This is a genomic window from Micromonospora radicis, assembly GCF_003583405.1.
Taxonomy (GTDB): domain Bacteria; phylum Actinomycetota; class Actinomycetes; order Mycobacteriales; family Micromonosporaceae; genus Micromonospora; species Micromonospora radicis.
Genome location: NZ_QXEC01000008.1, coordinates 54,430 through 168,150, shown reverse-complemented (window position 1 = coordinate 168,150; position 113,721 = coordinate 54,430). Strand labels below are relative to the sequence as shown.

The 113,721-nt window shown below is 72.1% G+C and carries 102 protein-coding genes, 4 tRNA genes, 2 pseudogenes and 1 riboswitch (1 of these 109 only partly in view); of the genes and pseudogenes, 59 read left to right on the top strand and 49 right to left on the bottom strand.

The window, feature by feature from the left end; all coding sequences use genetic code 11:
- The first annotated feature begins 182 nt into the window (after positions 1–182).
- The 3 genes from D2L64_RS11140 to D2L64_RS11130 all read left to right on the top strand — a co-directional run bounded on the left by D2L64_RS11140 (position 183) and on the right by D2L64_RS11130 (position 5,042).
- Positions 183–2,405, top strand: a complete 2,223-nt coding sequence (locus D2L64_RS11140) for a (Fe-S)-binding protein (RefSeq protein WP_119575087.1) — start codon at positions 183–185, stop codon at positions 2,403–2,405.
- 253 nt (positions 2,406–2,658) lie between these two features.
- On the top strand, positions 2,659–3,672 hold the full coding sequence (locus D2L64_RS11135; RefSeq protein WP_119575085.1) for a C40 family peptidase: 1,014 nt from the start codon (positions 2,659–2,661) through the stop codon (positions 3,670–3,672).
- 183 nt (positions 3,673–3,855) lie between these two features.
- Positions 3,856–3,989, top strand: a riboswitch (cyclic di-AMP (ydaO/yuaA leader).
- Positions 3,990–4,040: 51 nt separating this feature from the next.
- Positions 4,041–5,042: a C40 family peptidase gene (locus D2L64_RS11130; protein ID WP_233558907.1), complete on the top strand. Its 1,002-nt coding sequence runs from the start codon at positions 4,041–4,043 to the stop codon at positions 5,040–5,042.
- A 15-nt stretch (positions 5,043–5,057) separates the two neighbouring features.
- Here D2L64_RS11130 and dcd read toward each other — a convergent pair whose 3' ends face one another.
- Positions 5,058–5,636, bottom strand: coding sequence for a dCTP deaminase (gene dcd / locus D2L64_RS11125; protein WP_119575179.1), 579 nt, complete (start codon positions 5,634–5,636; stop codon positions 5,058–5,060).
- Positions 5,637–5,711: 75 nt separating this feature from the next.
- On the opposite strand from dcd, the gene D2L64_RS11120 reads away from it, so the two are divergent.
- Complete coding sequence (locus D2L64_RS11120; protein WP_119575081.1) at positions 5,712–6,248, top strand: pyridoxamine 5'-phosphate oxidase family protein; 537 nt, start codon at positions 5,712–5,714, stop codon at positions 6,246–6,248.
- Between the two features lie 119 nt (positions 6,249–6,367).
- Here D2L64_RS11120 and D2L64_RS11115 read toward each other — a convergent pair whose 3' ends face one another.
- Positions 6,368–7,375 carry a zinc metalloprotease gene (locus D2L64_RS11115; protein ID WP_119575079.1) on the bottom strand — a complete coding sequence of 336 codons (1,008 nt, stop codon included), beginning with the start codon at positions 7,373–7,375 and terminating at the stop codon, positions 6,368–6,370.
- Positions 7,376–7,576: 201 nt separating this feature from the next.
- Here D2L64_RS11115 and D2L64_RS11110 point away from each other — a divergent pair.
- Positions 7,577–7,650: transfer RNA gene (locus D2L64_RS11110), tRNA-Gly, on the top strand.
- Between the two features lie 157 nt (positions 7,651–7,807).
- Here D2L64_RS11110 and D2L64_RS11105 read toward each other — a convergent pair.
- Complete coding sequence (locus D2L64_RS11105) at positions 7,808–8,329, bottom strand: DinB family protein (RefSeq protein ID WP_119575077.1); 522 nt, start codon at positions 8,327–8,329, stop codon at positions 7,808–7,810.
- 348 nt (positions 8,330–8,677) lie between these two features.
- On the opposite strand from D2L64_RS11105, the gene D2L64_RS11100 reads away from it, so the two are divergent.
- Complete coding sequence (locus D2L64_RS11100) at positions 8,678–9,556, top strand: LLM class flavin-dependent oxidoreductase (RefSeq protein WP_119575075.1); 879 nt, start codon at positions 8,678–8,680, stop codon at positions 9,554–9,556.
- A gap of 21 nt (positions 9,557–9,577) precedes the next feature.
- On the opposite strand, the gene D2L64_RS11095 is transcribed toward D2L64_RS11100, so the two are convergent.
- Positions 9,578–10,009, bottom strand: coding sequence for an ASCH domain-containing protein (locus D2L64_RS11095; RefSeq protein WP_119575073.1), 432 nt, complete (start codon positions 10,007–10,009; stop codon positions 9,578–9,580).
- 105 nt (positions 10,010–10,114) lie between these two features.
- Between D2L64_RS11095 and D2L64_RS11090 the strand changes: the two genes are divergently transcribed.
- Positions 10,115–10,630: an alpha/beta fold hydrolase gene (locus D2L64_RS11090; protein ID WP_119575177.1), complete on the top strand. Its 516-nt coding sequence runs from the start codon at positions 10,115–10,117 to the stop codon at positions 10,628–10,630.
- A gap of 219 nt (positions 10,631–10,849) precedes the next feature.
- Here the strand turns inward: D2L64_RS11090 and D2L64_RS11085 are convergent, their stop codons facing one another.
- Positions 10,850–11,401, bottom strand: a complete 552-nt coding sequence (locus tag D2L64_RS11085; protein ID WP_119575071.1) for a phosphoribosyltransferase — start codon at positions 11,399–11,401, stop codon at positions 10,850–10,852.
- A gap of 241 nt (positions 11,402–11,642) precedes the next feature.
- Between D2L64_RS11085 and D2L64_RS11080 the strand changes: the two genes are divergently transcribed.
- The 4 genes from D2L64_RS11080 to D2L64_RS11065 all read left to right on the top strand — a co-directional run bounded on the left by D2L64_RS11080 (position 11,643) and on the right by D2L64_RS11065 (position 16,102).
- Positions 11,643–12,284 carry a septal ring lytic transglycosylase RlpA family protein gene (locus D2L64_RS11080; RefSeq protein WP_119575069.1) on the top strand — a complete coding sequence of 214 codons (642 nt, stop codon included), beginning with the start codon at positions 11,643–11,645 and terminating at the stop codon, positions 12,282–12,284.
- Between the two features lie 100 nt (positions 12,285–12,384).
- A complete protein-coding gene (locus D2L64_RS11075) occupies positions 12,385–13,512 on the top strand; it encodes a PP2C family protein-serine/threonine phosphatase (protein WP_119575067.1) in 1,128 nt (375 codons plus the stop codon).
- A gap of 138 nt (positions 13,513–13,650) precedes the next feature.
- A complete protein-coding gene (locus D2L64_RS11070) occupies positions 13,651–15,507 on the top strand; it encodes an acyl-CoA dehydrogenase (protein WP_119575065.1) in 1,857 nt (618 codons plus the stop codon).
- A gap of 325 nt (positions 15,508–15,832) precedes the next feature.
- Complete coding sequence (locus tag D2L64_RS11065) at positions 15,833–16,102, top strand: DUF6458 family protein (RefSeq protein WP_013730795.1); 270 nt, start codon at positions 15,833–15,835, stop codon at positions 16,100–16,102.
- Between the two features lie 72 nt (positions 16,103–16,174).
- Here the strand turns inward: D2L64_RS11065 and D2L64_RS11060 are convergent, their stop codons facing one another.
- Positions 16,175–16,732 carry a SixA phosphatase family protein gene (locus D2L64_RS11060; RefSeq protein WP_119575063.1) on the bottom strand — a complete coding sequence of 186 codons (558 nt, stop codon included), beginning with the start codon at positions 16,730–16,732 and terminating at the stop codon, positions 16,175–16,177.
- 117 nt (positions 16,733–16,849) lie between these two features.
- Between D2L64_RS11060 and D2L64_RS11055 the strand changes: the two genes are divergently transcribed.
- Positions 16,850–17,134 carry a DUF6458 family protein gene (locus D2L64_RS11055; RefSeq protein ID WP_119575061.1) on the top strand — a complete coding sequence of 95 codons (285 nt, stop codon included), beginning with the start codon at positions 16,850–16,852 and terminating at the stop codon, positions 17,132–17,134.
- Between the two features lie 54 nt (positions 17,135–17,188).
- On the opposite strand, the gene trhA is transcribed toward D2L64_RS11055, so the two are convergent.
- Complete coding sequence (trhA, locus tag D2L64_RS11050; protein ID WP_119575059.1) at positions 17,189–17,866, bottom strand: PAQR family membrane homeostasis protein TrhA; 678 nt, start codon at positions 17,864–17,866, stop codon at positions 17,189–17,191.
- 106 nt (positions 17,867–17,972) lie between these two features.
- Here trhA and D2L64_RS11045 point away from each other — a divergent pair, with 106 nt between their 5' ends.
- The 3 genes from D2L64_RS11045 to D2L64_RS11035 are packed head-to-tail and all read left to right on the top strand — an operon-like array spanning position 17,973 to position 20,234.
- On the top strand, positions 17,973–18,626 hold the full coding sequence (locus D2L64_RS11045) for a 5-oxoprolinase subunit B family protein (protein WP_119575057.1): 654 nt from the start codon (positions 17,973–17,975) through the stop codon (positions 18,624–18,626).
- Positions 18,623–19,501, top strand: coding sequence for a 5-oxoprolinase subunit C family protein (locus tag D2L64_RS11040; protein WP_119575055.1), 879 nt, complete (start codon positions 18,623–18,625; stop codon positions 19,499–19,501). The genes D2L64_RS11045 and D2L64_RS11040 overlap by 4 nt, the downstream gene beginning before the upstream one ends.
- Positions 19,485–20,234 (top strand): LamB/YcsF family protein, encoded by a 750-nt coding sequence (locus D2L64_RS11035; protein ID WP_119575053.1) that lies wholly within the window; start codon positions 19,485–19,487, stop codon positions 20,232–20,234. Before D2L64_RS11040 ends, D2L64_RS11035 begins: the two co-directional genes overlap by 17 nt.
- 55 nt (positions 20,235–20,289) lie before the next feature.
- Here D2L64_RS11035 and D2L64_RS11030 read toward each other — a convergent pair whose 3' ends face one another.
- From D2L64_RS11030 to D2L64_RS11005, 7 genes are all read right to left on the bottom strand, one after another.
- Entirely contained in the window at positions 20,290–22,125 is a 1,836-nt protein-coding gene (locus tag D2L64_RS11030) for an NHL domain-containing thioredoxin family protein (RefSeq protein WP_119575051.1), read from the bottom strand.
- Positions 22,126–22,278: 153 nt separating this feature from the next.
- Positions 22,279–24,927 (bottom strand): LppU/SCO3897 family protein, encoded by a 2,649-nt coding sequence (locus D2L64_RS11025; protein WP_119575049.1) that lies wholly within the window; start codon positions 24,925–24,927, stop codon positions 22,279–22,281.
- A gap of 343 nt (positions 24,928–25,270) precedes the next feature.
- Positions 25,271–25,408: a hypothetical protein gene (locus tag D2L64_RS27545; RefSeq protein ID WP_199714502.1), complete on the bottom strand. Its 138-nt coding sequence runs from the start codon at positions 25,406–25,408 to the stop codon at positions 25,271–25,273.
- 215 nt (positions 25,409–25,623) lie between these two features.
- Complete coding sequence (locus D2L64_RS11020; RefSeq protein WP_119575047.1) at positions 25,624–27,099, bottom strand: dihydrolipoamide acetyltransferase family protein; 1,476 nt, start codon at positions 27,097–27,099, stop codon at positions 25,624–25,626.
- A gap of 5 nt (positions 27,100–27,104) precedes the next feature.
- A complete protein-coding gene (locus D2L64_RS11015) occupies positions 27,105–28,094 on the bottom strand; it encodes an alpha-ketoacid dehydrogenase subunit beta (protein ID WP_119575045.1) in 990 nt (329 codons plus the stop codon).
- Complete coding sequence (gene pdhA / locus D2L64_RS11010) at positions 28,094–29,269, bottom strand: pyruvate dehydrogenase (acetyl-transferring) E1 component subunit alpha (RefSeq protein WP_119575043.1); 1,176 nt, start codon at positions 29,267–29,269, stop codon at positions 28,094–28,096. Before pdhA ends, D2L64_RS11015 begins: the two co-directional genes overlap by 1 nt.
- A 642-nt stretch (positions 29,270–29,911) precedes the next feature.
- Positions 29,912–30,565: a hypothetical protein gene (locus D2L64_RS11005; protein ID WP_119575041.1), complete on the bottom strand. Its 654-nt coding sequence runs from the start codon at positions 30,563–30,565 to the stop codon at positions 29,912–29,914.
- Between the two features lie 86 nt (positions 30,566–30,651).
- Here D2L64_RS11005 and D2L64_RS11000 point away from each other — a divergent pair, with 86 nt between their 5' ends.
- Positions 30,652–31,278, top strand: coding sequence for a phosphatase PAP2 family protein (locus D2L64_RS11000; RefSeq protein WP_119575039.1), 627 nt, complete (start codon positions 30,652–30,654; stop codon positions 31,276–31,278).
- Positions 31,279–31,321: 43 nt separating this feature from the next.
- Here the strand turns inward: D2L64_RS11000 and D2L64_RS10995 are convergent, their stop codons facing one another.
- The 3 genes from D2L64_RS10995 to D2L64_RS10985 all read right to left on the bottom strand — a co-directional run bounded on the left by D2L64_RS10995 (position 31,322) and on the right by D2L64_RS10985 (position 36,159).
- Positions 31,322–32,545, bottom strand: coding sequence for a hypothetical protein (locus D2L64_RS10995; RefSeq protein WP_119575037.1), 1,224 nt, complete (start codon positions 32,543–32,545; stop codon positions 31,322–31,324).
- Between the two features lie 70 nt (positions 32,546–32,615).
- Positions 32,616–34,283, bottom strand: a complete 1,668-nt coding sequence (locus tag D2L64_RS10990; protein ID WP_119575035.1) for a GTPase — start codon at positions 34,281–34,283, stop codon at positions 32,616–32,618.
- A gap of 34 nt (positions 34,284–34,317) precedes the next feature.
- On the bottom strand, positions 34,318–36,159 hold the full coding sequence (locus D2L64_RS10985) for a GTPase domain-containing protein (protein WP_119575033.1): 1,842 nt from the start codon (positions 36,157–36,159) through the stop codon (positions 34,318–34,320).
- 219 nt (positions 36,160–36,378) lie between these two features.
- Between D2L64_RS10985 and dnaK the strand changes: the two genes are divergently transcribed.
- The 5 genes from dnaK (at position 36,379) to D2L64_RS10960 (ending at position 41,206) form a co-directional block, all read left to right on the top strand.
- Entirely contained in the window at positions 36,379–38,247 is a 1,869-nt protein-coding gene (gene dnaK / locus D2L64_RS10980) for a molecular chaperone DnaK (RefSeq protein WP_119575031.1), read from the top strand.
- 46 nt (positions 38,248–38,293) lie between these two features.
- The gene (gene grpE / locus D2L64_RS10975; RefSeq protein ID WP_119575029.1) at positions 38,294–39,070 is read left to right on the top strand and encodes a nucleotide exchange factor GrpE; all 777 of its coding nucleotides are present in this window, start codon (positions 38,294–38,296) and stop codon (positions 39,068–39,070) included.
- An 85-nt stretch (positions 39,071–39,155) separates the two neighbouring features.
- Positions 39,156–40,340, top strand: a complete 1,185-nt coding sequence (gene dnaJ, locus D2L64_RS10970; RefSeq protein WP_119575027.1) for a molecular chaperone DnaJ — start codon at positions 39,156–39,158, stop codon at positions 40,338–40,340.
- A gap of 28 nt (positions 40,341–40,368) precedes the next feature.
- Positions 40,369–40,806 (top strand): heat shock protein transcriptional repressor HspR, encoded by a 438-nt coding sequence (locus D2L64_RS10965; protein WP_119575025.1) that lies wholly within the window; start codon positions 40,369–40,371, stop codon positions 40,804–40,806.
- A 127-nt stretch (positions 40,807–40,933) separates the two neighbouring features.
- Entirely contained in the window at positions 40,934–41,206 is a 273-nt protein-coding gene (locus D2L64_RS10960; protein WP_119575023.1) for a hypothetical protein, read from the top strand.
- A gap of 76 nt (positions 41,207–41,282) precedes the next feature.
- Here the strand turns inward: D2L64_RS10960 and D2L64_RS10955 are convergent, their stop codons facing one another.
- From D2L64_RS10955 to D2L64_RS10945, 3 genes are all read right to left on the bottom strand, one after another.
- The gene (locus tag D2L64_RS10955) at positions 41,283–41,711 is read right to left on the bottom strand and encodes a hypothetical protein (protein ID WP_119575021.1); all 429 of its coding nucleotides are present in this window, start codon (positions 41,709–41,711) and stop codon (positions 41,283–41,285) included.
- A 172-nt stretch (positions 41,712–41,883) separates the two neighbouring features.
- Positions 41,884–43,095 carry a cation:proton antiporter gene (locus tag D2L64_RS10950; protein WP_119575019.1) on the bottom strand — a complete coding sequence of 404 codons (1,212 nt, stop codon included), beginning with the start codon at positions 43,093–43,095 and terminating at the stop codon, positions 41,884–41,886.
- 6 nt (positions 43,096–43,101) lie between these two features.
- Positions 43,102–43,602, bottom strand: a complete 501-nt coding sequence (locus D2L64_RS10945; RefSeq protein WP_119575017.1) for a cation:proton antiporter regulatory subunit — start codon at positions 43,600–43,602, stop codon at positions 43,102–43,104.
- A 31-nt stretch (positions 43,603–43,633) separates the two neighbouring features.
- Here D2L64_RS10945 and D2L64_RS10940 point away from each other — a divergent pair, with 31 nt between their 5' ends.
- The 9 genes from D2L64_RS10940 to D2L64_RS10900 all read left to right on the top strand — a co-directional run bounded on the left by D2L64_RS10940 (position 43,634) and on the right by D2L64_RS10900 (position 52,449).
- Positions 43,634–44,767, top strand: a complete 1,134-nt coding sequence (locus D2L64_RS10940; protein WP_147376226.1) for a beta propeller repeat protein — start codon at positions 43,634–43,636, stop codon at positions 44,765–44,767.
- A 96-nt stretch (positions 44,768–44,863) separates the two neighbouring features.
- On the top strand, positions 44,864–47,455 hold the full coding sequence (gene clpB / locus D2L64_RS10935; protein WP_119575014.1) for an ATP-dependent chaperone ClpB: 2,592 nt from the start codon (positions 44,864–44,866) through the stop codon (positions 47,453–47,455).
- 128 nt (positions 47,456–47,583) lie between these two features.
- A complete protein-coding gene (locus D2L64_RS10930; protein WP_233558906.1) occupies positions 47,584–47,955 on the top strand; it encodes a hypothetical protein in 372 nt (123 codons plus the stop codon).
- An 80-nt stretch (positions 47,956–48,035) separates the two neighbouring features.
- A complete protein-coding gene (locus D2L64_RS10925; RefSeq protein ID WP_119575012.1) occupies positions 48,036–48,626 on the top strand; it encodes a DUF4178 domain-containing protein in 591 nt (196 codons plus the stop codon).
- Between the two features lie 136 nt (positions 48,627–48,762).
- On the top strand, positions 48,763–49,626 hold the full coding sequence (locus D2L64_RS10920; protein ID WP_233558905.1) for a hypothetical protein: 864 nt from the start codon (positions 48,763–48,765) through the stop codon (positions 49,624–49,626).
- A 134-nt stretch (positions 49,627–49,760) separates the two neighbouring features.
- Positions 49,761–50,486, top strand: coding sequence for a hypothetical protein (locus tag D2L64_RS10915; RefSeq protein WP_119575011.1), 726 nt, complete (start codon positions 49,761–49,763; stop codon positions 50,484–50,486).
- 19 nt (positions 50,487–50,505) lie between these two features.
- Entirely contained in the window at positions 50,506–51,315 is an 810-nt protein-coding gene (locus D2L64_RS10910; RefSeq protein ID WP_119575173.1) for an SDR family NAD(P)-dependent oxidoreductase, read from the top strand.
- Between the two features lie 168 nt (positions 51,316–51,483).
- Entirely contained in the window at positions 51,484–52,014 is a 531-nt protein-coding gene (locus D2L64_RS10905; protein WP_119575009.1) for an orotate phosphoribosyltransferase, read from the top strand.
- 57 nt (positions 52,015–52,071) lie between these two features.
- Positions 52,072–52,449 carry an ArsR/SmtB family transcription factor gene (locus D2L64_RS10900; protein WP_007454255.1) on the top strand — a complete coding sequence of 126 codons (378 nt, stop codon included), beginning with the start codon at positions 52,072–52,074 and terminating at the stop codon, positions 52,447–52,449.
- Between the two features lie 51 nt (positions 52,450–52,500).
- Here the strand turns inward: D2L64_RS10900 and D2L64_RS10895 are convergent, their stop codons facing one another.
- Together D2L64_RS10895 and D2L64_RS10890 are read right to left on the bottom strand one after the other, a co-directional pair.
- Complete coding sequence (locus tag D2L64_RS10895) at positions 52,501–53,436, bottom strand: DUF368 domain-containing protein (RefSeq protein WP_119575007.1); 936 nt, start codon at positions 53,434–53,436, stop codon at positions 52,501–52,503.
- Between the two features lie 156 nt (positions 53,437–53,592).
- A complete protein-coding gene (locus D2L64_RS10890; RefSeq protein ID WP_119575005.1) occupies positions 53,593–53,805 on the bottom strand; it encodes a hypothetical protein in 213 nt (70 codons plus the stop codon).
- 189 nt (positions 53,806–53,994) lie between these two features.
- Here D2L64_RS10890 and D2L64_RS10885 point away from each other — a divergent pair, with 189 nt between their 5' ends.
- Positions 53,995–54,378: a phage holin family protein gene (locus tag D2L64_RS10885; RefSeq protein WP_119575003.1), complete on the top strand. Its 384-nt coding sequence runs from the start codon at positions 53,995–53,997 to the stop codon at positions 54,376–54,378.
- Between the two features lie 219 nt (positions 54,379–54,597).
- Complete coding sequence (fbaA, locus tag D2L64_RS10880) at positions 54,598–55,623, top strand: class II fructose-bisphosphate aldolase (RefSeq protein ID WP_119575001.1); 1,026 nt, start codon at positions 54,598–54,600, stop codon at positions 55,621–55,623.
- Positions 55,624–55,731: 108 nt separating this feature from the next.
- On the opposite strand, the gene D2L64_RS10875 is transcribed toward fbaA, so the two are convergent.
- On the bottom strand, positions 55,732–56,979 hold the full coding sequence (locus D2L64_RS10875) for an LOG family protein (RefSeq protein ID WP_199714501.1): 1,248 nt from the start codon (positions 56,977–56,979) through the stop codon (positions 55,732–55,734).
- A 232-nt stretch (positions 56,980–57,211) separates the two neighbouring features.
- Between D2L64_RS10875 and D2L64_RS10870 the strand changes: the two genes are divergently transcribed.
- Positions 57,212–57,640 (top strand): DUF3151 domain-containing protein, encoded by a 429-nt coding sequence (locus tag D2L64_RS10870; RefSeq protein WP_119574997.1) that lies wholly within the window; start codon positions 57,212–57,214, stop codon positions 57,638–57,640.
- Between the two features lie 76 nt (positions 57,641–57,716).
- On the opposite strand, the gene D2L64_RS10865 is transcribed toward D2L64_RS10870, so the two are convergent.
- Together D2L64_RS10865 and D2L64_RS10860 are read right to left on the bottom strand one after the other, a co-directional pair.
- Positions 57,717–60,065, bottom strand: a complete 2,349-nt coding sequence (locus D2L64_RS10865; protein WP_456080977.1) for a chromosome partitioning protein — start codon at positions 60,063–60,065, stop codon at positions 57,717–57,719.
- Positions 60,066–60,137: 72 nt separating this feature from the next.
- Positions 60,138–61,136, bottom strand: coding sequence for a diacylglycerol kinase family protein (locus D2L64_RS10860; protein ID WP_119574993.1), 999 nt, complete (start codon positions 61,134–61,136; stop codon positions 60,138–60,140).
- A 123-nt stretch (positions 61,137–61,259) separates the two neighbouring features.
- Here D2L64_RS10860 and D2L64_RS10855 point away from each other — a divergent pair, with 123 nt between their 5' ends.
- The 7 genes and pseudogenes from D2L64_RS10855 to D2L64_RS10830 all read left to right on the top strand — a co-directional run bounded on the left by D2L64_RS10855 (position 61,260) and on the right by D2L64_RS10830 (position 73,295).
- Entirely contained in the window at positions 61,260–62,549 is a 1,290-nt protein-coding gene (locus D2L64_RS10855; RefSeq protein WP_119574991.1) for an adenylosuccinate synthase, read from the top strand.
- A 119-nt stretch (positions 62,550–62,668) separates the two neighbouring features.
- Positions 62,669–62,872: pseudogene (locus tag D2L64_RS28380) on the top strand (type IV toxin-antitoxin system AbiEi family antitoxin domain-containing protein); the annotation flags it as partial.
- Positions 62,873–63,079: 207 nt separating this feature from the next.
- On the top strand, positions 63,080–63,664 hold the full coding sequence (locus tag D2L64_RS10850; protein ID WP_233558904.1) for a hypothetical protein: 585 nt from the start codon (positions 63,080–63,082) through the stop codon (positions 63,662–63,664).
- A gap of 86 nt (positions 63,665–63,750) precedes the next feature.
- Positions 63,751–64,998, top strand: coding sequence for a phosphoribosylamine--glycine ligase (gene purD / locus D2L64_RS10845; RefSeq protein ID WP_119574990.1), 1,248 nt, complete (start codon positions 63,751–63,753; stop codon positions 64,996–64,998).
- A gap of 376 nt (positions 64,999–65,374) precedes the next feature.
- Positions 65,375–66,067 (top strand): hypothetical protein, encoded by a 693-nt coding sequence (locus tag D2L64_RS10840; RefSeq protein WP_233558903.1) that lies wholly within the window; start codon positions 65,375–65,377, stop codon positions 66,065–66,067.
- Positions 66,068–66,238: 171 nt separating this feature from the next.
- Entirely contained in the window at positions 66,239–68,260 is a 2,022-nt protein-coding gene (locus D2L64_RS10835) for a flotillin family protein (protein ID WP_119574988.1), read from the top strand.
- Complete coding sequence (locus D2L64_RS10830) at positions 68,253–73,295, top strand: DNA repair ATPase (protein ID WP_233558902.1); 5,043 nt, start codon at positions 68,253–68,255, stop codon at positions 73,293–73,295. The genes D2L64_RS10835 and D2L64_RS10830 overlap by 8 nt, the downstream gene beginning before the upstream one ends.
- Positions 73,296–73,401: 106 nt before the next feature.
- Here D2L64_RS10830 and D2L64_RS10825 read toward each other — a convergent pair whose 3' ends face one another.
- The 3 genes from D2L64_RS10825 to D2L64_RS10815 all read right to left on the bottom strand — a co-directional run bounded on the left by D2L64_RS10825 (position 73,402) and on the right by D2L64_RS10815 (position 76,796).
- On the bottom strand, positions 73,402–74,967 hold the full coding sequence (locus D2L64_RS10825) for an AMP-binding protein (protein WP_119574986.1): 1,566 nt from the start codon (positions 74,965–74,967) through the stop codon (positions 73,402–73,404).
- A gap of 160 nt (positions 74,968–75,127) precedes the next feature.
- Positions 75,128–76,342, bottom strand: coding sequence for an acyl-CoA dehydrogenase family protein (locus tag D2L64_RS10820; protein ID WP_119574984.1), 1,215 nt, complete (start codon positions 76,340–76,342; stop codon positions 75,128–75,130).
- Between the two features lies 1 nt (position 76,343).
- Complete coding sequence (locus tag D2L64_RS10815) at positions 76,344–76,796, bottom strand: SCP2 sterol-binding domain-containing protein (protein ID WP_119574982.1); 453 nt, start codon at positions 76,794–76,796, stop codon at positions 76,344–76,346.
- Positions 76,797–76,862: 66 nt separating this feature from the next.
- Here D2L64_RS10815 and D2L64_RS10810 point away from each other — a divergent pair, with 66 nt between their 5' ends.
- Entirely contained in the window at positions 76,863–77,501 is a 639-nt protein-coding gene (locus tag D2L64_RS10810; RefSeq protein ID WP_199714500.1) for a TetR/AcrR family transcriptional regulator, read from the top strand.
- Between the two features lie 80 nt (positions 77,502–77,581).
- On the opposite strand, the gene D2L64_RS10805 is transcribed toward D2L64_RS10810, so the two are convergent.
- From D2L64_RS10805 to D2L64_RS10775, 7 genes are all read right to left on the bottom strand, one after another.
- Positions 77,582–78,202, bottom strand: a complete 621-nt coding sequence (locus D2L64_RS10805) for a DedA family protein (RefSeq protein ID WP_119574978.1) — start codon at positions 78,200–78,202, stop codon at positions 77,582–77,584.
- Positions 78,203–78,250: 48 nt separating this feature from the next.
- The gene (locus D2L64_RS10800; protein WP_119575165.1) at positions 78,251–79,504 is read right to left on the bottom strand and encodes an adenylosuccinate synthetase; all 1,254 of its coding nucleotides are present in this window, start codon (positions 79,502–79,504) and stop codon (positions 78,251–78,253) included.
- Positions 79,505–79,572: 68 nt separating this feature from the next.
- Positions 79,573–80,532: a hypothetical protein gene (locus tag D2L64_RS10795; RefSeq protein ID WP_119574976.1), complete on the bottom strand. Its 960-nt coding sequence runs from the start codon at positions 80,530–80,532 to the stop codon at positions 79,573–79,575.
- Between the two features lie 10 nt (positions 80,533–80,542).
- Positions 80,543–81,517 (bottom strand): serine/threonine protein kinase, encoded by a 975-nt coding sequence (locus D2L64_RS10790; RefSeq protein ID WP_119574974.1) that lies wholly within the window; start codon positions 81,515–81,517, stop codon positions 80,543–80,545.
- Positions 81,514–82,266 (bottom strand): NUDIX hydrolase, encoded by a 753-nt coding sequence (locus D2L64_RS10785; RefSeq protein ID WP_119574972.1) that lies wholly within the window; start codon positions 82,264–82,266, stop codon positions 81,514–81,516. Before D2L64_RS10785 ends, D2L64_RS10790 begins: the two co-directional genes overlap by 4 nt.
- 86 nt (positions 82,267–82,352) lie before the next feature.
- The gene (locus D2L64_RS10780) at positions 82,353–83,480 is read right to left on the bottom strand and encodes a MaoC/PaaZ C-terminal domain-containing protein (RefSeq protein WP_233558901.1); all 1,128 of its coding nucleotides are present in this window, start codon (positions 83,478–83,480) and stop codon (positions 82,353–82,355) included.
- Entirely contained in the window at positions 83,480–84,853 is a 1,374-nt protein-coding gene (locus D2L64_RS10775) for a 3-oxoacyl-ACP reductase (RefSeq protein WP_119574970.1), read from the bottom strand. Before D2L64_RS10775 ends, D2L64_RS10780 begins: the two co-directional genes overlap by 1 nt.
- Positions 84,854–84,908: 55 nt before the next feature.
- Here D2L64_RS10775 and D2L64_RS10770 point away from each other — a divergent pair, with 55 nt between their 5' ends.
- From D2L64_RS10770 to purB, 3 genes are all read left to right on the top strand, one after another.
- The gene (locus D2L64_RS10770) at positions 84,909–86,201 is read left to right on the top strand and encodes an acetyl-CoA C-acetyltransferase (RefSeq protein WP_119574968.1); all 1,293 of its coding nucleotides are present in this window, start codon (positions 84,909–84,911) and stop codon (positions 86,199–86,201) included.
- A gap of 144 nt (positions 86,202–86,345) precedes the next feature.
- Positions 86,346–86,978 (top strand): hypothetical protein, encoded by a 633-nt coding sequence (locus D2L64_RS10765; protein WP_147376225.1) that lies wholly within the window; start codon positions 86,346–86,348, stop codon positions 86,976–86,978.
- 68 nt (positions 86,979–87,046) lie between these two features.
- A complete protein-coding gene (gene purB, locus D2L64_RS10760; protein WP_119574964.1) occupies positions 87,047–88,471 on the top strand; it encodes an adenylosuccinate lyase in 1,425 nt (474 codons plus the stop codon).
- A gap of 216 nt (positions 88,472–88,687) precedes the next feature.
- On the opposite strand, the pseudogene D2L64_RS10755 reads toward purB, so the two are convergent.
- Together D2L64_RS10755 and D2L64_RS10750 are read right to left on the bottom strand one after the other, a co-directional pair.
- Positions 88,688–89,252 (bottom strand): annotated as a pseudogene (locus tag D2L64_RS10755) (YbjQ family protein).
- A gap of 23 nt (positions 89,253–89,275) precedes the next feature.
- Positions 89,276–89,956 (bottom strand): S1 family peptidase, encoded by a 681-nt coding sequence (locus D2L64_RS10750; RefSeq protein ID WP_119574962.1) that lies wholly within the window; start codon positions 89,954–89,956, stop codon positions 89,276–89,278.
- Positions 89,957–90,362: 406 nt separating this feature from the next.
- Here D2L64_RS10750 and purS point away from each other — a divergent pair, with 406 nt between their 5' ends.
- The 4 genes from purS to D2L64_RS10730 all read left to right on the top strand — a co-directional run bounded on the left by purS (position 90,363) and on the right by D2L64_RS10730 (position 94,893).
- On the top strand, positions 90,363–90,626 hold the full coding sequence (purS, locus tag D2L64_RS10745; RefSeq protein WP_119574960.1) for a phosphoribosylformylglycinamidine synthase subunit PurS: 264 nt from the start codon (positions 90,363–90,365) through the stop codon (positions 90,624–90,626).
- Positions 90,623–91,306 (top strand): phosphoribosylformylglycinamidine synthase subunit PurQ, encoded by a 684-nt coding sequence (gene purQ / locus D2L64_RS10740; RefSeq protein WP_119574958.1) that lies wholly within the window; start codon positions 90,623–90,625, stop codon positions 91,304–91,306. The genes purS and purQ overlap by 4 nt, the downstream gene beginning before the upstream one ends.
- Before the next feature lie 67 nt (positions 91,307–91,373).
- Positions 91,374–94,133 (top strand): phosphoribosylformylglycinamidine synthase subunit PurL, encoded by a 2,760-nt coding sequence (purL, locus tag D2L64_RS10735; RefSeq protein ID WP_233558900.1) that lies wholly within the window; start codon positions 91,374–91,376, stop codon positions 94,131–94,133.
- A gap of 4 nt (positions 94,134–94,137) precedes the next feature.
- Positions 94,138–94,893 carry a 2-phosphosulfolactate phosphatase gene (locus D2L64_RS10730; RefSeq protein WP_119574956.1) on the top strand — a complete coding sequence of 252 codons (756 nt, stop codon included), beginning with the start codon at positions 94,138–94,140 and terminating at the stop codon, positions 94,891–94,893.
- A 103-nt stretch (positions 94,894–94,996) separates the two neighbouring features.
- On the opposite strand, the gene D2L64_RS10725 is transcribed toward D2L64_RS10730, so the two are convergent.
- Entirely contained in the window at positions 94,997–97,195 is a 2,199-nt protein-coding gene (locus D2L64_RS10725; RefSeq protein WP_456080976.1) for a carboxypeptidase regulatory-like domain-containing protein, read from the bottom strand.
- A 177-nt stretch (positions 97,196–97,372) separates the two neighbouring features.
- On the opposite strand from D2L64_RS10725, the gene D2L64_RS10720 reads away from it, so the two are divergent.
- From D2L64_RS10720 to amcA, 5 genes are all read left to right on the top strand, one after another.
- The gene (locus D2L64_RS10720) at positions 97,373–97,756 is read left to right on the top strand and encodes a sterol carrier family protein (RefSeq protein ID WP_407663083.1); all 384 of its coding nucleotides are present in this window, start codon (positions 97,373–97,375) and stop codon (positions 97,754–97,756) included.
- A 161-nt stretch (positions 97,757–97,917) separates the two neighbouring features.
- Positions 97,918–99,480 carry an amidophosphoribosyltransferase gene (gene purF, locus D2L64_RS10715; RefSeq protein ID WP_119574949.1) on the top strand — a complete coding sequence of 521 codons (1,563 nt, stop codon included), beginning with the start codon at positions 97,918–97,920 and terminating at the stop codon, positions 99,478–99,480.
- 64 nt (positions 99,481–99,544) lie between these two features.
- Positions 99,545–100,699 (top strand): phosphoribosylformylglycinamidine cyclo-ligase, encoded by a 1,155-nt coding sequence (purM, locus tag D2L64_RS10710; RefSeq protein WP_119574947.1) that lies wholly within the window; start codon positions 99,545–99,547, stop codon positions 100,697–100,699.
- A 172-nt stretch (positions 100,700–100,871) separates the two neighbouring features.
- A complete protein-coding gene (gene amcB / locus D2L64_RS10705; protein WP_325049904.1) occupies positions 100,872–101,975 on the top strand; it encodes a cyclophane-forming radical SAM peptide maturase AmcB in 1,104 nt (367 codons plus the stop codon).
- A complete protein-coding gene (gene amcA, locus D2L64_RS10700) occupies positions 101,944–102,180 on the top strand; it encodes a multiple cyclophane-containing RiPP AmcA (RefSeq protein WP_119574943.1) in 237 nt (78 codons plus the stop codon). The genes amcB and amcA overlap by 32 nt, the downstream gene beginning before the upstream one ends.
- Before the next feature lie 139 nt (positions 102,181–102,319).
- On the opposite strand, the gene D2L64_RS10695 is transcribed toward amcA, so the two are convergent.
- Both D2L64_RS10695 and D2L64_RS10690 read right to left on the bottom strand, forming a co-directional pair.
- Complete coding sequence (locus D2L64_RS10695) at positions 102,320–102,532, bottom strand: DUF3073 domain-containing protein (protein ID WP_119574941.1); 213 nt, start codon at positions 102,530–102,532, stop codon at positions 102,320–102,322.
- Positions 102,533–102,822: 290 nt separating this feature from the next.
- Positions 102,823–103,905: a Glu/Leu/Phe/Val family dehydrogenase gene (locus tag D2L64_RS10690; protein ID WP_119574939.1), complete on the bottom strand. Its 1,083-nt coding sequence runs from the start codon at positions 103,903–103,905 to the stop codon at positions 102,823–102,825.
- A gap of 319 nt (positions 103,906–104,224) precedes the next feature.
- Here D2L64_RS10690 and D2L64_RS10685 point away from each other — a divergent pair, with 319 nt between their 5' ends.
- Positions 104,225–105,064, top strand: coding sequence for a hypothetical protein (locus tag D2L64_RS10685; RefSeq protein ID WP_119574937.1), 840 nt, complete (start codon positions 104,225–104,227; stop codon positions 105,062–105,064).
- Between the two features lie 253 nt (positions 105,065–105,317).
- Positions 105,318–105,527, top strand: coding sequence for a BldC family transcriptional regulator (locus D2L64_RS10680; protein ID WP_007073996.1), 210 nt, complete (start codon positions 105,318–105,320; stop codon positions 105,525–105,527).
- 76 nt (positions 105,528–105,603) lie between these two features.
- Here the strand turns inward: D2L64_RS10680 and D2L64_RS10675 are convergent, their stop codons facing one another.
- The gene (locus D2L64_RS10675) at positions 105,604–105,981 is read right to left on the bottom strand and encodes a PPOX class F420-dependent oxidoreductase (protein ID WP_119574935.1); all 378 of its coding nucleotides are present in this window, start codon (positions 105,979–105,981) and stop codon (positions 105,604–105,606) included.
- A 55-nt stretch (positions 105,982–106,036) separates the two neighbouring features.
- Here D2L64_RS10675 and D2L64_RS10670 point away from each other — a divergent pair, with 55 nt between their 5' ends.
- Positions 106,037–106,816 carry a class I SAM-dependent methyltransferase gene (locus D2L64_RS10670; RefSeq protein WP_119574933.1) on the top strand — a complete coding sequence of 260 codons (780 nt, stop codon included), beginning with the start codon at positions 106,037–106,039 and terminating at the stop codon, positions 106,814–106,816.
- A gap of 66 nt (positions 106,817–106,882) precedes the next feature.
- Here D2L64_RS10670 and D2L64_RS10665 read toward each other — a convergent pair whose 3' ends face one another.
- On the bottom strand, positions 106,883–107,179 hold the full coding sequence (locus D2L64_RS10665) for a hypothetical protein (protein WP_119574931.1): 297 nt from the start codon (positions 107,177–107,179) through the stop codon (positions 106,883–106,885).
- A 193-nt stretch (positions 107,180–107,372) separates the two neighbouring features.
- Between D2L64_RS10665 and D2L64_RS10660 the strand changes: the two genes are divergently transcribed.
- A complete protein-coding gene (locus tag D2L64_RS10660) occupies positions 107,373–108,260 on the top strand; it encodes a 3-hydroxyacyl-CoA dehydrogenase family protein (RefSeq protein ID WP_119574929.1) in 888 nt (295 codons plus the stop codon).
- Complete coding sequence (locus D2L64_RS10655) at positions 108,257–109,003, top strand: enoyl-CoA hydratase/isomerase family protein (RefSeq protein WP_119574927.1); 747 nt, start codon at positions 108,257–108,259, stop codon at positions 109,001–109,003. Before D2L64_RS10660 ends, D2L64_RS10655 begins: the two co-directional genes overlap by 4 nt.
- Positions 109,004–109,116: 113 nt before the next feature.
- Here the strand turns inward: D2L64_RS10655 and D2L64_RS10650 are convergent, their stop codons facing one another.
- Entirely contained in the window at positions 109,117–110,454 is a 1,338-nt protein-coding gene (locus tag D2L64_RS10650) for an ABC transporter substrate-binding protein (protein WP_119574925.1), read from the bottom strand.
- Between the two features lie 154 nt (positions 110,455–110,608).
- On the opposite strand from D2L64_RS10650, the gene D2L64_RS10645 reads away from it, so the two are divergent.
- The gene (locus D2L64_RS10645; RefSeq protein WP_119575159.1) at positions 110,609–110,998 is read left to right on the top strand and encodes a hypothetical protein; all 390 of its coding nucleotides are present in this window, start codon (positions 110,609–110,611) and stop codon (positions 110,996–110,998) included.
- 11 nt (positions 110,999–111,009) lie between these two features.
- Here the strand turns inward: D2L64_RS10645 and D2L64_RS10640 are convergent, their stop codons facing one another.
- From D2L64_RS10640 to D2L64_RS10615, 6 genes are all read right to left on the bottom strand, one after another.
- Positions 111,010–111,522, bottom strand: coding sequence for an SRPBCC family protein (locus tag D2L64_RS10640; RefSeq protein WP_119574923.1), 513 nt, complete (start codon positions 111,520–111,522; stop codon positions 111,010–111,012).
- Positions 111,523–111,709: 187 nt separating this feature from the next.
- Positions 111,710–111,783, bottom strand: a tRNA-Phe gene (locus D2L64_RS10635).
- Positions 111,784–111,888: 105 nt separating this feature from the next.
- A tRNA-Asp gene (locus tag D2L64_RS10630) sits at positions 111,889–111,962 on the bottom strand.
- A gap of 33 nt (positions 111,963–111,995) precedes the next feature.
- Positions 111,996–112,068: transfer RNA gene (locus D2L64_RS10625), tRNA-Glu, on the bottom strand.
- A gap of 197 nt (positions 112,069–112,265) precedes the next feature.
- Positions 112,266–113,048, bottom strand: coding sequence for a polysaccharide deacetylase family protein (locus D2L64_RS10620; RefSeq protein WP_119574921.1), 783 nt, complete (start codon positions 113,046–113,048; stop codon positions 112,266–112,268).
- A 75-nt stretch (positions 113,049–113,123) separates the two neighbouring features.
- On the bottom strand, positions 113,124–113,721 hold the 3' portion of the coding sequence (locus D2L64_RS10615) for a MerR family transcriptional regulator (RefSeq protein WP_119574919.1). 353 nt of this gene lie beyond the right edge of the window; the window shows 598 of its 951 coding nt (coding positions 354–951); its start codon lies beyond the right edge, outside the window; the stop codon is at positions 113,124–113,126.

Genomic DNA, 113,721 nt, shown 5'->3' with positions numbered 1-113,721 from the left:
GCCCGGGTGCGAGAAGACTCACGTTACTGCTGGGTAACCTTGCGCGTAGGCTGCACTGCATGACCGAGTAGAGCTAGGTCATCGACCGGTCCGGTCGAGGTGCGGCGGCAGCGGCGTGACCGATCGCACCCCGACCCGGTCGCCGAGCCGCTCGCCAGGCAGCAGACCGGGAGGCCAACTCGATGGGCAGCGTCCAGATCGTCACCACGATCCTCGCGGCCGCAATCACCGCCGTTGCGGTGTGGCTTGCGGCGCGCGCGGTCATGAAGATGACGGCCGTGATCCGGCTCGGTCAGCCCGATCCGTCCCGGTTCGGCGACCAGGCCGCCCGAACCAAGACCATGCTCGCGGAGACCGCCGGGCACACCCGGATGCTGCGCTGGAGTGTGGTGGGCGCGGCGCACTGGTTCGTGATGGTCGGCTTCCTCGTGCTGTCGCTGCTGGTGCTCGAGGCGTACTTCGAGGTGGTGTCGCCGACCGGCGGGCTGCCGCTGATCGGCGGCTGGACGCTCTACGGGCTGGTCACCGAGTGGATCGGCATCCTCGGCATCGTCGGCATCGTGGTGCTGATCGCGATCCGGCTGGCCAACCGGCCGAACCGGGCCGGTCGCAAGTCACGGTTCACCGGCTCGACCATGTGGCAGGGCTACTTCGTCGAGGCCGTCGTCCTGGCCGTACTGATCATGGGTTTCCTGATCCGCGGCTTCAAGGTGGCCACCGATCACTTCGAGTACCCGGCCTGGGCCACCCCGCTCAGCCACGCGGTCGGCTCGACGCTGCCCGACTGGGCGTCCGGCGTCAGCATCGCCGCCCTCGTCAAGATCGCGATCTCGATGACCTGGCTCATCGTGATCTCGCTGAACGTGACCATGGGCGTCGCCTGGCACCGCTTCCTCGCCTTCCCCAACATCTACTTCAAGCGCAAGCCGGGTGCCGCCGGCTCCGGCCTCGGCCCGCTGCGGCCGATGATGAGCGGCGGCAAGCCGCTCGACTTCGAGGAGGCCGACCCCGAGTCCGACCAGTTCGGGGTGGCCCAGGTCGAGCAGTTCACCTGGAAGGGCCTGCTGGACTTCAGTACCTGCACCGAGTGCGGTCGCTGCCAGTCGCAGTGCCCGGCGTGGAACACCGGCAAGCCGTTGTCGCCGAAGCTGCTGGTGCTCAGCCTGCGTGACCACGCGTACGCCAAGGCGCCCTACCTGCTGGCCGGCGGCGGCAAGGACCTGACCGGCGAGGAGAAGGCCACCGCCGCGCAGCTCGCCCACGTCGACGTACTGGCCCTGGCCGAAGCGGAGAAGCCGCTGATCGGCGACGCCGAGTCCGGCGGCGTGATCGACCCGGACGTGCTCTGGTCCTGCACCACCTGTGGCGCCTGTGTCGAGCAGTGCCCGGTGGACATCGAGCACGTCGACCACATCGTGGACATGCGCCGCTACCAGGTGCTGATCGAGTCGAGCTTCCCGTCCGAGGCCGGCGTGATGCTGCGCAACCTGGAGAACAAGGGCAACCCGTGGGGTGCGCCGCAGAACACCCGGGAGGACTGGACCAAGGGCCTCGACTTCGAGGTGCCCCGGGTCGGTGAGGTCGAGGACTTCGAGTACCTGTTCTGGGTGGGCTGTGCCGGCGCGTTCGAGGACCGGGCCAAGAAGACCACCCGGGCGGTGGCCACCCTGCTGCACGAGGCCGGTGTCTCCTTCGCCATCCTCGGTGAGGGCGAGACCTGCTCCGGCGACCCGGCCCGGCGGATCGGCAACGAGTTCGTCTTCCAGATGCTCGCCCAGCAGAACGTCGAGACCCTGAACGACGCGTTCGAGGGGCGGGAGAAGGCCAACCGGAAGATCGTCGCCACCTGCCCGCACTGCTTCAACACCCTCGGCAACGAGTACGGCCAGCTCGGCGGCGAGTTCGAGGTGGTGCACCACACCCAGTTGCTGGCCCACCTGGTCGCCACCGGCAAGCTCACGCCGGTGCAGCCGGTCGAGGGCGGCGTCACGTACCACGATCCCTGTTACCTGGGCCGGCACAACCGGGTCTTCACCCCGCCGCGTGAGGTGCTCGGCAGCGCCATCGCAGGCGGCGCCGGCCAGGCCGGCTCTGCCGCCGGTCTCGTCGAGATGCCGCGCAACAGCGAGCGTTCCTTCTGCTGCGGCGCCGGTGGCGCCCGGATGTGGATGGAAGAGCGGATCGGCAAGCGGATCAATGTGGACCGGGTCGAGGAGGCCATGTCCACCGGCGCCCGGACCGTCGCCGTCGGCTGCCCGTTCTGCTCGACGATGCTCAACGACGGGGTGAACGGCAAGGACGCCGGCGAACAGGTCGAGGTGGTCGACGTGGCCAGCGTGCTGCTGCGGTCGGTCAAGCCCGAGCAGGCCCGGGGCGCCGAGGAGAGCGAGCCGGTCGCCGGCTGACCCGTACCACGTCACGACCCGCGGACGGCACCGGAGCAGGTGCCGTCCGCGCTCGTTTTTGCATTGGCGGGCGTAACTGTAACGAAAGGGTCGACACCCTTTGTGTGCGTCCCGTCGCGCAGACGTGAATGGGCCGATGGTCGCCTTGATTCCGCACCGCGGCTTCCCTAATGTGGGGCACCGACCGCCGTGGGTCGTCTGTCCCGCCCCCAACCGCCCGCGGGGCGCCCGGTGGTCGGTTGCAAAGGAGTCGGTGCCGGTGGCAACCATGCCCCTCCAACGCCACGTGTCCGGACGTTCCCGCCGTCCGGGTGGCCTGCGCCGGGCTGCCCGCCGTCTGGTCGTTCTGGTGGCTACCGCCACGGTCGGCGCTGGCCTGCTCGTCGCGCCGGCGTACGCCGCGCCCTCGGTGGAAGAGATCGAGCGGCAGATCGACAAGCAGTGGCAGCAGCTCGAACCCACCATCGAGCAGTACAACAAGGTGCGGTCCCAGCTGAAGGTCAACCGGCAGAAGTCGGGTGACCTGCAGAAGAAGATCCAGCCGCTGGCCCTGGAGGCCGAGTTGGCGATGAACCGGGTGGCCGACCTGGCCTCCCGGTACTACGTCAGCGGCCCCTCACAGGAACTCGGCGCGGTGCTGCTGAACGCCAAGCCGGACACGCTGGGCGAGCAGATGGCCTTCCTGGAGCGGCTGGCGGCGTACGAACGCCGGCAGCTCGACGACGTGATGAAGGTCCGCAAGAAGTACGACGACCAGAAGGCCAAGCTCGACGCCCTGATCGCCGACCAGGAGACGAAGGAAAAGCAACTGGCGGCGAAGAAGAAGCAGATCGACGCCGAGATCAAGCGGCTTGAGCGGTCCCTGCCGAAGACCACGGTCAAGACGACCAACTGCCCGACCATCAACGGGGTGGTCAGCGCGGCGGCTCGTACCGCCATTCGGGTGGCCTGCGAGCAGGTCGGCAAGCCGTACGTCTGGGGTGCCACCGGCCCGAACTCGTTCGACTGCTCCGGTCTCACCCAGTACGCGTACAAGGCCGCCGGCATCTACCTGACGCACTTCACCGGTGCGCAGTGGAACGAGGGCAAGGCCATCGCCCGGGCCGACGCCCGCCCCGGCGATCTGGTCTTCTTCCGTAGTGACCTCAGTCACGTCGGGATCTATCTGGGCAACAACACGATGGTGCACTCGGCCCGGGCCGGCGTACCGGTCAACGTCTCGCCGATCACGACGATGCCGGTCGCCGGGTTCCGTCGACCCGGCTGACGGCTGGCTGAGCGCCCGCGCAGGAACGCCACGAAGGCCCCTGGTCAAGCGACCGGGGGCCTTCGCCGTTGTCGGATTTATGCACAGAGCGTGATGGCGTGGATGTGTTGCGTATCGACGTCGGTCGTCCCTACGCTGGGCAATCGTCGGCCGCTGGCAGTTCCGCCCAACAGGGGTGGTGACGGTCCGACACCGCCGAGTCACAGCAGTGAGCCGGGGACCCGGGAACCTGGGGTGAATCCGCGACCATCGCGGTAGGGCGACCCCTTCCCGCCCGAACCCGTCAGCTAACCCGGTAGGCGGTATGGGAAGAAGGAGTACGGAGCCCGGTGGCACACCATGCCCCGCGGCCACCGTCATCGCGGCCGGTGACACCCGGCCCGACGGCGGCTGCGCCGCGATCCCGCTGGTACCGCTGCACCACCGCACTCGCCGCCCTGACCGTGACCGCCGTCATCCTGACCGGCGGCGCGACGGCGGCTCACGCCGACCCGACAGTCGACGAGATCGAGCGCCAGATCGACGCGGACTGGAATCGCCTCGAACCCGTCATCGAACGACACAACGCGACCCGCCAGGACCTGGCCGTGAAGCGGCGGGAGGCCGACGCCCTGGCCGCCCGGATCGCACCGTTGCAACAGCAGGTCGACGCCGCGATGGCCCGGGTCGGTGCGCTGGCCGCGCGGGCGTACAAGGGCGGCAGCGTACGGGCGGTCAACGCCCTGCTGGGCAGCGGGTCGCCCGGCGAGGTGGTCGAGCAGCTCGGCCTGCTCGACCGGTACGCCCACTACCAGCAGCAGGACGTACGGCAGGCCAGCGAGCTGCGCGACGAACTCGTCGCGGCCAGGAACGTGCTGGAACGCACCATCGCCCAGTTGACCCGCACGGAGACCGAGCTGGCGGCGAAGCGACGGCAGATCGACGCCGAGATCGACCGGTTGCAGCGGCTGCGGCTGCGGGCGTACGACAGCGGCGGCGGTGGCCCACTGCGGCCGGCGCCCTGTCCGGCCAGCTACCCGGGTGGGGCAGCCGGCACTGCGGTCAAGTTCGCCTGCGCGCAGATCGGCAAGCCGTACGCGTGGGGTGCCGAGGGGCCGAACGCGTACGACTGCTCCGGCCTGATGCTGGCGGCCTGGGCGCGGGCCGGGGTGCTGCTGCCGCACAACGCCGCGCGGCAGCGTCAGGTCACCGCGTCCGTCAGCCGTGCCGTGCTGCGCCCGGGTGACCTGGTCTTCTACTACCGCGACCTGCACCACGTCGGGATGTACGTGGGCGATGGTTGGGTGGTGCACGCATCCCGCGCGGGGCAGCCGGTCAAGATGAAGCCGCTGGACAGCAGTCCGATCCACAGCTTCGGCCGACCCGGTTGAGCGTCGGGTGGCGGGTCAGCGGGTCGGCCAGGTACGCCAGTTCTGCCAGGCGCGGCTCGGCGTCGGGCCGCGCTGGCCCTGGTAGCGCGAGCCGTAGACGGCCGACCCGTACGGGTGCTCGGCGGGCGAGGAGAGCCGGAAGATGCAGAGCTGACCGATCTTCATGCCGGGCCAGAGGGTGATCGGCAGGTTGGCCACGTTGGACAGCTCCAGCGTGACGTGCCCGGAGAAGCCGGGGTCGATGAAGCCGGCGGTGGAGTGGGTGAGCAGACCGAGCCGGCCCAGGCTGGACTTGCCTTCGAGGCGGCCGGCGAGCTGGTCGCCGAGGGAGATGACCTCCAGTGTGGAGGCGAGTACGAACTCGCCGGGGTGCAGCACGAACGGCTCACCGTCGGGCACCTCCACCGGTGAGGTGAGGTCGTCCTGCCTGGTGGCCGGGTCGATGTGTGTGTAGAGGTGGTTGTTGAACACCCGGAACAGCTTGTCCAGGCGTACGTCGATGCTGGACGGCTGCACCAGCGTGGGGTCGAACGGCTCCAACGCCAGGGTGCCCGCCTTGATCTCGGAGACCAGGTCGCGGTCGGAGAGCAGCATCGCCACACCATACCGATATGGCTGACCTGCGTGTCGGACTACCTGCTTAGAACGTATGTTCGATAGAATGTCGGCATGGCTTCCTGGTCCGAATTCGCCGCTGACGAGCCTCGACTCGCCGACGGGATCCGCCTTCTCATGCAGCAGTACGGCCCGGGCTTCGGCTACCTGGCCACGGTTCGCGCCGACGGTGGGCCCCGGGTGCACCCGGTCTCCCCGGTGATCACCGACGACGGTCTCTTCTGCTTCGTGATCGACTCACCGAAGCGGCGTGACCTGGAGCGCGACGGGCGCTACGCGCTGCACTCCTTCCCGCCGGAGGAGAGCGACGACGAGGCGTACGTCGCGGGCCGGGCCTGGCCGGTCACCGACGACGCCACGGTGGCCCGGTTGGCCCTGGCCGCACGGGCCGCGCCGCTCGCCGACTGGCGGTTGTTCGAGTTCTCGGTCGACGTGGCGATGCTCTCGCGTCGCGGGCACAGCAGCGCCGGTTCGGCCGATCCGGTCGGCGGCCCGGCCGTCCAGGTCTGGCTCGATCCGGTCGGAGCCACCCCGCAGGCGCAGCGTCCGGTCCCGTTGGCGGCGGCCCACTCCGCCCGACGCGCCGCCTGACGTCGTCCGTCACCTGACCCCGGCGCGCGGGTCAGCGTCCGCGCGGCTCCCGGCAGAGATCCTGGTGCGATCGGTCCTCGTCGGAACACGATCGCACCAGGATCTGCAAAGTGGCCCGGCTACGCTCGGTAGGTGTTCCAGGCGTTGATCATCCGGGTCGCCTGGCCCGGGGTGAACTGGTACATGCACGAGTCGTACGAGTAGTCCATGAAGTTGGTGATCGGGTCGAGGCCCGGGCTGGAGCAGGTGTCCCGACCGGTGGGGCAGCCGCTCGCCGGTGACGCCTCCGCCGGGGTGTCCGCGACCTGGTCGCCCTGGCCGGAGCAGCCACCCTGGAAGGTGTGGTACAGGTTCAGCCAGTGCCCGACCTCGTGGGTGCCGGTGTCACCCTGGTTGTAGTTGGTGGCCGTGCCGCCGGGCAGCGACTCGCTCAGCACCACCACGCCGTCCATCACGTTCAGGGTGGTCTGCGGGAACGTCGCCCAGCCGAGCAGGTTGTTGCTCAGCGCACCGAGGTAGATGTTGAGGGTTCCCTTGTTGCCCTGGCGGAGTTGGGTCTTCATCTGCCGTTCGGCGGTGGTGCCCTGCCGGATCGGGTACCACGACGTGTTGGTGACCCGGTTGATGCTCTGCAACTGGAACGCGAACGCGGTGGCCGCCCCGCCCGTCGCCCCGCTGAACGACTGGTTGAGCACGTTGATCTGCGACTGGATCATGGAGTCGGGGATGTTTCCACCGGTCCGCGTGGTGTCGCGCCGGATCACGTGCACCACCACCGGGATGGTGACCGAAGCCGCAGCGGCCTGCACGCCGAGCGTACGCTGCCCGACCCGCTTGGCCCGCTCCTGGAGCAGGTCGGCGAACTCGGACTCCCGCTGGCGCACCTGGGCCATGGTCAGCTCGTTCGGGTCGTGTTCGACGACGACGCCGTCGCCCCGGACCCGGGCCGCGGTGCCGGTCTCGTCCACGCACTCCTCGTCGGCGTGGGCGGCGGCGGCCACGGCGGGGCTGGCGGTCGTGTTGGCGACGGGGAGCAGGCCGACCGTGGTCACGCCGAGGACCACGGCCAGCGATGTCGATGCGATGCCGGCGAGGCGCCGGTTCAGCAGGACGGGACGGAGTCCCATAAGCCCACCCTCTTTCTGTCGACGCGACCGGGGGTTGTGTCGCGTCGTGCCGAAAACGTGGGGCAGACGTTACAACCCATCGACGGATTTGAACATGGGCATATGTTGCGGGAATGAAACTTCCTGCCGGGCCGCTGCCCGCCCCCGGTCCGGGGTGCCTGGGTGCACCGGGCCGGTGACTCAGGTACAGTGATCCCGCTTGCGGGTGTAGTTCAATGGCAGAACATCAGCTTCCCAAGCTGACAGTGCGGGTTCGATTCCCGTCACCCGCTCCAACGTGAAGCCCAGGTCAGGAATCGTCCCGGACCTGGGCTTCGTTCGTTTCCGCCGCTTCGTGGGCCGGCTGCGCCGCTGCCGGCCCGATCACCATCCGGTTCCGTCGGGTCGGTGCGGTCCGCCCCGGTCGGAAAGCAGGCTGGCTCGGAGGCTCGGTCAGAGGGCGCCGGTCGAGCCGTCGGTCAGTTCTCGGAGGATGTCGGCGTGGCCGGCGTGTCGGGCCGTTTCCTCGATCATGTGCACCAGGATCCAGCGCAGCGACACCTCACCGAGCTGCGGTTGCGGCGCTACGTGGTCGAGGTCGAACCGCGCGGCCACCTCTCGGGAGCGGACGCACTGCGCCTCGTAGGCCGCCGCGAGCCCCTCGACGGTCTCCCCGTCGGTCAGGGCGAAGCTGGCCGCCGCGTCCTCCGGCGAGGTGAGGTGGACCTCGCCGGGGCCGGGATCGAGCAGCGCCGGGAACCAGTTCCGCTCTACGAGGGTGAGGTGTTTGATCAGGCCGGCGAGCGTGGTCGCGGACGGCACCAGCCGGTGGGTGGCGTCGGCCTCGGAGAGCCCACGTAGCTTCCGCAGTACCACGGCACGGTGGAAGTCGAGGAAGGATTCGAGCACCGCGCGCTCGTCGCCCGTGCGCGCCAGCACCGGCCCGAGTGTGGGATCGATATGCATCTCCACCATTCTCGGACCCTAGCGTCAGCCCCCGCCGCCCGCTGCCCCACGTCGCCGAAGCCCCGTTGATCATGAGGTTGGCGGCAGTCGGGGAGATCAACATCGCCGCCAACCTCATGATCAACGGGAGCGGAGCGGGGTGGGGTGGGTGGAGCGGGGGTGGTGGGGGTGGGGGGTGGTTAGGGTGCTGGTGTGGGTGCGATCAAGCCTTGGCACTTGTTCCTGCTCAGCCTGTGCTGCCTGCTGCCGATAACGGCGGCGGTGGCGGCTGGCGTCTGGGCGAGCCGACGCAAGCGTGGGCAGGGCTGACTCCGCGCGGCGCCGGTCGGGGCGGATCGGAGCCGTACCCTGGCGGGCATGCGGATTGGCATCGTGATTCTGCCCGATCAGCGCTGGTCGGTGGCCCGGCACCGCTGGCAGCAGGCCGACGAGTGGGGCTTCGACCATGCCTGGACGTACGACCACCTGGGCTGGCGGGATCTGGTGGACGGGCCGTGGTTCGACTCGATGGGTACGTTGACCGCCGCCGCGACGGTCACCTCCCGGATCCGGCTCGGCACGCTGGTGGCGTCCCCGAACTTCCGGCACCCGGCGGCGTTCGCCCGGCAGGTGACCGCGCTCGACGACGTCTCCGACGGGCGGGTGCTGCTCGGGTTGGGGGCGGGCGGCATCGGCTTCGACTCGGCGGTGCTCGGCGGCGAGACGCTGCCGCCGCGGCAGCGGGTGGACCGGTTCGCCGAGTTCACCGAGTTGCTCGACGCGATCCTGCGGGAGGACGGCACCACCTGGCGGGGTGACTGGTTCGCGGCGGTGGGCGCCCGCAACAACCCCGGCTGCGTGCAGCGACCTCGGGTGCCGTTCGTGATGGCCGCCAACGGTCCGCGGTCGATCCGGCTGGCCGCCCGGTTCGGGCAGGGCTGGGTGACCTACGGGGCGGGCGGCGACGATCTGGACGGATGGTGGGCCGGGGTCGCCGAGCTGGCGGAGCGGCTCGACACGACGCTGGCCGCCGAGGGACGCGAGCCGACCGGCCTGGACCGTTACCTCTCGCTGGACGGGGCACCCGTCTTCTCGCTGAGCAGCGCCCAGTTCTTCGCCGACCAGGTCGGTCGGGCCGCCGAGCTGGGCTTCACCGACGTGATCACGCACTGGCCCCGGGAGAGCAGCTGGTACACCGGTGACGAGGCGGTCCTGGCGGACGTCGCCACCCGCCTGCTGCCCGAGCTGCGCGGCTGACCGGAGGGTTGGAGGGTCGCGTCAGGTGCCGAGGTCGCCGGTGGCGACACCGCCGGCACCGGCGGAAACCAGCCGGAAGCGGACGCAGACGACCTCGGTGGTGTCGGTGACCGGAGTGCCGAGCCGGGCCCAGTAGGCGGCGTGGCCGGCGCGCCACTCCTCGATCGAACGCTCGCCCTCGCCCTCCGCACGCGCGAACTCCCAGGGAACTTCGGCAAACCGGGTCACCTGCACACCGGTCACCTCGACGACGCCGACCAGCGCGTCCTGGTCGTCGACGAGGGCCAGCCGCTCGCCGACCTGCTCCAGTTCCTCGCCCTCCGTGGCGTACTCGTCGAGCAGCCCGGCGGTTGCGGTCTTCAGCCCGTTCAGTACCAGGGTGTTGAGGTTCGCGCGCAGCTCGCCGGGGGTGCCGAGGGCAAGGGTGCGCAGTGCGCCGATCCGTGGCCACATCCTGTCGAGGGTACCGGCCGGTCGGCGAGCGCCGGGTGACGCTTCGGTCATGCCGCCACGCCCTCCCCGGGGGTACGGTCGATGCCCGACAAGAAGGAGATGTCCATGGCGGACCGACGTGCGGTGCTCATCCCGGGCCGGGGTTACGACACCCGGTACCCTCTCTTCCTCTACCTGGGTGAGGCGCTGCGCCGGGCCGGCTTCGGGCTGCACGGGATCTCCTGGCAGGTGCCGGAGGACTTCGATGTGGAGACCATCGGCAGGTGGGTCTGCGACCAGGTGGCGCCGACCCTTGCCGAGCGCACCGACCTGCTGGTCGGCAAGTCGCTCGGCACGCTGGCCGCACCGCTGGCGGTCAATCGGGGGCTGCCCGCCGTCTGGCTCACCCCGCTGCTGCACCGAGGCGAGGTGGTCGACGCGCTGCGCCGCGCCACGGCACCGTTCATCCTGGTCGGCGGTACGGCCGACTCGTCCTGGGACGGCGCGACGGCCCGCCGGCTGACCCCGCACGTGCTGGAGATCCCGGGCGCCGACCACGCGTTGATGGTGCCGGGTCCGCTGGCCCGCTCCGCGGAGGCGCTGGGCCGGGTCTGCACGGTGGTGGAGGACTTCGTCCGCTGAACGGCCCGGCCTGAACGGCCCGGCCTGAACGGCCCGGCCTGAACGGCCCGGCCTGAACGGCCCGGCCTGAACGGCCCGGCCTGAACGGCCCGGCCTGAACGGCCCGGCCTGAACGGCCCGGCCTGAACGGCCCGGTCCGGTGGCCGGGCGGACGCCCTGCCGGGCCTGGACGTCGTTGGCCGCGCGGACGATCACGGCCGGCCCGGCCCAGTGGCCCGTTCAGTCCGGCAGGTCGGCATCGGTCAGCAGGCCGTGGACGCGTAACTCGGTGGTGACGGCGGGCGGGCAGGCGGCGACCACGGCTGAGGTGCCCAGCGGCTCGGCACCTCGGGCGGCACAGATCTCGTACACGGCGCGGACCTGGGCGGCGGTGGCGACCCAGTCGTCCACCAGCAGTACCCGGTCGCCCGGGCCGAGGTGCCGGTCCCGGATCGCCAGGTCGACGCTGCGGCCACGGAAGTCGGGTGGGCTCTGCGCCCAGGTCAGCGGTCCGGCCGGTAGTCGACCGTCGCCCGGCTTGTGTGCCGGGACGAATCCCACGCCCAGCGCGGTGGCGGCGAGCGGGCCGAGCAGGAAGCCGGTGACGGCCGGCGCGACGACCACGGTGGGCCGGGCCGACCGGAAGGGCGCGACCAAGGCGGGACCGAGCGCCGCGAGGACCACCGGATCCCGCCACCAGCCGGTCACGTCGCTGACCAGGTGACTCGTCTCCGGTCCGGGATCGACCCAGGCGAACAGTTCGACGAGGCGTCTCCTCAGCGCGGCGGACATGCCTCCATCCTCCGCTGTCCAGGAGCCGGCCGATGGACCGGGCGGCGGACCGGGCGGCGGACCGGGCGGCGGGCCGGGGCGATGGACCGGGCGGCGGGCCGCGCGGACCAGCACGGATCGGATGATCGGCTTCACGTATCACCGCAATTGCGGCCATATCATCATGATCACGTTGACTTCCGAAGTGCTTCTCTCGTTATGGTCCGACCCGATTTGATCCGCAGAGGAAAGGACCGGGCCGGTGACAGGTAGGCACACCCGTACCCGCAGGATCACGTCGCCGGCCGGTATCACGGCCAGCGCCGTGGTGGCCGTCGCTCTCGCCGTCGGGGGTACCGTCGGCGCCGTACGACTGACCGCCGGATCGGAGCCGGTCCGGCCGGCGGCGATCGACCTCTCGCCCACCCTGGACCCGGCCGACCTGGCGAGCGGATCGCCGAGCGTGAGCGCCAGCGCGTCGCCGAGCCCCACCTCGTCGCCGAGCGCGAAGGCGAGCCCGACGCCGAGTCGCACCGCCCAGGCGGCCTCGCGTGGCAAGCCGCGTACGTCCAGCCCCACGCCGACGCCGACGGCGAAGAAGACGACCGCGCGCCCGGTGGTCGACACCGGCTCGTGCGGCGCCTCCTTCTACTGGCAGGGCCAGATGACCGCGAACGGCGAGACGTTCAACCCGGAGGCGATGACGGCCGCCCACAAGACGCTGCCGTTCGACACCAAGGTCCGGGTGACGAATCCGGCCAACGGAAAGTCGATCACCGTCCGGATCAACGACCGGGGGCCGTTCATCGACGGACGTTGCCTGGACCTGTCCCGGGCCGCCTTCGCCGAGATCGCCTCGCTCGACCTCGGTCACATCGAGGTCCGGTACGAGGTGCTCGGCTGAGCCGGTGCGGGCCGGCGATCGGCTTCGCGCCGCGATCCTCGCGGCCAGATCCCGCTCGTACTACGGGCCAGGTTCGTTCTTTCGTTCAGGTCCATCGGGCATGCTGTCGGATGTACGTACGCGACTCCTCCAGCCGGGCCGTAGCCCGCTGAGCCCTGGATCCCGCGCCGGCCTCGGCGCGGCCCTCGTCCTGCTCGGGATCGTCTCGGCGGTGGAGTTGGCGGACGGCCGCGCGGCGAACTATGTCGCCTTGATGGCCGCCGCCCCGTTCCTGGCCGCGGCGTTGGCCTCCTGGCGGGTGGTGCTCGGGGTCGGTGCCGCCGCGTCCCTGCTCGGGGTCGCCTTCGCCCTGGCCGAGCCGATGGTGGCGGTCTCCACCGCGGTCGCCGTGGTCGGCATCGTGCTGGGCACCGGGATCGCGGCGGTGGTGGCCTCGGTACGGGAACGGCAGGCCCAGCAGATCGCCGAGTTGTCCAAGCTCGCGGCGGTGGCCCAGCAGGCGGTGCTGCGCCCGCTCGGCCCCCGGGTCGGTGCCCTGTCGGTGGCCGGGCGGTACATCTCCTCGAAGGCCACCGCCGAGATCGGCGGCGACCTGTACGAGGCGATCGAGACCCCCTACGGCGTACGCATGATCATCGGAGACGTGCGCGGCAAGGGCCTGGAGGCGGTCCGGCTGGCCAGCATCGTGTTGGGCTCGTACCGGCACGTGGCGTACGAACGGGCCGACCTGCGGGCCGTGGTGGCGGACCTGGATCGCGCGGTGGCCCGCAACGTCGGCGACGAGGACTTCGTGACCGCGGCGCTGGTGGAGGAGCGGGGCGGCACGCTCACCATCGTGAACTGCGGCCATCCGGCCCCGCTGCTGCTCCGCGGTGGCGCGGTGATCTCGCTCGAACCGCCGGCTCCGGCGCCCCCGCTGGGGTTCATGCCGGTGGTCCGGACCCGGGTCGAGCGGTTGGAGCCGGGCGACCGGCTGTTGCTCTTCACCGACGGGCTCGGCGAGGCCCGCCGGGACGGCGAGTTCTTCCCCACCGCCGACCGGGCCTGGCGCCTGCTCGGCCACGGTACGGTCGCCGACGGGCTGGCCTCGCTGGAGACCGCCCTGGTCGAGTGGGTGAACGGCCGGCTCGACGACGACATCGCGCTGGTGTTGATGGAGTACACCGGTACGCCGAGCGCCGCGACCGCGGCGGTGCCGAGCTGGGAGGTCGGCGCGACGGAGGGCTGACCGGCCCGCCGGAGCGGCACCCGAACCACAGGTGTGTAATCGCCGTCACTTCGGTCGGCGGCTTGTCGCTGTCTACCCATGAGTAATACAGTCGTGGTTACTGATCGGTAACACCTGTCCGGAAGCGGGGCCAGCGACATGACCCACTACAAGAGCAACCTTCGGGATCTCGAGTTCAACCTGTTCGAGGTCTTCGGAGCGGACCGGGCGTTCGGCCAGGAGCCGTACTCCGAACTCGATGTCGACACCGCGCGGAGCTTCCTCGCCGAGATGGACCGGCTGGCGCGCGAGGACCTGGCCGCCAGCTACACCGACAGCGACCGCAACCCACCGGTCTTCGACCCGGCCACGCACACCGCGCCGCTACCGGAGTCGTTCAAGAAGTCGTACCAGGCGTTCATGGATTCCGAGTTCTGGCGCCTGGACCTTCCCCCGGCGCTGGGCGGCACCAACGCGCCGCGGGCGCTGTGGTGGGCCCTCGCCGAGCTGGTGCTCGGCTCGAACGCCCCGGTCTGGATGTACGCCTCCGGCCCGTCCTTCGCGCACGTGCTGCACGTCGAGGGCACCGAGCGGCAGAAGAAGTGGGCCAATCTGTTCATCGACAGGCAGTGGGGCTCGACCATGGTGCTCACCGAGCCGGACGCCGGTTCGGACGTCGGCGCCGGGCGGGCCCGGGCCATCCCGCAGCCGGACGGCTCGTGGCACATCGAGGGCGTCAAGCGCTTCATCACCTCCGGTGAGCACGACCTGAGCGACAACATCGTCCACTACGTGCTGGCCCGTCCGGTCGGGGTCGAGGGCGTCGGTGGTCCCGGCACCAAGGGGTTGTCGCTCTTCGTGGTCCCGAAGTTCCACTTCGACGAGAACACCGGCGAGTTGGGCGAGCGCAACGGCGTCTACGCCACGAACGTCGAGCACAAGATGGGCCTGAAGGTCTCCAACACCTGCGAGCTGACCTTCGGTGAGCACGGCGTACCGGCCAAGGGCTGGCTGATGGGCGACAAGCACGACGGCATCCGGCAGATGTTCATGATCATCGAGTACGCCCGGATGCTGGTCGGCACCAAGGCCATCGCCACCCTCTCCACCGGCTACCTGAACGCCCTGGAGTACGCCAAGAACCGGGTGCAGGGCGCCGACCTGATCCAGCAGACGGACAAGACCGCGCCCCGGGTCACCATCACCCACCACCCCGACGTGCGTCGCTCGCTGCTGCTGCAGAAGTCGTACGCCGAGGGGCTGCGGGCGCTGGTCTGCTACACCGCCTCCTGGCAGGACAAGGTAGCCATCGCCGAGGCCGCCGGTGACGAGCCGGCCACCAAGCTCGCCAAGCGGGTCAACGACCTGCTGCTGCCGCTGGTCAAGGGGGTCGGTTCGGAGCGGGCGTACGAACTGCTCGGGCACGAGTCGCTGCAGACCTACGGCGGCTCCGGCTTCCTCCAGGACTACCCGCTGGAGCAGTACGTCCGGGACGCGAAGATCGACACGCTGTACGAGGGCACCACGGCGATCCAGAGCCTCGACCTGATCTTCCGGAAAATCGTCCGGGACAACGGCAAGGCGCTGATGGCGGTGGCCGGGGAGATCCAGGAGTTCATCACCAGCGAGGGCGGCAACGGCCAGCTCAAGCAGGAGCGGCAGGCGCTCGGCAAGGCGCTCGCCGAGATCCAGGCCATGCTCGGCGTACTGACCGGCTGGCTGGGTGCGGCGCAGGGCGGCGACACCCGCGCGCTGTACAAGGTGGGGCTGAGCAGCCGGCGCTTCCTGCTGGCGATCGGTGACCTGGTCGTCGGCTGGCTGCTGCAGCGGCAGGCCGAGGTGGCGCTGCGCGCGCTGGCCGGCGAGGTGTCAACGGCGGACCAGGCGTTCTACACCGGCAAGGTGGCCGCCGCCCGGTTCTTCTCCCGCGAGGTGTTGCCGCGCATCGGTGCCGACCGGCGCATCATCGAGGGCGCCGAGCTGGACATCATGGACCTTCCGGAAGACGCCTTCTGACCCGGAGCGCGACCTCGGCGGCCGGCGGGTATCAGCCCGCCGGCCGCTTTCGTCGTCGCCTGGCGGGCCGACGACCCGACGGCGGAGGGATGGGTGGTTTGCCCCGCCCCGCTGGGATTCATTGGTTTCTGCTGCCCTGGGACTCGCCCGGCGGCGAGGATCCGCCCGCCGGGCGGGCACCGTTCGCGCCCGGCGCGGCGCCGTGTCGATCCGGGCCGAGGTGTTCGCCGGGCGGCAGCGCGGGTAACCCGGCGGCGGACGGGGTATCCGTCGCGGGCCAGTCAGAGTACGCCCAGAAGCAACCGCACGGGGGAGTGCCGCGCACATGGGCATTGGTAGTGGGATCTTCCTGATCGCCATCGGTGCGATCCTGACCTTCGCCATCCGGGCCAACGTCTGGTGGGTGGATCTACGCGCGGTCGGCTGGGTCTTCATCCTGGCCGGACTGGGCGTTCTGCTCACCACGCTCTGGTTCTGGCAGGATCGCCGCAAGCGGGCACGGACGTTGATCGTGGAGGAGAACCGGCTGTCTCATCCGACGGCGATGATGCCGCCGCCGCCCGACCCGCCGCCGCCGACCGCGCCGCCGAGCTGAGGCGGCCGACCGCCCGAACCGGGCGAGCCCGACCGGCTGAGCCGGTGTGCCATCGACGGATGGTGCGCCGGCTCAGCCGTCGGGTTCGGGCCGTCCGCGCGCGGTGTGCCGGACGGCGATCGCCGCCGCGTCCCGAGCCAGTTCCGCCCACGGCGACGCGGTGCGGTGCACCACCACGTCACTGGTGCGCAGCCCGTCCGGATCGGCCCGGTACGGATCGAGGAACCCGGACAACAGCGAGATCCCGGGATTGTGGGCGATCAGTAGGACGATGCCGACGTCCGGCTCGACCCGTCGGACCAACGTCAGCAGATCCTCCGGGTGCGCCTCGTACGCGTCCGGCTCGTACCGGACGATCGGCACCGGGCCGGCCGGGCCGCCCTCCGGGGGCGAACCGGTCATGCCCAACTCCACGCCGTGCCAGGTCTGCCGGGTCCGCAGCGCCGCCGAACAGAGCACCACCTCCGGCAGCAGGCCGTGCCGGGCCAGCCAGGCCCCGGCCGCCGCGGCGTCGGCGCGCCCCCGCGCGGACAGCCGGCGTTCGACGTCCGGACCGTCCGCCGTGGGCGGTTCGGCCTTGGCGTGTCGCAGCAGCACGAGCGTCCGTTCCGGCACCGCGGCGTCCCTCATGTCACCAGCTTGCCCGATTGGCGATCTCCGTGCCGGGGTAAGTCCAGGCGTGCCGCAACCTCATCCATGGCCGCGGCGAGGTGGAATGCCAGCTTCGGAAGCCAAGGAGACGAAGAGATGGGCATCGGTGGCAGTATTTTCCTGATCGCGTTGGGCGCGATCTTCGCGTTCGCCGTGGAGGCGGACCTCGGCTGGCTCAACCTGAGCGTCGTCGGCTGGGTGCTGATGCTCGCCGGGGTTGCCGGCCTGCTCGTCACCCTCTACTTCTGGAACTCCCGCCGGCGTACGGTCGTCGCTCCGGTTCGCGCCGAGCGGGTGGTCGCCGACCGTGCCGTGCCGGTCCAGGACGACCGCGTGGTGCAGGAGTACCGCGAGGTGCGCCGGCCCGGTCCGACGGTCTGACCGACGAGCCGGCGCCGGTGGTGGGTGGCACCACCACCGGCGCCGGCTCGCTGCTCAGGCGAACAATGCGAAGTAGATGGCGATGTGGTGGCAGATCGCAGCGACCAGCGTGCAGGCGTGGAAGAACTCGTGGTGCCCGAAGACGGTCGGCCACGGGTTCGGACGGCGCAGCGCGTAGAAGACCGCGCCCACCGTGTAGATGGCGCCACCCACGCTGAGCAGCACGAGTGCGGTGACCCCGCCCTGGTGGAGGATGTCGGGCAGGATCGCCACCGCCACCCAGCCGAGCGCCAGGTAGAGCGGGGCGGAGATCCAGCGTGAGGCGTGCGGCCAGACCAGCTTGAGGGCCACGCCGGCCAGTGCGCCACCCCAGACCACCGTCAGCATGATCACGGCGGCGTGGGTGTCCAGCAGCAGCACACAGAACGGTGTGTACGTGCCGGCGATGAACAGGAAGATCATCGAGTGGTCCATCCGGCGCATGACCTGGAAGCCGCGCGCCGACCACACCCGACGGTGGTAGAGCGCGCTCACGCCGAAGAGGCCGCAGACGGTGAAGCTGTAGACGGCGGTACTGATCAGGGGTGTCCAGCCGGGTCGGGCGGCGGCGATCGAACAGAGCACGATGCCGCAGACCACGGCGACGAAGAACGCGTACGTGTGCAGCCAGCCGCGCATCCGGGGTTTCCCGATGTCGGCAGGCCTGAGCCGGGGCCGTGCTGAGGTGGTCACGCAGATTAGGTTACGGCACCGTAGGTTACCTTCGGGTAGTGCAACTGATCACGCTTCCGGCCGCCGGGACGACGCGGCCGTGGCCCGGGTCCGTCAGGATGGCGGGATGCGGATCAGACCGGCCGGCGCGCACGCCCTGCTCCTCGACTTCACCACGCCACCGGTCGACCCCGGAACCAGCCCCGTGGACCTCGCCGCGCTGGTCGAGGCGTGGCGGGCGGAGCTGTGGCGACGCCGGGAGCACGGCGAGCTGGTCGCCACGGAGATCGTGCCGGCGGCCGCCACCGTGCTGCTGGACGGGGTACCGGACCCGGTGGCCACGGCCGCCCGCGTCGCCGACTGGACGCCAGCCCCACCCGCCGCCACCGCCGACCCCGGTGCCGACCCGGTGGAGGTGCCCGTGACGTACGACGGGGCGGACCTGCCCCGCGTCGCCGAACACTGGCGGACGGACGTACCGGCCGTCGTACGACGCCTGGCCCGCACCGAGTTCCGGGTGGCGTTCTGCGGCTTCGCACCCGGCTTCGGCTACCTGACCGGACTCCCCGCCGAACTGGCGGTGCCCCGACTCACCTCACCGCGCCCCCGGGTGCCGGCCGGCTCGGTGGCCCTGGCCGGCCCGTACGCCGGGATCTACCCGACCGCGTCGCCCGGCGGGTGGCTGCTGGTGGGGCGTACCGAACTGACCCTGTTCGACGTACGCGTCGAGCCACCCGCCCGGCTCACCCCCGGCACCCGGGTCCGGCTGGTGCCGGCGTGACCGAGCGGACCGGCAGCGGGGCCGGTGTCGTCGAGGTGGTCCGGGCCGGGGCGCTGACCACCGTGCAGGATCTGGGCCGGCCGGGTTGGGCGCACCTGGGCGTGACCCGGTCCGGTGCGCTCGACCCGAGTGCCCTGCGGCTGGCCAACCGGCTGGTCGGCAACCCGGAGTCGACGGCCGGGCTGGAGATCACCATGACCGGCTGCCAGCTGCGGCCGACCCGGGCCACCACGGTCGCCCTGGTGGGGGCCGACGTCGACGTACGGGTGGGTGACCGGCCCGGCGACACCGGACGCCCGCTGGCCGTACCCGCCGGCGCCCTGCTGCGGATTGGTCCGGCCCGCGCGGGCCTCCGCTGCTGGCTCGCGGTGGCCGGCGGGATCGCCGTCGACCCGGTGCTGGGCAGCCGGGCCACCGACACCCTGGCCGGGCTGGGACCGGCAGCACTGCGCGACGGCGACCGGCTGCCGCTGGGCGAACCGATCGGACCACCCGCCCCGGTCGACGTCACCGTGCCGGTCCCACACCCGACGGAACTGGACCTCGCGGTCCGGCTCGGCCCCCGACACGACTGGTTCCGCACCGCCGCGCTCGACCTGCTCCTCGGTACGGCGTACACGGTGAGCCCGTTGAGTAACCGGATCGGCGCGCGACTGACCGGCGCGCCGTTGCCCCGTGCGGTGGCCGGGGAACTACCCAGCGAGGGGCTCGTCCTCGGCGCGGTGCAGGTGCCGGCCGACGGCCAACCGCTGATCTTCCTTGCCGACCACCCCACCACCGGCGGATATCCCGTCATCGCCGTGGTGGACGACGTGACCCTGCTCGCCCAGGCCCGCCCAGGCACTACCGTCAGGTTCCATGGACCTCAACGCTGACCTAGGTGAAGGATTCGGAGTCTGGCGACTCGGTGACGACGAGGCGCTGCTGGACCTGGTCACCTCGGCCAACGTCGCCTGCGGCTTCCACGCCGGTGACCCCTCCACGATGCGCCGGATATGCGCCGCCGCAGCCCAGCGGGGGGTGGCCGTCGGCGCCCAGGTGGGCTACCGCGACCTCGCCGGGTTCGGCCGACGACACATCGCGTACGAGTTCGGGGAGCTGCGCGACGACATCCTGTACCAACTCGGCGCGCTCGACGCGTTCTGCCGGCCGTACCGCACCCGGGTCCGCTACCTCAAACCGCACGGCGCGCTCTACCACGCGGCGGCGTGCGAAGAGGTGCAGGCCGCCGCGGTGGTCGCCGCGATCGACGACTACGACCCGGAACTGCCCCTGCTCTGCCCGCCCGGATCGGTGCTGGCCCAGCTCGCCCAGGGCGCCGGGCTGCGGGTGGTGGCCGAGGGTTTCGCCGACCGCAACTACCTGCCCAACGGGCAACTGGTGCCGCGCACCTCGCCCGACGCGCTGGTCACCGACCCGAAGGAGGTGGCCCGCCGGGCGGTCCACATGGCCACCGAGCGGGCGGTGGTCGCCGTCGACGGCACCGTGGTGTCATGCCCCGTCGAGTCCATCTGCCTACACGGCGACAGCCCCGGCGCGGTGGCCGCCGCGGAACTCGTCCGCGCCGCCCTCATCGACGCCGGCACCACGCCGGCCCCGTTCAACTGAGCCGGCCGGGAAGGGGCGCCTGGCATAGGTGCAGTGCCCTTCCCGGCCGCCCGGGTCAACCGGCGTCCAGACCGCGCAGGATCAGCGGGAGGCGGGCGGCGCCGTCCGGGACGACGCGCACCGGCACACCCCAGTCCTGCCGGGTCAGGTGGCAGGCCGCGTGCTCCACGTCGGCGTCGCAGGTGGCCGCCTGGGCGGTCACCTGGAGCACGCCGTCGGACACCGAAGCGTCGATCACCAGACGGCGGGACAGCTCGGTGCCGGTACCCGCCCCCTCGACCAGCAACTCGGGCGGGGACGCGGAGACCACCAGGCGAGTGGACGGCCCGTACGTCTCGTCGAGCTTCTGCCCGGGTGCCGGGGCGAAGACGACATCCAGCGTGACCTCGCCGCCGCTCAGCTCGGTCGGCTTCCGTTCGGTGCGGTGCCGGGGCCCGTCGACGGTGCTCGCCCCGGCGGCCGAGAGGGCACCGGGGGACAGCCGGGTGATCCGGTGCGCCGCCGACTCCACCACCAGCACGTCGCCGTCGGGGGTGAGTACCAGGTCGCTCGGCTCGGCCAGGTCGGTGGCGACCGTGGCGACCTGGTCCGCCGCCGGGTCGTAGCGGCGCACCGCACCGTTGTAGGTGTCCGCCACCAGCACCGACCCGTCGGGCAGCGCGCAGACGCCGAGCGGGTGCTGCAGCAGCGCCTGCGCCGCCGGCCCGTCCACGTGGCCGAAGTCGAACAGGCCCTGACCGACGGCCGTGCCCAGCACACCGTCCTCGACGTACCGGATGGCGCTGGTCTCGCTGTCGGCGACCCAGAGCCGGGCGCCGTCGGCGGAGACGGCCAGCCCGGACGGCTGCGCCAGCCACGCCTCGGCCAGCGGCCCGTCGCGCAGCGCCTCCACCGTGGTGCCGGCGTACATCCCGGCGGTGCGCTTGATCGGGTCGAACCACCACAGCTGGTGGATGCCGGCCATCGCGATCACGACCCTGCCGTCGTACCAGGCGAGATCCCAGGGCGAGGAGAGGTCGACCGAGAGCGCGTCGTGCGCGTGGTCGTCGACGGTGGACCGCCACTGCCGACCGGTGCCGGCCACGGTGACCACCTCACCGGTGGCCAGGACCACGCCGCGCAGCAGGTGGTTGACGGTGTCGGCGACCACCAGGTCGTAGCCGGCGACCTCGGCGACCTGCGTCGGGAGCAGGCACAGTCCCTGCGGCTCGGAGAAGGTCGCGGCGTCGGCCGGACCGTCGGCCCGGCCCCGGCTGCCGGTGCCGATCGTGCCGAGTACGGTCTCCGCGTCGGCGGCCAGCTCGACCACGCGGTGCCGGGCCGAATCCGACACCAGCAGGCGACCGTCGGGTACGACCACCGCCTTGCCGGGGAAGCGCAGGGTGGTCTGCGGCTCGGCCGGCGGTACGTACGGCCCGTCGCCCCGATGCAGGGTGCCCTTGGCCTCGTGGGTGGCGACCAGATCGTCGATCAGTCGGGTCAGCCCCTCGGCGTGCCCCTCGCCGGCCATCGTCGCCACCACGTAGCCCTCCGGGTCGATCACCGCGAGGGTCGGCCAGGCGCGGGCCGCGTACTGCTGCCACATGTCCAGCTCAGGGTCGTCGAGTACGGGATGGTGCACGCCGTACCGCTCGACGGCGGCAGCCAGCGCGTCCGGATCCTTCTCGTGCTCGAACTTCGGCGAGTGCACGCCGATCACCACGAGCACGTCGGCGTACTTCTCCTCGAGTGGACGCAGTTCGTCCAGCACGTGCAGGCAGTTGACACAGCAGAAGGTCCAGAAGTCGGCGACCACGATCTTGCCCCGTAGGTCGGCGAGCTTCAGCTCCCGTCCCCCCGTGTTCAGCCAACCCCGGCCGCGCAGTTCCGGCGCTCGTACCCGTGCACTCATGCCCCCATCGTGCCCTACCGGCCGGCGTCGGCCGTGGTGACCGGACCCTGACCTGGGCCGGGGTGCGCACCCGCTACCGAAAGCGTGATGCCACCCGGACCGTGGGGCGTCCGGATGGCATCACGCTTCGAGAGTGTGCTCGGCGGTCGTGGCTCAGCCGGCGGCTTCCTTGAGGCAGAGCACCGGGTTGGCCACGTTGCCGCGAAGCTCCACGTACGGCAGGGCCGGGTCCGGGCACTTGTCCCGCGATTCGACCTTCGACACCACGGTGAACGCCTCCGGCTCGGCGCACTCGGCCTGGACCGCGGTCTCACCCGAGCGCTTGACGCAGGAACCGACCGCCGGGTCGAAGGCGGCGGCCTCGTCCGAACCACCGACCTTGCCGAGGAGGAGCAGCAGGCCGAGCGGGATGGCCAGGATCAGTACCGCGGCCACCAGCACCGCGGCGAGTACCCGGCCGTTGCGGACCTTCGGCGCAGGTGCGTCCGGTGCCGGCTCGGCGACCGGCTTGAAGGCGTCGAAGCGACCCTGCTCCGGTTCGGCCGTCGAGGGGCCCGGGCTCCACGGCGCACCGGCCTGCGGCGCCGACCCGAAGGCCGAGGTGTGGTCCGGGCCCGAGTCGGGCCGGGCCGGAGCACCGTAGGTGCCGCCGGGCCGGTCGGCCGGGCCGCCGAACGGATCCCGGGACGGCCCGCCGAACGGGTCACCACCGGGACCACCGAACGGGTCACCACCCGGGGCGCCGAACTGGTCACGGCCGCCGGGCGCGGCGCCGAACTGGTCGGCCGGGCGCTCCGGCTCGGCGTGCGGCTTCACGCCGTTGACCGGCCGGTTCGTCGGCGGCGCGTCGGCGAAGGAGGGCAACTGCGGCGGGAAGGCCGCAGGTGCGGCCGGTGCGGCGGGAGCGGCACCGGCGAAGGCGCTCAGCGCGGGTGGTTGCCGGTCCCCGAAGCGAGGGTCGGCGCCCGGGTCGAACGGGGACGCCGGCGGCTGCTCGTCCCGCTCCTGGGCCGGCTCCTCCGGCTCGGGGCGGGTCGGTCGGCCGTAGACACGCGGCTGTGGTGCCGCCGCGCCGGGCGGCCGCGCCCCGTGGTCGGCAGGTGGCGTCACCCGACTCGTCGTCGGCACCGACGCGCTCGCCGAGATGCCGCCGGCCGCCGGGGGGGTGGCCCGACCGGCGGACTCGGGTGAGGTGCGGGGGGCGGGGATGACCGGCTCGGCCGGCGACTCGTCGTGCCGCGACTCGGGCTGACCCCAGCCGCCGCCCGGCTGGTCGGTGCCCGGCTGCGCACCCCGGCCGGACCGGCCCTGGTCGTCCGGGAACGGGCTCGACCCGGCCTGGTCACCCGACCCGGCCTGGTCACCGGAGAACGAGGGCGGGGACGGGTAGTCGGTGGGTGGTGCGGCGGCCAGGCTGGCACCGGGTACCCGCTGCTCCTGGGGCGGCAGCGGCACCATGTTGGCCGGGGAGATCCCGGGTGCCGGCGCGGGCTGGTAGACCACGTCGCGGCCGGCGTCGGGCTCGGCATCTGGGCGGGCCGGCGCGGCCTCGGTCGAGCCGCCGCTGCCCCAGGCCTCGCCGGGCGCCCACGGCTGCATGCCCGGCAGCGCCGAGCGGTCACCGGCGACCCGGGACGGAAGTGGTTCCTGAGCCGGGTTCCAGGACGGCGGTGCCGAGCCGCTCGGGGATTCGGTGGGTGCCCAGGCCGGGCCGGGACGCTCCTGCGCTGGCGGCGACCACTGTGGCCGCTCGTCGGCCTGCGCGCCCGCCTGCCCGTTGCCGGACCAGCCGGTGGGCTCTGCCTGCGCAGCACCGGACCAGCCGGTGGGTTGGGCTTGCGCGTTGCCGGACCAGCCGGTGGGTTCGGCCTGCTGTGGCGTGGCCCAGTCGGGGCCGGTGGACTCGGTCTGCTGTGGCGTGGCCCAGTCGGGCTGCGCCGGTCGGTCGTTGCCGCTCTGCCAGCCCTCGGCCGGCTGGTGCGCGCCGGCCCAACCGGCCGACTCCGGCCCGCGCCGTTGGTTGGTGGCCCAGGCGGGCTGGTCCTGCTGGTCGGCGGGGGGCCAGGCACCGGACCGGGCCGAGTCGTCGGGGGCGGACCGCTGCTGCGGTACGGGGTCGGCCTGCGGCACCTGGGCGGTGGCCCGGGCGGCCGGCTCGGCGCGAACTGCCGGCTGGTCCGGCTGCGCCGCCGCCCAGTCCGGCTTCGGCGGCTCCGGCGTGGCGGCGGCCCAACTGGGTGGCTGCTCGTCGGCGCGCGCCGCCGCGTTCCACTCAGGTTGCTGCGCGCCGGCCCAGCCGCCGGTCTGCGCGGGAGTCGACTGGCCGTTGGCCCAGTCGGCGGGTTGGCCGGGCGAGGTCTGCTGGGGCGTCCACTCTGCGGGCTGCCCGCCGTCCGATGTGGTCGAAGATCCGGCCCAGGCCGGGTTGCTCTGCCCGCCGGCCGCCCAGCCGGGCTGATCCGACGTGGACGGCGCGGGCGAGGACCAGCCCGGGCCGGGTTGGTCACCCTGGGTCGACCAGGACGGCTGACCGGCGGCCTGGTCCCAGCCGCCGGAGTTCGGGGCTTCCGCCTGGCGGGTCGTCTGGGCGCCGCCCCAGGATGCGCCCTGCTGGTTCGCCCAGCCCGGGGTGGACGCGTCGGGTCGCGCGGGGGGTGGTGGCGCCCAGCCCAGATCCGGGGCGGTCGCGCCGTAGCCGTTCTCCGGCTGAGCCGGTCGGTCGCCGTACGGCGCCGGTCCGCCGCCGCCCGGCGGCACCTCGTCCGGCTCCTGGCCGGGGTGGTGCGGGCCCTCGGACGTCATGCGTGCGCCTCCTCCATCACATGTCGGCCGCCGTCGCCGATCGTCTCGGCAGGGCAGCCGGCGGTGCCGGCATGCCGGCCGTGCCGACTCCCCCGCACCGTATCCGGTGGTCACCGGGGCGCTTCCGGGGAGCGTCGATCGTCACTGTCCGTCGCCGGGCGCTGTCGATCCGCATCTATCGCCGCGAACCGCCCGGGCCGTGGGAGGACGACCGTGCCCCACCGTACCGGGCGCTGCGGCGAGGCGGTATCCCGGTGTCAGCGCAGCGGACCCCAAACGCCGACGACCCGCCCGGTATGCCGGGCGGGTCGTCGATCTGGAGGAGGCGAATAACGTCGTGGCGTCAGTGCATGTGACGCTGGGCGATGGCGAGGATCTCGTTGCGCACGGCGGGGGAGCTCGCGGAGCGCAGGGCCCGCTCGATGGCGCGGGCGCGCCGGTTGGCGTCGCGGCGGTTACGGATTCGCTCGATCATGCTCATGGGGGTTCTCCTCCTGGCTATTCGGTTGTCGGCCCGTCGATGCTTCTATTGAACCGTAGAACGCTTCGCGTTGCCACTGATTATTAGGTGAGCTGGACCACCAGCCTAAGAATCTTAGGCTGGCGCTGGCTGGGATGCGACATTCTTGGTCCAACGGCAACGGCCGGTGTGCCGGGCGTAAACCCGGGGCACACCGGCCGTCGCCGTGTCGCGCGTCAGGTCCAGGCGAGCAGTGCCGCCTCCGGATCGGCCAGGAAGTCGCCGATGTCGCGCAGGAACTTCGAGCCCAGCTCACCGTCGATGATCCGGTGGTCGAAGGAGAGCCCGAGCGTGGTGACCAGGCGGGGCTTCACCTTGCCCTTGTGCACCCAGGGCATCTCCCGGACGGCGCCGAAGGCCAGGATCGCCGACTCGCCCGGAGGCAGGATCGGCGTACCGGTGTCGACCCCGAAGACCCCGACGTTGGTGATCGTCAGTGTTCCGCCGGACATGTCGGCCGGTGAGGTCTTCCCGGACTTGGCCATCTGCACCAGCCCGGTCATCGCATCCGCCAGCTCGCGCAGGGTGAGCCGGCCGGCGTCCTTGATGTTCGGCACGATCAGGCCACGTTCGGTGGCCGCCGCGATGCCCAGGTTGACGTACTCCTTGACGACGATCTCGTCGCCGGCCCAGGTCGAGTTGACCATCGGGTGCCGCTTGACCGCCAGCAGCACCGCCTTGGCCACCAGCAGCAGCGGCGAGACCCGTACGTCGCGCCACTCGCGCCGGTCACGCAGCCGGTCCAGCGCCTTCATCGCCCGGGTCACGTCGACGGTCAGGAACTCGGTGACGTGTGGCGCGGTGAACGCCGACCGGGACATGTTCTCGGCGGTGAGCTTGCGTACTCCCTTGACCGGGATGCGCTGCTCGCGGTCGGCACCGAAGCTGGCGGCGGAGGTGCCCGGTGCGGTGACCGTCAGCGGCTCGGCCGCGACCGGTGCCGCCGCCGCTCGCTGCACGTCCTCCCGCGTGATCGAGCCCAGCGGCCCCGACCCGGTAAGTGTGCCCAGGTCGACGCCGAGGTCCTTGGCGAGCTTGCGCACCGGCGGCTTGGCCAGCACCGGGCCGGCGGCCCGACCGTTGCCGTTCACCGTCGGTACCGCGGCGACCACCGCCGGCCCGGCCTGGACCGGCGTCGGTGCCGCCTGGACCGGGGCCGCCGCGGGAGCCACGGTGGCCTGGGCCGGGGCGGCACCCTTGCGGGGGCGGCGCTTCGCGGCGGTGGTACGGGGGCCGTAGCCGACCAGGACCGCGGTACGGCCGCCCGGAGCGGGACCACCGATCAGGCCCGGCTCGACCGCGCCCTCGGCCGGTGCCACCTCGACGGCGGCCAGCGAGGCGGCCGACGGGGTGGGCAGGTCACCGGCGGGCGCGCCGGTGGTCGAGGACTCGATCGGACCGGCGCCGGGGTCGGTGTCGATCGCGATGATCGGCGTACCGACCTCGACCGTGGTGCCCTCGGGGTGGAAGATCGCGTGCACCTGACCGGCCCACTTCGCCGGGATCTCCACCGCCGCCTTGGCGGTCTCCACCTCGACGATCGGCTGGTTCAGCTCGATGGTGTCACCCACCTTGACCAGCCAGGCGAGGATCTCGCCCTCGGTCAGTCCCTCGCCCAGGTCGGGCAGGTTGAACTCCTTGATCCGGGACATGCCGCTCACCAGCCGAAGGAGCGGTCGACGGCGTCGAGCACCCGGTCGAGGTCGGGCAGGTACTCCTCCTCCACCCGGGCGGCCGGGTAGGGGGTGTCGAAACCGGCCACCCGCAGCACCGGCGACTCCAGGGAGTAGAAGCACTCCTCGGTGATCCGGGCCGCGATCTCCGCGCCCAGGCCGACGTTGGACGGTGCCTCGTGCACCACCACCGCGCGGCCGGTGCGCCGCACCGACTCGTACACCACGCCCAGGTCCAGCGGGGAGAGCGTGCGCAGGTCGATGACCTCAAGGTCACGGCCGTCCTCGGCGGCGGCGGTCGCCGCGTCCAGGCAGGTACGGACCATCGGGCCATACGCCAGCAGGGTGACGTCGCGGCCGGGCCGCGCCACCCGGGCGGCGTGCAGCGGGTACGCCTCGGACAGCGGGGCGTCCAGGTCGACCTGCCCCTTCTCCCAGTAGCGCCGCTTCGGCTCCAGGAACACGATCGGGTCGTCCGAGGCGATCGCCTGCTGGATCATCACGTACGCGTCCTGTGGGCTGGCGCAGGAGACGACCTTGAGCCCGGCGGTGTGCGCGAAGTACGCCTCGGGCGACTCCGAGTGGTGCTCCACCGCGCCGATGCCGCCGCCGAACGGGATCCGGATGACCATCGGGATGTTCAGCTTGCCGCGCGAGCGGTAGTGCATCTTCGCCACCTGCGACACGATCTGGTCGTACGCGGGGTAGACGAAACCGTCGAACTGGATCTCGCAGACCGGCCGGTAGCCCCGGATCGCCAGGCCGACCGCGGTGCCGATGATGCCGGACTCGGCGAGCGGGGTGTCGATCACCCGTTGGTCGCCGAAGTCCTTCTGCAGGCCGTCGGTGATCCGGAAGACGCCGCCGAGCTTGCCGACGTCCTCGCCCATGATGACGACCTTCGGGTCGTTCTCCAGCGCCTTGCGCAGGCCGACGTTGAGGGCCTTGCCGAGGGTGAGCGTCTCCGTGGCCATCAGTGCGCACTCCCCTCGAACGACTCCAGGTACCGGCTGAACTGCGCGCGCTGCTCGTCCAGCAGCGGTGACCCGTTGGGGTAGACGTGGTCGAACATGGTGGCCGGCTCCGGGTTGGGCATGGCCAGCACCCGCTCGCGCAGGTCGACCGCCTCCCGGCGGGCCTGCTCGTCGACCTCGGTGAAGAAGTCCGCGGCGGCGATCTGCTCGCGCTCCAGGAACGCCTTCATCCGGGCGATCGGATCCTTGGCCTGCCAGGCCTCGACCTCGCTGGCGATCCGGTAACGGGTCGGGTCGTCGGAGGTGGTGTGCGCCCCCATCCGGTAGGTGTACGCCTCGATCAGGCTCGGGCCCTGCCCGTGCCGGGCGTTGTCCAGCGCGTGCCGGGTCACCGCGTACGTGGCCAGCACGTCGTTGCCGTCTACCCGGATGCCGGGGAAGCCGAAGCCGGCGGCGCGCCGGTAGAGCGGGATGCGGGTCTGCCGCTCCAGCGGCTCGGAGATGGCGTACTGGTTGTTCTGGCAGAAGAACACCAGCGGGGAGTTGAAGACGCCGGCCCAGACGAACGCCTCGTTCACGTCGCCCTGGCTGGTGGCGCCGTCGCCGAAGTAGGCGATCACCGCCTCGCCGTCGTCGGTGCCGGTCTTGCCGTCCATCGCGACGCCCATGGCGTACCCGGTCGCGTGCAGGGTCTGCGCCCCGATGACGATCGTGTACATGTTGAACTTGAACTCGTTCGGGTCCCAGCCGCCCTGGTCGACCCCGCGGAACAGGCCCAGCGGCATGATCGGGTCGATCCCGCGGCAGTAGAGCACGCCGTGTTCGCGGTAGGTGGGGAAGGCCATGTCCTGCGTACGCAGTGCCCGGCCCGAACCGACCTGGGCCGCCTCCTGGCCGAGCAGGCTCGCCCAGATGCCCAGCTCGCCCTGCCGTTGCAGGGCCGTGGCCTCCGCGTCCAGCTTCCGCACCAGCACGAGGTCGCGGTAGAGGCCGCGGTACTCCTCGTCGGTGAAGTCGACGCGGTACTCCGTACCGTCCGGTCCGGTGACGCTCTCGATCCGCTCACCCGTGGGGGTGAGCAGCTGCACCAGCTCCGGGTCGCCGGTCGCGGCCTTCCTGGATCGGGGTGCGGCTCGCCGGCCGCGGGTGCTGGCCCCGGGGTCGCCCTTTGCCATCCGTCTCTCCCTGTCGTGTCTGCGTCGGCACCGGGGGGTCACCCGGCCGCGCGACTCGTACGCCGGCCCCGGCTGGTGCCGGGATCGGTTCCTGGCGACCGCGCCTAGCCCCGGTGGGGGTTGCCGCGCGGCGTTGAGCCGGATTCATGGCCTGGCTGAACCCGGTTCGGGAGCGCCGGCGCCCAGTCGCGCCTACCGCGTGGGTGCGCGGAGGTCGCGGCTGCGCTGCCGCCGTGGCTCCATATTCGCATCACAGGTGAGCCGCCCCACACTCCGCCTGCCCCACATCCCGAGGCCAGCCCGCTTCGTTACCCGAAATGCCGGAGTGTCTGGTCCAGCGACGCGCAACCGATCCGGTGATGGTTCGTCACCATTCGGCCAGATACGCGTGTCGACACGCGGTGTGGGGTTGGCTGACGCAGAGTCACTGACCCAGGCTGTTTCGTGGGCCCCGAGTCAACCCCGGCGGTCCGTCGGGCCTGCCTCCGCGGTCCCGGCCAGGGGCGACCAGGAGGAGTGCGCGGTGTCCGAACCAGGTGAGGGTCCCGGCGGGCCGAGCCTCGGTCGACACCGAGCGCCCGGCGGCTACCGCCGAGTGGTGGGTGCGCACCGGGCCGCCCGTACCGCCGGCCCGGCCCGCGGCTACCTGTTGACCGTGGCGCTGCTCGCCGGCACCGCGTCGATGCCGGTCCTGGCCGCGATCAGCACCGGTTCGGCAACGGTCGGCAGCACCGCTCTGCCCGACGGCCGTACGCCGTTCATCCCGACGCCCTCGGTCGGCCCGGTGGTGATCCCGGCACCACCCACCGCCAGGGTGACGCCCACCTCGACGGCGGTACCGGCGATCACTCCGACGGCGTTGCCCGCCGACCCGGCACCGGACCGACGCGGCCTGCTCCCGGTCGCCACCGCCGATGACCCGGCACCCGGGCGTCGTCCGGCACCTCCACCGGCCGCCGTGGTGCCGCGCCCGTCCGCGTCCACGCCGTCCATGCCGTTCCCGCTGCCCGCGCCGACCCCGCGCCCCACCCTCCTGCCGTCACCCACCCCGACGCCCACCCCCGCGCCGAGCAACCCGCCGCCGTCCGACCCGCCGTCGCCGGGCACACCGACGGCACCGCCCGATCCGAGTGCGTCGACGGAACCGCCGGACGCCACGGATCCGCCGGCCAGCACCGAGCCGAGTGCGTCGGCCGACCCGCCGGCCACCACGGACCCCACCGCGTCAGCCACTGCCACTGCGTCGGCGTCGGCGTCGGCGTCCGTCGAGCCGGGCGCGTCGGTGGAACCGAACACGTCGGCGGAGCCGGCGGTACGGTGACTCGCGGCTGCCGGAGCCTTCCTCAGCGGGGGCGCTGTGACTGATCGGGGGATCGGAGCCGGTGGACGGTGACCTGGCCACCCGCGACGACCCCGCAGTCCGGCCCGGCCCGGGACGACGCCTGGCCCGGATCGTCACCGAACTGACCGCCCCCGCCGTGCTGGTGTCGCTGCTCAGCGTCATGATCGGCTGGCACAGTGCCCGAGGCCGGTACAGCGGTCTCGCGTGGGGTCTGCTCGCCGCCGTCTTCGTCAGCCTCATCCCGTTGGCGTACATCGTCGGCGGCGTACGGCGCGGTCGGCTCACCGATCACCACGTGCGGTTACGCGAACAGCGGCGGATACCGCTGCTGTTCGGGCTCGGCTCGGTCGCCGCCGGGCTGGCCCTGCTCGCGGTGCTCGGTGCCCCCCGACCGGTACTGGCGTTGGTCGCCGCCGGGCTGGTGGGCCTGGTGGTGGCGGTGACGGTCAGCCACTGGTGGAAGATGTCCATCCACTCGGCGGTCGCGGTCGGTGCGTTGGTGGTGCTGGTGGTCACCTTCGGCGGCCACCTGCTGGTCGCCACTCCGCTGCTCGCCCTGGTCGGCTGGGCGCGGGTCCGGCTCGGCGACCACACCCCGATCCAGGTGCTGGCCGGCGGCGCGCTCGGTGGCCTGGTCGCCGCCGTGGTCTTCCCCCTGCTGCGCTGAACCCCCTGACGTCGGCGGACGCTGCCCACCGGTCGGCCGACGGTCAGCCGTCGTCGGCGAGCCGGTGGCGGTTCGCCTCGATCCAGGCGTCGAGGGCGGCCGGATCGTCCGGGTCGACGCCGTCGGCCATCAACTGCGCGACGGCGGCGGTCGCCGGGCTGCGCCGCTCGCCGGTGGCGTACAGCCGGACGAACTCCGGCACCATCTCCTCGATGGCGGTGTCCGTCCCGGCCGCCGCCGCGCTGGGCAGTCCCCGTCGACGCGCCGCGTACCCGGCCCAGGCGCGGAGCACCCGGGGCAGCATCGCCGCGTCGTCCATGTCCAGTACCGCCCGACGGTGCACCCAGTCGAGCAGGAACAACCCGGCCACCGTGGGACTCCAGCGCAGCGGATCGGCGTCCGAGAAGGTCGCCGCGTGGTCGAGCAGCAGACCCAGGCAGAAGTGCAGGGAGGCCAGGTCGGCACTGTCGACGGCGTCCAGCCCGGCCCGCGCCGCCTCCGGGGAGGCCAGGAAGCGCCGGATCTCCGCAACTCGTTCGGGCTGCGGCAGCGGGTCGTCGGCCGGCACCGGCGGTGGCACGGTCGACGCCGGCAGGATCGACAGCCGGGCGCCGACCAACGCCCGGTCCGTGGCCAGCGAGTTCGCCCCGGGCAACTGCCCCAACTGGTCGGTGACCGCCAGGTGCCGGGTCACCTCGGCGCGCATCCGGGTCGGATCCTCCTCCCGGAACCAGGTCAACTCGTCCTCGGCGCACAACTGCCGGACCTGCTCCAGAATCCGGCTCGCCGGTCCGCCGACGAAGACGTCCTTGGTGATGCCGATGTTGTGGTCGACCAGCGCGACCAGCGCGTGCTCCGGCCCGCCGGTGACGTCGTCGTAGGCGAAGGTCGCCAGGTAGGAGGTCTGGTCGCCGTAGACGTCGCCGTACGCCCAGCTGCCGGTGAGGTGCACCCGGCCGAGTTGACCGGACCAGGCCGGTGCGGAGGCACCGGGGCGGACCCGGTCGGCGCCGGCAGCGTCCGGCACCAGGGCGGCGAAGACCGCCCGGACGGTGGTCGCGGCGGCGGCCCGCCGCCGGGTGGTGGCGGCGAGGAAGCCGGTGACGAAGTCGCGTACCGCCGTTTCACGGTCGGTTTCGGCGACCTCGTACACGCTGCCCAGCAGCGCCGCGCCGAGCATCTCCGCGTCGAGGGCCGAGTCGAGTTTGGTCACGTCGCGGGCCGCGTGCAGCACCGCTTCGTACGGGGTCTGTGGCGTGGTGGCCATGACCAGACCCTACGCCGCTCGCCGCCCGGTCACCCGTAGAGCGAACGACCGCCGCGCGGCACGTTCACGTTCAGCGGTGCCGAGCCACCTCGAGAACGGTACGCGCGTCGGCGTGCGCGGCGACCACCGCGCGCACCGGTGCGAGGACGTACTCGTCGCCGACCTGGCTGATCGCGTCGGTGAGCCGGGCCTCGGCCCGGCGTCGGGCCCGCCCGGCAGCCCACCGCGCCACCGGCCGGCTCAGGGCGGCTGTCAGCAGCCCGGCCAGCAGTCCACCGAGCAGCAACAGGGTCGGCACCGGCACCTCGCCGACCATCGGGTGCCGCAGTTCCGGCAGCCCGAGGACTCGTAGCGCGTAGCCGAGGACCAGCCAGCCCAGCCCGGCCAGCGCGGCGAAGGTGACCAGCCACTGCACCCCGCCGACCAGCCGCCACCAGGTGCGGGGCCGGTCCATGCCCAGGTCGGCTCCGGCGATCACGCCGTCGAGCGCGTCCGGGAGGTCGCCGAGACGGGACCGGGCCGCCGCGGTGACCGCGTTCGGCCAGGCGCTGGGCAGTCCGGCCCCGGCCCGCTCGGCCACCGTACGGACCGCGAGCCCCAGCGCGGTGCGGTCGGCGGGGCTGGGCTCGGGCACCGAGGTCGCGGCGACCAGACTCGTCGCCGGGTCACCCGGCGGGCCGCCGAGGTGCAGCCGGCGCAGCGGATCGGGACGCAGTCGTCGCCAGAGCCGGACCAGCGGCCAGCCGGTGGTCGACGCGGCCCGGTGCCGGTACGCCTGCTCGACGGCGGCCACGACCGTCGGCACACCCGCGGCGGCGCCCAGCGCCCGGTCCAGTCCGGCGACCGCCGGATCGCCCGCGGTGAGTGCCGGGCGGGGTGCGCCGACCATCTCGTCCAGCGCGCTGACCACCGCGTCCACGTCGCCGGAGAGCCGCCGCAGGGCGGCCTGCCGCTCGGCCACGGTGCCTTCGAGCGCCTGCCGCAGTTGCTGCGTCCCGGCCGGATCGGCGATGGTGGTGGCGAGCAGGGGCACCCCGGTCAGACCGTCCGTGTCGAGCAGCCGCCGCAGGTCCGCCAGGACCCGGGGCACCTCGGGCGGGGGCAGCCGGTCGACCTGGTTGAGCACGACCATCGTGACGTCCCGGTGCTGGTGGAACTCGCGCAGGTAGCCGGCGTGCACCACCCGGTCGGCGTACTTCTGCGGGTCGACCACCCAGACCACGAGGTCCACCAGGCCGAGCAGCCGGTCCACCTCAAGCCGGTGCGAATGCTGCACCGAGTCGAAGTCCGGCAGGTCGAGCAGGATCAGCCCGTGCATCGTGGACTCGTCGTCGCCGTCCAGTACGCTCTCCCGGACGAACCGGTGGCGGGGCAGCACGCCGAGCCAGTCGAGCAACCGGTTGCCGCCGTCGAGCGGCCCCCACACGCAGGCGTGCGCCACGCCGGTAGTGGGTCGGCGCACCCCGACGGGGGACAGGTTCATCCGGGCCATCGCGTTGAACAGGCTCGACTTGCCGCTGCCGGTGGCGCCGGCGAGGGCCACGACGGTGTGGTCGCGGGACAGCGACAGCCGGGTTCCGGCCCGCTCCACGAGCGTCCGCGCCGGGACCAGGGGGGTGTCCGGTAGGTGGCCGTCGACGATGCCGAGGAACCGCTGGATCGCCTCCAGCCGGGCGGCCAGCTGGTCGGCGTCCACCCGCCCGTCGGCCCGCAGCGCCTCCCGTAGGCGTCCGCCCATTCCGCTCACGGCCGCCCCCGGCTGATCCAGCTGCTCACGCCTGCCGCCCCTCGTCGGCCGCCACCCTGGTTGCCGGAGCCACCTCGGCGAACCTGCTCTGCAACCGGCCCGCCTCGACCTGTTCGGCGGCCCGGCGCAGCGCCACCACGGTCCGCGCCGTCGGCCGCGCCTGCTCGGTGCGGGTGAGGTATCGGGCGGCCTCGTCGTCCAGCAGCGCCCGGACCCGCTCCAGCAGGTCCGCCCGAGCCTTGCCGGCCAGCGTACGCACGGCCTGGTCACCGAAGACCGCCTGGAGTACGGCCTGGCCGGCGACGGTGGTGCCGGCCCCGGTGGCGACCTCCAGGCCGGTCGGGATGAAGGCGGTCGAGGCGAAGACCGCGATCATGACGGCCAGCCCGGTGGCGTTCACCGCGTACGCCGCCGTGCGGGCCACGAAGCGCCGGTCACCGCCTTCGGTGCGGACCAGCTCCAGCACCCCGCGCTGCCAGTCCCGAACCAGTCGCTCGGCGCGTTCGGGCAGTTCGGGGCTGTGCTGGGCGAGGTCCGGTGCGAGCAGTGCGACCCCGGCCGGATGCGCCTTCCAGCCGGTGTACGCGTGCTCGGCCGCCTCGGCCGCCACCCCGCGCAGCAGGGTCACCAACTGGGACTCGATCGCATCGCTGAGTTCGACGGCGGGGGCTGGGCGCCGGCTGAACGCGGCCACGACGCGGTCGCGCAGCCGGCCGACCCGTGCCTCCAGGTTGCGCAGGAACTCGCCGGTGCCGACGAACTCCTGCCAGCGGGCCAGCACCTCGCCACGGAGCAGCCGACCGTCGCGCAGCCCCTGCTCGACGGTCCGGTCGGCGGCCCGGTACGCGGCGCGTACCCGCTCGTCCAGCGCGTCGGCGGCGGCCACCTGCTCCTCGGCGGCTTCGGTCAGGCTCCGTACGGCTGGTTGCAGTGCGGCCAGGGCGCCGCCCAGGGTCTGCCGGACCACTGCCGCGCGGGCCTCCGCGTCGGCGGCGAGCCGGGCGAACCAGTCCGCCAGCGGTGCGGTGACCCGGTCGGGCAGCAGGCCCTGCCCGTCCACCCAGGTCTCCGGCAGGACGAACAGTGGAGCCGCGCCGAGATCCTGCTCGACGAGCATCTCGACGAGGTGTGCGCTGACCTCGTCGGTGGCCTCCGCCGGCACCCGGTCGAGCACCAGGGCGATCACCGCGCCCCGGGCTCGCGCGCCGCGCAGCAGTTCCCAGGGGACGGCGTCGGCGTACCGGGCGGCGGTGGTGACGAACAGCCAGAGATCGGCGGCGGCGAGCAGTTGTCCGGCCAGCGCCCGGTTCGCGTCCACCACGGAGTCGATGTCGGGAGCGTCCAGGAACGCCAGGCCGGGAGCGAGGGCGGGAGCGGTGACCAGGTGCAGGGTGCCCGGGGCGTCGCTGGGTTGGTTGGTCCGGGTCAGCCCGGGCAACAGCTCACCCCGGCGGAACCAGGGTGAGTCGGCCGGGTTGCAGACCAGGACCGGCGAGCGGGTGGTGGGCCGGAGCACCCCGGCGGCGCTGACCCGGGCCTGCACCAGGCTGTTCACCAGGGTCGACTTGCCGGCGCCGGTGGACCCGCCGACCACCACCAGCAGCGGTGCGTCGAGGCGGGAGAGTCGGGGCAGCAGGTAGTCGTCGAGCTGGTCGGTGAGGGCGGCGCCGATCCGCCGGGCCGGTTCGGCCGAGGGCAGCACGAGTGGGAACCGAGCCGCCCCGATCGCGGCACGCAGGCCGGTCAGGGCGTCGGTCAGGCGGTCGTCGCCGGTGACGGACCGGTCCTCTCCGGCGCCGCGACTGCCGGTGCGGGCTGCGACGGCGGGCGCGCCGGAAGGTGAGGCGGAATCGCCGTTCGTCGTCACCGCTAAAGCGTGCCCGACCGACACAAGTAAGACAACCGATCGGTAGCGGTCGGCCACTTGCGCCGACTCGACTCAACCTTGACTTGACGATTCCGGTGGGCGTGGCACTATTGAGTCAAGTTCACTCAACTTGAGGTGGGGTCGCTGCGGGCGGCGCCCGCCGGGCGGCGTGACGCGAGATGCGTCACCTGCTCAACGTTACGAAGCGAGGAAGCGAAGATGGCACGTGCGGTCGGTATCGACCTCGGCACGACGAACTCCTGCGTCAGCGTCCTGGAGGGCGGTGAGCCCACCGTCATCGCCAACGCTGAGGGCTCGCGGACGACCCCGTCGATCGTCGCGTTCGCCCGCAACGGCGAGGTGCTCGTCGGCGAGGTCGCCAAGCGCCAGGCGGTGACGAACCCGGACCGGACGATCCGGTCGGTCAAGCGGGAGATCGGCACCAACTGGTCCGTCGACATCGACGGCAAGAAGTACACCCCGCAGGAGATCTCGGCCCGGACGCTGATGAAGCTCAAGCGGGACGCCGAGGCCTACCTGGGCGAGCAGATCACCGACGCGGTGATCACCGTCCCGGCCTACTTCAACGACGGCCAGCGTCAGGCCACCAAGGAGGCCGGTGAGATCGCCGGCTTCAACGTGCTGCGGATCGTGAACGAGCCGACCGCGGCCGCCCTGGCGTACGGGCTGGACAAGGGCTCCAAGGAGCAGACCGTCCTGGTCTTCGACCTCGGCGGCGGCACCTTCGACGTGTCGCTGCTGGAACTGGCCGAGGGCGTCATCGAGGTCAAGTCGACCAGCGGTGACAACCTGCTCGGCGGCGACGACTGGGACCAGCGGATCATCGACCACCTGGTCAAGACCTTCCGCGGCGAGCACGGCATCGACCTGTCGCAGGACAAGATGGCGATGCAGCGGCTCAAGGAGGCCGCCGAGAAGGCCAAGATCGAGCTGTCCGCCGCCACCACCAGCAACATCAACCTGCCGTACATCACCGCCGGTTCGGCCGGCCCGCTGCACCTGGACGTGACGCTCAGCCGGGCCGAGTTCCAGCGGATGACGCAGGACCTGCTGGACCGCTGCAAGGGCCCGTTCGAGCAGGCCGTCAAGGACGCCGGGATCAAGGTCTCGGACGTCGAGCACGTGATCCTGGTCGGTGGCTCGACCCGGATGCCGGCCGTGACGGACCTGGTCAAGCAGCTCACCGGCCGCGAGCCCAACAAGGGCGTCAACCCGGACGAGGTGGTGGCCGTCGGCGCTGCCCTGCAGGCCGGTGTGCTCAAGGGCGAGGTCAAGGACGTCCTGCTGCTCGACGTGACCCCGCTGAGCCTGGGCATCGAGACCAAGGGCGGCATCTTCACCAAGCTGATCGAGCGCAACACCACCATCCCGACCAAGCGCTCCGAGGTCTTCACCACCGCCGACGACAACCAGCCGTCGGTGCTGATCCAGGTCTTCCAGGGTGAGCGCGAGATCGCCGCGTACAACAAGAAGCTCGGCACCTTCGAGCTGACCGGTCTCCCGCCGGCCCCGCGTGGCGTGCCGCAGATCGAGGTCACCTTCGACATCGACGCCAACGGCATCGTGAACGTCCACGCGAAGGACCTGGGCACCGGCAAGGAGCAGAAGATGACCATCACCGGCGGCTCCTCGCTGCCGAAGGACGACATCGAGCGGATGCGCCGGGACGCCGAGGAGCACGCCGAGGAGGACAAGCGCCGTCGCGACGAGGCCGAGAGCCGCAACGTCGCCGAGGCGCTCCAGTGGCAGACCGAGAAGTTCCTCGCCGAGAACGGCGACAAGCTGCCCGCGGAGAACCGCGAGAAGCTCAACGAGGCCCTCGGTGAGCTGCGTGGTGCCCTCGGTGGCAGCGACATCGATAAGATCAAGTCGGCGCACGAGCGGCTCGCGCAGGTCTCGCAGGAGGCGGGCTCGCTGCTCTACGCGCAGCAGGCCGAGCAGGCCCCGGCGGGCGATGCCACGGGTGCGGCCGGTGCCGGTGCGGCCGGTGGCGCGCAGTCCGGGGGCGCCCGGCCCGGTGCGGACGACGTGGTCGACGCGGAGATCGTGGACGAGGACAAGAAGTGACGGTCCGGACGACTCGGGCTCACGGGCAGAGGGATGAGGTAGTCGTATGACGGAGAAGCCACGAAACGCCGACCCGGGTGACACCGGGTCGGCGCCGGGTGGCTCGGCGTCCGAGCCGGCCACCGGCGACGCGCCGCGGGTCGTCATCCGCAACAACCGCAAGATCAGTCAGACCCGCGAGCCGGACGGCGCGGCTGCCGACGCCGGATCGGACGTTCCGGCGGAGGGCCTGGTCGAGGACGCCGAGGTCGTGGTCGACGCGATCGAGGTCGAGGCGGCCGCGCTGAGCGAGCCGTCCACGGAGGGGCCGCCGGTGGTGGACTCGCCGGCACATCCCGTCGGTGAGTCGAACACCGGGAAGCCGTCGGCGCCGGCCGAGGGCGGGCTCGGCGCCGAGTTGGCGGCGCTCCGGGCCGACCTGGAGGAGCGCACGCGCGACGTCCAGCGGGTGTCGGCCGAGTACGCCAACTACCGCAAGCGGGTCGAGCGTGACCGCGGCCTGGTGACCGAGCAGGCGACCGGCTCGGTGCTCGCGGCGCTGCTGCCGATCCTGGACGACCTGGACCGGGCCCGGGAACACGGTGACCTGGTTGGGCCGTTCGGCTCGGTGGCCGAGCAGTTGACCACCACGCTGGGCAAGTTCGGCCTGACCCCGTTCGGTGAGCAGGGCGATCCGTTCGACCCGACGCGGCACGAGGCGGTGGCCCACCAGACCTCGGCCGACGTCACCGAGCCGACCTGCGTGCAGGTGATGCGTCGGGGCTACCAGATTGGCGACCGTCTGCTGCGGCCCGCGCTGGTCGCGGTGGCCGATCCGGAATAGGGCTCGACGGTGACCGGGCCGTCCTGCTCGCCGCGGCTCGGCGAGCGGGACGGCCCGGACCCGGCGGTGGGGAGGAGGTGGACGGTTGAGTTCCAAGGACTGGATCGAGAAGGACTACTACGCGGTCCTGGGCGTGGCGAAGACGGCCCCCGCTGACGAGATCAAGAAGGCGTACCGGAAGCTGGCCCGGGAGTCGCACCCCGACCACAACCCCGGTGATCCCCGGGCCGAGGAGCGCTTCAAGGCGGTTTCCGAGGCGTACGCGGTGCTCGGTGACGACTCGAAGCGCCGCGAGTACGACGAGATGCGTTCGCTGTTCGGCTCGGGTGCGTTCCGGCGGGGTGCCCGTCAGCCGGGCCAGCCGGGCCAGCCCGGTGGGATGCCGTTCGACGTCTCCGACCTGTTCGGGGGTGCGTCGTCCGGTGGCGGCCGGTTCGCCGGTGGCGGCATCTCCGACCTGTTCAGCTCGATCTTCACCGGCGGCGCCGGAAGCGGCGGTGCGCCGGGTCCGGCGCGCGGTCGGGACGTCGAGACCGAGGTGGCGCTCGACTTCGACGACGCGGTCCGCGGGGTGACCCTCCCGCTGACGCTGCGGGCGCCGGGGGTCTGCGACACCTGCCACGGCAACGGGGCCAAGCCCGGCACCCAGCCGAGGGCCTGCCCGGTCTGCCACGGTGCCGGGGTGACCACCCGCAACCAGGGCGCGTTCAGCTTCTCCGAGCCGTGCCGCAACTGTCAGGGCGTCGGCACGGTGGTCGACGAGAAGTGCCCGGAATGCCAGGGCACCGGCGGTGTCACCAAGACCCGGACGCTCAACGTCCGCTTTCCCGCCGGAGTGGCCGACGGGCAGCGGATCCGGCTGGCCGGGCGGGGCGAGCCCGGGGAGCGGGGCGGCCCGGCGGGTGATCTGTTCGTGCACGTGAAGGTCCGGCCGGACGAGTTGTTCGGGCGTGCCGGCGACGATCTCACCCTGACCGTGCCGATCACGTTCGCGGAAGCGGTACTCGGCACCGACCTGCGGGTGCCGACCCTCGACGGCGCGGTGACCCTCCGGGTGCCGCCGGGTACGCCGAGCGGGCGGATCCTGCGGGCCCGCGGCAAGGGCGTGAGCCGCCGGGACGGCCAGGCCGGTGACCTGCTCGTCACGCTGGACGTGCTGGTGCCGGCCGGGGTGTCCGACGAGGCGCGGGCGGCGCTGGAGGCGTTCGCCGCGCAGACCCCGCCGGCGGCGCGGGAACATCTCGACGCCCGGGTGCGTCGGTTCGGTTGATCGGTGATGCGGTGCGGAGGTGAGCGGCATGGACGGGTTCGGCGGTGCGGATGACCCCGCCTACGAGGCCAAGGTGCTGATGATCTCGGTTGCGGCGCGGATGGCGGGGATGCACCCGCAGACCCTGCGCCAGTACGACCGGCTCGGCCTGGTGCAGGCCGGCCGGGCGGCGGGCGGCGGGCGGCGGTACAGCGTCCGGGACGTGGTGCTGCTGCGCGAGGTGCAGCGGCTCAGCCAGGACGACGGCGTCAACCTCGCCGGGATCAAGCGGATCATCGGCCTGGAACGGTTGCTGGAGCAGGCCCAGCAGCGGGTCGCCCAACTCGAGGCCGAGTTGGAGGCCGCGTACCGCCGGATGGCCGAGTTGGAGTCGCTGGCCCGCTTCCCCGGTCGTGACCTGGTGCCGACCAATCAGACCTCGACCGCCCTGGTGGTCTGGCGTCCCCGGCGCACCCCCGGCCGATGACGGGCCGGGGCCGATCGAGCGTGACTTGCATTTCTGCGGAACCCTGAACGGGCGTGGGTCGTCTTCGGTAGCTTTATGAAACGGGTCTAACCACCTGAATCCGTACTCCGAGCTGGCGGGGGGAGCCATGGCGGAATCGGCGAAGAAGGTGGCCGAGGAGGCGGAGCACCGGCTCGACAACCTGGCGGAGAACGTCCGGCGGCGGTTCGACCGGCTCACCAAGGGACGCTTCTCCGACCAGATCAGGGCCGGCCGGTTCGGCGGCCAGCAGGGCAGCGGCGGCGACCGGAACGCCGGTGACAACCCCGGGGCGCGGGCGGCGCAGGGCAATCGGGGAGGTCACGGGGCCGGCCAGGCCCGCACCGACCAGCATCGCCGCGAGCGGGGCGGATCGCGCTGACGATCCGTCGACGTGCGGGCCGGGAGCCACGGGGGGTCCCGGCCCGTTCGCGTGGGACCTCACCCGGGCGTACTCCTCAGAGGCGGCGGCCCTCCCGGACCAGCCCGCCCTCACACCACTCCCGGTAGACGAACAGCTCCGGTCGGGTCAGCAACACCCGACTGTTGTGCGCCCAGGTGCGCATCATCTCGTCGCCGTTGCGCTCGGCCTGGTCCACCAGCTTGCGGAAGCGCCGCTTCGGGTGGGCCCGGAAGTTCGTCCGGATCCCGTCCGCGGCGTAGATGTAGAGGCAGTGCAGCGCGAACCGGCGGGCCGGGCAGTGCGCGTCCATCGCCAGGTCGAACAGCGTCATCACCAGCCGATCACCGGAGACCAGCAGGTCCCAGTCGGGTGGCATGGACGCCAACGGCACCGAGTCGGGCTGGTACGCCCACGCCCGCAACTCCGCCGGGCTCGGGTCGACGGGGTTGGCGAAGCCGTGGAACGCTGACTCCTGCACGCTCACCGGCCAACCTTCCGCTCTGCCCGCGGGGGCGTCGTCCGCCTCCGCGAACCCTGGCTGCTGGGGCGACACGTTAACGCGGTACCGGTGAGTACGGGTAGCCCCTCCCGGAACCAATTCGGCATCTGTTGGCCACGCCACCTCGTCCGGACGGTCGAACCGCTGCTGGACGAGGTCACGCCCGGTCCGCTGCCGGGGTTGCCGGCGTCCGCTGGGCCAGGGCCCGTCGCCGCAGCGTCCGCTTGGCCCACGGCAGGTCGGGCAGCCGGGCCAGCATCGGCCCGGTCACCACCGTGATCAGCACGTACGTCGCAGCCAGGGCCGCCAACTTCGGCGACACGCTGCCGGCGGCGACCGCGAGCCCGGCGATGACGATGGAGAACTCGCCCCGGGGCACCAGTGCCAGCCCGGCGCGCCAGCGGCCCGGCTCGGCGATGCCGACCCGACGCGCGGCCAGATAGCCGGTGAGGGTCTTGGTGGCCATGGTGACCAGCGCGAGCAGCAGCGCGGGCAGCAGCACCGGTGGGATGTGCCGCGGGTCGGTGGCCAGCCCGAAGAAGACGAAGAAGACAGCGGCGAACAGATCACGCAGTGGGGTGAGCAGTTCGGTGGCGTGGTGGGCGACCGGGCCCGAGAGTGCGATGCCGACCAGGAACGCGCCCACCGCCGCCGACACCTGTAGCTTCGCCGCGACGCCGGCCACCAGCAGGGTCAGGCCGAGCACCCCGAGCAGCAGCGCCTCGGGGTTGTCGGCGGACATGGCCCGGGACACGAGGTTGCCGTAGCGCAGTGCGACCACCAGCACCGTGACCACCGTGAGTACCGCGATCCCCAGGGCCACCCCGCCCTTGGCCAGGCCGACCCCGGCGAGCAGCGCGGTGACCAGCGGCAGGTAGAACGCCATGGCCAGGTCCTCGACCACCAGCACGGAGAGGACCACCGGCGTCTCCCGGTTGCCGAGCCGGCCCAGGTCGGCGAGTACCTTCGCGATCACACCGGAGGACGAGACCCAGGTGATCCCGGCGAGCACCACAGCGGCCACCCAACCCCAGCCGAGCAGCAACGCGAAGGCCGCGCCCGGCAGTGCGTTGAGCACGGCGTCGAACAGGCCGGCCGGCGCGGCTGACCGCAGGTTGCCGACCAGTTCGTCGGCGGAGTACTCCAGGCCGAGCATCAACAGGAGCAGGATCACGCCGATCTCGGCGCCGACGGCGAAGAACTCCTCGCTGGCGTGCAGCTCCAGGACGCCGCCGTGGCCGAAGGCGAGTCCCGCGAGCAGGTACAGCGGGATCGGCGAGAGCCCTACCCGGCGACCGAGCCGGCCGAGCAGCCCGAGCAGGAAGAGCAGGGCACCGACCTGGATCAGCAGGTTCGTGAAGTCGTGCACCGTTGGTCAGCCGGCCGGATCGTTGTCGGCCAGGATCGCGCTCACCTCGTCCAGGCCCTGTCGGTTGCCGACGACGACCACCACGTCGCCCGCCGCGAACGCGAAGGTCGGTGCCGGCGAGACGATCACCTCACCGCCGCGCAGGATCGCCACGATCGAGGCGCCCGTCCGGCTGCGTACCTTCGCGTCGCCGAGGGGTCGGTTCACGTACGCCGAGGAGGCCGGGATGGCGATCTGCTCGGTGAGCAGCCCGGCGGCCTGCTCGCGGATGCCGGAGAGCTGTCCGAGCAGCAGCGACGCGCCGAGGATGTCGGCCAGCGCCGCGGCCTCGTCGTCGGTCAGCGGGATGTCCGCCGAGCAGCCGTCCGGATCGTCCGGGTCGTAGAGGACCAGGTCGCGGCGGCCGCTGCGGTGGGAGACCACCCCCAGCCGGCGGCCCGACTCCGTCATCATGTCGTGGCGTACACCGATGCCCGGTAGGGAGACTTGTTCGACACGTGCTCGCACGGGCTCAGGCTACTCTCGCGACGGAGGCCGTATGACTACCCGCCAAGCCCGCTGTCTGGCCGTGTTCGCGCTGGTCACACTGCTCACGTGCTGCTCGGTGGGTGACATCCGGCGGGCCCCGCCGTCGCCCGGCCCGCCGTCGCACACGGGCCCGCCGCCGTCGCCGCCGGCCGCCGACCTCGTCGGGGAGATCCGCACCACCCGGCTGGCCGTTCCGTCGCGGTACGACCTGCCGTACGTCGAGTTCGTCGACGCCGAGAACGGATACGTCCTCTTCGCGGCCTGCGACGGCCAGCCACCCGGTCCGGACTGCCCGGCCCTGCTCTGGTCGACCCGCGACGGCGGCCGGTCGTGGCAGCGGGTGGCGCATCCGCAGCCGGTCGCCGACGAGCAGCAGCTGTTCGCCGTACCGGGGATGCTGGCACTGTCGACCGCGCCGCACGGCTGGTGGACCTCCACCGACCACGGCGAGTCCTTCCAGCACAGCCCCGGCGCCACCGCGCCGGCCCGGTGGCAGGCCGCCGAGGCGCCCTTCCAGCTCATCGAGCGAACCGGGAAGGTGGGGCGTTGGTCCGGCCGGTCGTTGCGACCGGTGCCCACCCAACCGCCGCTCTCCGTGATCCACAGTGTTGCCGTCGGCCAGCGGCTCGATCAGGTCGGGGACCGGGTCGAGTTCCACGGGCCGCTGATGGCGGCCGGGTTCTCCGCGAACGGTAGGCCGTCCGTCGCGATCTCCTCGGACGAGGGGCAGCGCTGGCGGTCGATGGAGGTGCCGGCCGCCGCCGGCGAGGTCGGCGTGCTGCGTGGTCTGGTGGGCTCCGGCGAGCTGTGGCTGATCGGTGAGCGGCCCGACCGGACGAGCTTCCCTGAGCTGTGGCGATACCACGACTTGTCGGGGTGGTCCCGGGTGTCGGCGGTGGGACATCCGGAAACGGCACGGGTGGTACCGATGGGCGGCAACACGGTGGCGGTGATCGGTCCGCGGGGCGGCGGCGCGGTGATCGGTGGCACGTACCTGGACCTGTCCTGGCCGGTCACCGCCGAGCACTCGCTGCGTCTCCTGCCGGACGGCACGTTGTTCGCGGCGCTGCCCGGTGCGGTCCTGCTCGGCTTCGGGCACTACGCGCAGCGCTCCTGGGTCGCCGTCAACGTGACGGGAGCCTGAGGCCGATGTGACTCACGTCACGGGCCCAGGGTTGAGCGGAATAGGCTCAACTCTGGTTCTGTCGGTACCAGTGGACACACCGATCCAGGGGAGCCCATGAACACCGAACGCCTCACCACGAAGAGCCGCGAAGCCATCACCGGTGCCGTCGCACTGGCCAACCAGCGCGGCCACGCCACCGTGGAGCCATGGCACCTGCTGCTGTCGCTGCTGGACACCGAGGGTTCGACCGCCGCCGGCCTGCTGCGTGCCGTCGGGGCCGACCCCGCCGAGCTGCGCCGGGTCACCCAGCGCGCGGTCGACGCGCTGCCCGCCGCCCGGGGCTCCAGCATCGCCGAACCGACCCTGGCCCGCGAGTTCGTCAACGCCATCGGTGCGGCCGAGCAGATCGCCCGCCCGCTGGGGGACGAGTACACCTCCACCGAACACCTGCTGGCCGGGCTGGCCCGGGTCGGCGGTGCCGTCTCCGGTGCGCTCAAGGCCGCCGGTGCCACCGAGGAGACCCTGGTCGCCGCCTTCCCCACCGTGCGCGGCGGGGACCGCCGGGTGACCACCGCCGACCCGGAGCAGACCTACCAGGCGCTGGCCAAGTACGGCGTCGACCTGACTGCGAGCGCGCGCGACGGCAAGATCGACCCGGTGATCGGCCGGGACTCCGAGATCCGTCGGGTGATCCAGGTGCTGTCCCGGCGTACCAAGAACAACCCGGTGCTGATCGGTGAGCCCGGCGTCGGCAAGACCGCGATCGTCGAGGGACTGGCCCAGCGGATCGTCGCCGGTGACGTACCCGAGTCGCTGCGCGACAAGAAGCTGGTCTCGCTCGACCTCGGCGCGATGGTCGCCGGTGCGTCGTACCGGGGACAGTTCGAGGAGCGGCTCAAGTCCGTCCTGGAGGAGATCAAGAACTCCGACGGGCAGGTCATCACGTTCCTCGATGAGTTGCACACCGTGGTCGGCGCGGGCAAGGGCGAGGGCTCGATGGACGCCGGCAACATGCTCAAGCCGATGCTGGCCCGTGGTGAGCTGCGGATGGTCGGTGCCACCACGCTCGACGAGTACCGGGAGCACATCGAGAAGGACCCGGCGTTGGAGCGGCGCTTCCAGCCGGTGCTGGTCGGCGAGCCCACCGTCGAGGACACCATCGGCATCCTGCGTGGCCTCAAGGAGCGTTACGAGGTGCACCACGGCGTACGCATCACCGACGCCGCCCTGGTCGCCGCCGCGTCACTCTCCGACCGGTACATCACCGACCGGTTCCTGCCGGACAAGGCGATCGACCTGGTCGACGAGTCCGCGTCCCGACTCCGAATGGAGATCGACTCCCGGCCGGTCGAGGTCGACGAGATCGAGCGGGCGGTGCGCCGGCTGGAGATCGAGGAGATGGCGCTGGCCAAGGAGCCGGACGCCGCCTCCGCCGAACGCCTGGAACGGCTGCGCAAGGAGTTGGCCGACAAGCGGGAGCAGCTCACCGCGCTCTCCGAGCGCTGGCAGCTGGAGAAGAGCCACATCACCAAGCTCTCCACCGCCAAGGAGGAGTTGGAACGGCTGGGCGGCGAGGCCGAGCGGGCCGAACGCGACGGTGAGCTGGAACGCGCGGCCGAGCTGCGCTACGGGCGCATCCCGGCGCTGAAGGCCGAGCTGGCCAAGGCCGAGGAGGAGCTGGCCCGGCTCCAGGCCGCGGGCGCGATGCTCAAGGAGGAGGTCGGCGCGGACGACATCGCCGCCGTGGTCGCGTCCTGGACCGGCATCCCCGCCGGCCGGCTGCTCGAAGGCGAGACGGCCAAGCTGCTGCGGATGGAGGAGTCGCTGCGCGAGCGCGTCGTCGGCCAGGCCGAGGCGGTCGGTGCGGTCTCCGACGCGGTACGCCGGGCCCGCGCCGGGGTCGCCGACCCGGACCGCCCGACCGGCAGCTTCCTCTTCCTCGGCCCGACCGGCGTGGGCAAGACCGAGCTGGCCAAGGCGCTCGCCGAGTTCCTCTTCGACGACGAGCGGGCGATGGTCCGCATCGACATGAGCGAGTACGGCGAGAAGCACTCGGTGGCCCGCCTGGTCGGCGCCCCGCCCGGCTATATCGGGTACGAGGAGGGCGGCCAGCTCACCGAGGCGGTGCGCCGCCGGCCGTACTCGGTGATCCTGCTCGACGAGGTGGAGAAGGCCCACCCGGACGTCTTCGACATCCTGCTCCAGGTGCTCGACGACGGCCGGCTCACCGACGGCCAGGGCCGTACCGTCGACTTCCGAAACGCGATCCTGATCCTCACCTCGAACCTCGGTTCGGCGGTGATCGGCGACCTGACGCTCGCCGAGGAGCAGCGCCGCGAGGGGGTCCTCGCCGTGGTCCGGTCGCACTTCAAGCCGGAGTTCCTCAACCGGCTCGACGACATCGTGGTCTTCGCCGCCCTCCAGGGCGACGACCTGCGGGCCATCGTGGACATCCAGCTCGCGCGGCTGCGGCGTCGGCTCGCCGACCGCCGGTTGGTGCTGGACCCCACCGACGCCGCGCGCACCTGGCTCGCCGAGCACGGGTACGACCCGATCTACGGCGCCCGGCCACTGCGCCGCCTGGTCCAGTCCGCGATCGGCGACCAGCTCGCCAAGGCCCTGCTCGCCGGCCAGATCCGGGACGGCGACACGGTGCGGGTCGACCTCTCCGACAGCAAGGACGGCCTGTCGGTGACCGCCGCCTGACGACGCCACGGTCCCCGCACCGCCTGGCCGAAGTGGCGGGACACCCGCCAGCTTCGGGCGGGCGGTGCGGATGCCCCGTACCGCGCGCGCGTTCCGGCGGCGCGGGTCAGGATGGCAGCATGTTCGGGATGAGGAAGAAGCAGGACTCCGAGCTGACGGCGGCCGTCGCCGAACTCGCCGCCGCGCACCGGGTCTCGTTCGGTGGCGTGGGAATGGCGGGCACGCTGTTGCCGGAGACCGAGGCGTACCACCGGATCGAGGCGGTCGCGGCCGACCACCCGGACCAGGTACGCGAACAGCTCGACCGGCTGCTCGCCACCGCCACCGCGGCGGGCCGGGTGTATGCCGCAACGCTGCTGGCGCAGCTCGATCCGGCGGCCGGACGCGCCGCCTGGACCGTGCTGCGTGGCGTACCGGACGAACTACCCACCGCCACCGGCTGTGTCCTGGACACCACCACCGTCGGTGAGTACGCCGCGGAGCGGCTCGCTGGCTCTTGAGCTGCCGGCCGGCCCGGTCGGCGCCGCCCGGCAGGTCGTGGGTACCGTCTCGGCCGGACCAACTCGCCGGAGGTGACCAGGTGAACGGGGCATGGGTGTGCCCGCTGGCGGTGCTCGGGGGTCTGGTCGGGCTGGTGGTGCTGGTCACGTTCGCGCGGCGCCACCGGGCGCGACGGAAGGCGGCCGCGCCGCGCGGGCCACGGCGGATCGCACCACGGGTCGACCCCCGTCGCATCGAGGTCGGCGACATCGTCGAGATCGGCGACGTGGCGTACCCGGTGCGCGGCTCGGTCCGCCTGGTCGAGGGTGAGTGGAGGTGGGCCGAGCACCTGCTCGACGATCCGGACGGTCGGCGCCGGCTCTCCGTGGCGGAGAACCCGGAGTTCGAGTTGGTGCTCTGGCGGCCCGAGCCGGGTCGGGCCGGCACCCCGGGTGCCCCCGTGGTCGAGTTCGCCGGGCGTTCGTACGACTGGCGCGAGTCCGGCCAGGCGCGCTACACCGCCACCGGCGCGACCGGTCTTCCGCCCAGCGGGACCATGCGCTACCACGACTACCGGGCGACGGGCGGGGTCCGCCTCACCTTCGAGGCGTACGGCGAGACCGGCTGGGAGATGGCCCAGGGCGAGCGGCTGGAGCCGGCCGAGGTGGTCGTCCATCCTCAGGGCCGATGAGCTGCGACCAGACGGCCGGTCGCCGACCGTCCGTCCACGGCTCCGGCACCGGGTGACGCGCCGCCCGCCCAGCGTCGTGCCGTGCCGGAATGGCCGCGTGCCGCTACGGTGAAGCGCGTTCCAGGGAAGGAGAAAGATGGTCGATCCGCAGAGCACCCCGGCCCGCACCCGGCCGAGCGTGGTGACGATATCCACCTACCTGTTGTGGCTGTACGCCGTCTGTCAGTTGATCAGTGCGATCATCACGTTCGCCACCATCGGCACCGTACGTGACGCGATGGAGGAGGCCGTACAGGGCAGCAACAGCGACATGGAGGGCATCGCCGACGTGGCGGTCGCCGTCGGTGTCGGCACCGCCCTCTTCCTGCTGGTTGCGGCGCTGGCACTGGCCGGCCTGGGCCTGGTGAACCTACGGGGCAAGAACGGTTCGAGGATCGCCACCTGGATCGTCGGCGGCATCCTGTTCTGCTGCAGCGGGTTCAGCGTGCTCGGCAGCCTGGCCGGCGGCATGACGACGCCGGACACCAGCGGTGACCTGCCCAGTTCCGAGGAGATCCAGCGCCGGGTCGAGGAGGCCCTGCCCTCCTGGGCCACCCCGGTCAGCACGCTGCTCGGCGTGGTCAGCCTGATCTCGCTGCTGGTGGCGCTGATCCTGCTGGCGCTGCCGAAGGCCAACGAGTTCTTCCGTAAGCCGACCGCGCAGTGGGAGCCGCCGATTCCCGGCGCGGCCTACCCGGGCCAGCCCGGTCAGCCAGGCTACCCGGGTCAGCCGGGCTATCCCGGTCAGCCTGGTTACCCAGGTCAGCCGGGCTACCCCGGTCAGTCGGGTCAGCCCGGTTACCCGCCCGCGCCGGGCTATCCGGGCGCGCCGCAACAGCCGACCGAGCCCGGCTACCCGGCCGCTCCCGGCCACCCCGGCGAGCCCGGTGGGCAGCACCCGTCGGCCGGCGGTACGGGGCAGCCGCCGTCCGACCAGCCGCCGACCGACCGCCCCGGCTGAGCACCGGCGGTCGAGAGGCCGGTCCGTCCGGGCCTGAACAGCCCACGCCCGGTTCTCGACACGCCCGAACCACTGCGACAGCGACGGTCCCTCCGAGTAGGTTGCATCCCGAACGCCTACCGGAGGGACTCGTCGTGTCGTACCCCGAACAGGCGCCACCCCGCCGGCCGGTCGTGGTCCGGCTCGCCGTGGCGGTGCTGGCGGTGATGGCGTTCGGCGCGCTCGGGTACGCCCTGACCGGCCTGACCACGGTCAGCGGCACGGTTTCCCGGTTCCGCGCGGCGGCGGTCGGCACCTCGGCCGACGCTGGTCAGGTCGACGCGGTGGTCACCCTGCTGTGGGCTTCGACCGTGGTCTCCGCGGTGGTGAGCGTGCTCGCCGCTCTTCTCCTCGTCGGCCTCGCCCTCGGCCTGTCCGCCGGTCGTTCGGGTGCCCGGGTGGCGACCTGGGTGGTTGCCGGCCTCGGCGGCCTACTCGGTTGCTGCGCGGTCGTGACCCTGGCCGTGCAGCGCGGCGCGCCGCTCGACTTCGGCGACGACCGGGCCGCGGCCGAACTGGTCGACCTGATCGCGGACGCCCATCCGTCATGGTGGATTCCGCTGAGCGCAACGCTTTCGGTCGGCCAGGTGCTCGGTTACCTTGTGGTAGCCGTGCTGCTGGCCGTACCGTCCGCCAACGCCTGGTTCCGCCGCCGCCCGGCCTCCCCACCGGACCAGCCCCGCTCGCCGTACCCGCCGTACCAGGCCCAGCCGCAGAACCAACCCCCGCCCTGGGGTGGGCAGCCAGTCCACCCGCCGGGCCAGCCGTATCCGCCCTACCAGCCCGGGGTGCCTCCGTCGCCCCCTTCCCCGCCGAGGTGAGCCAACCGTGCCGTCCGACCTGCCGCCCGTACCGTCGGCCAACGGACGATGGGCGCTGATCACCGGGGCGACCGCGGGCATCGGGGCCGCCTTCGCCGCCCGGTTCGCCGCCGACGGATGGCACCTGGTGCTGGTGGCCCGGGATGCGACCCGGCTCGCCGCGCAGGCCGCCGAGTTGACCGGGCGGTACGGCATCGAGACCGAGACCATCGCCGCCGACCTGTCCACCGACGACGGTTGTACCCAGGTCGAGCGGCGGCTCGCCGCCTCGCCTGCGGTCGAGACGCTGGTGAACAACGCCGGGATCAGCCTGAACAAGCCGTTCCTCCGGTCGTCCGTTGAGGACGAGGCCCGGTTGCTCCGGCTCAATGTGCACGCCGTGATGCGGCTCAGCCTCGCCGCGTTGCAGGTGATGACCGAGCGACGCGGCGGGGCAGTGATTAATGTCTCTTCCGTCGCCGGGTTCGGCGCGGTCATGCCCGGTTCGACGTACTCGGCCAGCAAGGCGTGGGTGACCAACTTCAGCGAGTCGGTCGGCCAGTCGGCTCGCCCCTTCGGCGTACGGGTGATGGCGCTCTGCCCGGGCTACACGCGTACGGAATTCCACCAGCGGGCCGGCATCGACATGTCGAAAACCCCCGAATGGCTGTGGCTCAACGCGCCGGCCGTCGTCGACGAGGCCCTGCGTGACCTGCGGAAAGGCAAGTTGGTCAGCGTGCCGTCGTGGAAGTACAAGCTGGCCGTGGCGGGGCTGCGGCACGCACCTCGCCGGTTGCTCGACGTCATCGCCCGGGATACCCGCGGTCGCATCGGCCGCGATCGAGGTTGACCGTCGGTTGCGTCGAGGTGACCGGGCGCGGTCGGTGTGACATCACTCGATTCGACCAGATGATCGACGTAGCGTAACGGGACATCGGCAACCGCCGGTCGCCCGGAAGAGTTGCCGCAACTGGCCCGCACACGCGACGTACAGACTTCCGCAGTACCCTCTATCGCCATGGGGGACCACGACGACCTGCGTAAATTCATCTCCGACCTGGCTGTGGTCCACGGCCGGGTGGTGCTCTCATCCGGCCGGGAGGCCGACTGGTACGTCGATCTGCGGCGCGTCACGCTCCATCACGGGGCGGCACCATTGGTCGGTCGGGTGATGCGGGATCTGACCGCCGACTGGTCGTACGACGCGGTGGGCGGCCTGACATTGGGCGCCGACCCGATCGCCCTGTCGATGCTGCATGCCGCCGGCCGTCCGTTGGACGCGTTCGTGGTTCGCAAGGCAGGTAAGGCGCACGGGTTGCAACGGCGGATCGAGGGCCCCGATGTGGCCGGTCGTCGGGTGCTGGCGGTGGAGGACACCTCCACCACCGGTGGAAGTGTGTTGACCGCCGTCGAGGCTCTTCGCGAGGCCGGAGCCGAGGTCGTGGGGGTGGCGGTTATCGTTGATCGTGGCGCCGGCGACGCGGTGCGAGCCGCCGGACTGCCGTATCGGGCGGCCTATACGTTGGCTGACCTCGGCCTTGTGGCGTAAAAGTCTGCCGATTCGTATCTGCTGATATGCAGGCGGATCGATGCTGCTGGTGGAAGGATGGAATACGTGGGAACTGCGTTGGCCGAAATGACTATGCCTCAGATCTCGCCGCTTGCCGGCGAGCCGATCGAACGCGCCGACGCCGAGCGGCTGGCCGGGGTCCTCAAGGCCCTCGCCGACCCCGCTCGGCTGCGGCTGCTCAGCCTGATCCAGTCGGCGCCCGAGGGCGAGGCGTGCGTGTGTGACCTGACCGCGCCGCTCGGACTCTCCCAGCCGACGGTCAGCCACCACCTGCGAATCCTCACCGAGGCCGGCTTGCTGGAGCGGGAGAAGCGTGGTGTGTGGGCGTACTACCGACTGGTCCCGAGTGCGATCGCCACGATCGCCGACCTGCTGACCCCGCCGCGGAAGCGGGCCACCAAGAAGGCTCGCTGAGTCGGGAACGTCTGGCGGCTGCCCCAGTGGGCAGCCGCCAGACGGGGGACGTCAGCGGGCCGAGGTGGTCTCGTACGTCTCCTCGGTGAGGTCCCGGGCAGCGCGGCGGAGCCGGCGGCGCTCGGCGACCACCATCGCCGTGACCACGGCGACGCCGACCAGGAAGAGCCCGAGGATCGGCAGGAGATTGTCGCCGGGCGCGTGCAGGTCGCGTTCCTCGGACTGCCACGGCCACAGTGCCCGGAGGCTGCCCAGCAGGGCGCCGGACATCACCGCGAGCGTCATCCGGCGGTGCTGCTCCAGCAGCCACTGCAACAGCTTTACGAAGAGCGCCAGGCCGATGACCATGCCGGTCGCGAAGACCGCCAGGTAGCCGAAGTCGCGGTCGTTCACAGCGGTGATCGTCGGCTCGTAGAGGCCGACGGTCAGCAGCAGGAACGAGCCGGACACCCCGGGCATCACCAGGGCGCAGACCGCGACGGCCGCCGCCACCAGCACGATCAGCGGGTGCGGGGTGAGACTGGCCTGCGGCAGCCCGGTCAGCGCGAACGCGGCGACCGCGGCGGCGACCAGCGCGAGAACCTCCGCCCGTCGCCAGGGCGCGCCGACCATCGAGATCGGCACCAGCACCGAGGCGAGCACCAGCCCGAGGAAGAGCCCTCGGGTCTGCTCCGGATAGCCGGTCAGCAGCGGCTCCAGCGTCTTCGCGGCGATCAGCAGGCCGGGCAACATGCCGATCAGCAGCGGAATGACCACCGACCAGTGCACCTGCCGCAGTTGGTGGCCGGTGCGCGTCCAGCCGCGCCCGCGCGGGAGGTCGGAGGCCGCGTACCGTACGGCGCTCACCACGTGCCCGGCGGAGGCGATGACCCGTTCGTATACGCCGGTGACCAGTGCGATGGTTCCGCCGCTGATGCCGGGTACCGCCTCGGCCACGCCGATGGCCGCGCCGCGAAACACGTGCCCTACCCGTTCACCCAATGCCATGAAGTGTTCGCTCCGTAACTCGCTCGACCCAGCTCGGCGTGGCCTTCGCCACGGCGGCCCAGGCTACCGGGGTGGTCGGCACCGTCCACCTGGCACGGTCGGTGAACACGAAGCCCGGTGCCCGAAGGCGCGGTCGGTGCGCGGGCGCGTCGACGATCAGCGGTAGTCGTCCTCGTCGGCGGCGACCACCCGGGCCTGCTCCATCGCGTCCCAGTCGTCGACCTCCAGGCCACGGTGCGGCTCGTCGTCGGTCTGGGCGGGGGCGACCACGGTGGCCTGTTCGACCGCGTCGGCCGGCTCGGCCTCCAGGTCGCGCTCCTCGGGGTCGAGGTGGTCGCCGGGGGCGAAGTCCTCGTCAGGCTGACCCATGCGGTCCCTCCGGGGTGTCGGCTGGTGGGCGGATGGTTCCCACCCACGTTACGGGCTGTACCCACGTCTCGCTGGGAACCGACGCCGGGCGCCGAGGGCAGGCTGCCGCTGCGCCGAGGGCACGCCACCGCTGCGCCGAGTCGGTCGAATCGCCCTACCGGTGCCGTCCGGCGATGCCAGGATGGTCTCGTGGGCTTCCTCATCCGACTGGCGACCACCGCCGTCGCGCTGTGGGTCACCACGCTGATCGTGCCCGGGGTCGAGGTGACCGGACGCACCACCTACGACACCGTGTTCACCCTGATCATCGTGGCGCTGATCTTCGGGGTGATCAATGCGGTGCTAAAGCCGATCATCAAGGTGGTGGGCTGCGTCTTCTACCTGCTGACCCTCGGCCTGTTCGCGCTCGTGGTCAACGCCCTGTTGTTCCTGTTGACCGACGGGATCGCCCGGGCGGTGCATCTGCCGTTCCACGTGAACGGCTTCTGGGCGGCCTTCTGGGGAGCCATCGTGATGGCGGTGGTCACGTGGCTGATCAGTGTGGTCGTACCGGATTCCGCAGACCGGCGGTGAAGCAGCCCGGTTGTGCCCACCCGGCCGAGCTACGGGATACTGCCCGCGGAGGACAGCGCGGTCCAGCATGCCCATCGAGACAGGCGGCCGCAACGGCCGGCACGCGAGAGATTCCGGCGGCCTGGGCCGGCACGCAAGGCAAGAACCGACGGCCTCGGCCGGCATGCAAAGGCAAGAGCGGCCGGCACGGCCGACAGCGGCAAGTAAGGAGCGTTCGACATGCCCATCGCTTCCCCCGAGGCTTACGCCGAGATGCTGGACCGCGCCAAGGCCGGCCGGTACGCGTACCCGGCGATCAACGTGACGTCCTCGCAGACGCTGAACGCGGCGCTCAAGGGCTTCGCCGACGCGGAGAGTGACGGCATCATCCAGGTCTCCACCGGTGGTGCGGAGTACCTCTCCGGTCCGTCCGTGAAGGACATGGTCACCGGCGCGGTGGCCTTCGCCGCGTACGCGCACGAGGTGGCCAAGAAGTACCCGGTCAACATCGCCCTGCACACCGACCACTGCCCCAAGGACAAGCTGGACAAGTTCGTCCGGCCGCTGATGGCCATCTCGCAGGAGCGGGTCAAGAGCGGCCAGGAGCCGCTGTTCCAGTCGCACATGTGGGACGGGTCGGCCGTGCCGGTGGCGGAGAACCTGGAGATCGCCGAGCAGCTGCTCGCCGAGGCGGCCAAGGGCAAGATCGTCCTTGAGATCGAGGTCGGCGTCGTCGGTGGCGAGGAGGACGGCGTCGAGAACGCCATCAACGACAAGCTCTACACCACCGTCGAGGACGGCCTGGCCATGGTCGAAGCGCTCGGCCTGGGTGAGAAGGGCCGCTACATGGCGGCGCTGACCTTCGGCAACGTGCACGGCGTCTACAAGCCGGGCAACGTCAAGCTGCGCCCCGAGGTGCTGAACCAGATCCAGGAGGCGGTCGGCGCCAAGTACGGCAAGGAGAAGCCGCTCAGTCTGGTCTTCCACGGCGGCTCCGGCTCGCTGCTGTCGGAGATCCGCGAGGCGCTCGACTACGGCGTGGTGAAGATGAACATCGACACCGACACCCAGTACACCTTCTCCCGTCCGGTCGCCGACCACATGTTCCGCAACTACGACGGCGTGCTGAAGGTCGACGGCGAGGTCGGCAACAAGAAGCTGTACGACCCGCGGGTCTGGGGCAAGGCCGCCGAGGCCGGCATGGCCGCCCGGGTGGCGGAGGCCTGCGAGCACCTGCGCTCGACCGGCACCACCATGACCAAGTGACGCTCGTACGCTGATCCGCCGACGGCGGCCGATCCCGTCCCCGGGGTCGGCCGCCGTCGGCGTTCGTCGACGCCTCCGCAACCGGAGGCGTCGACGAGGTGCCCTTCCTTAACGGGTCAGCAGGCGGACCGCCTCGTGGACATCGTCGGTGAGGTGCACGGTGTCCGACAGGTCGCCGAAGGGCGAGGTGGCCAGCAGCGGACGCAGCAGCGCCTGCACCGGCAGCTCCGTCGTCCAGTAGTCACGGTCCAGGAAGACGTACGCGCCGCTGGCGCCGTCGGTGCCGTAGTAGGTCTTGGTGGCTGCCTGGAACACCTCCTGTATGGTGCCCGCCCGACCTGGGGCGAAGACGATCCCGCCGCGGGCCAGTCGCAGGATGGTGTCCTCCCGGATGGCGTTGGAGAAGTACTTGGCGATCCGGCCGGCGAACAGGTTCGCCGGCTCGTGCCCGTACAGCCAGGTCGGCACGGCCAGCCCGCCGCAGCCCGCCCAGTCCAGGTCACCGGTGGCCAGCGCCGCCGAGTCCGCCCGGTACGCGGTCACCGGTTCGGTGCCGTTCTGCGGCGGCGTCACGGACCGGCCGAACAGCTCCCGGACCCGCAGCGCCGCCGATGTGTACCGGTCGTGGTCGGTGAAGTCCGGTGCGGTGGCCAGCAGATCGATGGCGGCGGTCAGCTCCTCGGCCGGCCGGGTCGACAGGTACGCGCCCAGGTTGGCGGCCTCCATCACCCCCGGTCCGCCCCCGGTGACCACCAGCCGGTGGGCTCGGGCCAGCTCCCAGCCGAGCACCGCGGCCATCCGGTACGGCCGGCTGCCCCGGCGTACCGCGTGTCCGCCCATCACCCCGACCACCGACTGCGGCCCGTGGGTGGTCAGCCAGGCGCGGGTGGCGTCGGCGAGCGCGTTGTCCACGCCGTGATCGTGCAGTCGCTGGCCGAGCGCCTCCCGGACGTCCGGCAACGCTCCGCCGTGGGCCCGGAAGTGCGCGTACACCCGGGTGTCGTACATCGCCTCGAAGCCACCCTCGGCGAAGCCGGCGGCCAGTTCCTCGGGGGTGTAGAGGTGCGGCGGTTGGGTCGGGTACGGCAGCCCGGAGAACGGCGGTACCACGTTGGCGCCGCGCCGGACCAGGTCGGCGCCGACCTGCCGGGAGGCGAACCGACAGCCGACGAAGAGGGTTCCCGCCACCTCGACGCCGGTGAGGTCCGGGGTCGGGTCCAGGTCCAGGCGTAGGCCCTGCACGGTCAGACCGACCAGGCTTCCGGTAGCCAGCCGCCGGTCGAACTCGGCCCGGGTCTGGATCTCGTCTGTCCAGGTGTGCGGCTCGATGACGTCCGCGGGAGGTGGGGTCGGCACCCGATCATCCTGCCCAATCGGAGCAACCCGGCCGGAACTGGGGCGGGAGCCCGGCGGCCTGGCCGGGCTCCCGCGACTCCGGTTCCTGGGGAGGCTCCGGAAGTTCAGTTGTAGTGGAAATCGCGTGCCGTGGGCATGGGCCGCAGGCGGGACGGACCTCTCGGCCGTTCAGCCAGCCGGGTTTATCCGGACCCCCTCGCGCGCGCCAGTTCGAAGCGGGTTGAATGGGGCGATGCAGAACCTCTTGCCTGAGCCGCCCGCCACGCTCCTGCCCGCCGTCGAGGAGGCCGACGCCGCCCTCGGCGCAGCCGATCAGGCCGGCAGCGCCGAGGCGGTCGCCGAGGTGGCGGCCCGGTTCCCGAGCCACAGTGCGGCCTGGGCGGCGCTGGCGGCCGAGGCCTTCGCGCAGGGCCAGGTCGTGCCGGCGTACGCGTTCGCCCGCACCGGCTACCACCGGGGCCTGGACCAGCTGCGCCGCAGCGGCTGGAAGGGGCACGGCCCGGTGCCCTGGTCGCACGAGCCGAACCGCGGCTTCCTGCGCTGCCTGTACCTGCTCTCCCGGGCCGCCGACGAGATCGGCGAGGCGGACGAGGCCGCCCGCTGCGCCCAGTTCCTCCGCGACTGCGACCCGGCTGCGGCTGACGCGCTGGCCAGCAACTGACCAGCGGCGGCCCGTCGACGGAGGTCGACGGGCCAGCCGGGCGTCGGTGCCGACGGCTCGTCGGTGGCGGGTGGGGTTACAGTCCCTCGGCCACCGCTGCCGCGATCTTGAGCCAGGCATCCCGGGTCGCCGCCGACAGGTGGGCGTACCGGAGCGGCTCGCCCGTGTCGATGAGCCGCTCGTACGGAGCCAGCAGCACCGCACGGGTCCGCGCGGCGAAGTGCTCCTCGATGGCCGGCAGGTCGATCTCCTTGCGGGACGGCGGCATGGAGACCACCGTGACCGCCTGCCGGACCAGCCGTTGCCGACCGCTCTGCTCCAGGTGGTCGAGCATCCGGGCGGCGGTCTCGGCGGAGTCGTTACGGGCCGACATGGTGACCACCAACTGGTCGGTGGCGTCCATCGCCGCCTGCCAGTTCTGTGCCCGGACGTTGTTGCCCGTGTCCACGAAGATCAACTTGTAGAACCGGCTGACCACCTCGCGGATCTCCCCGAACGCCGCCGCGGTGAGCATCTCGCCGCCGGTCGCCGACTCGTCGGAGGCGAGGACGTCGAACATCCCCTCGCCCTGCGAGCGCACGTACTGCGACAGGTCACCGACCCGGCCGTGAGCGCCGTGGAACTGGCCCAGGTCCCGCAGCAGGTCACGTACCGTACGGGAGTGGAAGTCCTGCTGGGCGCGCATGCCGAGGGTGCCCTGGGTCTCGTTGTTGTCCCAGGCCAGTACGTAGCCGCCGCGCTTCTGCCCGAAGGTCATCGCGAGCAGCAGGATGGCCACCGTCTTGCCGGCACCGCCCTTCGGGTTGACCACGGTCACCTGCCGTAGCCCGCCGAAGTTGCGGCGCACCATCTCGATGTCCCGCTTGAGTTCCAGTTCGTGGCGGCCCGGGGGCAGCTTCACCAGACCCGTCTTGTTGACTACCGCGCGTACGCCCATCGTGGCGACCGGGTCGGCCGGGCGGGCCTGCCGCCGCCGGGCGAAGTCCTCGGCGGTCGGTGCCCCGCCCAACTCCGGCGTCCAGGCCTGCTCCGGGTACGCCGGAGGCATCCGCGAAGCGGTCTCCGGCGGCTGGTACGGGTGACCGGGCACCGGGGGCGCCACCGGAGGTACGCCCTGCTGCTGCCACGGTGCGGGATTCCAGGCCGGCTGCGGCGGGAAGGGACCGGGCGGCATCGCCGCGTACGGTCCCTGCGCCGTCCCGGCCTGTGTCGCGTCGTACGGCGGCCCGGGCTGTGTCGCGTCGTACGGCGGCCCGGGCTGTGCTGGTCCGTCCTGCGGTGTCGGCGGGTGGGGCGGCTGCGGTGTGCCCGGCCCGGGGTACGCGGCCGCAGGTGACCCGGCTTCGACCGGTTGCGCCGCTCCCAGGTCCGTCGGCGCGGACGGCGTCGGGCCTGCCTGGTACACCGTCGGCGGACCGCCGACGCCGTGCTGTGGCGGTGCGCCGTGCTGTGGCGTGGGAACGCCGTGTAGCGGCGGCTGGCGCACCGGCGGGTACGGACCGGCCGGCGAGGGCGGCGGGGGACCGGATTCCGGTCGCGGTAGCGGCGGGAGCGGCTGGGCGGGCACGGCCCAGGTGGGTTGCGGCACCGGTTCGGTGGCCCCGGCCAGGTCGCTCGCCTCGGCCGGCCGGACGCCCTCGGGGGCCGGCCGCTGTGGCGGCTGCGCCCACGGCGACTCCGTCGGTGGACGGCCCAGCCGCGGTGCGTCGTCGGCGGTACCGGCTGGGCCGGCCACCTCGTCGGCACCGCCCGGGTGACCAGCCGACTCCGGCTCGCCTCCGGTGCTGTCCGGCCCGCTGTCGCCGGTATGCGGCTCGCCGTCGAGGTGGGGACGACCGTCGTCGGTACCGAACGCCACGGTGCCGCCGTCGGAACTGCCCTGCGGCATGCCGTCGCCGGTGCCGGCCGACCCGCCGTGGTAAGCAGTCGATGGCGAACTGCTCCGGTTCGGTGCGAGCGAGGTCGGCTGGTCGAGGGTGAACGGCAGGTTCAGGTCGACCTGACCGGCGGGTGGCGGACCGGGAGCCGGTGCCCAGCCGGTGGCGGTCGGCGCGGGCGGTTCCCAGCCGGTGCTGGTCGGTCCGTCGCCGCTCAGCGAGGGATAGCCAACGGGTGCCGGCGGGCCGGCCGGCGGACGACCGTTGCCCGGCTCGGTCCGCTGCAGCGCGGGCCCGACGGCCGGGTAACCGGGCGTGGCCGGCAGCGGCACGGCGGGCGGCGCCGCAGCCGGGTTCGACGGTGCGGCTGGGCCCGACGGTGTGACGGCTGGGCCCGACGGTGCGGCGGCGGGCGGTGCCGGTGGCGGCGCGCCCCAGCCGGGCGGGCCGAAGCCGTCGACCTGATCGGGTGGCCAGAGTGGTTCGATGTCCCGTTCCGGCACCCCATGCTGGCCGGGCACGTGCACCCGGTCGGCGTTCTCGTCCACCACGGTTCCTCCCCATTCCTCCTGCCGAGGATAGGCCCACCGGCCGACCCCGGCCGTCGACGCGGGGCCCGGTCAGGTGGTCCAGACCGCCCAGACACCCGGCTCGGTCCACCAGGACCGCTTGCGGGTCAACTCCCCCTCCACACCGTCGTCCAGGTACGGCAGCGGGGTCTCGTCCCTGGGCAGCACCGACATGGCCCGGCCGCGCGCCCGGCGCACCTCGAGGCGTACCCGCCGCCGACCCAGCCGCGACCGGGTGACCACCGGGACCGCCACCGCCACCTCGACCAGTCCGTCCGCCGGATCCGGATCGGCGAGCAGGGTGACGTCGTCGAGCCGGGCATAGCCACCCGCGTTGCCGATGGCGCAGGCCAGCAGGGGATCCTCTCCGTTGGAGAGGACGGCGTCGTCCACCTCGACCCGGCCGCGCCAGTGCAGCGGTCGCCCGTCCGCACTGGCGGCACCGAACAGGGCGCCGTCCAGGGTGACCGAACCGCCGTCGTTGCGCAGCAGGTCCAGCCGGCGGGGCGTGCCGTCGAGCACCGCGGCGGCCACCGCCGCCGGGTCGCGGGGCAGGCCGAGCTGCGCGGCGAGGTCGCGGTGCGTCGTGCCGCGGGTCGGATCGAGTGGCAGTACGCCGATCGGCGGCAGGTCCGGCACGGTCCGGTTGCCGGCCAGGTCCGCCGGGCGGCGGCTGGGCGGTGGTGCGTACCGCCGAACCAACCGACGGAGTACGGCGCGCAACTGTGCGTCACTGGCCACCGCGACCACCAGGCGGGTCTTGGAGTCCTGGTCGGGCCAGGTGAGGCCGTCCGGCCGGGTCGGCCCGTCCAACCGGGCCAACACCTCGTCGATCTCCGCGTCCGAGCGGGCGGTCACCGTCTCGACCCGGGCACCCCGGCCGGTCAACGCATCCGCACAGGCCAACACGGGTACGCGGGGCGTCTCGCAGCGGTCGTCGCGCTCCCTGGCCGGCTCGGTGGCGCCGCCACAGCAGGCTTCGCCACCGCCGCACCCGGCTCCCGGAGCGTCGCGCTCCGAGCCCAGGGTGAGCAGCACCACGTCGTACACGGGTAGCTCCTCCTGCCTCTCGGCGCGACCCCTGCCGGTCGTGCCGTCACTACTTGTTAACCTGACACCCCGGGCTCGCTGACCGGTCGCCATCTGGCACCCGAGCCTTCTGGAGGCGAGAAGATGCCAGCGATCGTGCTCCTCGGCGCTCAGTGGGGCGACGAGGGCAAGGGCAAGGTTACCGACCAGCTGGGTGAGCGGGTCGACTACGTCGTCCGCTACTCGGGCGGCAACAACGCCGGCCACACGGTGATCACCCCCGACGGCCAGAAGTACGCCCTGCACCTGATGCCCTCGGGCGCGCTCTCGCCGAACGCCGTGATCGTCATCGGTAACGGCGTGGTGGTCGACCCGAAGGTGCTGCTCAGCGAGATCGACGGGCTCGCCGAACGGGGCGTGGACGTCTCCCGGCTGCGCATCTCCGGCGACGCGCACCTGATCATGCCGCACCACCGGGCGCTGGACCGGGTGGTCGAGCGCTACCTGGGCAGCTCCCGGATCGGCACCACCGGCCGGGGCATCGGCCCCGCGTACGGCGACAAGGTCGCCCGGATGGGGATCCGGGTACAGGACCTGCTCGACCCGGGCATCCTGCGCAAGAAGCTGGAACTCGCCCTGCGCGAGAAGAACCAGGTGCTGTTCAAGGTCTACAACCGCAAGGCGATCGACGTCGACGCCACCATCGAGGAGTACCTGGAGTACGCGGAGCGGCTGCGGCCGTACATCGCGGAGACCCGGGCGATGCTCTGGGACGCCCTGGACCGCGGCGACACCGTGCTGCTGGAGGGCGCCCAGGCCACCATGCTCGACATGGACCACGGCACCTACCCCTTCGTGACCTCGTCGAACCCGACGGCTGGCGGGGCGTGCGTGGGTGCGGGCATCCCGCCCACCGCGATCACGAAGGTGATCGCGGTGAGCAAGGCGTACACCACCCGGGTCGGTTCCGGCCCGTTCCCGACCGAGCTGTTCGACGAGAACGGCGCCCACCTGCGTAAGGTCGGCCACGAGTACGGCACCACCACCGGCCGGGAGCGGCGGTGCGGCTGGTTCGACGCGGTGGTGGCCCGGTACGCCTGCCGCCTCAACGGCGTCACCGATCTGGTGATCACCAAGCTGGACGTGCTCACCGGCCTGGCCACGGTCCCCATCTGCGTCGGCTACGAGATCAACGGCAAGCGTGTCGACGACATGCCGATGACCCAGACCGACTTCCACCACGCCACCCCGGTGTACGAAGAGCACCCCGGCTGGTGGGAGGACATCACCAAGGCCCGCACCGAGGAAGACCTCCCCGAGAACGCGCGGCGCTACATTGCCCGCATCGAACAACTCTGCAACACCCGGGTCAGCGTGGTGGGCGTAGGCCCCGGCCGCGAAGAAAACGTAACCCGCCACCCCCTCCTCCCCTAGCCCCGCCCTCCGCCCCGCGCACCCTCCCCGTTGATCATGAAGTTGTTGTCGACCGTTGCGGCGTGTCATGACAACAGCCTCATGATCAACGCCGGGGTGGGCGCGAGTTATCCACAGGGATGGGGTGGTTGTCCACAGGGGGTTTAGTCGATCTATGTGGGCCGGGACAGTCGAGCGACGTGGATGCTTTGACTGTGGTGCGGCGCGTGGCGGCCAGCCAGGACTGGGTGGTCACTCTGGCGCAGGCGCGGGAGGCCGGATTCAGCGTGCACGAGGTGCACCGGTTCTGTCGTGCGGGGCGGTGGCGTGCCGTGGCGAGGGGCGCCTACCTGGTCGATGCCGATCTGCATGACGGTGTTCCTCGTCGCGCGCAGGTCAGGGCCGCGGTGGCATCCTTCGGGCCACGGGCTGCGGCGGTGCTAGCCACGGCCGCAGAGCTGCATCGGTTGGCCGGCCCGCGTGCGACGGACGAGATTCACCTCTCCGTACCGGGCTTCGCCGCGAAGCCGAATCGGCGAGAACATCCCCAGGTGGTGGTGCACCAGCTGAGCATCGAACCGGGGCAGCTCGGGTACGTCGAGGGCATCCTCGCCACCAACCCCGTGTGTACGGTCGCCGATCTGATCTTGCGGCTCGACCGCTACCCGGCTGTCTGCCTGCTCGACTCCGCGTTGAACCGCCGGCTCGTCCTCGACGGTGACCTGCCCGAGTTGCATCGACTCGTCCGGGGGCGGCGTGGTGCGCTCGCGGCACGCGACCACCTCGCCGAGGCGGACGGCCGGGCGCAGTCGCCGCTCGAGACCCGGGCCCGGTTGTGCTGCGTCGACGGCCGAGTCCCGCCCGACGTCCTGCAGCTCGAGGTGCGCGACCACGATGGCTACCTGCTCGGCATCGGCGACCTGGGTTGGCGGCGACACCGGATCATCGCGGAGGCCGACGGGCGGGAGGTCCACAGTGCCCCTGATGCGGTGTTCGCCGACCGTCGCCGGCAGAACCGCCTGCTCAACGCGGGCTGGATCGTCCTACGCTTCACCTGGTCCGACACGCTTCGTCCGGACTACATCCCGGACACCGTCCGGCAGGCGATGCGCACCGCCCGAATCCGTCGATCATGAAGTTGTTGCCACCCCGCCACGGCGTGTCGTGGTAACAACTTCATGATCAACGGGGGCGGGGGGAGGGGTGGGTAGGATGCCGGGTTGTGCGGGTTCTGTTGTTGGGTGGTGGAGGGCGGGAGCATGCGCTCGCGCTGCGGCTTGCTGAGGATGCGTCCGTCACGGAGTTGATCTGCGCGCCGGGTAATCCGGGGATCGCCGGGATCGCCCAGCAGCGGCAGGTGGACATCGTCGACCCGAGCGCCGTCGCGGCGCTTGCCGTCGAGGAAGCGGCCGACCTGGTGGTGATCGGTCCGGAGGCGCCGCTGGTGGCCGGGGTCGCCGACGCGGTACGGGCCAAGGGCATCGCCGTGTTCGGGCCGAGCGCCGAGGCGGCTCGGCTGGAAGGGTCCAAGACGTTCGCCAAGGACGTGATGACCGCCGCCGCCGTACCCACCGCTCGCGCGTACACCTGCACCGACGAGGTCGGCACCGCGCAGGCACTCGACGAGTTCGGCCCGCCGTACGTGGTGAAGAACGACGGGCTCGCCGCCGGCAAGGGCGTCGTGGTCACCGACGACCGGGCGGTGGCGCTGGCCCACGCCCGGGACTGCGGCCGGGTGGTGGTCGAGGAGTACCTCGCCGGTCCCGAGGTGTCGCTGTTCGTGGTGACCGACGGGGAGGCGGCGGTACCGCTGCTGCCGGCCCAGGACTTCAAGCGGGTCGGCGACGGCGACACCGGCCCGAACACCGGCGGCATGGGGGCGTACGCTCCGCTGCCCTGGTCCCCGACCGGTCTGGTCGACGAGGTCATGCGCGACGTGGTGCACCCGACCCTGGCCGAGATGCGCCGCCGTGGCACCCCGTTCGCCGGCCTGCTCTACGTCGGGCTGGCGATCACCGCCGCCGGCCCTCGGGTGATCGAGTTCAACGCCCGCTTCGGTGACCCGGAAACCCAGGTGGTGCTGGCCCTGCTGGACACGCCGCTGGCCGGGCTGCTGCACGCTGCGGCCACCGGCACGCTGGCCGAGCACCCACCGCTGCGCTGGCGGGACGGTGCCGCCGTGACGGTGGTGGTCGCCGCCGAGGCGTACCCGGCGAAGCCGCGTACCGGCGACGTGATCACCGGCGCGGACCGGCCGGGGGTCATCCACGCCGGCACCGTCCGCCGGGCCGCCGACGGCGCGCTGCTCTCCGCGGGCGGGCGGGTGCTCTGTGCCACGGCCACCGGGGTGGACCTCGCCGCCGCCCGGGACGCCGCCTACGACCTGGTACGCGGCATCGAGCTGCCCGGTGCGCACCACCGTACGGACATCGCCGCCGCCGCCATCGAAGGCCGGATCGCCGTTCCCTGACGGTGGCGGTAAGAAACCTTGGTCGCACCGACAAGCGCACCTCTACCCCTGAGTGCAGTGGGCCGGCGCGACTCCGTCCACCGCAGCCGCCGCGGCGGGCGCGCCCACGGGGCTGCCCGGTGGGGGCGACTGGTCTACGTCGTCGACGGTGACCAACTTCAGGACCACGCCGGGACGTGTGGCAGCGTCGGCATGCTGGTGGCCCCGGCCGCCGACTGACCGTGCGTCAGCCTCGGCCGGGCGATCGACCTGCGTCGACCTCGGCGGGGCGGTGCTGCCCGCCGTACGCCCCGTGGCCGGTGTCCCCGGGCTGCCGGTCCACCCGCCCGGACCGGCGGAAACCAGCCGATCGGCGGCCTTCGGACGTTGACACGCCATGTCACGATCTTCATGTTGGTGGCTGGTGCGGGCCGCCGGCTACGGGGAGGAGGACGCGGTGACCGACTTTCTCGGTGCGGCGCTGAGCTTTCCCACCGTGCTGTTCAGCTTCCTGCTGGTGGTCGTCGTCGGCTACTGGCTGCTGGTGTTGACCGGGGTGCTGGATCTCGGTGACGACTTGGACGTCGATGGCGTACCGGGCAACTTCCTGGCTGGTCTCGGGCTCGGCGGTGTGCCCAGCGCCGTCGTCTTCTCCCTGCTCGTCGCGGTCGCCTGGTTCGTCAGTCTTGCCGGTACCGCCCTACTCGACGGCCTGGGCTTCGGTTCCGGCACCCGGATCCTCGTCTCGATCGGCGTGCTGCTGGCCGCCGCGCTCTGCGCGTGGCTGGTGACCCGGCTGGTCGCGGTGCCGTTGAGCCGGCTCTTCCCGGCCGAGTCGGACGCCACCCGGCACGCCTTCGTCGGCCGGCTGTGCGTGGTGCGCACCGGCACGGTCACCGCCGACTTCGGGCAGGCCGAGGTAACCGCTGCCGACGGCTCGTCGGCGGTGGTGCAGATCCGCCAGCCGGGCGAGGAGAAGATGACGGCCGGCAGTTCCGCCCTGATCTACGACTACGACACCGAGGGCGAGTTCTTCTGGGTGATGCCCGCCGGGCCCGCCTTCGACCCGCTGAGACATTCCGCCAAGTAGCCGCCCCGGTGTGACGCGTCGTCGGCGCGGATCACCCCGACTTCACCGGGCAGCCGGCCAACCCCCAGCGCCGGCTCGTCCCACGCTGCCCCTGAGACGTCTCGAAAGGAGGATGCGCGGGCGTCCCCGCCGGCTTCTGCCGTCGGTTGCCGACCGCCCGCGCGCCCAGCCATGGAAGTCATCACCACCGGAATCGGTGTACTCCTCGCCGTCGTCCTGCTCGTCGCGCTCGGCGTGGTGTTCATGGTCAGTCGGCTGTTCCGCAAGGTCGAACAGGGCAAGGCGCTGATCATCTCGAAGATCCGGCGGGTCGACGTGACCTTCACCGGCGCGGTCGTGCTGCCCGTACTGCACAAGGCCGAGATCATGGACATCTCGGTCAAGACGATAGACATCGAACGGACCGGCAACGAGGGCCTGATCTGTCGGGACAACATCCGCGCCGACATCCGGATCACGTTCTTCGTCCGGGTCAACAAGACCATTGAGGACGTCGTCAAGGTGGCGCAGGCGATCGGCACCGCGCGGGCCAGCGACCGGGAGACCCTCCAGGAGCTGTTCAACGCGAAGTTCTCCGAGGCGCTGAAGACGGTCGGCAAGCAGCTCGACTTCGTCGACCTCTACACCAAGCGCGACGAGTTCCGCGACCAGATCATCCGGGTTATCGGCACCGACCTCAACGGGTACAGCCTGGAGGACGCGGCGATCGACTTCCTTGAGCAGACGCCGATGTCGCAGCTCGACCCGAAGAACATCCTCGACGCGCAGGGCATCCGGAAGATCACCGAGCTGACCACGCAGGAGCACGTCCGGACCAACGAGTTCCGGCGCAGCGAGGAGAAGGAGATCACCCGCCAGAACGTGGACGCCAAGGAGGCGATCCTCGAACTGGAGCGGCGGCAGGCCGACGCCGAGGCCAAGCAGCAGCGCGAGATCGAGACCGTCCGGGCCCGTGAGCAGGCCGAGATCACCCGGGTACGCGCCGAGGAGCGGCTACGGGCCGAGACGGCGAACATCCGTACCGACGAGCAGTTGGGCGTCCAGCACGAGAACCGGGCTCGGGAGATCGCGGTCGCGGAGAAGAACCGCGAGCGGGTCATCGCCATCGAGACCGAGCGGATCGAGAAGGACCGTCTGCTGGAGGTGATCGGCCGGGAGCGGGAGACCGAGCTGAGCACGATCGCCAAGGACAAGGAGGTGGAGGCCGAGAAGCGGGCCATCGCCGAGGTCGTCCGGGAGCGGATCGCGGTGGAGAAGACCGTGGCCGAGCAGGAGGAGAACATCAAGCGGCTGCGGGTGGTCGAGGAGGCCGAGCGGACCCGCCAGGCGGTGGTCATCCAGGCCGAGGCCGAGGCGCAGGAGAACCTGGTCAAGGACATCAAGGCGGCGGAGGCCGCCGAGGCGGCGGCCAAGCACAAGGCCCGCGAGCAACTGGTGCTGGCCGAGGCCCGGCAGCAGGCCGCGGAGCTGGACACCCGGGCGAAGATCCGGCTGGCCGAGGGCATCCAGGCGGAGTCGGCCGCGGCCGGCCTGGCTGAGGTGCAGGTCCAGGAGCGCAGCGCCGAGGCGATCGAGAAGGTCGGCCGGGCGGAGGTCGCAGTGGAGCGGGAGAAGCTGCTGGCCGCCGCCGACGCGGTGCGCGAGAAGCTGAAGGGCGAGGCCGAGGGTCTCACCGAGAAGGCCGCCGCGATGGCCGCACTGGACGACGCCACCCGGGAGCACGAGGAGTACCGGCTGCGCCTGGAGTTGGAGAAGGACGTCCGGCTCGCCGGGCTGGACACCCAGCGTCAGGTCGCCGAGGCGCAGGCCAAGCTGGTCGCCACCGGCCTGGAGAAGGCGAACATCGACATCGTCGGCGGGGACAGCGTCTTCTTCGACCGGCTGCTCAGCTCGATCTCGTTCGGCAAGAGCGTGGATGGCTTCGTGGCCCACTCGGACGTGGCGAAGAGCCTGGCCAAGCCGTGGCTGGACGGCAGCGCCAGCTTCACCGACGACCTGGCCCGGATGGTCGGCTCGCTGAACAGCGCCGACGTGCAGAACCTCACCCTGTCGGCGTTCCTGGCACAGCAGATCCGCGCCGGTGGCGCGGACCAGGGCAAGCTCCAGGAGCTGTTGAAGGCCGCCCAGCGGCTGGGGGTGGCGGAGACACCGGTCGCCGCCCTGACGGGCTCGCGGCAGCGCGCCGGTGAGTGAGCCGACCGCCGGTCCGGCCGCCGGGCGTACGCCCGGCGGCACCGGGCCGGCCCCGGCGGCCGGTCCGGCCGGCGGTACCGACGACGCCGCCCGGATGGGGTTGGCGGACGGCAGCTACGAGGTGCTGCGCAAGCGCCTCGCCGGGCAGGCCGCCGAGCTGGCCCGGCGGGCCGAGACGCTCAACGCCCGCCGGCTGGAGGTCTTCGGCAGCACCGAGCTGCGGTTGCTGAGCACCGAGCGGATCCGCACCGAGCACAACTGCGTACCCCGGGACATCGTCTCCGTGGGCGGGCTGATGCTCTTCGGCTACAACGTCTTCATCGGTCTCAAGCCGGAGACGACCGTCGACGACGTGTTCTCGCTGCACCGGTTCGTCCGCGAGGCGGGCGCCGAGGCGGACGCCTTCCGGTTCGACGAGGCCGGGCCGGACGAACTGCCCGGCCTGCTGCGCCACCCGCAGTTCGTCCGGGACTTCGCCGAGCTGTACCGCTACTACCGGCAGGCCAAGCTGTTGCAGTTGCGCCGCGTCGACGGCCGACTGCTGGCGGTGTTCCAGACCGGTCCGCGTACCGAGGACAACCGGGTGCTGCGCTGGCAGGTCGACCTGGACGGGGTGCCCGAGTACCTGGACAGCCGGGGCGAGCGGGACCACGTCTTCCCGCCCAGCCACGACTTCGAGTGGGTCGAGACCACCCGGGAAGACCACATCCTCGGCCGGCACCCGCACATCTCCATCGACGGCGTGGTCTTCGTCGAGACGGTCGGCGGCACGCTGACCGTGAAGGTGGAGAACAACACCGAGGTCGGCGAGGGCATCTACAGCGAGCCGGTGGACGAGCCGTTGCAGAGCCTCGCCGACGCCGACGTGCACTGGGCCCGGGTGGGCACGCTGATCCTGCTGAGGCTGCGGCCGTACAAGGAGACGCAGTGGCGGCATCTGGTGTTCAACACGTTGACCCGGGAGGTGGTCCGGCTCGACGGTATCGGCGTCGCCTGCCAGCGACTGCCCGAGGACCACGGCATCATCTTCCCGGGCGGCTACCACCTGGCCACCGGCGTCACCCGGACGTTCGACACCGACGTCGCGGGGCTGGAGTTCGAGCGGGTGGTGCGCTCACCGAACGGTGAGGACGTGCTCTACGTCTTCCACGCCCGCGCGGACGGCCGCTCGCTGCTGCTGCCGTACAACGCGATCCGCAAGGAGGTGGCGGCACCGATCCCGTGTCACGGGTTCTCGCTCTTCGACGACGGCACGCTTGTGGTGTTCCGGGCGGTCTCCGAGGAGCCGACCCGGGTCCACCCGATGCAGATCTGGCAGACGCCGTACGTCTCCGACGCGTACGCCGCCGCCCAGCCGGCGGGGAGTGGGGCGCTGGAACGGGTCGGCAACGCGGACCTGGTCCGCGGCATCTCGGATGCCTTGTCGGCGGCCCGGATGGTCGACGGCACCGTCACCGGCGAGGTCTACGAGGCGCTGATCGCGGCCTGCGGCCGGATCACCGACCACTACCACTGGATCGGTGACGAGGAACTCGGCGACCTGGCCACCCCGCTCGCCGGGCTGCGGCGGACCGCCACCGCCGTGCTGGAGGAGCACGAGAAGGTCCGTACGCTCACCGAGCGGGCCCGGGCCGAACTGGACGCCAGCGCCGAGCAGATCGCCTCGTTGGCCCGCCGCGCCCGGGGTGAGGCGCCGCTGACCGCCGACGACTGGGTCGCCCAACTCGGTGGCCTGCGCCGGGCCCGCGGGCACCTGGAGACGCTGCGCGAGCTGCGGTACGTCGACCACGACCGGATCGACGAGTTGGCCGCGCGACTGGACGAGGAACTGGCGGTGGCCGGTCGCCGGGCGGTGGAGTTCCTCCGCCGGGACGAGGCGTTCACCGGCTACCAGCAGGAGGTCGACCGGCTCGCCGGGCGGGCCGCCGAGATCGGCACGGTGGCCGAGGCGGGCACGGTCAACGACGAGCTGACCGGTCGTACCGAGGCGTTGCAGACCATCACCGACGTGGTGGGTGGGCTGGACATCGCCGACGCGACGGTACGCACCGCGATCCTCGGCCGGGTCGGTGAGGTGCTGGGCGCGGTCAACCGGGCCCGCGCGGTGCTCGACAAGCGTCGCCGTGAACTGGCGGCCGTCGAGGGGCGGGCCGGCTTCGCCGCCGAGTTCGCCCTGCTCGGGCAGGCGGTGACCGGTGCGCTGGCGGCGGCGGACACCGCCGAACGTTGCGACGAGCAGCTCGGCCGGCTGCTGCTGCGGGTGGAGGAGTTGGAGTCCCGCTTCGGCGAGTTCGACGACTTCCTGGCCGAGCTGGTGACCCGGCGTACCGACATCTACGAGGCGTTCTCGGCGCGCAAGCAGGCGCTGCTGGACGAGCGATCCCGACGGGCCGACCGGCTGGTCGCCTCGGCCGACCGGATCCTGGTCAGCGTGCAACGCCGGGCCGGCACGCTCGGTTCGCTCGACGAGGTCAACACCTACTTCGCGGCCGACCCGATGGTGGGCAAGCTGCGTTCGGTGGTCGAGGAGCTGCGTACCCTCGGCGACGCGGTGCGGGCCGAGGAACTGGACGGCCGGGTCCGCGCCGCCCGGCAGGAGGCCGGACGTGGCCTGCGCGACCGGCTCGACCTGTACGCCGACGGCGGCGAGACGATCCGGCTGGGCCGGCACCGGTTCGCGGTGAACACCCAGCCGATCGACGTGGCGGTGGTGCCGGCCGACGGGCGGATGGTGGTCGCGGTGACCGGCACCGATTACCGCGCCCCGGTACGCGACGCGGAGTTCCAGCAGACCCGACGGTTCTGGGACCAGCTGCTGGTGTCCGAGTCGGCGCAGGTGTACCGCGCGGAGTACCTGGCGGCGGCGATCCTGGCCGCCGCCGAGGCGGGCCGCGACGGGTTGACCCTGGATGCGCTGCACGCGGCGGCGGTGGACGCCGACGCGCTGCGGGAGCTGGTCCGGCGGGTGGCCGAGAGCCGCTACGACGAGGGGTACGAACGCGGCGTGCACGACCACGACGCCGCCGAGATCCTGCGGGTGCTGCTGCGCCTGCACGCCGGCGCCGGGCTGCTGCGCTACCCACCGGCCGACCGGGCTGCCGCCGGACTGTTCTGGCGCTACGGCACCGACGAGGCGAACCGTGCGGCGTGGACCGCCCGCGCGGCTTCGCTGGCGCGGGCGCGGCAGCGGTTCGGCCGCCCGGACGGCGAGGACGCCGCCGACCGGCTCTGCGCGCAGCTGGCCGAGGCGATCGACGGCTACCTGCGTGCTGCCGGACTGCCGGTGCCGGCGGCCGGGACGGCGCTGGCCGGCGAGTACCTGTTCGCGGAGCTGTCCGAACCACCGGTGCGGTTCGTCACCGGCAGCGGGGCGCGGAGCATGTTGGACCGGTTCCGGCGGGCACTCGGCGGTCCGCAGTCGCGCTCGTCCCGGGAGTTCGACGACGATCTGCGCGCCCTCGGCGCCGACCTGGCCGGCCGGCACCAGTTGGTGGAGGCGTGGCTGACCGCCTTCCTCGCCACCGACGACGGCGACCTGTCCGGGTACGACCTGCCGGAGGCGGTCGCGGTCGAGCTGTGCGGGCCCGAGCTGCCCCGGCAGGACAGCGCGGCGACGATGACGGAGACGGTGGGCGGCCTGCTCGGCGCGCACCCGCGCGTCGAGGGCTCCACGCTGACCGTACGGATCGACGAGATGCTGACCCGGACCCGGACGTTCCGCACCGAGCTGGTGCCGGCGTACCGGGCCTACCAGCGGCAACGCAACGCGCTAATGGAGACCGAGCGGGAGCGGCTGCGGCTGGAGGAGTACCGGCCGAAGGTGATGAACGCGTTCGTCCGCAACCGGCTGCTCGACGAGGTGTACCTGCCGTTGATCGGTGACAACCTGGCCCGGCAGCTCGGCGCGACCGGCGACGGCAAGCGGGTCGACCAGTCCGGCCTGCTGTTGTTGATCTCACCGCCCGGGTACGGCAAGACCACGCTGATGGAGTACGTGGCCAGCCGGCTCGGCCTGGTCTTCGTCAAGGTGAACGGGCCGGCCCTGGGTTCGAAGGTCACCTCGCTGGACCCGGCCGAGGCGCCCGACGCCACCGCCCGGCAGGAGGTGGAGAAGATCTCCTTCGCCCTCGAACTGGGCAACAACGTGCTGCTCTACCTGGACGACATCCAGCACACCAACCCGGAGCTGTTGCAGAAGTTCATCTCGCTCTGCGACGGCCAGCGCCGGATGGAGGGCGTCTGGGACGGCCGCACCCGCACGTACGACCTGCGCGGCAAGCGGTTCGCGGTCTGCATGGCCGGTAACCCGTACACCGAGTCGGGGAAGCGGTTCCGGATCCCGGACATGCTCGCCAACCGGGCCGACGTGTGGAACCTCGGTGACGTGCTCTCCGGGCGGGAGGAGGCGTTCGCGCTCAGCTACATCGAGAACGCGCTGACCGCGAACCCGGTGCTCGCCCAGCTCTCCGGCCGGGATCGTACCGACCTGGAACTGCTGGTCCGGATGGCCCGCGGCGACGACTCGGTCCGGCCCGATCAGCTGTCCCACCCGTACCCGCCGGTGGAGTTGGAGCAGATCGTCTCGGTGCTGCGCAAGCTGCTGCGGGTGCAGCAGGTGGTGCTGGCCAACAACCAGGCGTACATCGCCTCGGCGGCGCAGTCCGACGACGCCCGTACCGAGCCGCCGTTCCAGTTGCAGGGGTCGTACCGGAACATGAACAAGCTGGCCGAGCGGGTCGTCCCGGTGCTCACCGACGACGAACTGGAAGCGGTGATCGACGACCACTACCTCGGTGAGGCGCAGACCCTGGCGGCGGGCGCGGAGGCCAACCTGTTGAAGCTCGCCGAGCTGCGTGGCCGGCTCACACCCGAGCAGGCGCGCCGCTGGGTCGAGGTGAAGGAGGCGTTCCAGCGCTCGCGTGCTCTCGGCGGCGCCGGTGACGACCCGGTGGACCGGGCGGTCGGCGCGCTCGGCCTGCTCGCCGACCGGGTCGGCACGGTGGCCACCGCCATCGGTCGCGCCAACGAGGGGTAGCAGCCGCGAAGATCGACACCGTTACGGCGGGACGGCGGTATCCGTCGCGCCGGAATGCCGCCATCTCGCCGTAACGGAGGTCAGCCGGCGCAGTCAGCCGGCGCGGTCAGCCGGCGATGTAGCGGCGTAGGTCGCGGGTGAGTACCTTGCCGGTGGTGTTGCGCGGCAGGTACTTGACGAAGACCACGTCCCGGGGCACCGAGAAGCGGGCGAGGTAGTGCCGGACGTACTCGCGGACCGCCTCCGGGTCGAGGGTCTCGCCGGGGTGCAGACCGAGGAAGGCGGCGAGCCGCTGGCCGTACTCGGGATCGGGTACCCCGATCACGGCGGCCTCGCGTACCTGGGGGAGTTGGGCGAGCAGCTGTTCGACCTCGGAGGGGAAGACGTTCTCCCCGCCGGAGACGATCATGTCGTCGGCGCGGCCGTCGACGAAGAGCAGCCCCTCGGCGTTGACCCGGCCCAGGTCGCCGGTGTCCAGCAGGCCGTCGTGGCGGTTCCGGTCGGTGCCGGAGGTGTAGCCCTCGAAGAGCATCTCGTTGCCGACGAAGATCCGGCCCACCCGCCCGGCGGGCACCGGCTCACCGGCGTCGTCGAGGATCCTCAGCTGCGTGCCATGCGGCGGGCGGCCGGCGGTGGTGGGTGCCTGGCGTAGGTCGGTGGGGGTGGCGATGGAGGCCCAGGATGCCTCGGTCGAGCCGTACAGGTTGTAGAGCACGTCGCCGTAGGCGTCCATGAACTGCGCCGGGAGGCCGCCGGGCAGCGCGGACCCGCTCACGGCCACCACCTTCAGCGGCGGCCGGGGGTCCGGCGGGGGCACCTCCAGCAGTCGTTGCAGCATCACCGGCACCGCGAACAGCACCTGGCAGCGGTGCCGTACCAGGGCGTCCAGGGTGGCGGCCGGATCGAAGCGCCGGTGCAGCACGACGGTGGCCCGCAGCGCGAAGCCGACCTGTAGGGCCGCGTACCCCCAGGTGTGGAAGACCGGCGCGGCGATCATGACACGGTCGCGGGCCTGTACCGGGATCCGGTCGATGATGGAGACCAGGGGACCGAAGCCGCTCGGAGTGGGCCGGCGGGCGCCCTTCGGCGTGCCGGTGGTGCCGGAGGTGAGCACGATGATCCGACCGTCGCGCTCGGGTGGTTGCAGCTCGCCGGGGAGCGCCGAACCGATCAGCTCCGCCCGGGCTCGTTCGTCGAGGCGGTGCAGGTCGGGCGGAAGGCCGAGGGTCCGGTCGGTGAACTCGTCGTCGTGTACCAGTACCCGTAGCTGCTGTTCGTCGGCCACGGTGGACAGTTGCGCCGCGGAGAGACCGGTGTTCACCAGTACGGCGTCCGCGCCGAGCAGGGTGGCGGCGACGATGGTCTCGACCAGACCGGGGTGGTTGCGGCAGAGTACGGCGATCCGGTCGCCGGCCTGTACGCCGAGTCCGGCCCGGAGCGCGCGGGCCAGCCGCGTCGAACGGTCGAGTAGTTCGGCGTAGGTCGACTCGGTGCCCCGGTCGTCGACGACCGCGATCCGGTCCGGGTCGCGGGCTGCCGCCTGACGGAGTTCGCCGGCGAGACTCCAACCCCACTTGCGGAGCGCGTTGAGCTGGGCGGCGACCCGGGTCGGCCGGCCCGGAGTGAGCAGGCCGCGTCGGGTCAACGTACCGACGACGAATGGCAGGTCCATGCCCGAGCGCCTCCCTCTGTCGCCGACCCGAAGGCCCGCAACCTTCGTGAAACGTCCTCTCGATCATGCCTGGTGTGGGGCGGACCGCCCAGGCCGCGCCGGCCGGCGTCCACGCGCTGGACACCGGCCGGATACGTTCCGTGCGGTGGGAGCGAGCACCTCAGCGGATCGGCAGGCCCGAGATCGCGCGGGAGATGACCAGGCGCTGGATCTCCGAGGTGCCCTCGAAGATGGTGTAGATCTTGGCGTCCCGGTACCACCGTTCGACCGGGTGGTCGCGCAGGAAGCCGGCCCCGCCGAGCAGTTGGACCGCCTTCTCGGTGACGGAGACGGCCACCTCGCCGGCCTTGAGCTTGGACATCGAGCCTTCGCCCGCGGTGAACGGTCGGTTGTTGCGGCCCATCCACGAGGCCCGCCAGACCAGCAGCCGAGCCGCGTCGATCTCCGTCCGCATGTCGGCCAGCGTGAAGGCGACCGCCTGGTTGGTGATGATCGGTCGACCGAACTGGACGCGGTCGCGCGCGTAGTCGAGGGCGTACTCGTAGGCGGCCCGGGCCACGCCGAGTGCCTGCGCGCCGACGGTGGGCCGGGACAGCTCGAAGGTGCGCATCGCCGCCTGACCGGAGGCGCGTTGCCCGGACCGGGCGCGAGCCAACCGTTCGTCCAGCGCGTCCTTGCCGCCGAGCAGGCAGCGGCCCGGTACCCGCACGTCGTCGAGGAAGACGTCCGCCGTGTGCGACGCCCGCAGACCGAGTTTGCGCAGCTTGCGGGTGGCGCTGAGGCCGGACGTGCCGGGCGGTACGACGAACGCCGCCTGCCCCCGTGAGCCCAGTTCCGGATCCACCGAGGCGATCACCACATGCACCCCGGCGATTCCGCCGTTGGTGGCGTACGCCTTCTGCCCGCGCAGCACCCACTCGTCGGTCGCCGCGTCGTAGCTGGCCCGGGTGCGCATCGCGGCGACATCCGAGCCGGCCTCCGGTTCGGTGGAGCAGAAGGCGGCGACGGCCGGGTTCCCGGTGTCGCCGAAGCACTGCGGCACCCACTCGACGAGTTGGTCGGGAGTGCCCGCGCCGTAGATCGCGGCGACGGCGAGGGAGGTGCCGAAGATGCTCAGGCCGATGCCGGCGTCACCCCAGAACAGTTCCTCGCTGGCGATCGGCAGGGATAGTCCGGTGGGGTCGGCCCAGCAGGTGGCGAGGAACTCGAAGCCGTACAGGCCGACCTTCGCGGCCTCCTGGACGATCGGCCACGGGGTCTCCTCCCGGGCGTCCCACTCGGCCGCGGCCGGGCGCACGACCTCGGCGGCGAAGCCGTGCACCCAGTCGCGCAGATCCCGCTGTTCCTCGTTCAGGTCGAGCGAGAACTCGACCATCTCAGGCCTTGGGGATGTCGAACAGGTTGGCGATGTTGGCGGCCAGACCCAGGTCGCCCTTTGCCTTGAGCTTGCCGGTCATGAACATCATGACCGGGTTGGCGCCGCCGGAGACCACCTTCAGGAAGTCGACCGGGCCCAGGGTGAGGCTCAGCCGCGGGTCGTGCTGCGGGGTCTCGTTGACCGTGCAGGCGCCGTCGGCGACGACCACCTCGTAGGTGTCGGTGCCACCGTCGGGGGCGCCGGTGATGTTCCAGTGGATGACCGCGTTGGTCGAGCCGGCCCGGTCGGCCCGGAACAGCTGCGGCATCCGCCCGAAGACCTCGCCGAGGATCTTGCCGCGCAGGTCGCCCGTCATCACCTCGGCGAGCTTGCTCTCCGGGGTGTTCTTGACGAGCTGGGCGAACTCCTTCGGGCCGACGTTGGCGAAGTTGGCCGGGTCGAAGTCAGTCATGGGAAGCGCCTCTCGAACAGTGGTTACTCGGGCGTAACCTTACGCATCAGTAGGTATGCTCGCAAGGTGTCCACCACGCCCGCCTTCAAACGCCTTCCCCGGGCCGTACGCGAGCAGCAGATGCTCGACGCCGCCGTCCGGGTCTTCTCCCGGCACGGGTACCACGGCGCAAGCATGGACGAGATCGCCGAGAAGGCCGGCATCTCCAAACCCATGGTGTACGCGTACCTGGGCAGCAAGGAGGAGCTCTTCGTCGCCTGCCTGCACCGCGAGGGCACCCGGATGCTGGAGGCCATCGCCGCGGCGGCCGTCCCCGACCTGCCCGCCGACGAGCGGCTGTGGCGCGGCCTGCGGGCGTTCTTCGGGTTCGTCGGCGCACACCGCGACGGCTGGGCGGTGCTCTACCGGCAGGCCCGGGCCGAGCGGGCGTTCGCCGACGAACTGGCCGGGATGCGGACCCGCATCGTCGAGGTGGTCGCCGGGATGCTCGACCACGCGTTGCGCGGCGAGGGCCGGCAGGTGGCGGAGGCCGAACTGGAGGTGGTCGCGTACGCCCTGGTCGGCGCGACCGAGTCGCTCGCCGACTGGCTGGCCGACCATCCCGGGGCCGACCCGGAGCGGACGGCCACCCGGATGATGAACGTCGCCTGGCTCGGCGCCGGCCAACTGTTGCGCGGCGCGACCTGGCACCCGCCGGCCGGGTGACGCCCGCCGGCCGCCGCCGTCGGGTGAGGTCCGCCGGTCGGGTGAGGCGCGTCGGCCGCCGCCGTCCGCCTTCGGCACCGTCAGCCCCGGCCGCTCGCGGCCCGGCGGCGGGCGCGGTGCCGCAGCCAGCGGGCCAGCTCCAACAGCAGGGTGACCACGATCGACAGGCCGATCCCGGCCAGGATCCCGTGCAGCGGATGACGTTGGAAGGCGAGCCCGCCGAAGATGCCGAGCAGCACGGAGTACAACGCCCAGGTGGCGCCGCCGATCACGTCGAAGAGGAGGAACGGCCGCATCGGATAGCGGATCGCACCCATGGTCAGGGTGACGGCTGTTCGCCCGCCCGGCACGAAGCGGGCGGCGACCAGGATCATGCCGCCCCGGCGGTCCACCGCCCGTCGGGCCCACTCCGACCCGGCCCGCCGTCGGCTGTCCACCGGCGAGTGGTCCAACCGGCGGGAACCGCCGCCGCGTCCGATCCCGTACGAGACGTGGTCGCCGGCGACCGCGCCGAACGTGGCCGCCGTGATCACCAGCAGCAGGTTGGGCTCGCCGCCGACGGACAGTACGGTCGCGGTGATGATCGCCGCCTCGGCCGGCACCAGCGGGAAGATCGCGTCGACCGCGGTGAGCCCGAACAGCAGCAGGTACACCCAGGGTGAGGTGAGGGTCTGCCGGAGCAGGTCGATCGCGGCCTCCATGGCCCCATGCTCGCGGCCCGGCGTACGGCCCGCGGCCGGACGGGCGGATCAGGTCATGATCATCGGGGTGGCGAGCAGTGGACCGGGTACGGTCTTCTCCTCGGCGGTGGGGCCGTGCGAGGTCAACACCACGGGTGCGCCGAGTGCCGCACTCACCGCCTGCGGCCAGTCGGCCGGCGGGGCGTCGTCGTACACCGGGCGGGCCGTCGACAGCCGCGCGGTGAGCGCCGCCTGCCGATCGAGATCGCCGGGCCGGCCCGGCAGTAGCCGGTCCAGGTTCCGATAGCGGCGGCAGATGCGCAGGTCGAGGCCGCGTTCGGCGAGATCCAGGTGGGTCAGCGCCAGGCCGTCGACCCCGCCGGCAGCCGCCAGCGCGTACGCGTGGGCGACCGCGTCGAAGTGACCGAACCGGAAGCGGCCCTGCCACGGGTTCGTCGGGTTGTGCGGGTCGACCAGCGGCAACCCCCGGTCCTCGGTGACCAGCGGACCCGGCCCATGCCGGGTGGTGACCGTGCGCAGCACCCCGAGCCGGGTGGCCGTTCCCGCCGCACCGGCCTCGGCCAGCAACGACTCCGCGTTGGCGAAGGTGGTGGTGCTCCACGTGGTGAACGGGTGGAAACCGTGCCACTCGTCGAGCAGCACCCCCTGCGCGCCCTCGAACACGCACGGCCCGGCCCGCAACGCGCCGGCCAACCAGGACCGGTCGACGATCGCCACCCGCTCGGCGAAGGCTCGGTACGCCGGCAGGCAGTCGGCGACCGGCGGGGCGTCCAGCGGACCGAGTTCGGCGGTGAGTCGGTCCCGCAGCGCGGTCAACCGGCGGTGCAACCGTTGCGGGCGGTGGCAGTCCGACACCCGGGGCGCCTCGTCGGGGTGGGCGAGCCCGTACGCGACGGTCTCACCCACCCCCTGCCCGCAGGAACCGTGCCGGTCGGCTCCGCGGGCCGTCTCGCGCGCCCGGTTGGCGGCCCGGTGGTACGGGGTGGCCAGCAGCGCCTCCCCGTCCACCGTCAGCCGGTCGAGCGCGTCGGGCACCCCGACGGTGGCGAGATGGTCGGCCTCGGCGGCCAGGGCCAGCGGGTCCACCACGACGTGCCGGGACAGGTGCGTCCACACGCCGGGGCGGAAGGTGCCGGCACCGAACTGGGCGAAGGTGTGGTGCCGGCCGTCGCGCAGCACGACGTTGTGCGCCGCCTGCGCGCCCCCGTTGAACCGGACCACCGTGTGCACCGGCCGGGTCGCGCAGAGCCAGTCCACGACGGTGCCCTTGCCGGCGTCGCCGTACCCGAGGTCGACCACGATCGTGTGCTCCCGGCCGGCGTCGTCGCCCCGGACCGTCGGCGGCACGACGTCACCCGCCACCGTGCCGTTCACAGCCGTACCACCCCGCCGCCCGCGCCGCGGGTGGCCGGCAGTTGGCCCACCTCGGCCCGCCGCGCCCCGCCGAGGCGGGCCAGCGCCTTGGACACGGTCCCGGTGGCCGACGAGCCGGCCCGGTCCAGGTCGCGCAGGCCGGTGTCGAGGTCGATGGCCTGCTCGCCGAGGCCGACGGTGAGCGCGATGGTCTCGCAGACCGCGTCCAGGTCGTCCAGTTCCAGGGTGTTCTGGCCGAGCAGGCCGCGCCAGAAGTCGAGCACCTTGCGGTTGCCGGCGTAGTGACTACCGGCGGGGAGCAGGTAGTAGGTGTCCCAGCGGCGGGTCACCTCGTCGACGATCTGCCGCAGCGGCACGTCCTCCCGCAGCCCGCCGCCGATGCGCCGGGCCACCTCGGCCGCCTTCACCTTCGGGTACGCCAGCTCGTCGCCGATGATGAACAGGTAGCCGCGCCGGCCCCGCTTCTCCCAACTGTCGGTGACCGTGTGCCGGGCCATGAAGTAGAGCGCCAGCTCGTACGACTCCGTCATCTGGCCGCCACCGCCGCCCTCCAGCACGATCCGGCCGAGGTCGTCGTCCATCCGGTTGTCGGACTCGAACTGACCCACCTGCAACGGCACCCGGTCACAGGTGGCGTCACCGATCGCGCCGAACATGATCTGCGGGTCGCGGGCGTACCCCTGGCGCAGCAGCAGCCCCAGCAACTGCGGCAGCTTGGCCTGGAGGGTACGGGGCACGTGCCCCATCGAGCCGGTCACGTCGAAGAGCACCGCCACCGGCGTCGACTGCGGGTGCTCGTCGTTGTCGCGGCTCTCCCGGACCGCGTCGCGCGGGTCCAGTGCCGGGTGCACCACCCGGGCGCCGCTGTCGCTGTAGGCGAACGCGCTGGTGCCGGTGGCCCGGCGGTACCGGTCGGCGGCGTCGTACACGTCGGTGGACCACATTCCACTGCCCATGGCAGCCTCCTTACGGGTTGAGGGTGAAGGGTCGGAAGGTGCGCGGGCCGTAGAGCCGTTCGAGCACCTCGTCGAGTTCGCCGAGCAGTCGCCAGGCGTCGGTGGGGCGGGCGCGCAGGAGCCGCTGCCGGCAGCCCCTGGCGAAGGCGAGCAGTTCGCGTGGGGCGAGCCGGCCCATCAGCCAGGTCATGCAGCGGGCCGCCATGGCGATGTCGGTGCCCGGCCCGGCAGGCCGGCGTTCGGGCACCTCGGCGGGGTACCAGTCCCGGTGGTCGGGTACCAGCGCCGGCACGACGCCGCCGGGTTCGGTAGAGAAACACCAGTCGACCAGCACCACGCCGTGCGCCGCCGGTTCGATCAGCACGTGCGGCGGCAACACCGCACCGTGCACCACGCCGGCCCGGTGGGCCAGGCCGAGCGCGACCAGCAGGCGGCGCCACATCCAGGCCACGTCCTGGCCGTCCAGCCCGTCCGGGTACGCCCGCCGCACCTCGACCAGGCTGCGCAGGCCGGGAGCGGTGGCCAGGACGTTGATCCGCCGCTCGGCCCCGGTGGCGGCGTCCCGGTGGGTGAAGCTGTCGACCAGCCGGGGCACGTACGGCAGCCAGCGCGGGTCACCCCGTTCGGCGAGCCGGCGCAGGGCCCGTTCCTCCCGGGCCATCAGGTCGTTGTCGCCGGGGGCGCGGGGGAGCTTGAGCAGCCGGTCGGCGCCGACGTCGTACAGGTCGGCGAGGTCGCCCGAGTGTGCCGGCCGGCCACACCGGTAGCCGCGCAGCACGGTCACCCGGCGGGCCCGCCAACGGGTGGTGACCCGGATGAACGCCTCGGTCGCCTCGGCTCGGACGCCGGGCCCGACCCAGTCCAGCCGGTCGGGGTGCAGGGCCGCGACCAGTTCCCGGTAGCGGTGTTCCGGCGCGTCGGCGCCGAACAGCTCGTCGTCGTCGCGGGCGGCGGTGACCAGGCGGATCGCCTCGTCGGTCTTCATCGCACCGTCTCCTCCCGGGCGGGGCGCAGCAGCGCCGGGTGCAACAGCCGGGCGTCGCCGGCCCGGTAGAGCCGGGCCCGTGGGCCGCCCCGGGCGCCGCCGCGTTCGGTGCTGTCGCCGGTGCTCTCCACGAAGCCCGGCACGGAGAGCACCTTGCGGTGGAAGTTGCCGGCGTGCAGCGGGTGCCCCCAGACCGTCTCGTAGACGGATCGCAGTTCGCCGATGGTGAACTCGGATGCCAGGAAGCGGGTGGCCAGCGGGGTGTACTCCAGCTTCGAGCGGGCCCGCTCCAGCCCGTCGGTGACGATCTGGCGGTGGTCGAAGGCGAGTTCCCGGTTGGCCAGCTCGGCGACCGGCACCCAGGTTGCGTCCGCGGCGTCGGTGCCGGCGGTGGCGTCCGGCAGGTCGGGGGCGAAGGCGAGGTGGGCGACCGAGACGATCCGCATCCGCGGGTCGCGGTCCGGTGCGCCGTAGCTGGCCAACTGCTCCAGGTGGACGCGCCGCAGCTGCTCGCCGCCGAGGCCGGTCTCTTCAGTCAGCTCCCGGCGGGCGGCCGTGGCCAGCTCCTCGTCGGGCCGGACGAAGCCACCGGGCAGTGCCCAGTGGTCCGCGTAGGGCTGCTCGGCGCGGCGGATCAGCAGCAGGTGCAGCGCGTTGTCCCGGATGGTCAGGGCGACCACGTCGGCGGTGACCGCCACGGCCGGATAGGCGCGCGGGTCGTAGGCGGCGAGGAAGTCCTGCTCGTTCACGCTCGATCACTCTCAATCTGAGAACATCTCTTGGTGAGAACAACTTAGCGCGAAAGTGAGGGCCGGGCAAGTGCCCGGCCCTCTCCTCAGCGGACGGTGCCCACCAGATGCGGGCGGCCCCGCTGGTCGTGCAGGGCGAAGTCCCAACCCGAGTCATCGGCCGCGGCGCCGAAGGCGACCGTGCCGGGCAGCGGCACCGGCAGCTTGAACGCCACCTCCACCGTGTACGCCTCCGGCAGCCGGTTCTCCAGCGCGGCCAGGCAGCGGGCCTTGCTCCACATGCCGTGCGCGATCGGCCGGGGGAAGCCGAACAGTCGGGCGCCCAGCCGCGAGGTGTGGATCGGGTTGTGGTCGCCGGAGACCCGGGCGTAGTCCGTACCGACCCGGGGCTCGACCCGCCACCGTGCGGTCGTGGCCGGCGGCGCGGGCCGCGCACCCCGGTCGCGCCGCCCACCGCCGCCCGGCGTGCGCACCCGGCCGAGGTACGTCGAGACGCCGCGCCACACCTCCGCACCGTCCACCGAGCCGACGAGTACGACGTCCACCTGCCGCCCCCGGTCGTGCGGGCGCGGGTTCTCCGCCCAGGTGGTGAAGTCCAGCCGGTCGTCGACGGTGACCGGGCGGTGCACGGTGATCCGGTTGCCGACGTGCACCACTCCGGTCAACGGGATCGGGAACTCCGGCGCGGTGATCAGACGCAGCGCCAGCGGGAAGCCCATGACGTGCGGAAAGGTCGCGGGCAGCCGGTCGGCGAGCCGGAACCCGCAGACCCGGTCGTAGTCGGCCAGCCGCTCCGGGTCCACGGCCACCCCGCCCACCGCCAACTCCACCGCCGGCACGCCGTCGCCGCGCCGTCCGCCGAGCCCCGGAACCGCGGTCAGCAGCGCCCGCCGGTACAGCGGCCCGGCCGCGGGCAGCCGGGGCAACTCGACCCGGGCCCGGGTCGCCGGCTGGCCGGCCCCGGTCGGCGCGCCCGATGCCCGCCGGCCGTCCGCCTCGCCCGGCTGGCCCGCCTCCGTCGCAGCACCGGGACCGCCGCCGGTGGGGCTCCGCTCGGACAGGTCCCGGGTCGGCCCGCCGTCCCCGCCGTGGCCCGCCGGGGCGGCGAACGCGGCGGCCCGGATCTCCGGGGTGAGCACCTCCGTCGGGCCGTCGATCAGCTCGCCGACCGACAGTTCGTCGTCCGGCTCCCGCTCACTCCTGCGCCGGGCCATCAGGCCCCCAGCAGGCTCTGGCCGCAGACGCGGACCACGTTGCCGCTCACCGCGCCGGACGCCGGCCAGGCCAGCCAGCTGATCGTCTCGGCCACGTCCACCGGCAACCCGCCCTGGGACAGGCTGTTCATCCGGCGACCGGCCTCCCGCAGCATCAGCGGGATCCGGGCGGTCAGCCGGGTCTCGATGAAACCGGGCGCCACCGCGTTGACGCTGATCTGCCGCTCCCGCAGCGCCGGGGCGAGCGAGTCGACCAGCCCGATCACGCCGGCCTTGCTGGTGGCGTAGTTGGTCTGGCCCCGGTTGCCGGCGATCCCGGCGATCGAGGAGACGCCGACGATCCGTCCACCGGCCGGGATCAGCCTGCGCTCCAGCAGCACGTCGTTGATCCGCTCCTGGCTCGACAGGTTCACGTCGATCACCTGCTCCCAGCGGTCGGCGTCCATCCGGCCGAGGGTCTTGTCCCGGGTGATGCCGGCGTTGTGCACCACCACGTCCACCCGACCGTGCCGCCCGGCCAGGTACTCGGCCAGCCGGGTCGGCGCGTCGGCGGCGGTCAGGTCGAGCTGGACCGCGCTGCCGCCGATCTCGTTCGCCACCGTCGCCAACTCGTCGCCGGCCGCCGGGACGTCCAGCGCCACCACTGTCGCGCCGTCGCGGGCCAGCACCCGGGCCAACGCCGCACCGATGCCCCGGGCCGCCCCGGTGACCAGCACGACCTGCCCGTCGAGGGGGCGGTCCCAGTCGACCGGCGCGTCGGCCTGGCCGGCACCGATCCGGATCACCTGCCCGGAGACGTACGCGGACCGGCCGGAGAGCAGGAACCGCAGGGTGGCGTCCAGGCTGTTCCAGGTGCCCGCGTCGGGTGCGGGGGTGAGGTGGACCAGCTGTGCGGTGATGCCCCGGCCGAACTCCTTGCCGATGCTGCGGGTCAGCCCCTCCAGCGCCCGTTGGGCGGTCGCCTCGCGGGGCGTGCCGCACTCGGCCGGCGGGGTGCCCAGCACGATCACCCGGCCGCTGGGCTGCACCGCGCGGGCCTGCGGGTGGAAGAAGTCGTAGAGCTGGCGCAGCCCGGTCGAGTCGGTGATGCCGGTGGCGTCGTAGACCAGGGCGGCGTTGGCGGGCGTACGGCCGGTCGCCGGGTCGGGGACGGCGGTGGCCGGGTCGCGCAGGGCGATCCCGGCGGCGGCCAGGATCTTGCCGACCGGTTCGGCGAGGCGGCCACCGGAGGCGCCGCCGAGCAGGACCGGCCCGGGGAGGATCGGCTCGCCGGGGGCGTACCGGCGCAGCCGCGGCGGATCGGGCAACCCGAGGCGCTTGACCAGCGCTCGACCGGCGCCCGACTGGACGAAGCTCGCGTACCTGTCGGTCATAGGCGTAGCCTACTGGTGAGTAAGGTGCGGGCAACACTTACCGAGGAGGCGGATCGTGCAGAACGTTCGACGGGTCGCGGTGATCGGCGGCAACCGGATCCCGTTCGCCCGCTCCAACTCCCGCTACGCCAGCGCCAGCAACTCCGACCTGCTCGGCGCGGCGCTGGACGGGCTGATCGCCCGGTTCGGCCTGGCCGGGCAGCAGGTGGGCGAGGTGGTCGCCGGTGCCGTACTCAAGCACTCGAAGGACTTCAACCTCACCCGCGAGGTGGTGCTCGGCTCGAAGCTCGACCCGCGCACCCCGGCGTACGACATCCAGCAGGCCTGCGGCACCGGCCTGGAGGCCGCCATCCTGGTCGCCAACAAGATCGCCCTCGGGCAGTTGGAAGTGGGCATCGCCGGTGGCGTGGACACCACCTCCGACGCCCCGCTCGCGGTCAACGAGGACCTGCGCCGCACCCTGCTCAAGCTGAACTCCGCCCGGACCCTCGGCGAGCGGCTGCGGATCGCCGCCAAGCTACGCCCGGCCCAGCCGTTCAAGCCGGAGATCCCGCGCAACGCCGAACCGCGTACCGGGCTGTCGATGGGCGAGCACGCCGCCCGGACGGCGCTGCGCTGGAACGTCGACCGGCAGGCCCAGGACGAGTTGGCGTTGCGCTCCCACCAGCGGCTCGCCGCCGCGTACGACCGGGGGTTCTTCGATGACCTGATGACCCCCTACCTGGGGCTGACCCGCGACCAGAACCTCCGCCCGGACACCACCCTGGAGAAGCTCAGCGGGCTCAGGCCGGTCTTCGGCGCCAAGGGTCCGGACGCCGAACGGGCCACCATGACCGCCGGCAACTCCTCCCCGCTCACCGACGGCGCATCCACCGTGCTGCTGGCCAGCGAGCAGTGGGCGGCCGAACACAACCTGCCGGTGCTGGCCTGGTTCTCCTGGTCGGAGACGGCCGCGGTGGACTTCGTGCACGGTGACGAGGGACTGCTGATGGCGCCCACGTACGCGGTGCCCCGGCTGCTCGCCCGAGCCGGGCTCACCCTGCAGGACTTCGACTACTACGAGATCCACGAGGCGTTCGCCGCGCAGGTGCTGGCCACGCTGGCCGCCTGGGAGTCGAAGGAGTTCTGCGCCGAGCGGCTGGGCTTGGACGAGCCGCTGGGCGGCATCGACACCGACAAGCTCAACGTGAACGGTTCCTCGCTGGCCGCCGGGCACCCGTTCGCCGCCACCGGTGGTCGGATCGTGGCCACCCTGGCCAAACTGCTCGCCGAGAAGGGCAGCGGCCGCGGACTCATCTCCATCTGCGCGGCCGGCGGCCAAGGCGTCACCGCCATCCTCGAACGCTGACCACCCCTCAGCGACCTCGGCACGAGGCGCCCCTCCGCGGGCGTTCTCGTGCCGGGCTCCACGGCGGCCCGGGGGTTGTCGGGCGGGCCTACCGTGGGCGCCAATCCGGCCGGAATCACCGGCGGGCGCCACCGAGGAGTGGTCATGCCCGGTCCTGTCCTGATCCGCACCGTCGTCGTCGCCCTGACCGTCGCACTCGTCGCCAGCGGCTGCACGGCCGCCGGCACCACGGAATCCGCCCCGACCGCCACCGGACCGGCCCCGACCAGCCCGGCGACCGGAGATCTCGGCGGGCCGGCTGCCAGCGCACCGGCAAGCAGCGAGCCGGCGACCGCCGAGCCGACCGCCGCGGCCACCGGGCGCGGCACGACGGGTGGTTCGACGGAGAGTGGTTCGACCGGAGGCGGTTCGACGGGGGGTGGGCAGTCCGGGACGACGTCGAGCGCCCCCGCGAGCGGGCCGACGATCACCTACTTCCGGGTGGCCCAGAAGCCCTCCTGCCCCGCCGGGACGAGCGTCAACCCGATCCCCGGCAGCCCGGTGGTGATCGAGTGGAAGACCAGCAACGTCGACCACGTTGCCATCTCCGTCGACGGCGGCGGCGTGTACGCCGACAACTATCCGCCGACGGGCAGCGAGACGCTGAACTTCCCCTGCGCCGGTGGTGCGGGTGACACCCAGCGGCACACCTATCTGTTGACCGTGCGCAACGGGCAGGGCAAGCAGACGAAGCAGTTGGTGGTGACCGCGACCGTGCACGACATCCCGGAGGTCTGACAGCGCGGCAAGTGGGTCCGGCCGGGTCCGCTCCCGGGGGTGGGTCGGCGGTGCCGGAGAATGGGCATGTGACGACGATCCCGAACGTGCTCGCCAACCGGTACGCCTCGCCCGAACTGGTCGCCCTCTGGTCGCCGGAGGAGAAGATCCGCCTGGAACGGCGCCTCTGGCTCGCCGTACTCCGGGCCCAGCGCGACCTCGGCGTGGCGGTACCCGACGGGGTCGTCGAGGCGTACGAGCGGGTGTTGGATGATGTTGATCTTGACTCGATCGCGGCGCGGGAGCGGGTCACCCGGCACGACGTGAAGGCCCGGATCGAGGAGTTCAGCGCGCTCGCCGGGTACGAGCACGTGCACAAGGGGATGACCTCGCGGGACCTCACCGAGAACGTCGAGCAGCTCCAGGTGCGTCGCTCGCTGGAGCTGATCCGGGACCGGGTGGTGGCGACGCTGGCCCGGCTCGCCTGGCACGCCCACGAGTACGCCGACGTGGTGCTGGCCGGGCGCTCGCACAACGTCGCGGCGCAGGCCACCACGCTGGGCAAGCGCTTCGCGTCGGCCGCCGAGGAACTGATCATCGCGTACGAGCGGTTGTCGGACCTGATCGACAGGTATCCGCTGCGCGGGATCAAGGGTCCGGTGGGAACCGCCGCCGACCAGCTCGACCTGTTCGACGGCGACACCGAGAAGCTGGCCGAGCTGGAGCGCCGGGTCGCCGGGCACCTCGGGTTCAACCGGGTGCTGGACAGCGTCGGGCAGGTCTACCCGCGGTCGCTCGACTTCGACGTGCTCGCCGCGCTGGCGCAGGTCGCCGCGGCGCCGTCGTCGTTGGCCACCACGATCCGGCTGATGGTCGGCCAGGAGCTGGTCACCGAGGGCTTCAAGCCGGGCCAGGTCGGCTCCAGCGCGATGCCGCACAAGATGAACACCCGCTCGTCGGAGCGGGTCAACGGCTTCGCGGTGATCATTCGCGGCTACCTGTCGATGGTCGGCGAGCTGGCCGGCGACCAGTGGAACGAGGGCGACGTCTCCTGCTCGGTGGTCCGTCGGGTGGCCCTGCCGGACGCCTTCTTCGCCGCCGACGGGCTGTTCCAGACGTTCCTCACCGTGCTGGACGAGTTCGGTGCGTACCCGGCGGTGATCAACCGGGAGCTGGAGCGCTTCCTGCCCTTCCTCGCCAGCACCAAGATCCTCGTGGCGGCCGTGCGTCGGGGCGTGGGCCGGGAGACCGCACACGAGGCGATCAAGGAGCACGCCGTCGCCGTCGCCCTGGCCATGCGCGAGCGGGGCGCCCCGGACAACGATCTCTTCGACCGCCTGGCCGCCGATCCCCGACTCGGCCTCGCCCGCCCCGAGATCGACGCCCTCGTCGCCGACCGTGCCGCCTTCGTGGGTGCCGCTCCCGCCCAGATCCAGGCGGTGACCGCCCGCATCACCAAGATCGTCGAAGCCCACCCCACCGCCGCGACCTACTCCCCACCTCCCATCCTCTGACCCAGCCCCCAGCCCTCCCACGCACCGCCCCCCGCCCCACGCCACCCCCTCTCCCGCGCCGCCCCTCCCCGCGTGGCGGGAGCGCGTTGATCTTGCGATTCCTGTCGGGGCGAAAGTTCATAAAAGGTGCGTAAGGGCGACACAAAGTGCAAGATCGCGGGGCGCGCCTGGCGGGGCGACCGAAAGCGCAAGATCTGCGGTGCGGTGCGGAGTGGGTTAGTCGCGGGTGGGGGTTTCGGGGGCGGAGGTGAGGTTGGGGGCGCTGGCCGGTTCGGCGATACCGCCGAGGGACTCGGCGAAGGCCGGGTCGTTGGCGGTCTCCGCGGCGATGATGGGCTGGTCGGGCGGCATGATGTCGGGCACCGTGGGCGCCACGATCACCGCGGTGCCGTAGGCGCAGATCTCCATCCACATCTCGCCGCAGTCGCGGCTGTCGAACCGCATTCCCACCACGGCGTTCGCGCCGAGCCGCCGGGCCTCCTCGCCGAGTCGGGACACCGAGTCGGTACGCCAGCGGGTGAGGTTGTCGGGCGCCGAGGGGTCGTACGCGCCGCCGCGCAGGTTCTTCACGCCCTCGCGGTACGGGTTGCGGGTTCGGGCCATCGAGGAGACGACCTCGCCGAGGATCTGGCGGATCTCGTAGCCGGGAAGTTGATCCGTCGTCACGACCAGCACGTTTCCGATGCTGGCAGGCTCGGTCCTGGCTCATCGTGAGGCCTTGTTCACCTGATCGGATGCTGCAAAACAACGCGGCGCGGACGGCGGGCGCGTAGCCCACCATCCGCGCCGCCGGGGCGCTAACCGTCAGACACCGGCCACCGAGGTGATCCAGGCACGGTTGAACGCGACGCTGCCGTAGTTCTGGATGTTCACGCCGTCGGCGGTGGAGGCCACCCCGACCTGTGCGCCGTTGTAGAACTGGGGGCCACCGGAGTCGCCCCGCCAGGCGTTGCCGTTGATCCTGGTGCTCCGGATCGCCTGGCCGCCGTACGCGTCGCTGGCGCTGGTGCTGGTGACCCGGACCGACGCGGTCTTGAGCTGGGGCGATGCCGAGCAGCCGCTGTAGCAGGTCATGCCCCAGCCGTAGATGGAGTTGGTCGAGTTGACCGGCGGGTTGCTGTTGGCCAGGGTGACGTAGCTGGTGCTCACGGAGCTGGACAGCCGCATCAGCGCCAGGTCGTAGCGGCCGTAGGTGGCGCTCACCGTGCGGGTCACGCCGCCGGAGCCCTGGTAGACGCTGCCCACCCGGACGGACATCGTGCCGCCGAGGCAGTGCCGCGCGGTGAGCACCCACTGCGGCGCGATGATCGTGCCGGAGCAGGTGAACGAGCCGTTGCTGAAGACCGCCGCGGCCCAGGGTGCGGAGGAGACGGTTCCGCCGCCGATGATGTACGGGCTGACTGGCGAGGCGATCGCGCCGGAACTGGCGCCGAGTGCGCCGGCCAGGGCTGTGGCGAGGACCGCGATCAGGGATCGGATGCGCATCGGAAGGGCTCCTTCGGGGTTGGCGTGACCCGGGTTCGCCGGGTCGACCTGCGGTGGTCGACGGGGGTGGTCCGCCACCGCGACACCGATCAATCGATGTCTGACGATGTACCGTAGGGCCCGGTGAGGTGTTTCACAAGAGGCTCATCGAAACAGGGTGATGTCATAGTCGTTTCCGGTGTCCGATACCTGCCCTGGCGTGCAGTGCGCCGACGCGACCCGCCGAGGAGGTCGGCAACAAAGCCGTATCGGGACAGCAACGAACCCGTATCGGTCCCGACGGGCGGCGCGGGTGAGGTCCAACGCCGTCCCACCGGTGCGGCTGCCGCCGTATCTGCCAGGTAGGCTGGCTGCGCTCGCCCGTTGTGGGTCGGCACCCAACTGCGTACACAGTCAGGAGTGCCCAGTGCCTCGCGTCGTCGTCGACGTCATGCTCAAGCCCGAGATCCTCGATCCGCAGGGCCAGGCCGTCGCAAACGCGCTGCCCCGGCTCGGCGTCAACGACGTCGCCTCGGTACGGATCGGCAGGCGGATCGAGATCGACTTCACCGGTGAACCGGACCTGGACCGGGCCCGGGAGATCGCCGACAAGCTGCTCGCGAATCCGGTCATCGAGGACTTCACCGTCCACCTGGTCTCCGCCGACGAACCCGCGGACGCCCGGTCGTGACCGCGCGGGTCGGTGTGGTGACCTTCCCCGGCTCGCTGGACGACGGGGACGCGGCCCGGGCCGTCCGGATCGCCGGGGCGGAGCCCGTCCGCCTCTGGCACGGTGACCCGGAGCTGCACGGGGTGGACGCCGTGGTCCTGCCCGGCGGCTTCTCCTACGGCGACTACCTGCGCTGCGGCGCCATCGCCCGGTTCGCCCCGGTGATGGAGAAGATTGTCGACGCGGCCGCCGGCGGGCTGCCCGTGCTCGGCATCTGCAACGGCTTCCAGATCCTCTGCGAAGCGCACCTGCTGCCCGGCGCGCTCACCCGCAACCAGCACTTGCACTTCCGCAACCGCGACCAGATCCTGCGCATCGAGGCCACCGGCACCGCCTGGACGAATACGTTCCAGCCGGGGCAGGAGGTGCTGATCCCGGTGAAGAACGGCGAGGGCTGCTACGTCGCCGACACCGCGACGCTGGACGCACTCGAAGCCGAGGGCCGGGTCGTCGCCCGGTACGTCGGCGGCAACCCCAACGGGTCGCAGCGCGACATCGCCGCCATCACCAACCCCGCCGGCAACGTGGTCGGCATCATGCCGCATCCCGAGCACGCGGTGGAGGCGCTCACCGGCCCCTCCCTCGACGGCCTCGGCTTCTTCACCTCGGTGCTCAAGCACCTGGTGGGGGCGCCGGCGTGACCGTCCGCGTCGGGATCATCGGTCGGCTCACCCGCCCCCGCGGCGGCGAGCGCAACGAGGAGAGGTCATGACCACGCATCCGGACCCGGTCCGGGAGACCCCGGAGGCATATCCGGCCGCCGCGCCGACGCAGCCGGGACCGGCCGCCGCGCCGTCGGCCGTCCCGGCCCGGCACGCCTCCGCGGCCGCCGACTGGGCCGACGGGGTGGACACCGTGCCGCGCGCCGAGGGCACCCCGGAGGAACTCCAGCCGTACGCCGAACTCGGGCTCCGCGACGACGAGTACGACCGGATCCGGCACCTCCTGGACCGCCGGCCGACCCAGTCCGAGCTGGCGATGTACTCGATCATGTGGAGCGAGCACTGCTCCTACAAGTCGAGCAAGGTGCACCTGCGGCAGTTCGGTGAGAAGGCTCCGCCGAGCGACCGGCTGCTGGCCGGCATCGGCGAGAACGCGGGTGTGGTGCAGGTCTCCGACGAACTGGCGGTGACCTTCAAGGTCGAGTCGCACAACCACCCGAGCTTCGTCGAGCCGTACCAGGGCGCGGCGACCGGCGTCGGTGGCATCGTCCGCGACATCCTCGCCATGGGGGCCCGCCCGGTCGCCGTGATGGACCCGCTGCGCTTCGGCGCCGCCGACCACCCCGACACCGCCCGGGTGCTGCCCGGCGTGGTCGCCGGGGTCGGCGGGTACGGCAACTGCCTCGGCCTGCCCAACATCGGTGGCGAGGTGGTCTTCGACCCCTGCTACCAGGGCAACCCGCTGGTCAACGCGCTCTGCCTCGGCGTGCTGCCGGTCAACCGGCTGCAGAAGAAGGAGGCCACCGGCCCCGGCAACGTCGTCGTGCTGATGGGCGCGAAGACCGGCCGTGACGGCATCGGCGGCGTGTCGGTGCTGGCCAGCGCCACCTTCGACGAGGGCAGCGAGCAGCGCCGCCCGTCGGTGCAGGTCGGTGACCCGTTCATCGAGAAGCTGCTGATCGAGGCGTGCCTCGAGCTGTACGACGCCGAGCTGGTCGTCGGCATCCAGGATCTCGGCGGTGCCGGGCTGACCTGCGCGCTCACCGAGACCGCCGCCTCGGCCGGCACCGGCATGCGGGTGTGGCTGGAGCGGGTACCGCTGCGCGAGCCGTCGATGGAGCCGCACGAGATCCTGGCCAGCGAGTCCCAGGAGCGGATGCTCCTGGTCGTCGCGCCGGAGAAGCTCGAGGCGGTGCTGAAGACCTGCGAGAAGTGGGGCGTACTGGCCACCGCGATCGGCGAGGTCACCGCGCCGACCGAGGACGGTCAGCCGGGCCGCCTGCTGATCACCTGGCGCGACCAGCTGGTCGTTGACGTACCGCCGGGCTCGCTGGTCGACGACGGGCCGGTGTACGCCCGCCCGATGCGGGAGCCGGCCGACCTGATCCTGCTCCAGGCCGACCGGGCCGAGACGCTGCCCCGACCGGCCGACCCGGACGCCCTCCGCGAGACCGTGCTGCGCATGATCGCCTCGCCGAACCTCGCCGACAAGACCTGGGTCACCGAGCAGTACGACCGCTACGTGCTGGGCAACACCGTGCTCGCCCAGCCGGAGGACTCCGGCGTGATCCGGATCGACGAGCGGACCGGGCTGGGGGTGGCGCTGTCGGTCGACGGCAACGGCCGGTACGCCCGACTTGACCCGTACCACGGCACCAGGCTGGCGTTGGCCGAGGCGTACCGGAACGTGGCGGTGACCGGCGCGCTGCCGATCGCCGTCACCAACTGCCTGAACTTCGGCTCGCCGGAGGATCCGGGCGTGATGTGGCAGTTCGCCGAGGCGGTACGCGGCCTGGCCGACGGCTGCGCCGAGCTGGGCATCCCGGTCACCGGCGGAAACGTCAGCTTCTACAACCAGACCGGTGCGGCGGCGATCCACCCGACGCCGGTGGTCGGCGTGCTCGGCGTGCTGGACAACGTGGCCGACCGGGTGCCGATGGGCTTCGTTCCGCAGCCCAGCAGTGGCGACCACGACCAGCTCTTCCTGCTCGGCGAGACGCACGTGGAGCTCTCCGGTTCGGAGTGGGCCTGGGTGACCCACCAGCACCTCGGTGGCGTACCCCCGCACGTCGACCTGGCCCGGGAGAAGCAGCTCGCCGAACTGCTGGCCGCCGCCGCCCGGGTGGGCCACCTCAGCTCGGCCCACGACCTCTCCGACGGTGGGCTCGCGCAGAGCCTGGTGGAGTCCTGCCTCAGGTATGGCGTCGGTGCCCGGATCGCGGTGCCGGAGCGGTTCGAGGGCAACTCGATGCCGTTCGTCTTCCTGTTCAGCGAGTCCGCCGGCCGGGTGCTGGTGTCGGTGCCGCGCGGCCACGAGAAGGCGTTCACCGCGCTCTGCGGCGAGCACGGCGTGCCGTGGGAGCTGATCGGTGTCACCGATCCCGCCGCCGGTGCGCTCGAGGTGCGCGGCCAGTTCCGGATCGGCCTGGACGAGCTGCGCGAGGCGCACACCGGCACGCTGCCGAGCCTGTTCGGTGGGGTGGCCCCGTTCGAGGTGACGCCCGCCGAGGCCGGCGCTGCCGACGAGGCGGTGGCTGACCGGTCCGACGACCCGCACGCCGAGCCGGTGGCGCAGGACGTCCCGGTCGAGGCACCGACGAGCGACCCCGTCGTGGCGCCCGAGAGCGCCGCACCGGAGACGGAGGTCGCCGAGCCGGTCGAGGCCGACGATGAGCGGCCGACCGAACGGGCCACGCCGCCGCTGCGTCGGCCCACGACGCCGCCGCCGGCCGAGGCGGAGGTTGGCGAGGGTCGGGCCGACGGCGCGCAGACCGCACCACCGGCCGCGTCGCCGGACGAGCGCTGAGGCGTTGACCGGGGCCGTCTACGCCCAGCCCGGATCCGCGGCCCGGTTCGACTGGGGCCTCGCGGGGGCGGCGGAACTCGGCCGGGTCTGCGCGGTACTGGTGGTGGTGGACGTGTTGTCGTTCACCACCACCGTCGAGGTGGCGGTCGGTCGCGGGATGCGGGTGCACCCGTTCCCGTGGGGTGAACAGGCCGCCGACTACGCACGCCGGGTCGGCGCGATCGTGGCGACCGGGCGTCGGCAGGTCACCGCGGCACATCCGTGGTCGCTGTCGCCGGCCGCGTTGAGTCGGGCGCCCGTCGTCTCCGACCTGGTACTGCCCTCACCGAACGGTTCGGCGATCAGCGCGGCTGCCAGCGCCACCGGAATACCGGTGGTCGCGGCCAACCTGCGCAACGCCCGCGCCGTCGGGCGCTGGCTGCTGCGTCAGGGGTACGGCTCGACCGACGACCCGATCGGCGTGATCGCCGCCGGAGAACGCTGGCCGGACGGCTCGCTGCGGCCCTCGGTGGAGGATCAGCTCGGCGCGGCCAGCGTGTTGGACGCGCTGTCCGGTGCGCCGGGCGGCCTGTCGGTGGAGGCGGCCATGGCGCTCGCCGCGTTGGCCAGCACTCCGGACGTACCGGCCGCGATCCGGGGTTGCGTCTCCGGCCGCGAGCTGATCGAGAGCGGCTTCGCCGAGGACGTCGAGATCGCGGTACGCCTCGGCTGCTCGACGGTGGTACCCGTGCTCCGCCAGGGCGTCTTCTCCGCCGCCTGATCCACCCGCCGTCGACGTCCCTGCTGGACGTCGCTGCTGGACGTCCCTGCTGGACGTCGCTGCGTCGGCTGGCGCCGGGCGACCTCCAACAGGGACGGGGGCCTCAGTCGTCCAACCAGTCCAGTCGACGACCGCCGCGTTCCGGCGGATTGTCCGGGCGGCCCCGACCGGCCTGAGCTGGGTCGCCGTATCCGGCGCCCTGATCGTAACCACCCTGCTCGTAGCTTCCGCGTTGGCGGGGCGGCTCCTGGCCGTAGCCACCGCTCTGCTCGTAGCCACCCTGGCCGTACGCGCCACCGGGCTCGTAGGCGTTGTCGTAGCCACCGCGCTGCTGTGGCGGCTCCTGGCCGTAGCCACCGGCCTGGTCGTAGCCACCCGGGCCGTACGCGCCACCGGGCTGCTGCCCGTAGCCGCCGGTCGCCTCACCCTGGCCGTACCCGGAAGTGGAGTCTGCCGGGCCGTAACCCCGGTCGCCCTGGCCGTAGCCGCCGGCCGGGTCGCTCTGCCCATAGCCGCCGGTGGGCTCGCCCTGGCCGTAGCCCCGGGTCGCGTCGGCCGGGCCGTAGCCCTGCCCGTAGCCGCCGGCCGGGTTGCCCTGGTCGTAGCCGCCGGTGGGCTCACCCTGGCCGTAGCGCCGGGTCGAGTCGCTCTGGCCGTAGCCGCCGGCCGGCTCGTTGCGGCCGTACCCGCCGGCTGGCTCGCCCCGGCCGTAACCGGTGGACTCGGCCGGGCCGTAACCGGTGGACTCGGCCGGGCCGTAACCGGTGGACTCGGCCGGGCGGTAACCGCCCGAGCCGGCCTCGGGCTCGTACACGCCGGTGGCGTACGGGTCGGCGGCGGCCGGGTAGCGGGTCTCCTCGCCGTTGTACCGCCCGGTCGGCTCGTCGTACCGCTCGCCGTAACCGGGAGCCCCACGCGCGGGCGGGTAGTCGCTGCCGCCACTGCCGGCGCCGTAGTCGCGGCTGCCGTAGCCACTGCCCGACGAGGGACTGTTGCCGTAGCCCCCACCGGACGACGGGGCGTTGCCGTAGCCGCCACCCGAGGAGGGAGCGTTGCCGTAACCGGGTGCGCCGTAGCCGCCGGGCTCCTCGCCGTAGCCGCCACCGGACCAGTTCGGACCGGCCGCACCCGCGGCGCCGTAGGGCTGCGGAGGTGCGCCGTACGGATCCGGCGGGACGTCGTCGACGACCGGCTGGTGCATCATCGTCGGCGCGTTGCTCAGGCCGGGGCCGCCGACCATGGTCGGGTCCGGCGTGCCGCCGACCCGGTTCACCACCCGGGTCTGGTCGTCCGCCCCGACGAAGGAGCCGCGAGCCGCTGGAACCGCGCCGGCTGGCGCACCGGCGGGAGCGTCCCCGTCGGCCTCGGCGTCGTCGTTCTCCTTGCGCTTCATCCAGAGCAGCACGATCGTGCCGACACCGACGGCCACGAAGAGACCACCCAGCAGCACCAGCAGCCAGCTGCCGAAGCCGCCCGACTCATCGTTGCTGGCCTGCGTCTGGACCACCGCGGACTCGCCGGGGGTCTCCTCGTCCTCGGGGAACACGTCGTCGAACGGATCCTCGGTGGGCGGCGCCGACTCACTTGTGGACGGCGTCGGAGTCGGGCTGGTCGAGGCCGCGATCGCCAGCGTGATCCGCCGGCCGGTGATGCTCTGGCCGGCGTTCGCGGTGAAGCTCACCACCTCGCGGATGTTGTTCGCGCTCGCGCCGAGGTCGATCCGGCCCGGTGCGATCGGCCGATCGCTGGTGCCGGTGAAGCGGAAGTTGCCGTCACCGTTGCTGGTCGTGTCGTACTGGGTGCCGGCGCTGTCCTTGAGCAGGACGTACGCGTTCGGCACGCCCTCCCCGGCCTGGTTGACCACCTTGCCGGAGATCGACCGGACCGTCTGCGGCGCCTGCGTCGTCGGCGGCGCCGACGTCGGTGGTGCCTGCTCGCCGCGAACGGTCAGCTGGATGTTGGCGGTCGCCGGATCGGAGTTGTCCGGCTGCACCTGGACCGTGACGGTGGCACTGCCGTTGCGGGCGTTGTCGTTGGCGCGCAGCGTCAGCAGCTGCGCCCTCGGCGCTTGGCCGTTGAACTGGACGTTTCCGCAACCCCTGGCGCAGCTGACGCCCGCCGGTAGACCGGTCAGGCTGATCTCGGCGGTGGTGTCGCCCTCACCCGGCGTGACCTGTACGGTCACCGTGGCATCGCTGCCCGCGTTGACGGTAACCGCGCCGGGGATGACGTTCACGGTGGCGGCGAGGGCGGGTGTGGCGGGGATCGCGAGCAGGGCGCCCACAATCAGCGCCACGACCACACCGGCCCGCTTTTGCCAGGCTCGTCGGTGTGTTGACACGTCCACCGCCTTCCGGACTGACCTCCCTGACCGGCCGTTGCCGGGCCGAGGGAACATCACGGTACGAATACGCCGTCGGCAACTATGCCTTGTCGGGGCGGATCGGCGCGACCCAGGGCCAGCGTGAGGCCCGGCGCGATGACGCCGTATCGTCCCGTCGTGTCCTCTCCGTACATTAAGTCCGCCGCGGTCACCGCGGCGCTGGCGGCACTCGACGAGGGGCGAGCACCCGAACGGCCGGTACTCCGTGCGGCGGTCAGAGCCTTGTTGACCACCCTCGCGGCGCGTGCCCCCGGCCGATCGGTGGAGGTGCGTGTCCCACCTTACGGTGCAGTTCAGTGTGTTCCGGGGCCGCGACACACCCGCGGTACCCCCGCGAACACGGTGGAGATGGATCCGGAGACCTGGCTCGGGTTGGCGACCGGGCGCCTCGACTGGGCCCGGGCGGTCACGGAGGGTCGCGTACGGGCGAGTGGAAGTCGGGCGGATCTCTCCGGGTACCTGCCGCTGGAACTGGAGTGACGCCTGCGGCCGCTGACCCAAAGCGGTGACAGCGTGACTGTATGTGGCGACATGGATTCGCGTACACTGTCAGCTGACGACAGTGTGGTCCCGGCCGATCAGTGCGGAGCAGGTTCTCTGGTTCCGCCAGGCCAGTCCAGACCAGCAAGAGGGAGCGGCAGGTGCCCCGAGGCGACGGCCGGCTGAGCCACGACCTTGATCCCCAACGACCCGGCCCCCAGGACGCGTGTGGCGTCTTCGGTGTCTGGGCCCCACAGGAAGAGGTCGCCAACCTGACCTACTTCGGGCTGTACGCGTTGCAGCACCGGGGTCAGGAGGCGGCCGGCATAGCGGTCAGCGACGGCTCCGGCGTCGTGGTCTACAAGGATCTCGGCCTGGTGGCGCAGGTCTTCGACGAGCCGACGTTGGCGAGCCTGCGCGGGCACGTCGCGATCGGGCACACCCGCTACTCGACGACCGGTGGCTCGACCTGGGAGAACGCCCAGCCGACGATCCGGGCGACCAGTTCCGGCACCACCATCGCGCTGGCCCACAACGGCAACCTGGTCAACACCGCCGAGCTGCAGCGCGAGGTGACCGAGCGGGGGCTGAGCGCGGACGGTTCGACCAACGACACCTCGTTGGTGACCATGCTGCTGGCCAGCCGACCGGATCTCTCTGTGGAGGCCGCCGCGTTGGAGGTGCTGCCGCAGCTGCGGGGCGCGTTCAGCTTCGTCTTCATGGACGAGACCACCCTCTACGCCGCCCGTGACCCGCACGGGGTGCGCCCGTTGGTGCTCGGTCGGCTGGAGCGCGGCTGGGTGGTGGCCAGCGAGACGGCGGCGTTGGACATCGTCGGGGCCAGCGTGGTCCGGGAGGTCGAGCCCGGCGAGTTGATCGCCATCGACGCCGAGGGGCTGCGGTCGACCCGGTTCGCCGCGCCGGAGCCGAAGGGCTGCCTCTTCGAGTACGTCTACATCGCCCGCCCGGACGCTCAGATCGCCGGCCGCAACGTGCACGCCGCGCGGGTGCAGATCGGCCGCCAGCTGGCCAAGGAACACCCCGTGGAGGCCGACCTGGTCATCCCGGTTCCCGAGTCGGGCACCCCGGCGGCGATCGGCTACGCCGAGGAGTCCGGCATCACCTACGGCTCCGGTCTGGTGAAGAACCCGTACGTCGGGCGTACCTTCATCCAGCCGTCGCAGACCCTGCGTCAGCTCGGCATCCGGCTCAAGCTGAACCCGCTGCGGGAGAACGTGCGGGGCAAGCGCCTGGTCGTGGTCGACGACTCCATCGTCCGGGGCAACACCCAGCGGGCGATCGTCCGGATGCTGCGTGAGGCCGGTGCGGTGGAGGTGCACGTCCGCATCTCCTCGCCACCGGTCTCCTGGCCCTGCTTCTACGGCATCGACTTCGCCACCCGCGCCGAGCTGCTCGCCAACGGTCTGGACAACGACGGCATCCGGCGCTCCATCGGCGCGGACACGCTCGGCTACGTCTCGTTGCCCGGACTGATCGCCGCGACCGAGCAGCCCAAGACCCGGCTGTGCCGGGCGTGTTTCGACGGGGAGTACCCGATCGAACTGCCCGTCGGCAACCTGATCGGCAAGCACGTGCTCGAGGGGATCGGCCGTCGGGTCGCGCACAGCGCGGCCGACGACACCGACGCCGCCGAGCAGCTCGTCCCTCCGTTCGCCGCCGCAGGAGCCGACGACAAGATGTCGGCGACCACCATCCGCCCGTAGCACCGCCGGGCTGCGGTGCCGGTCACCGCCGGTAGCGCAGCTGAGAACCACAAAGGGGAGAACCGTGACGCACGTGTCCGAGCGCAGCGGCGCAGGAAGCAGCCCGACCGGCGCCGGCGGCGACCGCCAGCCCTGGACGGCCGGCGCCGGCCGTCCGGCTCGCAAACGCTCGGTCTCGTACGCGGACGCCGGCGTGTCGATCGAGGCGGGTGACCGCGCGGTCGAGCTGCTGAAGTCGAAGGTGAAGCAGACCCGCCGGCCGGAGGTGATGGGCGACCTCGGTGGTTTCGCCGGCCTGTTCCGGCTGGACACCACGAAGTACAAGAACCCCATCCTGGCCTCCTCGACCGACGGCGTCGGCACCAAGCTGGTGATCGCCCAGCAACTGGACATCCACGACACGGTGGGCATCGACCTGGTCGCGATGGTCGTCGACGACCTGGTGGCCTGCGGTGCCGAGCCGCTGTTCCTGCTGGACTACATCGCCACCGGCGAGGTCGTACCGGACAAGGTCGCCGAGATCGGCGCCGGCATCGCGGACGGCTGCCGGTACGCGGGCTGCGCGCTGCTCGGTGGGGAGACCGCCGAGCACCCGGGTGTGCTGCGCCCCGACGAGTACGACATCTCCGCCACCGGCGTCGGTGTGGTCGAGGAGAGCGCGATCCTCAGCCGGGAGCGGGTCGAGGTGGGTGACGTGGTGATCGCCATGCGCTCGTCCGGGCTGCACTCGAACGGCTACTCCCTGGTCCGGCACGTGCTGCTCGGCGCCGGCCGGATGCGGCTGGACGTCGTGATCGACGACTTCGGCCGGCAGCGCACCCTCGGTGAGGAGCTGCTCACCCCGACCAAGATCTACGCCCAGGACTGCCTCAAGCTGATCGCCGAGGCCGAGGTGCGGGCGCTGGCCCACGTGACCGGCGGCGGCATCCCCGGCAACCTGGTGCGGATCCTGCCCGAGCACGTGGACGCGGTGGTCAACCGCTCGACCTGGAAGCCGCAGCCGATCTTCGACCTGATCCAGTCCAAGGGCCGGATCGAGGACGTGGAGATGGAGGCGACCTTCAACATGGGCGTCGGCATGTTCGCGATCGTCTCGGCCGAGGACGCCGACCGCGCACTGGCCACGCTGACCGGCCGGGGGGTCGACGCCTGGCAGGTCGGCGAGATCATCGAGGGCACCGGCGAGGTGCAGATGGTCGGCCAGCACACCCGGGGTTGATCACACTGAGCTGATCGTCCGGGCACCTGATCAGGGCTTCACCCGAGTGGCTGTTGCCGCCTAGCCTGAAGGCACCCTCGAAGCTGTGGGGCGCGCCCGTGTCGGGGGTGCCCGGCAGCCTTCAATCCCGATGAGGAGGGCGATGGCTGCGCGGGGACGGTCATTGGGCGGGATGCGCGGCTTGGCCGCTGTCCCGTCGTACGTCGTGATGCAGCCCACCACACTCTGCAACCTCGACTGCGCGTACTGCTACCTGCCGTTGCGGGCGGCTGACCGACGGATGTCGGTTGCCGTGGCGGAGGCGGTCGCCGCCTCGGTGAACCCGTGGGCGGCCGCGGGGCGGTTCTCGGTGGTCTGGCACGGGGGCGAGCCGCTGGCCGCCGGCCGGGAGCAACTGGCCGCGCTGATGGCGCCGTTCGCCGCCGACGTGGAGCACCACGTGCAGACCAACGCCACGCTTGTCGACGACGCGTGGTGCGAGTTCTTCGCCGCGCAGCGGATGCGGGTGAGCGTGAGCGTCGACGGGCCGCGGGAGCGCAACGGCGACCGTACGGATCGGGCCGGCCGGCCCGCGTACGACCGGATCGTCCGCGGGGTGGCAGCGCTGCGCCGGCACGGGCTGCCCTTCTCGGCGCTCGCCGTGGTGAACGATCCGTCGCCCGGCCGGGCGACGGAGCTGTACGACTACTGCCTCGACCTCGGCTGCGAGGTGCTCGGTGTGAACATCGAGGAGACCGAGGGAGTGAACCGGCGTGATAATTCCCACGATGCCGCCGCGGTGACCGGGTTCTGGGCGGAGCTGGTGTCGGCCTGGCGTCGGGATCCCCGGATCCACCTGCGGGAGGTCGAGTGGTCACTGCGGTACGCCGCGGCGGTGCTCGACGGCACCGCCGACGACCTGTTGCCCCGGCGCCTCGACCCGATCCCGACCGTGGCGTACGACGGCTCGGTGGTGGTGCTCTCGCCCGAACTGGCCGGCTTCTCCGACCCCCGGTACGGCGACTTCACCAGCGGCAACGTGCTCACCCGGCCGTTGGCGGCGATCCTCGCCGACGCGGACCGGACGGCCTGGGTGGGTGAGTTCATCAGCGGGGTGGAGGCGTGTCGGTCCTCCTGCCCCTACTTCGGGTTCTGTGGTGGGGGCCACGCGGCCAACCGGTACTTCGAGCTGGGTCGTTTCGACGGTACGGAGACCGAGCACTGCCGCAACAGCAAGATCCGCCTACTGGAGGGAGTGTTGGAGCATGCCCGAGACCACCAGTCACCGGGAGCCTGAGCACGACATGGGAGGCGAGCCCGACCGGGTCGCCGACCGGGTGCGGGAGGCCGCCGCCGGGCTCACCGTCCTGCTGCACGAGGCCGAGGTCGCGCGACGCTCCCGGGCGGAGGTGGCAGGTGGCGACGGAGCGAGCGCCGTCTGCGCCTGGAACCACTTCGAGAACATCCCGACGTTCTACAACTGGAACAACCGACCCCGGTGAGCGCGGATCCAAGGGCCCGCCACGACGCCGGAACGGGTCCGGACGTGGCAGGCCCTTGGATCGTCGGTGGTACACCGCCGGGTAGCGGGCACATACGTGAGCACGCGGGAGTTACCGCGTGCTCAGCTGTGACCGGGGGTCAGCGGGTCGGTCGGACCCAGTTGTCCGGGTCGTCCTCGGCATGGTCCTCGTCATCGTCGACGTACTCTTTGTAGTCGTCGTCGAAGTTGCGGTCCGACTTGCCGCTGCCGCCGAGTTCTCGCTGCAAGGCGGCGAGGTCGGTGTTCGGGGAGTGATACTTCAACTCCCGGGCCACCTTTGTCTGCTTGGCCTTAGCACGGCCGCGCCCCATGGCTCGACCCCCTCGCACAGAATGCGGGGCAGCCCGAAGGCGGGCCCCGATGACGTCAGGCATCTCTCGTGGCTCTTACGGTACATGGGGATGCCACCGTTCGGCACCTCGGGTTACCGTCGACCGTCGCCGCGCGTTGCGGTTATGCAGTCGTCACCCATTGTACCCGGTAAGGAGCGATGCCGGGAACGGTCGTGACACGGGGCATATCCGCACGAACGCGTCGTATCTTCAGCTTAGCCGGGACAGCGCGCCGAGGGCGGGACCAACGCCCCGCCCCCGACGGCGCGTCAGCGCAGATGGATCGCGCGCAACCGGCCGATCTCGGCCATCCGGCGCTCGGCCAGCCGGTCCGCCGCCACCGCGGGCGGGACGCCGTCGGCGTCGGCGAGCCGGAGGATCTCCCGGGTGGTGTCGTAGATCCGGGTGGCCCGCAGCTTGGCCCGCTCGAAGTCGAACCCCTCGATCTCGTCCGCGACCTGGATCACACCACCGGCGTTCACCACGTAGTCCGGTGCGTAGAGGATGCCCCGGTCGGCGAGGAGCTTCTCCACGCCCGGGTGGGCGAGCTGGTTGTTGGCCGCGCCGGTGACCACCTTCGCGCGAAGCGACGTCACCGTGTCGTCGTCCAGCGCCCCGCCCAGCGCGCACGGGGCGTACACGTCGATGTCGGCGGCGACCAGCGCGCTGGCGTCGTCGACCAGCGTCACCTGCGGGTGCGTGGTGCGGGCCCAGTCCAGGGCGCGCGGGTTGACGTCGGTCGCGACCACCTCGGCGCCGTCGTCGACCAGGTGACCCACCAGGTACCTGCCGACCTTGCCCAGGCCGGCGACGCCGACCCGCTTGCCGTGCAGCGTCGGGGCGCCCCAGACGTGCTCGGCCGCCGCCCGCATGCCCTGGAACACACCCCAGGCGGTGAGGATCGAGGAGTCACCCGCCCCGCCGTGCTCCACGCTGCGGCCCGTGACGTACCGGGTCTCGCGGGCGATCACGTCCATGTCCGGCACGTACGTGCCGACGTCGCAGGCGGTGTAGTAGCGGCCGCCCAGGGACTCCACGAAGCGGCCGTACGCGCGCAGCAGCGCCTCGCTCTTGATCTGCTCCGGGTCACCCCAGATGACCGCCTTGCCGCCGCCCAGGTCCAGGCCCGCGAGCGCGTTCTTGTACGCCATGCCGCGGGACAGGTCGAGGACGTCCGCGAGGGCGGCCTCTTCGCTGGGGTACGGGTAGAAGCGGGTGCCACCGAGCGCGGGGCCGAGCGCGGTGGAGTAGATGCCGATGATCGCCTTCAGGCCGGTCTGCTTGTCCTGGCAGAACACGACCTGTTCGTGTCCGGTGGCTTCCGGGTCGTCGGTGCTGGCGAATACGCCCATGGCTGGCTCCTGTGTCGGCGGGCGTCCTTGTGGGACGCGGACCTGGTGTGCGCCGGCGGGGATGCTGCCGGTGCTGCGAGCCTAGTATCGGGTCGCCTCGTGCCGCCGTGACCGGTCGCTCGTCCCGCCCTGCGGGCCGCCCGCCCGCCGCCGGAGCGGCGTACTCGGTTCCGCTGGCCCGCTGGCCCGCTGGCCCGCTGGCCCGCTGGCCCGTCGGGGCCGGGTCGAGGGGCCGGGCGTCCGGGCCGGGGTCGTGGCCGCAGGGGGCCGCGATGACGCCGAGCGACGCTCGGCTTGCGGTTCGTGGGAGGATCGCGCCGTGCCGTCGCTCTTCGCTTCATACCTGCGCGTGTACGAGCCGCTGACCGCCTTCGACCGGGACCGTCAGGCGTACTGGCGGCGCTACGTGGAGCAAGGGCGGGCCGTGGCGCCGGTGGAGGGGCCGGGCCGGCAGCGCACCTCGGTGATCGAGGCGCTCGGGGCCGGCTGGACCCGGCTGCCCGACCTGCCGGACGAGGCGTACGTGCTGGAGACCGACGAGACCCTGCTGGTGTGCCCGTGGAACCTGCGGATCCGGGTGGCCGAGGCCGCGCTGAGCGCGCGGGACGGTGTGCCGGCGGTGCTGGCCGACGCGTTCGTTCCGCCGGTGCTGGCCGGGCAGGCCAAGGCGGTGGTGGAGGACTGGCGCAGCGGCGCCCGGGTGCTGGAGCACGGGGTGCCCCGGGTGCACGAGCAGATCGCGACCTGGGGTGTGCCGCTGCGCTGGTTCGTGCTCTTCGAGGCGGACGAGCGGCACCACGTGACCGCGCCCGACCGCCGTTCGCTGCGGTTCCGGACGGAGATCTCCAAGGCCCGGCGTCGCTCCTCCCGGGCGCTGTCGGTGCTCCGCAAGTCGGTAGGCGACGCGCCGATCACCGAGGCGGTCGAGGAGGCCGCCCGGTGGCTGGAGGAGTTCCACCCGCGGTCCGTCGTGGAGTTGGACTACGGCGGGCTGGTCGACCTGCTCTCGGACGAGACGCTGGCCGCCGACGACTCGCCGGAACTGGTCGCGGCCGGGCTGGCCGGGCTGTCCCAGGGCGAGGCGGAGGAGGCCTCCGCGGCGTACGACAAGCTGGTCGCCCGCTGGCGGGCCGTGCAACTACTTGAGCGGTGCAACTAGTCCTCGATTGTCCTAATTGTGGCGGGATAAAGCGAGGCTCGTTCGTAGTTGATGCGTCACGAACCGTGATCATGAGTCCGAATAAGGTACTTTCTGGCGTGTAAAAGTCCCATAAATCGGGCATGGTTCATCCGTCCGTCTAGGGACGTTCGGCCGTTCGGCCCATGTCGGACATCGGGGACTAGCCGGACCATGGGAGACGCGTCGGCCGGCGGGACCCCGGCCGATGTCTATACATGTGGAGGAGTGACCGATGGCATCGCGAACGCACGAACCAGAGCCGCTACTCACACCGGCCGAGGTGGCGTCGATGTTCCGTGTCGACCCGAAGACGGTGACCCGCTGGGCGAAGGCTGGCAAACTGAGCGCCATCCGGACTCTGGGCGGCCACCGCCGTTACCGCGAGTCCGAGGTCAGGGCACTGCTGCAGGGTCAGATCCCGCAGCAGCGCCAGGGGGACTGACCTGGCCGGGTAGATAGCAGAACTTCCGAAGGGCGGCGGACGCAGATCCGTCGCCCTTCGGCACGTCCAGGGGTGTTCAGGTCAGTTCGACCCGGATGCCGACCGTGCCGCCGGTACCCCGGCGCAGCCGGCTGCCGAGCAGCGTGAGCCGGCCGATCACCCGGTACTTCTGTTTGATCAGCCCCCGGATGCGGGCGGTCGCCCCGGGGTCGTACAGGCTCGCCCGGCCGGGCACCGCCGCACCGTGCGGTCGACCCCGCACGTCGCACGGGGCCACCGTGACCTCGCCGCTGCGGCGGATCCGCTTCACCTTGCCGGAGTCCGCGACGGTCCAGATCGCCAGGGCGTCGCCGTCGCGCACCGCCCAGACCGGGGTCGCCACCGCACGGCCGTCCTTGCGAAAGGTCGTGAGCAGTACGTACTTCTCCGCCGAGAGGCGGTCCAACGTGGTCACGCGCCCCAGGATACGGCCGCTGCGGCTGACTGAGCAGCCCGATAGCGTGACGGATGTGACGGGGGAACCACGCATCGGCGACGTCTTCGGTGAGCTGGTACGCGACGCACTGGCGGTGCACACCGGGGTCGGACCCCGGCCGCTGGCCGGTGGGCGGCTGCCCCGTCCGGTCATCGAGATCATCGAGCGGGACGACGGGCTGATCAACGGGGCACCGGCCGCGCCGTACCTCGACGGGCCGCAGGACTGGCAACCGCACGACCACCGGGCCGTCGACCGGGTACGCGGTGCCACGCTGGACGTCGGTGTCGGTGCCGGACGGATCGCGCTGGTGCTCCAGGAACGGGGCGTACCGGTCACCGGGCTGGACATCTCACCCGGCGCCCTCCAGGTCTGCCGCCGCCGGGGCGTACGCGACCTGGTCCGCGCCACGGTCGACGAACACGCCGAGAGCGGACGGCGCTACGACACGTTCCTGCTGCTCGGAAACAACCTCGGGCTGATCGAGGGGCGGGAACGCGCGCCGGTCTTCCTCGCCGCACTCGCCGCGATGGCCCGCCCGGGAGCGCAGGTGATCGCCCACGGCACCGATCCGTACGGCACCCGCGATCCGGTACACACCGGTTACCACGAGCTGAACCGGCGCCGGGGCCGCCTGGGCGGGCAACTGCGGCTGCGGCTGCGCTACCGAGAACTCGGCACGCCCTGGTTCGACTACCTGGTCTGCTCCGTCGACGAACTGGCCGAGCTGGTCCGGGGCACCGCCTGGCGGCTGGCCGACGTGGACGACCGGGACGCCCCGTACTACCTCGCCACCCTGCGGCTGGCCGGTTGAGCGGCCGGAGACGTCAGGAGGGGCCCTTGCCATACCGGCGGCGTCGACCAGGGCCCCTCCTTCCGCTCAGACCTGGACGGTCGGGGGGAGCTGCTTCGGGGGGAGACCGCCGTCGCCGTCGACGACCGCGTCCGGCTGGCCGTCCTCGTCGATGTCGACCATGGTGACGTCGACCTTGCCGTCGCCGTCGGTGTCGAACTGGAACAGGTCGGCCTTGCCGTCGCCGTCGGTGTCGACCACCCACACGTCGGTCCGGCCGTCGTTGTTGGTGTCGGCGCGCAGCAACTCGACGCGCTCGTCGCCGCGCGTCTCCACGGTCTCCTCGGCGCCCGCGCCGTCCACGGTCTCCGGTGCCTGACTCATCAGCTGGTCCTTCCCTTGGTTGTCGGCGCTTCCTACCCGATCCCGGCCGCCCCCACGCACGCGGCGGCGGTCGGTGCTGCATAGGGTCGCACCATGACTGAGCGGAGCGTACGGGCTGGCTCGGGCGTGGCGGCGACCCCGCGCGCCGACGGCGCCAGCGAACCAACGATCGTCACTGTGCGGTGGTGTCGTAATGACTGAACGGTTCGTCGTGGTCGGGGCCGGCACGATGGGGCTCGGCATCGCGTACGTGGCCGCCGGGGCGGGCTACGGGGTGGAACTGGTCGAGCTGGACCAGGCGCGGGGCGCCGCGGCCGTCGAGCGGCTCACCGGGCTGTGGGAACGGGCGGTGCAGCGCGGCAAGCTGACCGCCGAGCAGGCCGCCACGAACCGGGCCCGGGTCACCCTGCGGGCCGGGCTCGCCGAGGTCGCCGAGGCGCCGGAGGTGATCGTGGAGGCGGTGCCGGAGCGGCTCGACCTCAAGCGGTCCGTACTGGCCCAGGCGGAGGCGCTGCGCCCGATGCTGCTGGGCAGCAACACGTCCAGCATCGCCATCGCCGACCTCGCCGCCGACCTGGCCCGACCGGAGCGCTTCTGCGGGCTGCACTTCTTCAACCCGGTCTGGGCGATGGCCCTGCTCGAGGTGGTGGTCGGCCCGGCCACCGCCGCGACGACCACCGAGGCGGCCGTCGCGCTCGCCGGCCGGCTCGGCAAGGACCCGGTCGTGGTACGCGACATGCCCGGCTTCGCCACCTCCCGCCTCGGGGTGAACCTGGGGCTGGAGGCCATCCGGATGGTCGCCGACGGGGTGGCGAGCCCCGCCGACATCGACAAGGCGATGGTGCTCGGCTACCGGCACCCGGTCGGGCCGCTGGAGCTGACCGACCTGGTGGGTCTGGACGTACGCCTCGACATCGCCCGCACGTTGCAGGCCGCGTACGGTGACCGGTTCGCGCCGCCGCCACTGCTGCTGGAGATGGTGGCCCAGGGCCGGCTGGGCAAGAAGTCCGGCCAGGGCTTCTACCGCTGGACCGACGGCGTGCGTTCCGGCGGCACCGACCTGCCCGGCGGGGCGCGGTGAGCGCGGGACTGCGGGTCGAACAGTTGCCGGACCGGCTGGTGGTCACGCTGGACCGGCCGGAGAAGCGCAACGCCATCGACGCCGACCTGATCGCCGCGCTGCACGAGGTCTGCGCCGAGCTGGAGGCCGACCCGCGGATGCTGCTGCTGACCGGCGGCACGGCGGGCATCTTCGCCGGTGGCGCGGACATCGCCCAGCTGCGCGAGCGGGGGCGGCTGGACGCCCTCGCCGCGATCAACTCGGCGGCCTTCGCCCGGATCCGGGCGCTGCCGATGCCGACCGTGGCGGCGGTCGACGGGCCCGCGCTGGGTGGGGGCGCCGAACTGGCGTACGCCTGCGACCTGCGGGTGGGTACCGAGCGGACGGTCTTCGGACAGCCGGAGGTGCGGCTGGGCATCCTCGCCGGTGCCGGCGCCACGCACCGCCTGCCGGCCCTGGTCGGCGAGGCCCGGGCCAAGGAACTGCTGTTCACCGGGCGCCGGGTGGACGCCGCGGAGGCGCTGCGGATCGGCCTGCTGAACCGGGTGGTGGCCACGCCGGACGAACTGCTTCCGGCGGCTCACGACCTGATCGACGAGATGGCCAAGGGGTCGGCGTTGGCGCTTCGGCTGACCAAACTCGCCGTGGACGCCCCGCCCGCCGCGCACCCACAGCTGGATCTGGTCAGCCAGGCGGTCCTCTTCGAGGACGAGGAGAAGCGCCGGCGGATGACCGAGTTCCTCGACCGGCGGCGCGGACGCTGAGCCGGCCGCCCGGCGCCGCACCCGCCACCTCGGCGCTGGGCCGGGTCGGAACCCGACGGCCGCACCGGGATCCCGGTGCGGCCGTCGGTCGGTACGTGCTCAGGTGACGCGGGTCAGCGGCCGAGCGCGGCCAGCGGTACGTCGGCGTCGGCGAGTGCCCGCACGACCGCGGCGGACTCGGCGAAACCGATGATCAGGACGGCGTCCGCGCCGAACTCCTTGATCTCCTTGGCGCCCGCGGTGAAGTCGATCGGCGGGGCGTCGGCGCCCTCGCCGGGCTCGTAGTCGAGCAGCCGCACCTTGTCGCCACCGAAGCCGGCCCGTTCCAACTCGGCCCGGACGACGTCCTGCAGGCCGGTGCCGTAGGAGTCCTTACGGGCCACGATCGCGATCTTGTGCGGGCCGTCCCGGAGGATGACGTCGGCCAGTGCCCGGCCCTGGAGCCCGTCCGGCGGCGCGGTGCGGAAGTAGAGGCCCTTGTCGTCCGCCTCGGTCAGGCTCGCCGCGGTGTTCGACGGGGAGAAGAGCACCCGCCCGGCCTTCACCACGTCCTCCAGTACGGCGGCGGAGATACCGGAGCCACCGGCCCCGATGATCACGTGTACGCCGTCGGCCACGTGACGGGCCACGGTCGCCTTGGCGACTGCGGGGTTGGTGCCGTCGTCACCGTCGATCCAGACCACGTCCTCGCCGAGTACGCCACCGGCGGCGTTGATCTCCTTGATCGCCAGCGCCGTGCCGGCGGCCAGCGGCGGGTAGGCGATCGCGAGGTCACCGGTCTTGGGCAGTAGGCCGCCGAGGACCAGCGGCGCGTCCGAGGCCGGGGCGCCAGCACGCGGCGGTCGCTTGCTGCTCGCGGCCGACTCGTCACCGGCACCGACGAACTCCGTCTTGGCGTCGTTGAGCTGCTGGCCGTCGAAGTGCAGGGTGGCGTAGCTGGCGGTAGCCGGCTCACCGGCGTCGGTGAACCCGGCCCGGGTGATCGAGACGCTGCGGTACTCGATGTCCTTGCCGTCGCGGATCAGCCGCAGACACTGGGTCACGGTCCCGCACTGGGTGCCGTTGTTGGTGACGCCGACGATCTGCTTCGCGATGGCCGCCGGGGCGGTGGTACCGGCGATCTCGGCCGCGAGGGCACTGATCACCACCGCGTCGTACGCCTCGGCGGCGTAGAGGAAGCCATCCAGGTCCGGGTCGACGGACAGTAGCCGCTTCCGGAAGTCCTCCGGCAGCGGTGTCAGCGGTGTGGTGCCCTTCATGCCGTCCACCAGGTTGGCGCGATCGCCCAGCTCGTCGGCGTACGAGTTGGACATGTTGCCGTCCGTGCCGTAGAGGCGCACCTGTTGGGTGCTCGACTCCTCGGGCTGGTCATTCCCGCAAGCGCTGGTGGCGAGCAGGACCGTGGCGCAGGCAACCGTGATGGCTGTCCGCGCACCGCGTGACATGTGCATCGTCGTCCTTCCTCGGGCGAAGGTCCGCTGCGCAGACTAGCGTGCCGCGCCGGGCAACGGGACCGTGGAGGCCCGTCTATCCGCAGGTCGCCTCCGTCGTGTACGGAGAGTGACGGTTGACGGCTCCTTGACCGGCACCCCTACCGTGCGGTGGGTGACCGACTCGCCACAGCAGACGCTTGCCGACGCCGCGGCCATCCTCAGTTCGGCGCTCGACGGAGACTCCGACGCGGTGGCGGGAACCTTCGACGCGGTCGTCGACCGGGCCGGCCTGACCGGCGCGTACGACGTGGCGTGGTGCCTGGCCGCGACCATGGTCGGCGATCCGGTGCCGCCCGGAGCCTGCGCACTCGACTTCCCCGACATAGACCAGGCGGGGTACGACGCCCGATGGGTGGCCCGCTTCGTCAGCGCGTACGCCAACTCGGACCTCGACACCGCTCAGGCCCTGTTCGGCGCGGCGGCGGCCGACGGCCTGCTGCCGGAGTGCCTGCTCACCCTCGCCGGCTCGACCGTGGCCACGCTGCGGCACCGCTGCACCTGAGGACCGCTCGCTCAGCCGACCCGGTCGGCGACCGTAGCGGAGTAGCGGGAGAGCAGTTCGTGCCAGCCGGCGGTGAGCGCCTGCCGGTAGCCCTCGGCGGCCTCACCGTGCCGGTCGAAGTGCCGGTGCGTGACCTCGACGAGGGTGCCGCCGCCCGCCGGAGTGAACAGCACCTCGACCTCGCTGGCCTGCGCCGGGTCGGGCACCGGCGCGCGGTCCGCACTGATCTGCCAGGTGAAGACCAGCCGGCGGGGCGGATCCCAGGTGAGCACCCGGCCCCAGTCGTTGCGGAATCCGTAGGGGCCGATCTCGTAGAGCATCCCGCCGGCCCGCGGCTCCATGCCGAGGTCGGCGAGGACGGCCGGGCCGGACCAGGTGTACTCGGTGACCCACCAGTCCGCGAGTCGGCCGGTGAAGACCTCGTATGCCTCGGCTGCGGGGGCCGGAACCAGCAGGCTGGTGCGCAGTGCGTAGCGCTCGTGATCCTGCTGGATGTCGGTCGGATCGGCCATCCCGTGCCCCATAGGCCCGGACCATACCGGCTGATGCCCGGCTGCGCAGCATGGCTGATGTCCGTCCCGCCTGGTGATCTGTCCGGTTGCGGACGGTTCCGCCGGACCGGTCGGCGGCGCCGCGGCAGGCGTACCAACAGCAAGATCCCCACCTACGTTTCCGCTGGTGGGGATCTCTGTAGCCCGGCGAAAGGCTATGTGGCCAGGGGCGGGGTCGAACCGCCGACCTTCCGATTTTCAGTCGGACGCTCGTACCAACTGAGCTACCTGGCCGTGGTGGTGCTCGGTTCATGCTACCCGCCCGACGGGATCACCATCGGTCGGGTCAGCTGCCCCGATACGCAGAACGCCGCGCGTGGTGCGCGGCGTCAGCGCTTGCGGTCCTGACGGGACTTGAACCCGCGACCTCCGCCTTGACAGGGCGGCGAGCACTCCAACTGCTCCACAGGACCTAGCTGATGTTGCATCCGGCCGAAGCCGGACCGTGCCCCCAACGGGATTCGAACCCGTGCTACCGCCTTGAAAGGGCGGCGTCCTGGGCCGCTAGACGATGAGGGCGGCCCCGCCATCATTGCACATTCGCAACTCTGTGCGGACTTGCTCCCATCCGGCCCCGCCGGAGGCTTGGAAAGCATACGTGATGTCTCACCGGACGACCAAACCGGTATGGCAGCAGCCGTCAGGTCGGACGAAACCACAGGTCAGCGGGCTCTGGTCGGCGCCGAAGCGGCGACCCGGCGCCGACCAGAGGACGGCTAGCGGAGCCGGGCGACGCCGTGGTCGCGCTTCAGCGCGGCGATCAGCTTGCGGCAGGCGGCCAGGGTGGCGGCCCGGTTGCCGCCGCCGTCGTGCAACAGGACGACCGCGCCGGGCCGGGCCGCCCGCTCGACCCGCTTCTCGATCGTGGCGGCGGTCGGCCGGGCCCAGTCCTTCGGGTCGACCGTCCAGTGCAGCGACCGCATGCCCAACCGCTTCGCGACCTTCACCACCTCCGCGGTCCAGCGGCCACCCGGCTGCCGGTAGAACGGCACCTCCGCGTCCGGTACCGCCCGCCGGATCTCCCTGTTCGTGCGGACGAGGTCGGCGCGGATCTCGGCCACCGGACGCCGCGCCAGGTCGAAGTCGTGGTTCCAGCTGTGGTTGCAGAGCTGGTGTCCCTCCCGGGCGATCCGCCGGACCAACTCGGGGTGCTTGCGGACCTGGGTGCCGACCACGCAGAAGGTGGCCTTGACCTTGGCCGCCTTGAGCCGGTCCAGCACCTTCGGAGTCCAGTTCGGGTCGGGCCCGTCGTCGAAGGTGAGGGCCACCTGGGAAACCCCGGTGGTGCGGACCAGGCCGGCGGGCAGCTTGGCCGGCAGCGCCCGCAGCGTGGGCGTCGGCGAGGCGGTCGGGGTCGGTGTCGACGGCTGTGGCGGCAGCGCCGCCGAGGGGGGTGGGCTGGCGGGCGACGCGGTGGGCTCGGGTGGATCCGCGCCGCAGCCGGAGAGCAGCAGTACGGCCAGGCCCGTGACGCAGGCGAGCAGGGCACGAGATTGCATCGTTCGCTCCCGAGAAGGGTTCGGGTACGTAGCCCCCGACGCTAGTTCATCCCTTTTCGGTGGATCGACGGCGGGTCAGGAGGCGGCGGAGCGATCGAGCGAGTTGCGTACCGCGACGGCGAGGGTGACGGCCTCGGCCAGGTCGACCGGGCGCATCACCCCGCTGGGCAGCGCCTCGGGCTGCCACCCGGGTCCGGCGGCGAGCACCAGCAAGGGTCGACGCGGCGCGGTGAGCAGGGCGGTGAGCTGGGCCGGATCGGCGGTGGCCCGGGTGTGCGACCAGAGCACCACGGCGGCCGGGCCGATCCGGTCGATCGCGTCCAACAGGGCGGCGACCGGCACCCGGGCGCCGAGCATCCGGTGGCTGACGCCGGCCTCGACGAGCGCCGCCGCCAACGCCTCCAGCGGCAGGCTGTGCTGCTCCTCGTCGGCGCAGGAGAGCAGGATCCGAGGCGGTCGTCCGGCGGGCGCGGGGCGGGCCGTCACGACCGCGGCGAGCGCCGCCGACACGTACCGGGAGAACAGATGCTCCACCTCGATCAGTCCCCCGGTCGCGGCGTGTCGCTCGCCGATGCCGACCAGGACCGGACGCAGCAGCCGGTCCCAGGTGGCGACGACACCGTCGGCGGCGATGGTCCGGGAGATCGTCTCGCTGATCGCCGCCGAGTCGAGC

What these genes read in the sequence shown, in the direction of transcription:
- clpB (WP_119575014.1), top strand. Translation starts at nt 44,864, where the DNA reads ATGAACACCGAACGCCTCACCACGAAGAGCCGCGAAGCCATCACCGGT.
- D2L64_RS10835 (WP_119574988.1), top strand. Translation starts at nt 66,239, where the DNA reads ATGGAAGTCATCACCACCGGAATCGGTGTACTCCTCGCCGTCGTCCTG.
- D2L64_RS10890 (WP_119575005.1), bottom strand. Translation starts at nt 53,805, where the DNA reads ATGGGTCAGCCTGACGAGGACTTCGCCCCCGGCGACCACCTCGACCCC.
- D2L64_RS10680 (WP_007073996.1), top strand. Translation starts at nt 105,318, where the DNA reads ATGGCATCGCGAACGCACGAACCAGAGCCGCTACTCACACCGGCCGAG.
- D2L64_RS11120 (WP_119575081.1), top strand. Translation starts at nt 5,712, where the DNA reads ATGGCTTCCTGGTCCGAATTCGCCGCTGACGAGCCTCGACTCGCCGAC.
- D2L64_RS11035 (WP_119575053.1), top strand. Translation starts at nt 19,485, where the DNA reads ATGGACCTCAACGCTGACCTAGGTGAAGGATTCGGAGTCTGGCGACTC.
- D2L64_RS10750 (WP_119574962.1), bottom strand. Translation starts at nt 89,956, where the DNA reads ATGCGCATCCGATCCCTGATCGCGGTCCTCGCCACAGCCCTGGCCGGC.
- D2L64_RS11045 (WP_119575057.1), top strand. Translation starts at nt 17,973, where the DNA reads ATGCGGATCAGACCGGCCGGCGCGCACGCCCTGCTCCTCGACTTCACC.
- D2L64_RS11055 (WP_119575061.1), top strand. Translation starts at nt 16,850, where the DNA reads ATGGGCATCGGTGGCAGTATTTTCCTGATCGCGTTGGGCGCGATCTTC.
- D2L64_RS10840 (WP_233558903.1), top strand. Translation starts at nt 65,375, where the DNA reads ATGTCACGATCTTCATGTTGGTGGCTGGTGCGGGCCGCCGGCTACGGG.
- D2L64_RS10905 (WP_119575009.1), top strand. Translation starts at nt 51,484, where the DNA reads ATGGGGGACCACGACGACCTGCGTAAATTCATCTCCGACCTGGCTGTG.
- D2L64_RS11075 (WP_119575067.1), top strand. Translation starts at nt 12,385, where the DNA reads ATGCTGTCGGATGTACGTACGCGACTCCTCCAGCCGGGCCGTAGCCCG.
- D2L64_RS10855 (WP_119574991.1), top strand. Translation starts at nt 61,260, where the DNA reads ATGCCAGCGATCGTGCTCCTCGGCGCTCAGTGGGGCGACGAGGGCAAG.
- dcd (WP_119575179.1), bottom strand. Translation starts at nt 5,636, where the DNA reads ATGCTGCTCTCCGACCGCGACCTGGTCTCCGAGATCAAGGCGGGCACC.
- amcA (WP_119574943.1), top strand. Translation starts at nt 101,944, where the DNA reads ATGCCCGAGACCACCAGTCACCGGGAGCCTGAGCACGACATGGGAGGC.
- D2L64_RS11090 (WP_119575177.1), top strand. Translation starts at nt 10,115, where the DNA reads ATGGCGGACCGACGTGCGGTGCTCATCCCGGGCCGGGGTTACGACACC.
- D2L64_RS11030 (WP_119575051.1), bottom strand. Translation starts at nt 22,125, where the DNA reads ATGAGTGCACGGGTACGAGCGCCGGAACTGCGCGGCCGGGGTTGGCTG.
- D2L64_RS10965 (WP_119575025.1), top strand. Translation starts at nt 40,369, where the DNA reads ATGGACGGGTTCGGCGGTGCGGATGACCCCGCCTACGAGGCCAAGGTG.
- D2L64_RS10820 (WP_119574984.1), bottom strand. Translation starts at nt 76,342, where the DNA reads ATGGTCGAGTTCTCGCTCGACCTGAACGAGGAACAGCGGGATCTGCGC.
- D2L64_RS10780 (WP_233558901.1), bottom strand. Translation starts at nt 83,480, where the DNA reads ATGGCCCGGCGCAGGAGTGAGCGGGAGCCGGACGACGAACTGTCGGTC.
- D2L64_RS10660 (WP_119574929.1), top strand. Translation starts at nt 107,373, where the DNA reads ATGACTGAACGGTTCGTCGTGGTCGGGGCCGGCACGATGGGGCTCGGC.
- D2L64_RS10720 (WP_407663083.1), top strand. Translation starts at nt 97,373, where the DNA reads ATGACGCCGTATCGTCCCGTCGTGTCCTCTCCGTACATTAAGTCCGCC.
- D2L64_RS11100 (WP_119575075.1), top strand. Translation starts at nt 8,678, where the DNA reads ATGCGGATTGGCATCGTGATTCTGCCCGATCAGCGCTGGTCGGTGGCC.
- dnaK (WP_119575031.1), top strand. Translation starts at nt 36,379, where the DNA reads ATGGCACGTGCGGTCGGTATCGACCTCGGCACGACGAACTCCTGCGTC.
- D2L64_RS11070 (WP_119575065.1), top strand. Translation starts at nt 13,651, where the DNA reads ATGACCCACTACAAGAGCAACCTTCGGGATCTCGAGTTCAACCTGTTC.
- D2L64_RS10960 (WP_119575023.1), top strand. Translation starts at nt 40,934, where the DNA reads ATGGCGGAATCGGCGAAGAAGGTGGCCGAGGAGGCGGAGCACCGGCTC.
- D2L64_RS10775 (WP_119574970.1), bottom strand. Translation starts at nt 84,853, where the DNA reads ATGACCGACAGGTACGCGAGCTTCGTCCAGTCGGGCGCCGGTCGAGCG.
- D2L64_RS10695 (WP_119574941.1), bottom strand. Translation starts at nt 102,532, where the DNA reads ATGGGGCGCGGCCGTGCTAAGGCCAAGCAGACAAAGGTGGCCCGGGAG.
- D2L64_RS10940 (WP_147376226.1), top strand. Translation starts at nt 43,634, where the DNA reads ATGACTACCCGCCAAGCCCGCTGTCTGGCCGTGTTCGCGCTGGTCACA.
- D2L64_RS10790 (WP_119574974.1), bottom strand. Translation starts at nt 81,517, where the DNA reads ATGAAGACCGACGAGGCGATCCGCCTGGTCACCGCCGCCCGCGACGAC.
- grpE (WP_119575029.1), top strand. Translation starts at nt 38,294, where the DNA reads ATGACGGAGAAGCCACGAAACGCCGACCCGGGTGACACCGGGTCGGCG.
- D2L64_RS10805 (WP_119574978.1), bottom strand. Translation starts at nt 78,202, where the DNA reads ATGGAGGCCGCGATCGACCTGCTCCGGCAGACCCTCACCTCACCCTGG.
- D2L64_RS10990 (WP_119575035.1), bottom strand. Translation starts at nt 34,283, where the DNA reads ATGGGCGGACGCCTACGGGAGGCGCTGCGGGCCGACGGGCGGGTGGAC.
- D2L64_RS10815 (WP_119574982.1), bottom strand. Translation starts at nt 76,796, where the DNA reads ATGACTGACTTCGACCCGGCCAACTTCGCCAACGTCGGCCCGAAGGAG.
- D2L64_RS11020 (WP_119575047.1), bottom strand. Translation starts at nt 27,099, where the DNA reads ATGTCCCGGATCAAGGAGTTCAACCTGCCCGACCTGGGCGAGGGACTG.
- D2L64_RS11115 (WP_119575079.1), bottom strand. Translation starts at nt 7,375, where the DNA reads ATGGGACTCCGTCCCGTCCTGCTGAACCGGCGCCTCGCCGGCATCGCA.
- D2L64_RS11015 (WP_119575045.1), bottom strand. Translation starts at nt 28,094, where the DNA reads ATGGCCACGGAGACGCTCACCCTCGGCAAGGCCCTCAACGTCGGCCTG.
- D2L64_RS10665 (WP_119574931.1), bottom strand. Translation starts at nt 107,179, where the DNA reads ATGAGTCAGGCACCGGAGACCGTGGACGGCGCGGGCGCCGAGGAGACC.
- pdhA (WP_119575043.1), bottom strand. Translation starts at nt 29,269, where the DNA reads ATGGCAAAGGGCGACCCCGGGGCCAGCACCCGCGGCCGGCGAGCCGCA.
- D2L64_RS10650 (WP_119574925.1), bottom strand. Translation starts at nt 110,454, where the DNA reads ATGCACATGTCACGCGGTGCGCGGACAGCCATCACGGTTGCCTGCGCC.
- D2L64_RS11105 (WP_119575077.1), bottom strand. Translation starts at nt 8,329, where the DNA reads ATGGTGGAGATGCATATCGATCCCACACTCGGGCCGGTGCTGGCGCGC.
- D2L64_RS27545 (WP_199714502.1), bottom strand. Translation starts at nt 25,408, where the DNA reads ATGAGCATGATCGAGCGAATCCGTAACCGCCGCGACGCCAACCGGCGC.
- D2L64_RS10900 (WP_007454255.1), top strand. Translation starts at nt 52,072, where the DNA reads ATGGAATACGTGGGAACTGCGTTGGCCGAAATGACTATGCCTCAGATC.
- amcB (WP_325049904.1), top strand. Translation starts at nt 100,872, where the DNA reads ATGCGCGGCTTGGCCGCTGTCCCGTCGTACGTCGTGATGCAGCCCACC.
- D2L64_RS11140 (WP_119575087.1), top strand. Translation starts at nt 183, where the DNA reads ATGGGCAGCGTCCAGATCGTCACCACGATCCTCGCGGCCGCAATCACC.
- D2L64_RS10825 (WP_119574986.1), bottom strand. Translation starts at nt 74,967, where the DNA reads ATGGACCTGCCATTCGTCGTCGGTACGTTGACCCGACGCGGCCTGCTC.
- D2L64_RS10690 (WP_119574939.1), bottom strand. Translation starts at nt 103,905, where the DNA reads ATGGGCGTATTCGCCAGCACCGACGACCCGGAAGCCACCGGACACGAA.
- D2L64_RS10870 (WP_119574997.1), top strand. Translation starts at nt 57,212, where the DNA reads ATGCAGAACCTCTTGCCTGAGCCGCCCGCCACGCTCCTGCCCGCCGTC.
- D2L64_RS11085 (WP_119575071.1), bottom strand. Translation starts at nt 11,401, where the DNA reads ATGTCCGCCGCGCTGAGGAGACGCCTCGTCGAACTGTTCGCCTGGGTC.
- D2L64_RS10920 (WP_233558905.1), top strand. Translation starts at nt 48,763, where the DNA reads ATGGTCGATCCGCAGAGCACCCCGGCCCGCACCCGGCCGAGCGTGGTG.
- fbaA (WP_119575001.1), top strand. Translation starts at nt 54,598, where the DNA reads ATGCCCATCGCTTCCCCCGAGGCTTACGCCGAGATGCTGGACCGCGCC.
- D2L64_RS10640 (WP_119574923.1), bottom strand. Translation starts at nt 111,522, where the DNA reads ATGGGGCACGGGATGGCCGATCCGACCGACATCCAGCAGGATCACGAG.
- D2L64_RS10895 (WP_119575007.1), bottom strand. Translation starts at nt 53,436, where the DNA reads ATGGCATTGGGTGAACGGGTAGGGCACGTGTTTCGCGGCGCGGCCATC.
- purL (WP_233558900.1), top strand. Translation starts at nt 91,374, where the DNA reads ATGACCACGCATCCGGACCCGGTCCGGGAGACCCCGGAGGCATATCCG.
- D2L64_RS11095 (WP_119575073.1), bottom strand. Translation starts at nt 10,009, where the DNA reads ATGTGGCCACGGATCGGCGCACTGCGCACCCTTGCCCTCGGCACCCCC.
- D2L64_RS10995 (WP_119575037.1), bottom strand. Translation starts at nt 32,545, where the DNA reads ATGGCCACCACGCCACAGACCCCGTACGAAGCGGTGCTGCACGCGGCC.
- D2L64_RS11025 (WP_119575049.1), bottom strand. Translation starts at nt 24,927, where the DNA reads ATGACGTCCGAGGGCCCGCACCACCCCGGCCAGGAGCCGGACGAGGTG.
- D2L64_RS10620 (WP_119574921.1), bottom strand. Translation starts at nt 113,048, where the DNA reads ATGCAATCTCGTGCCCTGCTCGCCTGCGTCACGGGCCTGGCCGTACTG.
- D2L64_RS10795 (WP_119574976.1), bottom strand. Translation starts at nt 80,532, where the DNA reads ATGGGCAGTGGAATGTGGTCCACCGACGTGTACGACGCCGCCGACCGG.
- D2L64_RS10930 (WP_233558906.1), top strand. Translation starts at nt 47,584, where the DNA reads ATGAGGAAGAAGCAGGACTCCGAGCTGACGGCGGCCGTCGCCGAACTC.
- D2L64_RS10765 (WP_147376225.1), top strand. Translation starts at nt 86,346, where the DNA reads ATGCCCGGTCCTGTCCTGATCCGCACCGTCGTCGTCGCCCTGACCGTC.
- D2L64_RS11060 (WP_119575063.1), bottom strand. Translation starts at nt 16,732, where the DNA reads ATGAGGGACGCCGCGGTGCCGGAACGGACGCTCGTGCTGCTGCGACAC.
- D2L64_RS11065 (WP_013730795.1), top strand. Translation starts at nt 15,833, where the DNA reads ATGGGCATTGGTAGTGGGATCTTCCTGATCGCCATCGGTGCGATCCTG.